Genomic DNA, 115,343 nt, shown 5'->3' with positions numbered 1-115,343 from the left:
TCGCTTGGCGCGTGGCGAGAAAATTCACGAGATTACTGATGTTCGCGGTACAGCGTTTATTGTGAATAAACACAACCGTGCCTCTAAAGCCAAGTTTGTGGAAATTGCATCGAATGATGTCGATGCCATTGGCCGTGTTGATCCAATTATTAACCCGTATGTCATGACTGAAGATATCGAGGGTTGTGAGATTGAACAAGGCAAGGATTCTAGCCAGTACCAAGGTTTTCAAAAAGAACATGTCGCTAACCCGATTGTGCGAGCAGGGGATGACTTAGATCCTGATACGCAAATTGTGCAACTGCAACCGGCTTCTAAAGCGATTAAACATAAGTTACCGCCGCGCGAATTGGCCGTAATCCGTTTGCCTGCTTTTGAAGAAGTTGCTGCAGATCCAGTGCTCTATGCACATGCCAACCGTATTCTGCATCTGGAAACCAATCCGGGGAATGCGCGTGCCATGGTGCAAAAGCATGGTGAACGTGATGTCTGGTTGAATGCACCGCCAATTCCGTTGACTACGGAAGAGATGGACTATGTGTTTGACCTGCCTTATGCACGTCTGCCGCATCCTGCTTATGGCAATGCCCGTTTCCCTGCGTTTGACATGATCAAATTCTCTGTGAACATCATGCGTGGCTGTTTCGGTGGCTGTACTTTCTGTTCGATTACGGAACATGAAGGTCGTATTATTCAGAACCGTTCTGAAGAATCGATTCTGCGTGAAGTGGAAAAAATCCGTGATACGGCTCCAGGCTTTACTGGCATTATCTCGGACCTGGGTGGCCCAACAGCCAATATGTACCGTCTGGCATGTAAAGATCCTGAGATTGAAAAGAACTGTCGTAAACCGTCATGTGTATTCCCGGGCGTGTGCCAAAACCTGCATACCGACCATGCGCCATTGACGCAGTTATATCGTAAAGCACGTTCTTTACCAGGCATTAAAAAAATTCTGATTGGTTCAGGCCTACGTTATGACCTTGCGGTTTTAAACCCTGAATATGTCAAAGAACTTGTCACCCATCATGTCGGTGGTTACTTAAAAATTGCGCCTGAACATACCGAGAAAGGTCCACTCAATAAAATGATGAAGCCGGGTATTGGTACCTATGACCGCTTCAAGCAAATGTTTGATCGTTACAGTAAAGAAGCCGGTAAGGAACAATACTTGATTCCTTACTTCATCGCGGCGCATCCGGGCACCACCGATTACGACATGATGAATCTGGCGATTTGGTTGAAGAAGAATGGTTTCCGTGCCGATCAGGTACAGACCTTCTATCCATCACCGATGGCGACTGCAACTACTATGTATTACACGGGTAAAAACCCGCTGGCGAAAGTGGCGCGTTATACTGAAAATGTTGACATTGTGAAAGGTGAGAAGCGTCGTCGTTTGCACAAAGCTTTCTTGCGTTATCATGATTCAAACAACTGGCCTTTACTGCGTGAAGCCCTGAAAGAAATGGGTCGTCAGGATTTGATTGGTAATTCGAAACAGCATTTAATTCCGACTTATCAGCCTGTAGGCAGTGCAGACGGTCAGTATCAATCGGCGCGTAAGAAGAATTCGACGGTTGCCGGTGATTCGCAAAAACGTACCGGTGAGCAAGGGAATCGTAGCAAGGCTGCACAAGCTCAGTCACGTCCTTCAAATACCAAGAAACGTCCTGAGCGTGGTCAAATTCTGACCCAGCACACTGGTTTACCACCACGTGAAACGGGTGATGCCAAAAAACCGTTTGGTGGGCCAAAGCCTAAAGCGAAGCCCAAATCACGTGCATAATTAAGTTAATAAAAAGACACTTCGGTGTCTTTTTTTAGCTCTTGGGTAAAGTAACGTAGCCTGAGCTTGTGCGTTGAAAGTGTAAAAGAATATATTATTTGGACTAAGTTCTTTAAAAAAGTGATATAAAAATAACACTTTGTCGGAATTGTCCTACAGTTGGGCAGATATGTATTGCGATCAATTCCATGGATGTTTTAGAGTGCATTATCAGTACTTTAAATCCACTTTCATTGGCATCCAGAGAGATGTCACTTTAGGTAACACAGAATCGAGTTTTGATACCAGTTGTATGGGTATTTAAACAGATTGGTTGTTATATCTATTTAAAATAAAGCGTGGGTTTATACTGCACAACAATAAAACAAAAATGATTATAAGAATGCAAGGATTTAGGCATGACCACCTATATTATGATTGGGAGTTTCCTGCTCTTCTGTGTCGTGCTCATGGCATGGAAAAAGCTCGGAAATAATTCCAAACCACAAGACAGTGCGTTAAAGCAGCGTGCTATTTTTAACCTGAATGAGCAATTGACCTTCACTCGCCTGAGAGAAGTCTTACCTGAATACATTATTTTGGCACATGTTTCCTATGATGCCTTAATGACGACTAAATTTAACCGGACTCGACATAAGTACCGTAACCTGACTGCAGATTTTGTAATTCTGGATCAGCAGCACCAGATTCTAGCCGTGGTGGGAGTGGATGATCCCTTAATCTTAAAGCGTCCCCAGCAGACGGGTTTTCAGGATGCATTACTAACCATGGCCGGTTATCGGGTGATTCGTTACGATGATGTGCCGGAATATTATCAGTTGCGCCAGGACTTCTTGCAGGAGCAAGCGCAAATGCAGAAAATGCCCAAATATACAGTTAGCAATGATCTGAAAAAATATTATTTATATTCGGATTTAGAGCGCAGTAAAATCAAAGCTGTGGGCTAAAACAAAAAAGCATGCCAGAAGCATGCTTTTTTTATGAGTATCGATCTTGAAACATTATTCTGGTTTAACCGCCACGACAGTCAGTTCGACCAATACCCGTGGATCATAGAGTTTTGCTTCTACACAGGTACGAGGCAGCGCTTCGATATCAGCGACCCAGGCATCCCAGACTTCATTGAAGGCTGCATAATCTTTTTCAATGTCTTTCAAATAGATGGTTACCGACATGATGTGACTTTTGTCTGTGCCGGCATCTGCCAGAAACTGGTCAATAATATCTAAAGTCTGTTGGGTTTGCCCTTTAATATCCAGTTCAACATCTGTGGCCAGCTGGCCGGCAAGATGCACCAGATTACCGGCAATAGCAATTTCCGAAAAGCGTTTCGATACGTGTAAACGTTCAACTGTCATGTTGTTCATCCTGAGTTTTGGGCATCAGGGCTGCGACCAGTGCAGTCAGCAGACAACCCACCGCCAGATAGATGGCTACATAATGCCATGAACCATCCGCCCAAATCACCAGTGCCGCTGCAATAAATGGGGTAAAACCACCCCCAATGATGCTCGCCACCTGATAGCCAACTCCGGCACCGCTGTAGCGGTATTCTGTGCCAAACAGGGAGGTGAAAATCGGTTGATGGACACTGACCACCATATCGTGTGCGACGTTCGCCAGTAAAATTGCCCCGACAATGATCATCCAGGTGTTTTGTGCATCGAGCGCCATAAAAAATGGAAAGGCTGAAAGCGCACCAATCAAACCGCCCCAGACACACATTTTCTGATGATTGAATTTATCCGCCAGCCAAGCAAAAAATGGAATACTGAAACAGCTAATTACCCCGACCATCAGCGTGATATTCAGGAAGAACTGTTTGTCCATGCCTAGGTTGCTGGTGGAATAGTTCAGGGCAAAGTTGGTGACCAGATACATGGTCAGCAATTCAGTCAGACGTAAGGCAATGATATAGAAGAAAGCTTTTGGATGTTTGCTGATGGCTTGCAAGATTGGCAGCTTTTCTGGATGATGGTCTGCTTTGACCACGTTTTCTACAAATTCCTGAGATTCATCCTGATCACGGCGAATCCACATCGCCACAGCTAACAGTACGATGCTGGCCAGAAAGGGAATACGCCATGCCCACTCGGCAAAGGCTTCTTCACCCAGTGTCGCAATAATAATCGACACTGCACCGGTGGCCAATACCAAGCCAACACCATAGCCGACCTGAACGCCACTGCTATAAAAGGCTTTTTTACCCTTGGGTGCATTTTCAACTGCCATCAGAGCTGCGCCGCCCCATTCACCACCGACAGCAAAGCCTTGCAAGGCTCGACAAAACACCAACAGCACCGGAGCCCACCAGCCAATTGCCTCGAAATTTGGCAGTAGACCAATCCCGACCGTGGAAATTCCCATCAGGATTACCGTGAGTACCAGCATTTTTTTGCGGCCGAGCTTGTCACCAAAGTGACCAAATACCACACCGCCTAAAGGACGAAACAGGAAGCCGACCCCAAAGGTGGCTAGTGCCGCCAGGGTGCCCATGTTCTCGCCAATACTAGGGAAAAACTGATCTTTAAAAATTAAGGCTGCAACAATGCCGTAAAGGAGAAAATCATACCAATCGACAACAGCACCAACAAAACTAGATAGCGCAGCTTTACGTGCGCGTTGTTCTTGAACAATAGAAGAATTTACAGAAGACATGCAGGAGGGGATTCCATGAGTTACATCAGAGTTGCCCTGTAATATTCGGATTTGATCGTCACGCTAATCACAGGACATCATGCTGAAAGTAAAGGTGATTTTCAGCATCTCGGCACATACATGGATAATGCATTGCGCAGATAGAGTACTCTAAAAAATCAAAATGTAAAAACAAAGTTGCCGTATTTTTAAACTGATGCCTAAAACATGATCAAAAAAGGTTTAGAGTAGCAATAACTGGGTTTCAGTCTCAAGGACGCTGAGCTGATACACGCCGACGCCGATCAGCCGAAATTGCATCTGCGGAGCAATATGCAGGTCGTCGAGCAGTAAGTCCAAGGCTTGGGCTAATTCCTGTGGGCTACGCAGCACCTGTTTAAAACTTTTACTGTGTTGCATCACCTGAAAATTCTTGAGTTTTAATTTGACCGTAACGCCGCGAGCAGAAAGCTGTTTCTTTTGCAGGCTTTGCCATACTTGCCCAAGTAAAGGCTCCCAATAGGGGCGACATTGGTTCAGATGCAGGTCATCATCAAAAGTGGTTTCTTTGGAAATTTGCTGGCGTTCCCGTTCCACTTCGACCGGTCGTTCATCAATGCCTTGAGCATACAAAAATAGCCGCCGTCCATATTTGCCAAAATGTTGAATCAGTAAGGCTTCATCAATTTGCTGTAAATCGCCTAAAGTTTCTAGATTCAGGCTTTTCAGTTTTTCCTGGGTGACTTTACCGACACCAGGAATTTTTTTCAGTGGCAGATCCTGGATGAATCCCTGAACTTGTGATGGCTTAATCACACAGATCCCATTCGGTTTGTGCCAGTCCGAAGCAATTTTAGCGAGAAACTTGTTGGGCGCTACACCAGCAGAAGCAGTTAATCCGGTGGCTTGAAAAATATCCTCGCGAATTCGCATGGCGACTTCGGTAGCACTTGGGATTTGTTTTAAATTTTCTGTGACATCCAGAAAGGCTTCATCCAGAGACAGTGGTTCAATCAGGGAAGTATATTGTTGGAAGATCTGATGAATCTGTGCCGATACCTGCCGGTATTTGGCAAAATCTGGCTCAATCACGATAACTTGAGGACACAGTTTGCGCGCCTGCCCCATGGACATGGCAGAACGCAGGCCATAAAACCGTGCCGGATAGGAGGCAGCCGCGACCACCGCCCGAGGATGATGCGAGGCTATCACCACAGGTAAGTCTTTCAGTTCTGGACGTTCACGCAGCTCTACCGAGGCATAAAACGCATCCATATCAATATGAATAATTTTGCGCATATCCGCTATCTTAAGGGGCTTTAATCGGATTGGGAAGCGAAGGCTGAGTTGAGTAAATAGGGTTGCGGTCCACTGAGCAGAACGACTTTGGTCCCTTGTGTCTCGGCAGCCTGAATCAGAAGTTGCAAACTTTTTGGGGTGTCATCGGCAAGACGAGGTAAAAATTGCAGCGGCTGGTTTAAAGGCTGAAAAAAATCATCCCAATGCATTGGAATCACCACTTTGGGCTTGAGCATGTTCAGGGTTTCAGCTAGATATTGTTGCTGATAGGCAGAAGATTGTCTGGAAAGCTGGGCAATGCCTAAAAATAAAGTATCGACCTGTAGGTTTTTAAATTGATCCGGGATAAATCCGGTACTGGCCTTGACCAGAATTTTATATCTCGCATGCTCAATCAGGTAATCGAAACTGCCGCCTTCTTTAAATTCGGAAAATTTGGCCGGAAGGGTTAAAGGCTGTAGCAGCTCTTTGCCTAAATCATCATTTACCACTGTGGGCGGGGTATGTTGTGAGGGAATTGCAGTGATCTGGAAATGCCCCCATTGCTGTACTTGCCAAGGCTTAATCGGCTGTAATTGCTGTGGAGTAACTTTGGGATTTGCCCGGGCGATATTCAGGGTGCTTTGCGAACCGACCACAGCAGTTTCGGGAAGCATCTCTAGTAAAGCCGGGACATCCAGAACATGATCATAATGAGAATGACTGACCAGAATGGCTTGGGTTCGGCTCAATTCATGGCATTGTACCAGTTGTTCTAAGAGCAGCTTATCACTTTGAATAGGTCGAGTAATTACTTGCCGCAAAGATGGCCGGCTAAAGAAACCATCGATCAGGATCTGATCGTGGCCATCATCGAGTAACAGGGTGGACACACCAAAAAAATTGACTGTAAGCCCGTGAACGGATATACCGGTTTGCGGCTGCCACGCTTTAAAGTCACTAACCTTGCCCGAAGCTTGCAACAGATAAGCCAGCATACCCGCGATGAGTAGGAGTAGAATCACCAGACCGAGTAAAATGCCTTTTATCCATTTCAATCTTTTTATTTCCTTGTTGTTTTTATAAAGAACTTGTTTTCAGGCGATCAGCTTTATTTCGCTTGATTCTCAGATGAAGGTACTACAATCGCATTCTTCTTGAGAAAATCCAGCCATTGCTGTGCTGAGCCATAAAATACATTCAGGTCCACCGGTGTGGTAATGCCGGGAATTTCCCCCTGACTAGTATGTTGCCAAAACGTCCATTTAGGCTGATCTTTTAAATCAGGCAGACCTTTGTATTCACGTACCCAGAGCGGTACGTCGGGAAAATGCCCTGCTAGTACAATATTATAAAAAGCTTTAGAAATATAGAAAATCGGCTGCTTGCCGTAATGCTTTTTCAGGGCATCGTGCATCACCTGAATTTCGTTTAAAAGCTGCTCTTTAGAATAGGTATTGATGCATTTGCTGTCATATTCCAGATCAATCACTGGCGGTAAGGCATCCGGTTTATTGGGGACAGCATCGATAAAGTTCTGTGCCTGAATGCTGCCATCGCGGCAGAGCCGGTAGAAATGATAGGCACCGACCAGAAAGCCGCGTTCCCGGGCCTTGAGCCAGTTTTCCTGAAAACGGGTGTCTTTAAAGTCGCCGCCTTCAGTGGCTTTCAAATAAACAAAACGGTATTTTTCAGGCGGAATCTGCTGCCACTGAATCTCTTTTTGATGATGCGATACATCAAAGCCCTGGATCGGATAATCAGCTGCATGGGCAGATGGTGCTTTCATCAGGCATAGATAAACTATGGCGATCGTGATCACGGTGATCAGCACGCCAAGCCCAATCAAGAGCGATTTATTAGCTCTGTTCGGAGCCTGATTTTTTTGCATTTCCAGTCCTTGCCTATATGTGATTTAGCCTAAAACTTACAATCAGCCCGAAGTGAATATATCGCATCAAACCGGGGTATTTTTAGGAATATGCCAGAAAATATAGGCCGCAATAATATTGATACAGCCTAAACAGATTAGTGACACATGAAAAGCAGCCACCAGATTGTCGGCGCCGTAATAGGCACTCAGCATGTTCACCAGTGTTCCTGCCAGCGCCACCCCGATACTCATTGATAGCATCATGATCATCGACAGGAAACTGTTGCCGCTACTGGCATCCTGCTGGCTTAAGTCCTTTAAGGTGAGAGTATTCATCGACACGAATTGCAGTGAATTTAAAATGCCGAAGATAAAGAAATGAATCGCACGCAGCCAGATTGGGGTTTCTGCCGTGGTCAGGGCAAAACTGGCAATACACAGACCCACCAGCAAAGTATTGACCAGTAAGACCCGGCGATAGCCAAAACGCTGAATGATTTTGCGGATAATCGGTTTGGAGGCCAGCGAACCGAGCACAGTCGGAATCATCAATAAACCGGTAATAAAAGGCTCGAAACCGAATGCGACTTGCAACATGAGGGGGAGTAAAAATGGAATCGAGTTGCCGCCGAGACGGGCAAAGAAATTACCCAAAATGCCAATCGCATAAATTTTATTTTTAAACAGCCGGCTGCGAAACAGGGCATTGCTATGGGTATGTGAATGATAGGCATAAATCAGGGTGGCCAACAAACCAACCAGAATCAGGCTCAGGCTCCACCACAGCGAGTTTTGTGGACTGGCAAAATTTTCAATTCCGAGACAGAGGCCCACCATGGCCACGACCAGCAAGATAAAGCCCCAATAATCAAAACGGGCCACTGTAGGTTCAAGTACATTCGGCATGGCCTTAAAGGTAATCAGTGCGCCCAGCAAGCCAATCGGCAGATTGATCAGGAAAATCCAGTGCCAGGACAGATATTCGACCATCCAGCCACCTAAGGTCGGTCCAATCAACGGACCAATCAGGCCGGCCAGACTCATCAGGCTCATGGCGGCCAGAAACTGGGTACGGGGAATGATCTTTAGCATCGCCAACCGGCCGACCGGCAGCAATAATGCACCACCGATCCCTTGAAAGATCCGGTACACCAATAATTCATTCAGGCTACTTGACCAGGCACAGCCCAAAGAGGCGAAAGAAAAAATAATAATCGCAGCAAAATAGGTATTTCTGACCCCGAACCGGTCTGCCAGCCAGCCACTTAAGGGAATGCAGGCCGCCACAGACAGCACATAAGCCACGACCACACTGTGCATGCGTAGCGGATCTTCCTGCAAATTTTGAGCAATTGCAGGTAAGGCGGTATTAATAATGGTGGTATCCAGCCCCTGCATGAAAAAGCCAATCGAGACCAACAAGACCAACAATCTAAACTCGGGATCTAAGGCTTGATGCGTAGGCGTGGCATTCATAATTCTGGAAAACTGAAAATTTTGAATAGTTTAAAGGAATCAGCCGAGTCTGTCGTATATAAAGCGTTTCAACTTTTATGCGGTGTTGTGTCAAGGAACTGCAACCGATCTGTCATGGCTTTGCAATGCTCTGGTTATAAATTGGTCACGAATTCTTCATGATAGATCAACAAAAAAATGAAATTAAAATCATTGATAGTGGCCATGCTGGCTGTGGGGATGGTGGCATGTGGGAGTGAGAATGAAAATGAAACACCGGTTCCAATCGTCGAGGCTACACCGAACTCGATCGAGTTAAGCAAATTAGCCGCTTATGAATCGGGTGTGTTTGCGCAAAGTGCAGCAGAAATTCCGGCCTTTGATACCGAGAGTCAACGCCTATTCGTGGTCAATGCCAAAGAAGGCGTATTGGATGTGCTGGATTTAAGTCAGCCTGATCAGCCGAAAAAAATAAGTTCCATCAAGGTCGATGACATTGCGCCAGAGGCTGAGGTCAACAGTGTCGCAGTACATAATGGCATCGTCGCCATTGCGATTCAGGCTGCTGTGAAAACTGACCCGGGCTATATTGCTTTATATCAGGCCAAAGACCTGAGCAAGTTGGCCCACGTACAGGTGGGTGCCTTGCCGGACATGCTGACTTTCACACCGGATGGTCAAACTTTGCTGGTGGCCAATGAAGGCGAGCCTTCTGATGATTATCAGGTTGACCCTGAAGGGTCGGTGTCTGTCATTAATCTGGCCAATTTAAAAGCCCCGATCGTTCGTACAGCAGACTTTAAGGCCTTTAATGGACGGGAAGCAGCATTGCGTGAACAGGGCATCCGCATTTTCGGACCAAAGGCCAGCGCAGCGCAGGATTTTGAACCTGAGTACATCACTGTTTCAAAAGATGGAAAAACCGCCTGGGTTGCCTTACAGGAAAACAATGCCTTGGCCAAAATTGATGTGGCTTCTGCCAAAGTACTCGCTGTTTATCCATTTGGCTTTAAAGATCATGGCATAAATGGTCATGGCATGGATGTCAGCGATGCGGATGGTGTCGACGGTAAAGGCAAAATCAATATTCAAACTTGGGCCAATGTCCGTGGCTTATATATGCCAGATGCGATTGCAAGTTTCGAGGTCGCGGGCAAAACCTATATTGTGTCTGCCAATGAAGGCGATGCCCGTGCCTGGGGTGAAAACAATCCCGCATATTTCAATAACGATATCAGCCAGGGCTTTGTAGAAGAATGGCGGGTGAAACACTTAGTCCATGCCAAAGGTTTTGACCGCCGTCTGGGTGATGATTTGCCAGCTCATCTTCGTGTATTGGCCAAAGGAGCAGAACTCAATCCGAATAATTTTGCGTATTGTGGCGCGGTGGCAGGGGATGCCAAAGACTGCCGTGAAGATCATCTGCTGGGCCGTTTAAATATTACGTGGACTGAAGGCTATCAAAAAAATGCCGATGGTACAGCCAAACTGAATGAACGTGGCAATCTGGTCTATGATCATTTATATAGCTTTGGTACACGCTCGGTCAGTATCTGGGTGGAAAATGATCAACAGACCGGTTTAGAACTGGTATGGGATTCGGGTGATCAGTTTGAGCAGTATATTGCCAAACATCATCCTGAGATTTTCAACTTTAATCATGAAGAAGCCGGACTGGATAATCGCAGTGACAATAAAGGGCCGGAACCTGAAGGGGTGACCTTGGGGCAGATTGGCCAAAAAACCTTTGCCTTTATTGGTCTGGAGCGTGTCGGTGGCATCATGGTCTATGATGTGTCTATACCTGCATCACCAGTCTTCGTGCAATATATTAATTCACGTGATTTTAAAGCGACCACAGCGCAGATTGAAATGGGACAAGCTGGTGATTTAGGACCGGAAGGTTTGGTATTTATCCCCGCCAAAGACTCCCCGAATAAGAAACCACTCTTGATGGTCGGCCATGAAGTCAGTGGCAGCACCACGATTTATCAAGTAAATCTCAAGTAACCAAAAGCTTTTAGATTCAGGGCACTTCGGTGCTCTTTTTTGTAAGGTGACCGTATATATGACAGTCTTGTCATTAAAATGAAATAAAACCGTCATAATCTTGGGCCAACTTTTCAGCAGTGCTGAAATCTCCTCGCGTATAGGTTTGTTTTTATGACAATCGAGATTTTGATGGTGATCGGCTTCTGTTTGGCCGCTTACTCTATTGTCGGAAATGATGTACCTCAAACCCTAGGGACATTTATTTCTTCGAATTCACATCGCCCATGGTGGGTGTTGTGGATTTATATCAGCTCAATTTTAATTGTCGTATTGGTCTATGGTTGGTATGCATCTGGGGTGGGTGATGCCTCATACGGTCGTTTAGAAACGATTCCTTTCCCTGAAGGTGGTATTACCTGGCTGTATATTGTGCCGCCAATTCTCCTGTTAATACTGACCAAATACGGGATTCCAGTCAGTACCACCTTCCTGGTGCTTACGATTTTCTCTCCTGCCAGCTTAGGCTCGATGATGGTCAAATCGATGATGGGCTATGCCGTCGCCTTTATTGTAGCGATTGTCATCTATCGTTTTGTGGTCAAGCAGCTGGCACGGCATTTTGCCAAGACACGTCATCAGGAACACTCCAAGGTCTGGATGGGCTTGCAGTGGGTCTCTACCGGTTTCCTGTGGAGTCAATGGTTGATTCAGGATCTGGCTAACATCTTCGTGTATGTGCCACGTCAGGTGCCGTTTGAATTCCTGATGTTTGCGATTACGGTATTCGTGGTCTTGCTGGGTGTGATTCTGTATCAACGTGGCGGGGCTATCCAGAACATTGTTGACACCAAAACCGGTGTGACCGATATTCGTGCTGCAACGATTATCGACTTCATGTATGCCATTATCCTGTTAGTTTTTAAAGAGTGGAGCAACATTCCAATGAGTACCACCTGGGTATTCCTGGGATTACTCGCAGGTCGTGAATTTGCCATGTCGATGATTCTGGATGAAGTCAACAAACATCGTACTTCACGTAATGTCAGTGCAGATGCCATGAAACTAATGTTCGGTCTGGCCATGTCGGTCATTCTGGCAACAACTTTGCCGATGTTTTATGACTTTGTGACGAATTATGGTCAATAAGTCCTGATATTAAAAATCCAATAAAAAAGCGAGCCAGGTGCTCGCTTTTTTCTTAATTAGAACGGTTTAAACCACAAATCTTTGCGGATGGCCTAAATTGGTTAAAGTTGTATAAATTTCTTCTTCGTGTTCGCAAATGATCAGTTTGGCGCGATGCTGTGGCGGTAAAAAACCATCTTCGACGGCACGGTCCAGTTGTGCAATCAAGGCATCATAGAAACCATTCACGTTATACAGCATCATCGGTTTCTGGTGCTGGTTCAGCTGACCCCAGGTGGCAATTTCCAGAATTTCCTCAAACGTACCCAGTCCACCTGGCAAGGCCACAAAGGCACAGGCCCGCTCAGCCATCATAGCCTTGCGTTGATGCATGCTGGTCACCACATGTAATTCAGTGAGCTGGTTATGGGCAATTTCATAATCCAGCATAAATTCAGGAATCACCCCTACGGCTTCACCGCCATGCTGGATCATGGCATCCGCGACCTGTCCCATCAAGCCAATACTGGCGCCACCATAAACCAGCCCGAAACCATGTTCTGCCAATCCTTGCGAGAGATGAATGGCTTTTTCTAAATAAACTGGTTTATTGCCTGCACGTGAACCACAATAGAGAGCCACTAGAGGGCGTGTTGTTTTTGGGGAGTTTTCTTTAAAATAATCTGTCATTTGAATTACGCTTTGCATTTATTTTCTTCACCTTATCATTTTTCTTTCTTGTGACTATAGCTTAATTAACAAATATGACAATTCTGTGTGCGGCTACATTTTCACTGCATTATAGCTAGGCAAAATTCATCGATAAACAGCCATGAAAAAAGGTGAATTTCGATTTGATCTTGCTATACTAAAAATTGGTTTCACAACAATAGAACGAAAATGGGTAGTGGTAGTTGGCCGTGTAACTCTATAAATCGCCGTCAAATAATTGATATTATTCAATATCAAAAATATTATGCTGTTTCATTACAGTCTCGGTTCATTCAATGCAGCAGTCCTGAGTGTCAGGAGCCAAGCGTATGATCTTTGAATGGATGTCGGATCCTTCAGCTTGGGTCGGTTTACTCACATTAATTGTTCTTGAGATTGTACTCGGGATCGACAATCTGGTTTTTATTGCCATTTTGGCGGAGAAACTGCCACCAGAACAGCGTAATGCCGCGCGGATTGTGGGCTTAATGCTGGCCTTGGTGATGCGTTTGATCTTGCTGGCTTCGATTGCCTGGGTGGTGACCCTCACTGATCCACTGTTCCACATTTTTGATCATGCTTTCTCGGGCCGAGATCTGATTCTATTGTTTGGTGGGGTGTTCCTGCTGTTTAAAGGCACCATGGAATTGCATGAGCGTCTGGAAGCCAAACCCGTCATCAAAGAAGAAAATCCGGTCCATGCGGTATTCTGGATGGTTATTGTCCAGATCGTGGTGCTGGACGCCGTATTCTCATTAGACAGCGTGATTACTGCGGTTGGTATGGTCAAAGACCTGTCAGTGATGATGATTGCCGTGATTATTGCCATCGGGATTATGCTCTGGGCATCCAAAGCTCTGATGGATTTCGTCAACAGACATCCGACCGTGGTGATTCTGTGTCTGGGCTTCCTGATGATGATCGGCTTCTCGCTGGTGGTCGAAGGCTTCGGTTTCCATATTCCGAAAGGTTACCTGTATGCTGCAATTGGCTTCTCGGTGATTGTCGAATTTATTAACCAGACCATGAAACGCAATCAGGAAAAAATGGTGACCACCACCGACATGCGCTACCGGACTGCTTCAGCAGTGATGCGGATGCTCGGTGGCAAACCTGCTCAGGACAATGATTCGTCTGAACCGGAAGATGTTCTGGCGACGCGTGCCTTTGCTGATGAAGTCTTTAATGATGAAAACGGCATTTATCACAGTGTCATGGTGCAGGGGGTACTGGGTCTGTCAGAACGTCCGGTCAAGTCGGTGATGACACCACGTCCTGAACTGGAATGGATTGATCTAGATAATGAGCCCGACAGTATCAAAGAACATTTATTGCAAATGAGCCATTCACGTCTGATCGTGGCGCGTAGTGAACTCGATAATATTGCCGGGGTGGTACTGACCCATAAAGTCCTGAACGAATACATTGAAACCGGGGTGCTGGATTTTGAAAAGCACTTACGTGAACCGGTGATCGTGCATGAAAATGCCCAGGTCCTGATGGTGATGGAGCAATTGCGTCAGGCTCCATTGCAAATGGCGATTGTCCTGAATGAATATGGTTCGATTGAAGGGATTGTCACGCCAATTGATATCCTTGAAGCAATTGCCGGTGAATTTCCGGATGAAGATGAGCTGCAAGCTGCTGCAGAAAGTCTGGAAGATGGCAGCCTGATTCTGGATGGTTCCACCGACATCCGTCATGTTTCCTTATTGCTTGATCGTGATCTGGTCAATGAAACTGAAGAATATTCTACCCTGTCCGGCTATGTGCTATTCCATATGGCACGTTTACCGCATAGTGGTGAAAAATTTGAAGCAGATGGACATATCTTTGAAGTGGTTACCATGGACGGCCATAAGATCGATAAAGTGCATATCATTCCGCAGCTTCCTGCACAGGACTAGACTCTAGCCAATATTTGGCCTGTAAAGTTTGCTAAAATAGCCCGCATTGTCGGGCTATTTTTATGGAACTGAAATGTCAGAAGCATGTCCATGTGGACAAGGCGAATATCACAGCTGTTGTCAGCCCTTACATGCAGGACAACGGGTCGCAGAGACTGCGCAGCAACTCATGCGTTCCCGTTATAGTGCCTTCGCGAAGCATGAAATCGATTACATCAAAACCACGACTGCGCTGGGTCAGCAACAGGCGCTGGACCTGCAAGCGATTAGTGATTGGAGTAAAGCCAATCAGTGGTTAAAGCTTGAGATAGTTCAAGCCGATGAAAAATTAGATAAAAATCATGCATTGGTTGAGTTCAAGGCTCATTATCATGATGGTAAGCAGGCACAGATACATCATGAAGTTTCACATTTTGTGAAGCTGGAAGGTCGCTGGTATTTCCTGGATCCGACCACGGATCAGACCCTCGGCATGAAACAGCCCTGTATTTGTGGTTCAGGTAAAAAATTTAAGCAATGTTGTGCCGGATTCTTATAACTTTCACACAGATTTAGCTTAGAATAGCCGCCATCTCAAAGCCTCAGGTGGAAGCAGGGCGATGTTACTGACCGTCATCTATATTATTGCAATTACCGCTGAAGCCATGACCGGGGCACTGTCCGCTGGCCGGCGCAGCATGGACTGGTTTGGCGTGATGATTATTGCCTGTGTTACTGCACTGGGTGGTGGTTCGGTCCGCGATGTTCTGCTCGGACATTATCCCCTGACCTGGGTCAAACATCCCGAATATCTGGTGCTGACCTGTTGCGCAGCCTTCGTCACTATCCTGATTGCCAAATGGATGCGACAGTTACGTAATGTCTTCCTAGTGCTGGATGCCTTGGGCCTCATTGGCTTTACCATTATTGGCTGCCAGATTGCCCTGGAAATGGGACATGGTTTTGTGGTCAGCGCCGTCGCGGGTGTTTTGACCGGAGTGTCTGGCGGGATTTTGCGTGACATTTTATGTAATGACGTGCCGCTGGTGTTCCGCCGTGAACTGTATGCCAGTATTGCCTTTGTTTCAGTGATCTTTTACTGGCTCTGTAGCCACTACGGCTTGTCGCAGGATCTGACCATTTTGTCTACCCTGATTTTTGGTTTTAGCTTACGTCTGATCGCCATCTATTTTGGTCTGGAAATGCCAAAATTCATTTATAAAGATGATGATGAGCACTCGGCATCTTCCAAAGACGAATCTTAATTTTTAAATGTATAAAGTGCGGCAATAAAAATAGCCGCATTCAGCTCAATTCGTAGTATAAAAAATATAAAGCAGCCCACCTGTTGAGAAAGCAGCATCTCCCGTTCCACCTGATCAGAGATTTTTGTTATGGATTTAGTTTCTCGCATACAACGCTTACCGATTGGTAGGTTTCACTACACCTTGCTGGTGGTGATTGGACTGGGCTGGATGTTTGATGCGATGGATACCGGATTGATTTCCTTTATCCTGGCAAAAATGGCTGAAGACTGGCAGATGACTGCCGATCAAAAAAGCTGGGTGGTGTCGATCGGTTTTGTCGGCATGGCGATCGGGGCGATTTGTTCAGGTGGCCTGGCAGACCGTTTTGGCCGTAAAACAGTCTTTGCTGCGACTCTGGTCATTTATAGCTTGGCCACGGCAGCCTGCGCTTTTGCACCGAATCTGACTTGGCTACTAGTATTCCGTTTTATTGTCGGTTTAGGCTTGGGTGGTCAGTTACCCGTGGCCGTAACGCTGGTCAGTGAATATATTCCTGCACATGTGCGTGGCCGTTTTATTGTCTTGCTGGAAAGTTTTTGGGGGCTAGGCTGGCTGGTTGCGGCGCTGGTATCGCGCTTTGTTATTCCTGATTTTGGTTGGCAAACTGCTTTCATGATTGGTGGCCTGCCTGCGCTGTATGCCATTGTAATCTGGAAAATGGTACCGGAATCTATTCCATTCCTGATTAACCGTGGTCGTATAGAGGAAGCTTCGGCACTGGTCAAAAAGATTGAGCGTCAATGTGGCGTTCAAGTCTATGAAATTTTTGAAGTGAAACCCGTTGCAGAGAAGCAGAATATTTCATTTTCACAGTTATGGTCGGGTATTTTTGCACGCCGTACGCTTATGCTCTGGCTGATCTGGTTCGGTATTATTTTCTCTTATTATGGCATTTTTACCTGGTTACCAAGTTTACTGGTCAAAGAAGGTTATAGCATTGTCCAGTCATTTGAATATGTGCTGATTATGATTCTGGCGCAGTTGCCCGGTTATCTGGTGGCGGCATGGCTGGTCGAAAAGCTGGGTCGTAAGCCGACTCTGGCCGGCTTTATCGGTATGTGCGCGATCTCGGCCTATTTCTTTGGCCAGTCGGGTAGTGTTACTGAAATCGTGATTTGGGGCTGTCTGATGTCCTTCTTTAATCTGGGTGCCTGGGGCGTGCTCTACACTTATACCCCGGAACAATATCCGACCAATATCCGTGCCTTTGGTTCAGGCTGGGCTGGTGCAGTAGGCCGGATTGGCGGTATCGCGGCACCTTTTGCAGTAACCCATCTGATGGGCATGCCAAACGGTTTCAGCTATGTCTTTACCATGTTTACGGCAGTTTTGGTCGCTGTCGCGATTGTGATTCTGGTCCTGGGTGAAGAAACCAAAGGCAAGACCCTGGAATCGATGGGCTTATAAAGGAATGAATTTTTAGTTGCTTAGGGCCTATAAAGTGGATATTTTAGGCCATAAGACACAAATTGTCGCGCTGAACGATTTGATGCCCTTGTGTCATCTACAGCCACGACTTAGCATAAGAAACATTGATACAAAAACGAATTATTTAGGACTATAGGTTGTTATGACAAGCCTTGCGCATCATGCGACAGAAAACCGCTCCGTAGCAGAATTTACCGAACAAGCTTATCTGAATTACGCCATGTACGTGATTATGGATCGGGCACTCCCTCATATTAGCGATGGCCTGAAACCGGTACAGCGCCGGATTGTTTATGCCATGAGTGAGCTGGGTCTGAAATGGACCAGCAAACCAAAGAAATCGGCACGTACTGTCGGTGACGTACTCGGTAAATACCATCCGCATGGTGACTCGGCTTGCTATGAAGCCATGGTATTAATGGCGCAGCCATTTAGTTACCGCTATCCGTTTATTGAGGGACAGGGCAACTGGGGTTCACCGGATGATCCGAAGTCTTTCGCAGCGATGCGTTATACCGAAGCCAAGCTTTCCCAGTACAGTGAACTATTACTGTCTGAGCTGGGTCAGGGCACCTGTGAATGGCAGGACAACTTTGATGGTTCGATGAAAGAACCGGTGAACTTGCCGGCACGTGTACCGAATATTTTGCTGAATGGTACCACTGGCATTGCAGTCGGTATGGCCACTGACATTCCACCACATAACCTGCGTGAAGTGGTCAAAGGTACGATTGCGCTGATTCGTAATCCGAACCTGACCGATGAAAAAATCGCAGAATATATTCCTGCGCCAGATTTGCCGACCAAAGCTGAAATTATCACTCCGCCTGCTGAGCTGTTAAAAATTCAGACCACAGGTCGTGGCAGTTATCGCATGCGTGCGGTCTATAGCGTCGATAAAAACGAAATTATTATCACGGAACTACCGTATCAGGTGTCAGGTTCCAAAATCATCACTCAGATTGCCGATCAGATGCAGGCCAAGAAACTGCCTTTGGTCAGCGATGTACGGGATGAATCGGATCATGCCAATCCCACCCGTTTAGTGATTGTATTGCGTTCGAATCGTATTGATGCCGAATCGGTGATGAGTCACTTGTTTGCCACCACCGATCTGGAATCCAGCTACCGCGTCAACATGAACATGATTGGTGCGGATGGCCGTCCACAGGTGAAATCGATTCGTCGTATTTTACTGGAATGGATTGAAATCCGTAAAACCACGGTAACACGCCGTCTGCAATATCATCTGAACAAGATCGAAAAACGCCTGCATATTCTTGGTGGTCTGATCATTGCTTATCTGAATATTGATGAAGTGATTCAGATTATCCGTGAAGAAGATCAACCAAAGCCGGTACTGATGCAGCGTTTTAACATTGACGAGATTCAGGCCGAAGCGATTCTGGAACTGAAATTGCGTCATTTGGCTAAGCTTGAAGAAATGGAAATGCGCCGTGAACAGGAAGAACTGGAAGCAAAAGCGGCAGTAATTCGTGAACAATTGGCCAATCCGGAATCTTTAAAAAGCCTGATCATTTCTGAGCTGAAAGACGATGCCAAGAAATTTGGCGATGATCGCCGTTCGCCAATCGTACAACGTGCCGAAGCTGCTGTGATCAATGAAACTGAAATGTTGCCGGCCGATCCGGTGACAGTAGTGTTATCAGAAGCTGGCTGGATTCGCTGTGCCAAAGGTCATGAAGTCGATGCAGAAAATCTGAATTTCCGTGCGGGTGATCAGTACTTGAGTCATGCACAGGGCAAATCCAATCAACGCGTTTATGTAATAGATGACACTGGGCGTAGCTATGCCTTGGCCATCAATACGCTGCCGTCTGCGCGTGGTCTCGGCGAACCGCTCAGTTCAAAACTGTCTCCAGGCAGCGGGGTCGGTTTTAAACAGGTTCTGGTGGCAGAGGATGAAACTGAAATTCTAGCAGCAAGCAACAAAGGCTATGGCTTTAAAACCCAGGCCAAGCAGCTGGATACCAGTGCCAAAGCCGGAAAAGCTTTCCTGAATTTATCTGAAGGGGCAGAGGTCATGAACCTGCAGCCGCTCGAAGATGCTACACATGTTGCACTGCTCAGTTCAGCAGGACGTCTGTTGATTGTCGATTTAGCAGAATTACCTGTATTGAATAAAGGTAAAGGAAATAAATTGATACAACTTGAAGATGGTGATCAAATTTTGTCCATGACACTATTGAAGCTTGATGAAATAATTCAAGTGCTTGCAGGACAACAGCAGTTAAAATTAAAAGGGGATGATTTGCGCAAATATATCGGCAAGCGCGGTGCAAAAGGACAGCTTTTACCACGCGGATATCAAAAAGCAAATAAACTGTTGATTCAAAGATAAGACTAGCATCCATCCTGCGAAATACGTTATATATGAACAACGATTCAACAAGATGGATGCAATATTACACATATACAAGTCTAAAAATGGCGTGTGATATTGAAAAAAACAGTTGAAATACTAAGGATTATGATTGGAGAGATGGCCATTATGGAAAAAATTTGGTTTGCTGAATACCAAAAAACAGGGATTCCAGAAACAGTAGAATTACCAGCAGAAAATACTTCTCTAGTAGATGTTTTTGAGCGTAATTTCCAAAAATTCGGCTCGCGTGATGCCTTTATCTTTATGGATAAGGCAATGACTTTCAATGAACTGGAAGAGGCGAGCCGTAAGTTTGCAACTTATCTACAAAGCTTGGGGTTGGCAAAAGGTTCACGTGTGGCAGTGATGATGCCAAACGTTCTTCAGTATCCGGTTGTGGCACTTGGGGTGTTCCGCGCAGGTTTGGTACTGGTCAACGTGAATCCACTCTACACATCGCGTGAACTTGAGCATCAATTGAATGACTCAGGTGCTGAAGTACTGGTGATTATTGAAAACTTTGCTTCTGTTTATCAAGCGATTATTGGTAAAACACCGGTGAAACATGTCGTGGTCGCTTCTGTCGGTGACATGCTGGGTGCCTTGAAAGGAACTTTGGTAAATTTTGTCTTGCGTTCTGTGCGCAAGCAAATTCCAGCTTGGGATATTCCAGGCCATGTGAGATTTAATGCGGCGTTATCTAAAGTTAATCCAAGTAACTATAAACGCCCTGAATTGACCCTTAGCGATACAGCAGTTCTTCAATACACAGGTGGTACCACAGGCGTATCTAAAGGCGCTGAACTGACACATCGTAACCTGGTTGCGAACATGCTGCAGTGTGACGGCATCTTCCAGAGTAAATTTGGTGCGCAAGATGGCCAGCCAGATGACCGTATTTTCTGTGCTTTGCCGCTTTATCATATCTTTGCATTCATGGTATGCGCACTTTACGGTATGTACAAAGGTCAGGCGAATGTTCTGATTCCAAACCCGCGTGATTTACCTGCGGTGATGAAAGAGCTACGTAAATACCAGCCGACTTTCTTCCCGGCAGTGAACACATTGTTCAATGCACTGGTAAACAATGAAGAGTTCAAGCAACTTGATCATAGTAAACTGAAAATGGCGATGGGCGGCGGTATGGCGGTACTTCCTTCTACTGCAGCAGCATGGAAGAAAGTTACCGGAACCAATATCGTTGAAGGTTATGGCTTGTCTGAAACTTCTCCGGTGGCAACAGCAAACCCACCTGCGTCTGAAGAATTCAGTGGCACTATTGGTATTCCATTACCATTGACTGAAGTGGCTATTCTGGATGATGAAGGCAATGAAGTTCCACTGGGTGAGCAAGGTGAAATTTCAATCCGTGGTCCTCAGGTCATGAAAGGCTATTGGAACCGTCCAGATGAAACTGAAAAAGTCATGGTGAATGGTTTCTTCCGTACCGGTGATATCGGTGTCATGGATTCACGTGGTTATGTGAAAATCGTAGACCGTAAGAAAGACATGATTCTAGTGTCTGGTTTTAACGTCTACCCATCTGAGATTGAAGAAGTTGTAGCAACTCATCCAAAAGTACTGGAAGTGGCTGCGATTGGTGTGCCTGATGAAAAATCAGGTGAAGTGCCAAAACTGTTTGTCGTGAAAAAGATCCGTCTTTAACCACAGAAGAAGTTTTAGCATTCGCTAAAGAAAACCTGACCGGTTATAAACGTCCACGTTATGTCGAGTTTATGGATGAATTGCCAAAATCAAACGTAGGTAAAATCCTGCGTAAAGATTTACGTAAAACAGCCTAATACCTATAAGAAAAAAAGCGCCGTCAGGCGCTTTTTTTAATTTGGACTTTTTATTTTTTCATTAACCAGCGATCAAAATAAGGACGACCTACACCAACTACTCCCAAGAAGATAAACATGGTGCCAAACTGGCGAGTAAATCCGGTTTGATTAAAGCTGCCATAACTTAGAATGTTATCGACCAAGCAATACACCAGAATCGCGACCAGCCAGTGCCAGAGTGGCGTACGCTTGATACCTACGAAATAAAAGGCAATCCATAAAATGGCAAAGGTGAAGATCGGCGACCAGATATTCATATTGGCACAAATGACAGCCATCAGAAATGCCACAATCGGCAGCACAATTTTTAATACGCGATCCACTTGACGTTGATGCTGGCGTTGTTTCTCGAGGACATCGAACATTTCATTTTGATCAGGTGCGACCATAGTGAATCCTTAACAAGTAATAAAAAGCACTCTATTTAACAAAATTTATTCACGAAATGCCATGCTATGATACAGATAAAATTTTCATGAGAAAAAACAGATGCACAGCATTAGTGGGGTTATTTATCTCATTTTGGCCGCTTGTCTTTTGCCTTATGTATTTACATTGATTGCAAAAAAATCAGCAGGCTTCAGCAGCAAAGACAATCAGAATCCACGGGCATTTTTAGAAAAGTCTTCAGGCTTGGCCAGTCGCGCCAATGCTGCCCAGCAGAATAGCTTTGAAAGTTTGCCACTCTTTATTGCTGCGATCTTGATGGCAGAGTACATGGTGATATCACAAGATTTGGTCATGATTTTTGGTGTGGCTTATCTGGTTTTTCGTGTGTTGTACGGAATCTGCTATCTGGCCAACTGGGCGACTTTACGCTCTATCGTATGGTTGCTCTCGATGTTATGTCCTGTGACCTTATTGCTGCTGATCATCAAGTTGGTTTAAGTCATCAGGTCTGCGGACATATTTACAGTTCGATATTTTAAAATCCAAAAAATCTTTAAAAACCGTTATAATTGTCGCGGTTTTTTAAAAGATATAACTTGTTAAAGAGTGATGCTATGAGCTACAGCAATATCCCAGCGGGTAAAGATGCGCCAAACGATATCTATGTGATCATCGAAATTCCTGCAAATGCAGCACCAATCAAATACGAAATCGATAAAGATTCTGATGCGTTATTTGTAGACCGTTTCATGGGTACAGCAATGTTCTACCCAGCAAACTACGGTTATGTACCAAACACACTATCGCTTGATGGTGATCCATTAGACGTACTGGTTGTAACGCCTCATCCAGTAGAGCCAGGTTCTGTGATTCGTTGCCGTCCTGTCGGTAAATTGAACATGGAAGATGACGGTGGTGTTGATGCGAAACTGGTTGCAGTTCCACATGACAAACTGACTCCAATCTACAAAGATGTTCAGGAATATACTGATCTTCCTCCATTGTTGATTAGCCAGATCGAACATTTCTTCCAGCACTACAAAGATTTAGAGCCAGGAAAATGGGTCAAGCTCAGTGGTTGGGAAGGTGCTGATGTTGCGAAACAAGAAGTTATGAGCTCAATCGAAGCTTATGCAGAAGCAAACAAATAATTGCTTTCTGTGGTCTAGGCTTTAAAATTTTAAAGCCTAGAATAAAAAAAACCTGCACAATGTGCAGGTTTTTTTATGGCTTGAAATTCGTGTGAATTAGAATAATTTCACAGGAATGTCTAACCAGATACGCCATTCGTTAGTGTCACCAATGTAGTTTCCGTATTGGTATTCATCACTCGCACGGTAGTATGAGTGACGTACACGTAAGCTGGTGTCTTTAGCAAAACCAGATTGAACTGTATATTTTACCTGATTAAAGAATTCACGTTCTTGAGCATCACTAGTGATTAATTGAGAGCGATCATTTTGATTAGCAACATCAATATCCCAACCATATACAAATGCAGAAGTCCAAGATAGACCAGGAACATTCATTGCACTGAAATCATAAGTGTATTGAAGCTGTGCTGATTTTTCATCATTACCAATGAAGTCAGACAGGTATGAGTTCGGCATATAAATGGTTTGATGACCATCACCTACACCTTGACCTAAACCATAGTCATAACCTGTATTACCTGTATTTTGTTGGTAAGCTAGCATGACATTGTGTGGACCTTTATTATAGGTCGTAGAAATTGCCCAAATATTGTTGCTTAACTTATTTAGATCATTTGTGGTATGCGAATAAGTGTATGCACCACCATCTGACTTTTTATCCCAATCAGTATGATAGCCACTAAAGTCATGAGTTAAAGTACTACCATTCGCCAATGCATAACTATAGTTTGCATTAACATAATGACGCTCTAGGCGGTCTTTAATGTCTGTACCATAGTAAGAAGCATTCACTGCATCATTAAATTTGTATTTTGCACCCCAAACTATTGCGCGATCCAATTCATTACCATCAGATTTGATCTGGCTTGAACGCTGGTTTTCAGTAAATTTACCAGCAACGAGGCTTAAGTTTTCGATTTCATTACTTTCAACCAATACACCTGTAAAGTATTCAGGTACTAAACGCGCAGTATTGCTTGCAAGTACAGGTAAGTCTAAAACCTGAGTACCATAAGTAGCAGTCGTGTTTGAAACACGTGCTTTTACATATGCGCCGCCACGTGCCCAATGATCATAAGCTGAACCATCCGGATGTTGAGGAATCATGTCATTACCGGCATGTGCATTTTCACCCAATTTGAAAGATGCATCACCGATAATACCGGCACCAAAGCCGACTACACCTTTGGTAAAACCAGAGTCTAATTTAACGATCGCAGTCTGAGCAGCTGAACTTGTATCATTAACAACTTCACGTGCACCGGTTTGATTGTCGTTATAGTTTGTTTTATCGCGGTGCAAATAGCCGGTACGGAAAAGTACAGAACCTTCAGCGTCTTCTACAAAACCTTTCGATTCGCTTTGCTCGCTAGCGAAAGCGGTAGAAACCAAAGCAGCCTGAATCAAAACTGTTAATGTTAATTTTTTTGAATTTTGCATTGGGAAGAGAGCCTTATACAAATTGATCGGAATTTTTTAGGAATTGTATAAGAATTGCTGAAAAAATGTCATTTTTTATTGGATATATTCCACTAAAGTTTAGATTTTTTTAACTCAAATTAAACAATAGCAAGGATTTGAGGTGGTTAATTTCTGACCTATCGGTAAAAAGTGAGTAAAAACATAATCCTATTGGAAGATATAAATGATATTTCTGAAGTAGTGAAATAAACATGATCAGCTTTTTTATTTTAGAATGTGCAAAAATTTGATCAAAAATTACGCACTATTTTTTAGCACAAATTTTAGTCATTCTAAAAATATAGGACTTACGCATTGACGGATTCAAAAAAGTATTAAAATAGTTTATAAAGTATCTGTGATCAGACGAACTAAACATGCTTCTACAGCAACTTGTACATTACCCATTTATATGGGCTTTCTCATGACAGAACCGAACTCTATTAGCTGCACACAACTTGCCGAGACTTATAATATCTCGCATGATAGTGTAAATCGCTTTCTAGAGCGTGAAGACTACACACCTCACGACCTATATCAAGAAGCAATTCAACATATTGATAATAATAAACTTATAGTCAGTATTGATGATACTGTTTTAGATAAACCATATAGTCAACATATGGACTTGGTTAGCTATTTTTGGTCAGGCAAACACCACCGATCCGTCAAGGGGATTAATCTCATTACCTTGTATGCGACAGATCAGAATGGTCAAAATATTCCAATTAATTTCCGAATTTATGACAAATCTGAGGGTAAAACCAAGAATGATTACTTTATGGATATGTTAAGTGAAGTACTTAGTTGGGGTGCAAAGATTCAATTTATTACAGGTGATAGTTGGTATTCATCGACTGCAAATCTAAAAACCATAAGAAAACATGGTATTCGATTTATGTTTGGTATCGACTGTAACCGTAAGGTTTCCCCTGAAAAAGGACAATGGTTTCAACTGCGTTTATTGCCGAATTTCCATCAGGGTCAAGTGGTCTGGCTCAAAGATTTTGGCTTTGTACAATTATTTAAGACTCAGTTAAAAGAACAGCAGAGGTTTTATATTGTGTATCAAGATGAAGATGATTTATTGTCCTTTGAGGGTTTTCATGAATTACATTCAAGTCATTGGAAAATAGAACAATATCACCGAGTGATTAAACAGGTTTGTCATATTGAAAAGTTTCAAGTAAGACGGTCTAAACTGATTTTGAATCATATTTTTTCAGCCTTAATGGCCTACGTTGAGATACAAAAGAACCAGTTTGAGGGGATCTTTGAAAATGTATATCGTTGGCAGAAGAAATTATTTAGACCAATGATCAAAAACTTCATTGATGACTTTATTCTCGATAAAAATCATCTGCTACCACAGAGAGTCTATAAATAACAGTGCGTAAGTCCTAAAATAGAATCAAAATGGGGCAAATTGTAAATGATTATGTATAATTATTAAAAAAGTGAAGAAATACCCTTAAATACATTTATTTAAGAGAAAGCCTAGATAATTCAGTTTTTCATAATTTAAATTTTAATTTAAAAACAATGATTTAAATTTTATTTGTCTTTTTAGATTTATTATTTTGGTTCCTTTTATCCAGATTGGCATAGCTCTTGCAAATTTTGAGCTTGAGTTTAATCAATGATCATAAAAACGTCTCAGACGATCTGGGGGAGCCACACAATGAAATTAACATTAAAAGTATTATCTCTTGCTTTATTGGGCGCTGTATCTTCTTTTACTTTTGCCGAAGAACCTGTTGCTGAACATACGGTATCTGGAAATATAAGCGTACTTTCAAGCTATAACCTGCGTGGTATTACTAACATTCCTGAAAATAGCGGCGCTACCTTACAAGGTGGACTCGATTATAACCATGCGTCTGGCTTCTATGCAGGTTGGTGGGGATCTACGCTAGATTACCCTTTGTCTGAAGAAGGACGTGATGCTTTCGAAAATAACTTCTATGCTGGCTATAGCCACGCAGTCAATGATGACTTAGGTTTAACGATCGGTACGACCTACTATTATTATTATGAATCTGATGTCAATTCTGATGGATTTGAGCTGTTATTGGGTATGAGCTATAAAGATTTGGGCGTTACAGCACAAACCCTTCTTGAAGATACCACTTGGGGCAATGCAGGTGATACCTATTTAAAAGCCACTTATAGCTATGCTTTACCACAAGATTTCAGCTTGGATACAGCTTTAGGCTTATATGCTTATGAAAAATCAGGTGACTTTATTGAAGGAACTACAGAAAGTTTCGGTTTCCGTCATTTTGACATCGGTTTAAGCAAGCCACTTGGTGACACAGGTGTAACTGCAAGCATGAATTATATCTTGGGTGGTTATGACCGTTTTGATGAAAAACAAAAGAATAAAGTCGTATTCGGACTGGGTTATAGCTTCTAATTCTCTTTAGATAAAAAGGCGACCTTAGGTCGCCTTTTTTAATGACCTAAATCTGCTGCTGCCCGCGATAAGACAGGGCTTCCGAAAGATGCTGACTTTGAATATCTGCACTTTGATTTAAATCGGCAATGGTGCGTGCGACACGCAAGACCCGATGATAGCCACGTGCGGATAAATTCAGTTTTTGCTGAGCCATTTCAAGCATATTCTGAGCAGACTGATCTAATGCGGCATATTGCTCTAGCTGTTTTGGACTCAGACTCATATTCAAGGTATTTTGCCGTTGCATCTGAATTTCATAGGCTGCAATGACGCGTTGTCTGACCGTTTCTGAGCTTTCTGTAGGCCGATTGTCCTGTAACTCATGCGCCTGTAATGGTGGTACATCAATATGTAAATCAATCCGATCCAGCAACGGGCCTGAAATCCGGTTCTGATAGCGTTTAATACTTTCCGGTGAACATTGGCAGCGGATATCCTGATTAAAGGCATAACCACACGGGCAGGGATTCATGGCGGCCACCAACTGGAAATTGGCGGGAAAAGTAATCTGGCGTGATGCCCGGGAAATGACAATTTCCTTTGCTTCCAAAGGCTGACGTAGAACTTCCAGCACTTTGCGGTCGAATTCTGGTAGCTCGTCCAGAAATAAAACCCCTAAATGTGCCAGAGTAATTTCTCCTGGCTTGGGGTATGAGCCGCTGTCATTTACAGCAATAGAATAGAGTGGCATTATAGATAATCAATAGGTTGTCACTCTAATTTCACACAATTAAATTAGATTATTTATACAAATAGATAAGAGTGGCTTACAAAATTACACTAATAAGCACGAGTGCCTGAATGGTGAATTTTTTATGAAAAAATTGAGTGAAGAATACTTGCCTGTTAGAAAAGCTCAAACTGTTTATGGGAGTATTTCTGGAAATTATGCTTTTAGAGGTGAAAAAACCATATGGTTTGAATCAACACTTGAGCGTGATTTCATACTTAAACAAGAATTTAATAACAATGTGATTGATGTTATAGGTCAACCTGTAGTTATCCCCTACATCACTGAATTGGGTAATCAATCAACCTACACCCCTGACTTTTTGGTGCAGTTTTCAAGCTCGAATTGTGATGATTTTGAGGATTTTCCAGTACCAATGCTCATCGAAATTAAGCCTAAGAAAAAGCTTGTTGAGGACTGGGATAAGTTAAAACCAAAATTTAGAGCAGCGCACCGTTTTGCTGCTGATAAAGGATGGAAGTTTAAAATTATCAGCGAAACAAGATTATATGATCAGTATTGGGAAAATATAAATTTTTTAAGAAAGTTTAGGCGCTCTCATGTAGATGCCGTTGATCAACAACTATTACTCGATACCCTACAAAAGTTAGGTCAATCAACAATTAATCAATTACCTGCTCATATTTTTAAAGATAAAACCAATGTTTTAAAAGGGATTCACCAAGTTTGGGCACTAGTGGCAAAGCGAATGATTGCTTGTGATTTGTATTGCCCTTTAACGGCTGAAACAGTGATATGGGTGAACCAAAATGATGCGTTTGTGAGGAGTATCTAAATGATTGAATCTAATGCTGTCAGTATTGATCGTAGCCGTATCTCACTTAAACCCAATGTGGTTGTTGGTTATGAGGGAAAACCCTATAAAATTGTGAATGTTTTAAATGCCAATGACATTGTTATATCTAGTCTGGATTCGGTACGTAGTCTACAGGTCAATGCTAAAAGTTTGACCGTTTTTGACGGAGAAAATACGCTAACTGAAAATCTAAATAAAGGTGATCAGGATATCAGTAATGAAGCTTGGCAAATTGCTTTACAACGTTATGAGATTATTAAGCCTTTGATTGAGTATTCAACGACTGAACTGGTCGAAAATAGGGCGAATGAATATGATGTGAATCGTTCAACATTGTGGAAATGGCTTAAAGATTATCGGGAAAATAATTCTCTAATGGCGTTGATTCCCAAAAAACGAGGTTGGACAACTGAAAAATCAAGGTTATCACCTCAAGTGAGCAATATCATTAAACAAGCCATCAATGATGAATATTTGAATGCGAAGAAACCAAGTATTTCCAAAACGATTGAAATTGTAAAAGCAGAGTGTTCTCGGCTTCAACTTGAAGCACCGCATGAAAACTCTATTCGTAGAAGAATTGAGGCTTTAAATGATTACCAAGTAACGAAAGCACGTCTTGGATCAAAAGCTGCAATAGATAAATTTAAGGCTGCTGCGGGTTCATTTCCAAATGCTGATTACCCTTTGGCATATGTGCAGATTGATCATACTCCTCTAGATATTGAAATCGTGGACGATGAGTTTAGAGAAGCGATTGGAAAACCTCACTTAACCTTGGCAATTGATGTTTTCAGTCGGATGATCGTAGGATATTACCTATCACTAGAAGCGCCAAGTACGACTTCAGTGGCGATGTGTATAGCATCTTGTATTTTGTCAAAAAAACGTAAGTTGATCGAACTGGATATTGATGCTGAATGGCAAGTCGAAGGGATCATGGACTCAGTTCATACAGATAATGGGTCAGATTTTAGAACTAATCACATCAGTAAAGCTTGTCTAAAGTATGGGATTCATTGGGAATACCGACCAATTGGCGGTGCAAGGTTTGGCGGTCACATCGAGCGTATGCTTGGTATCGTCAATCTTGAAATGCATGTATTGGATGGTACAACTTTTTCAAATGTGCAACAGCGAGGAACTTATGACTCCGCTAAACAAGCCTGTATGACATTAAAGGAACTTGAATACTATATCGTGTATTGGATCACCAAAGTTTATCATCAGAAGAAACATTCCGCTTTAGGAACATCCCCAATAGTTAAATGGGAAGAAGGTGTTTGGGGAACGAAGATGACAGCAGGAACGGGTTTGAAAGAACGTGTATCTGATGAAGATACCTTATTTATTGATTTTCTACCTGAATTTGAAGCGACCATTCAGCGTACAGGGGTGCAAAAAGATAACTTATTCTATTTTGCTGACTGTTTAAGAAAATGGGTTAATTCCATTGATCTAGAAGACAGTAGTCGAAAGCGCAAAAGAAAATTTTTATTTAAACGTGATCCGAGGGATATTTCACAGATTTGGTTTTATGAACCATTTTCTAATACTTATTTTAAAGTACCTACTGCAAAACGAGAGATACCACCAATTAGCTTATTTGAATATAGGCAGGTTCAGAACTATCTCAAAAGTGAGCGTCAGGATGTTCAGAATCAGGATGAAATTTACAAGGCGATTTTACATCTACGTGAACAGCTTAATCAGGCTCGAAGCTTGACTCGAAAGCAACGTCGCTCAAACCAAAGAAAAAAGGAAAATGAAAAAGCCATCACTCAGCTTTCCGAACAGAATCAGTCTAAAAAGACGGTAGTTTCTGAAAGCCTTCAGACAAGTGATGATTTGTGGAGTACTCCTCTAACTGCATTTGATGATTTAAGGTGATGTGATGGAAAAATATGAACATCTTGCAGAGCATGTACTTGAAATCATGCAATTAAGCGATAGTGAACGGATTGAGACCTTATTTACTGATCGATGGATTGGCTATAAGAAAGCCATTACCATTATGAACACATTGACCGATATTTTGAATCGTCCTAGGAAGCTAAGGCCCGAATGCTTGTTGATTGTTGGTGACTCCAATATGGGTAAAACAACCATCATTTATGAGTTTGCTAGACAGTATTATACAAAAACCGTAAGTGATGCCGACATGGATTTATTGTCAGTGATCAAACCTGTTTTACCAATACTTGCTCCTGCAAAAGCCAATGTTAAAGAACTCTACATCAACATTTTAAATCACTTCTTTGTGCCATTTCGGGCAAGTGATCCTGAAGCTAAATTACGAAATCAAGCCGTACACTTGATGCGTAAGTATGAAACAAAAATGTTAATTATCGATGAAATTCATAATTGTTTAACAGGTTCAGCCAAATTGCTTCCTGAAGTCATGAATACGCTCAAGAACCTCAGCAATGAATTGAGTCTGAATATCGTAGGTGTCGGTACCCGTGAAGCAATCACCATATTGCATACCGATCCGCAATATGCCAGTCGTTTTGATGTGGTGAATTTACCCAAATGGGAACTTAATCAAGATTTTTTAAGATTATTAGTGAGCTATGTTCGACTATTGCCATTAAAAAACAGTCTAATCTTGCATCTAAAGAGATAGCTACGTTGATTTTTGAGGTGTCAGGTGGAAATCTGGGGGATTTAAATCGATTACTGGTGGAGTGTGCCAAAGAAGCCATTTTACAAGGTGAAGAAGAAATTACCTATGACATCGTACATAAGTTTAAATGGCTTAAGCCGACTGAGGGTTTGAGAAATATCAGAAATATAAATCTTAGCATGAGTTAAATCTGCAAAATTATTATAGGGAGGTGAATATGAGTCAACTTGATCAACGTTGGTATATCAGAACGCCCATTCAACAAGGGGAAATATTTTCATCATGGTTGATTCGTTCAGCCTTAGATGTAGGTTGTTCTCCTATGGTTCTTGTTGAGGCTTTGTGGGGGAAATGGAGAGCTTTAACGATTGATTTAGACAAAGGAGTAGATGCAGAAAAGTTTGATACGCTGTTATCTCATAGTGTTGAGTCAAAGCAGAATATACAGCAATCGATGTTGAGTAGCTTTATTTCTCAGATATACCAAAATTACGATCCAAAGCAAAATATTCCTTGGGTTTTATCACTAGGTATACGCAATCGTTCAAATACATCAGGTCGTCAAGTGTGTGTGGAATGCTTAAAAAGTCGTGAAGATCCGCCTTATTTACGTTTAATATGGCGTATGGGGTGGCATTGTAGTTGTGTTCAGCATCAGGTAAGTTTAATCGACCATTGCCCTGAATGTGGTGCGACGATCCAACCATTTAAAACAGATTTAGAACATGGTTGCTTGGCGATCTGTACAGTCTGCGGTTTTGATTTAAGGTATTTTGAGGGAAGCAAAAATATCAATTTAAACGCTTTAAACTTCCAAAATAAAGCAGAGCAAGTCTTAAATCAAAAAGTTAGTTTTTATAATCAATCACGCGTTACTTCTCAAGAATGGTTTGAAATTGCTCGTGCATGGCTCAGTGAGATCAGGTTTTTAGTTAATACACCCAATAAAAATATGATTCAATTGTTTGAAAGTTTTGGTATAAATTTACATCTTCCATATCCAATTACCCCATTAGCATTTGAATATCTGAATACGCAGGAACGAATAGTTTTGCTTTCGATATTGGATCAGATAATGGAAATTCCATGTGATTTATTGGTACAGCGTTCAAAGGAATACGGAATCAGTCATGCAAACTTTTGGGATAAGCGTAAGAAGTTGCCTGTTCAGCTTCAGCAGATGAAAGATTTAATGATTAAGCCTACAAGGCGTTATCCTATCTTTCGTGCAGAGACAACTGTTGCCAAGCCAAAATCCAAAGCCAGTGTACAACGTCAATGGTTAAATTTATTAAGAAGAAGTAATCGTGGAGTTGGGCATATTGACTGAAAACATTATTGAACATTACTGTTATGGTTGTAATCAGCCCGTTTCTTTCATAAAAAAACGATATAAAGGCAAGAAATATTGTTCGACTTGTTATGCTCGTATATTTAAAAGACGCACATGTCCAAGTTGTGGTGACTTTGCTCGACTCCCTAGAGATAATGAACAAGCTATTTGTAATGAATGTATTAAGAAACAACCTTGTATTCGATGTAATCAGACGAATAAGCCAATAGGTAAGCTGACCGAATATGGTGCGGTGTGTAATAGTTGTTCTGTGTATTTTAGACCTATTGAGACTTGTGAACGATGTGGTACACCATCACAAAAATTGACCCGAATTTCACGATTTAATGATGATCTGAGAGTATGTTCAAAATGTGCGACAAGAGATTATGAGACATGTCCATCGTGTCAGAAACATCGGCTATTAGAATCTGATGCATCAGGACAAAAAGCGTGTAAAAAATGTAGAGATAATGCTGAGAAATCCTGTAAAGCATGTCATTGTATGATTGCAGCAGGTTGTGCTGATTTATGTGCTGATTGTTATTGGCATCAAAATTTATGGAATAAATTTGATCAAAATCATAATGCATTTGAGTCTACTTACTTAAAACAGCAGTATGAGAGCTATACAGACTGGTTAGAAAAAAAATTGGATCTCATAAAGCTGCATTATATATAAATAAACATACACATTTTTTTATGAAAACCGAAATAGATTGGAATAAATCTGTGCCTACACCAAAGCAGTTATTAGCAAGGTTACGAAGTAGTGGGCTTAGAAAATTTGAATTGGTGATGCAATGGCTTAAAGAAGTACATGACATTCAAATAGATATGTATAACAAAAAAAGTTGCTCAGAACGAGATCAGATGGAAAAGCTTGTGCAAAGTATTTTACAACCATCTTTGGCTTATGATGTTGTACTGGAATACAAGAATAAATTAGAAGAAAAAATCAAACGAGGTGATACCTCAATACGTTCAGCTCGGTTGGCTGTAAAGCCTGCTGTGGCGTTGATGTTATCAATGGGTCAAGAAAGTACTCGATTACCAAACTTGGAGCATATCAAAGCTTATTTGGCTGATTATTCGGGTCAAGCTGCTGCACTAACTGGATTCATTAACTTTTTAAATGAGAATTACGGTACTTCTATTGATTATTTAAAATTGAAAAAATCTGATTTTTTAAAGACTAAACAAAAGAAAAAACTAGAAATGGAACTTGTTGTACTTACCCAAACTGATTTAAGTGACAGTGAGCTTATCCTAGGTTGGGTCAGAAATGGACTTAGGTATTTTCATCAACTTCCTTACATTGATGCCCTAAAGATTAAAACGGAAATGATTACAGAAATAGAAGATGGTTATGATGTAAGATTTAATGGGCATTCATATTGGTTACCAAAACCCATAGAGCTTCAAAAAAAATAATTAGCCATTTGTTTTATCGGTAGAATCGTTATCAAAACATCTTTCTTAAACTTTGTAGGGGTAGAGTATGAATAGCACTCTAAAAATACTCTAATAGCCCTGTTTAATAGATAAATCAAACAAATAGGTAGCGATTTCATCTACTGTTGCTCCTACTTGGACATATATTCATATTTCATCTGGACATTTTTTTCTACTTTAGTGTTAAATAAGGCTACATAAAGTCGTGAAACATGAAAAATCCAATCGGTAGTGGTTGGGCTGTCTATTGTGTAATAAGTTATTGATTTATATTAGATATAATGGGTAATTTTGTATAGCATGTATTATGTTAATTTTAGGAAAACTATATAGTTATCACGAAGTATATTTCAAAAAAATAATCAGATTGAAAAACAATAATTAAGAAGTAAAATCATGTTAATTCTTAAACAGTCATGATAGTAATAATGAGCATTATAAAAAGTTTTTCTGTTGGTAATGGCGACATGTTTTATATAAAGCATAACAGTGATAATTTTACCATTATTGACTGTTATCTAAAGATGGATAATAAAGATCAAATTATTGAAGAAATAAAAGAACAATCCAAAGCAAAAACATTATCAAGATTTATTTCAACACATCCAGATGAAGATCATTTTGGAGGGATACATTGGCTAGATGATGTGAAACCAATTCAAAACTTTTATGTTGTAAAAAATAATGCTATCAAAAGCGTGGAAACAGATTCATTCAAAAGATACTGCAAATTAAGAGATGATAAAGAAAAAGCTTACTATATAGAAAAAGGTTGCACTCGTAAGTGAATGAATTTAAAAGATGAAAATAGAGGCAGTTCTGGTATTTCTATACTCTGGCCAAATTTACAAAATGCTGAATTCCAAAAAGCACTAGAAGAATGTAATCAGGGAAACGCTTTCAATAATTTATCAGCTGTTATTCGTTATGACGCAGATTCAAATCCCAAGTGCAACACATTTGTAGTTAGTTGAAAAAGTTAGGTGTATTCATAGAATCATTAGACTTTTTCAACTCGCAATTGGAAAGCACACAATGAAGAAATACACCCAACTTTCTCAAGATGAAAGATACGAAATTTATGCTACTTTGAAAAGTAAAAGTTCAATCGCTACCCTTGCTCGGGAATTAGGACGTTCACGATCAACCATCTACCGTGAATTAAAAAGAAATACTGGGCAACGTGGATATAGAGCTCAACAGGCAGCTAAATTTGCAAGTCAAAGACGCTACCGTCCTTCATCATCAATGACAGCATTTGCCTTCGCTTATATTGATTATTTGATTGGTTTGGACTGGTCACCCGAACAAATTTCAGGTGCTTTAACACAACGCGGTTGGCTGGATGTACCTTCACATGAGTGGATTTACCAGTACATTTATGAAGATAAATCAAAAGGCGGTAAACTTCATCTACATTTAAGGCATCAGAAGAAATATCGAAAACGCGGTTACAAAAACACGGATCGTAGGGGTCAAATCATTGATAAAACAAGTATTCACTGCCGAGACCAGGTCATTGATCAACGACAACGTTTAGGAGATTTCGAAGGTGACACGGTGATTGGTAAACATCATAAAGGTGCTTTATTGACTCTCGTTGATCGAAAGAGCCTGTATGTACATATTGTTCATTTAGGGCCAACAAGAGCGTCCTCTCAAACGATTACTTGTGCATTAGATCGTTTACAAATGAGCCATGCTTATAGTGTGACATTTGATAATGGCAAAGAATTTTCCGAACACAAAAGAATTACTGATGCTGGCATAGAGACGTATTTTGCTGATCCTTACAAGTCTATTCAGCGAGCTAGAAATGAAAATACGAATGGTTTAATCCGTCAATATCTGCCAAAATCATCATCGTTTGATGGCGTGTCAAACGAACAAATAGAGCAGATAGAATTTGCACTCAACCATCGTCCTAGAAAAACACTAGGTTGGTATACACCGAGTGAAGTTATGGCTGGTTTTTATACTGTTGCACTTGCCGCTTGAATCCGCCTGAACAAACTGATGGAGCAAGTGTACTTTGGTTAGGTGACTTAGAAACTGAGTTTATGGAATCAATCATAGATGATATTAACTTAACAAAAACTACAATTGTATTTGCAGCACATCATGGAAGGGAATCAGGAAAAGTACCTGACTGTTGGTTAGAAAAGTTAGATCCACAAATTATTGTGATTGGTGAAGCTAAATCACGCCATCTTCACTACTATACTGGATATCAAAAATTAACCCAAAATAGAGCAGGTGATATCACGATGGAATTGGTTGGTAATAAAGTTCACTTTTATTCATCTAAGCCTGAATATACACCAACAGCAGAACTAGACTTTGATTATCAAGATAGATTTGAAAATTATTTTGGAACTATAACTGTCGAAACTGAATACACTTTATAAGATTAGGGGAAATATAAGTATCCATTAAAAAGTAAACATGTATTCTTTTCCGAATTGGTTTGATACTTTCTCCACCCATTGCTCTATTTTGTCAGCTGTCATGACTTGAAAATCTCGCCAATAATATTTCATCTGCTTCCATACCATCTCGATTCGATTTAACTCAGGGCTATAAGCTGGAATAAAATACAGATTCGTCGAAAAGTTAGTTTTAAGTAGCTCTCTGTAATCAGCCATCTTTTTACTTCTATGAATCGAGGCATTATCAACAATAAGAACCAATGGAAGGTTATATGTCTGTTTTACTTGTTGAGCTATTCCAGTTAAATAGGCATAAAACCAAGTACTTGTCACTGACTCTTGTAAACAGCTTGTCACCAGTTTCCCCGTTGAAAGCAAACACCCCATGACATTAACTCGTTTTAATCTTATTGCATCAACCGCATGAACATCACCTATCTTTGTCCACGCATAGCGGTTATCAGGTGTAGATGAAAATCCTGTTTCATCAACATAACCTAATATAATTTCACCACGTGCCGCTTGCTCTCGTAATTCTTCAATCTGCTGTGTTGCTTGTTCAAATGCAATCGGATCTCTTTTTTTTCAAGCTATGACGGGTACGCTTGAAGACCATACCTGAATCACGTAAAAACTTACGAATGGTTTCAACAGACACGGACACTTCGTATTCTTCATGTAGTTTGACTCGGATTTGTTCTGCATTGAGTGGACTTGTATTGACCCAATCTAGGATTTTCGCCTGATAGTCTGAGATCAATGTATTGGGTCGACCTGAGCGATGACCTTCTTTAATCGATTCAAGCTCATACAATTCCCAACGTCGGCGTTGTAGCCTTATGGTTTCTGGGATACGTTCTTGTAGAGTGGCAACTTCCGCAACACTTTTACCTTCGGAAAGCCAGAGAATAGTTTGGGCACGTTGCCTTTCACGCCAATGTTTTGCATGCTTGACCAGAAAAATGAGTCGTTCTCGCTGTTCTAAACTAAGTGGTACAGAAACAATTCTAGGCATGTGTGAACATCTGTTAACTAAAAAAACCTTTTCGCATCATTAGTTATTTTTGTCAACTTAGTGAATCTACCGGACTATTTTGATCAATACTCACTTTCTGCACGAGTAAGACCAGCATTATTTATTGTGTTACCGATAATATTAACTGCATACATTCTATTTGAACCACTGAGAACATTACTAGGTTCATTATTAGGAATATTATTGACTTGCGGAGTAGTTAATTTCTTTGCCAATCAAATGTCATCACAAGGCAATGTACTTCAAGATAAGTTATTTAAAAAATGGGGGGTGCTCCTACAACACTTATCTTACGTCATTCTGACAATGAGCTTGATAAATACACAAAACAAAGATATAGAGAAAAATTAGTATTATTAGTATCAAACTTTAAGAATGTCAGTGAAAGAGCAGAAAGAGCTAATCCCACTGATGCAGATCAATACTATATTTCAGCAATTAACTATCTAAGAGAAAAAACAAGAGATAGCGAAAAATATCCATTAATTCTTAAAGAAAATATGAATTATGGGTTTAGCAGAAATCTATTAGCTTTTAAAAGTACAGCAATAACAATTATCTTAATTTCACTAGCAATAAGTCTTTTAATAATAGTTGTTACATTTAAAGATAAATATGTAGATATAAACTCACTAAGCTTATTGTCTCCTCAATACTACGTTTTAGTCATCCTACACATTATATTTTTATTATTTTGGTGTTTAATGATAAATGAAACATGGGTAAAAGTTAGAGCATATGCATATGCAAAACGTCTCTTATCATCTTGTGAAGATATAACTTAAAAATTATGAACTCACCCTAAGAGTAGTCAAAAGCTACTCTTAAAGTATTGCCGATCGTCCTAATATTTTGTCTTTTTTACCCAGCTAATACTTTTAATCAGGTTGAAATAATAAATTTTTCTAAAAGTCAAAAAATGGCAATATACTGGACTTTAGGGTTAACAATTATAATGTTAATATTATGGGTGTCAGTTGTAACAGAAGATAATTTAACCAAAGCTGCTCATAAATATGTATATTCCTGTATAAACATATCACCTATTCCTGTTCGTGCTACACCACTTTAATTAAAATGGATAAAGGATGGAACTTGTTTAAAACTAAACACAAATATTGACTATTAAGTATTTTCTACACTGATTCGGATATCAATTACAAAAATTTGGACATTTGATCACTCACAACACGTCCATTGTTTAAAGCAATAATACGATCTACAGAAGAGATCGTCTCTGGACGATGAGCAATAATGATTCGAGTGATATTGAGTAACTTAATCATATCGTTGATCTCTTTTTCTTTTATAATATCTAAATGACTAGTTGCCTCATCTAGAAATAGAATCTTGGGCTTTCTATACATTGCTCTTGCCAATAATATTCTTTGTTTCTGTCCTCCAGATAAAATATTGCCCATATCTCCTACTAATGTTTGATAACCCATTGGCATCGCCATAATTTCATCGTGTACAGATGCCATTTTTGCACATTGTTCTACCCAATCTTGCTGAACGCCATCATCAAAAAAACTAATATTTTCTAAGATGGAACCCGCAAACAACACATCATCTTGGGCAACATAGGTGATAAAATTTCTGAGTTTATTGGAACCAATATTCTTTATACTTTGCCCACCAATTTTGATTTCACCATGCTCAGGAACTAAATTACCTAATAGTAAATTCATAAGTGTGGTTTTACCACAACCCGTAGGACCTACAATTGCTACAGATTGTCCTTCTGGAATATTAAAATTAATGCCATGAAGGATCCATGGTTCATCATCTGAATATCTAAATCTGAGAGATTTCACATCGATTTCTGTTTTCTGTAATTCTGATGCTTCTGGAACAAATGAATAGCTATCTTTATCTTGATCAGTCAAGACGATGTCTGCTAGACGCTCCCCATGTAGACTGAGCATCTTTACTTCTACATATTTATCAATTAAAGAGCTGACTCGACCACCAAACTGATTTTTATAGGCGATGAAAGCCATTAATATACCAACCGTAAATTCCCCTTCAATTACAAAAGTTGCACCTAACCATATAATTATAATATTTTGCAATCCAAACAATAACTTATTTATAAAACCAAACATTAGATTGAGTTTTTGAGTAGTTAAACCTGCATTAATTTGGTTTACAAATAAGCTGAGCCATGTTGCTTGTCGATAGTCCTGTTTTTCAAATTGTTTAATGGTTTTTATACCACGCATTGTTTCCATGAAATGAGTGTTTTGTTTTGCAGCATGGACGATTTGATCTTCGGTCGCTCTCCTTAATGGGTAATACCAGATCCACCGCATGACCGCATATAAGAAGATCGTAATCACAGCAATCCATGCCAGTTTGAAGCTATATATAAACATTAAAACTAATGTAAATATTGTCATTAGGCCATCAAGAATAGCTGTAATAAATGATGTTGTTAATGTTCTTTGAATCGCATCAATGGAGCCAAATCTAGAAATAATATCCCCTAGATGCCGTTTCTGAAAAAAGTTGGTTGGTAAGTTAACCAGATGGTGAAAAATGTTAGCTTTCCACTGTATATTCAATGTAGTTGCCATATGCATGACTACCCATGCTTGCAACAAGCTAATTAAACTACTCAATATGATTAATAGGCCAAAACTAATTGCCAAAGTAGTTAGCAAGTTTAGATCAGCGGAAACAATCGCATGGTCAATCACCCATTGCATAAAAAATGGACTAACTAGAGAAAATACTTCGAGGACTAAAGCTAGAATAAGAATTTGCCCTAAAGATTTCCATAAACCCCTAATTTCACCAAATAACTTAAAAATACGAATACTTGTTTTATCTTTTTTTCTTCAAAATTAGAATCAGGCCATAATTCTAAAGCGATGCCTGTAAAATGTGATGAAGCCTGATCGTAGGTGAATACTTTTTCCCCAAAAGCTGGATCAACAATAGTTACTTTTGTTGCTGATACACTCTTAAGAACTACAAAGTGGTTTAAATCCCAATGCAGAATACACGGTAGTCTTAATTGATTTAACTCCTCAAGCTCAAGCTTTAGAGGTCGGGTGGTCAGGTGCAGTTTATTGGCTATTTTAACTAAAGTTGTAAGTGTTGCCCCTTTTTGGGATATCGGGTACCTCTGTCTCAAAGTTAAAAGATCTGACTCATAACCATAATAGCCTGCAATCATTGCGAGGCAAGCTAGTCCACATTCTGATGATTCTGTTTGTAATGCTACAGGAACTTTTCGACCAAGACCTAAAGATAAACGATCAAGATAATGCATGGACTATAGTTTTCCTGTAATACTAAATAATGGTTCTAAAACCCATTCATACAATTTACGCTTTTCATGCATGATATCTCCTTCAAGGGTCATTCCCACCTGTAAAGGCATATCCTTCCCATAAGCTTTCACCATCTGTTTATCGAGTTTTGCTCTTACCAAATACACAGGTTCATTATTAAGCTGTTCTTGTGGTGAAATAATTCCAATTGTTTGTAAATCCTGACTTGCTAATGCTGTTCTCGCTACAGATAAAACCTGTGCTTTTGCATGACCAAATTTTTGATAGGGATATGCTTGATAACGTAGTAAAACCTGATCCCCCTGCTTGACAAACCCAATTGCTCGACTCGGCACATAAAGCTGTGCAATCAATGGTGTATTTTCGGGAAGAACCGTCAATAATGGCTTAGACAAGTCAACAAACTGGCCGACTTCGGCATTAATGGTACCTATAACGCCTGATGAGTTCGCCTGTATAGCAATATGTTGTCTAGATTGCATTTCGATTAATTCTTGTGTATTACTCGATAACAATCTTTGTAATTGCTCAATTTGGTTATTTTGTCTATTTTCTAATCCTGATAGGCTAATTTGCTGTTCTGTTAGCTGTTTTTCTAATGATACTTTTTCACGTTGTAATGACTCATATTGAGCCAATTGATCCAGATAATCTATTTTTCTTGCTTCAAATTCTTCATGAGAAATTGCATTTTCATGAAGTATATTGCCATACCGTTGTTGATTTTTTTTAGCTAGATTGACACGTTCCCGCTGATTAGCAATTAAATTTTCAACCTTAATCAAAGTCCCTTTAAGCAAACTAATCTGGTTATTGATTGTTCGTTTCTCATCTTGGTGAATAAAGTGGATTCGAGTGATTTCATTTCGTATGGATTGCTCTTTTAATTGCGTTTGTTTCGCTAAAGCATCAGAAATACTGCCTTGTTCACCATAACTTTCCGTTGAAATTGTAAAAAGAATATCGCCTTTTTTAACCATTTGTCCTTCGTATATATTCTTTTTAAGAATCGTACCTGACTGTGTTGTATAAACCTGTATCAGCCCTGACTGCGGAATTAATTGGCCCTGTACCGTACTACGTTTGGTATAGCTGCCCCATATTGCAAAAGCAATAATCACTAAAGCAATACATAAGGCACAGATTGTTAGAAAGGTAAAACTAAATGGACGGGATAAAATGATATTCCCCGTCCATTTAGCTTGTTTAGCATCAAGTGCTTCTTTACGAAATAAATTAGAGCTCATTTATAATATTACATTACCAGCTCAATTACATTTTCTACCGATAATTGAAAAAGTAGTTTGTTTATTTTTTCTAGTGAATACTCTTTAAAATGATCTAAGATATCTTTTACACTTGAATAGGGATTCTCAAATAAGTATTGAATTAAACTTAAACTAATACTATCGACATTAATTTTATTGCCATTAATGATCACAAAGCCTTCATCAAAGTAATACAATAAGTTTGCGTTCAAATGTAATTTTTGATTGCCATCCAATTGACTCACTTTGCCATTACCTAATACATCTAATGACAACATAGAGGGTACTGATTGCTCTGATAGGTGGTGCATCATAAAACTTTCGTAAAACTTTTTATCTTTCATAATTTCAACAACTTGATGGCCAAGACTGTCGATCATCTCTGCATCATTTTCAAAACCAGAAAAATTTTTACGGCCATCCAATATATTTGGTATTGCATTTTGTAACCACTGCATATATTCAAATCCTGTTGGGGCAAATGTTGCAACTGCCAAATGAAAGGTTTCTTCATCTAACGGTAATGGATCATGCCACCAACCACGTGGAATATAAAGAATATCACCAGCTTCTAAAATCACATCCATGTAGATTTCTTCTGGCTCTTTTATATCTGGAAAATCCTTTGTTTGTTGCATATATAAAGGAAATTCAAAGTTAGGCTTTCTTAATATCCAGCGTTTTCGACCTAACAACTGCACTGCATATACATCACGTGTATCCCAATGGCTTTTATAAGATGATTTAGAACTAAATGCAGCATAACTACCAACCAAAGTACGAGCCTCTGCAAAATTTGCAATTTGCTTACTAATTTGATCAACAAATGGTTCATTTTTAATTCGATTACGAACCAATGTTGCACCATTTCTAAGATATTCATAAAGTACAGAAGTAATACAACGGTACTCTGTTACACCCAAAAAATCATAAGATTCTACGTATTCTTTTTTGGGTACTTCATATCCATTCATTAATTTGAAGTCACGGTGTGAAATATCCCCCCGACTATAAAGTTCGTTAACATCTTTCCAAGAAAGATTCAAACCTATTGCGTTCTTAAATAAATAAGGTTTTTTATATAAATAGTTAGAAAAAAAATCTTTTTTAGCGATGTTAAAGTTGATATTCATGTGGATTCATTACATTTAATTTGAGTTAAGACTTTCTACGTTTTAGGGTATACATTATTCCACCCCATATGCACCCTCCTAACAAAGATGCTAAAATAATAAATAGTAAGGTATCTTTTGTGACATTCTCATTATTCATATAACGGATAAACCACAGTGATACAGCTAATAAGCTGCCATACACAAGTCCACCAATGATAAAGATATATTTAAATTTTTCAGACATTTTATTTCCCAATAATTGTAAAATTAATTTTTAATAAATAGAAAGCAAGATTTTAAAATCTTGCTTAAAATCAATTAATAATTCCCACCATCAGCACAATAATCATTTCCATCCTGTGAATTTCCTGTAAGCTCTACAGAAACTTCTCCTTTTGGCTCAGGCTGTGTATACAGTTCGTAGAGAGAGGCAGCCCCTCCAGCTACAGCTCCTACAGCACCTCCAGCAATTGCTCCAGAAGCTGCACCAGCTGGCCCACCAGTAATTAAACCAATACCTGCACCAATTGCTGCTCCAGCTGTGGCTCCATTCGCCATATCTGAAATTACGTCAGTAGGCCCTTGAGGAGCATCTGCTCCAGCAACCAATTCCATTTCATGTATTGAAAGTTCTCTCATAATATATTCTCAATTTTTCAATTAATTAATAATTCATATAATTGCCAGTCTAAAAGGCTAAATTTAATCACAGATTATAGTAGGGTTATTTAATCTCCTTTTTAAGCAAAATCTTATATTGTTTTAGCTTGAATCTTTAAAAATTTTTTATTAAAAGATCAAATTACCTTAAAGATTTTAACTGTTGAATTTTTCAGGAAAATACTATAACTGTGAATCATTATCAAATAAAAATTCAATTTTATTAAAAGATTATGGATTTAGATATGTTTTTTGGTTAAATAATAATCAAATAGTTGGTTTTAGAATTCTTTGTTAAATAAACTTATTTCATAAATCACTTTTTACTCAGCTCTAAATTATAAATTCCTGCAATCAAATTGAACCTTTAACCAAGTCTGAGATCTCTTATTGGAGCAGCTTAAACTCAAAGGTTTTTTACGTACAGCAGAGGTCTTACTCAAAGTAAAAGTTTTGGGGGGCTTTTAGATTTTTGCCTTGACGCAGAATTAAATGATCGGACAAATAGACGGATCAAAAGACTTTTTTCGATTGTAAAATTTCGTTATCCCACTGCACGATTAGAGCATATTCACTATGCCCCTGAACAGAAGATAAAAAAGGCTGATATTTCTCGTTATGCAAATTGTGAGTGGATTAGTGATTGCAGAGGACTAATTATCTCTGGGGGTGGCAGGCGTAGGAAAGTCATGGTTAGCCTGTGCCTTGGGTGAAGAAACTTATCATTTTAGCTACAATGCCATGTATTTTAATGCAATAAGCCTATTCGATGAGATCAGCAGCGCAATAACATTAGGTGAAATCAAAGATTTTAAGAAAAAGGTATGTTCTGCGAAATTACTTATTATTGAGGATTTTAGATTAGATGGCTTTAATCAGTCTTTAGCTCCATCCTTTTTGGAAATCATTGATAAGCAATCACAAAATGACAGCTTGCTCATCACCAGTCAAGTACCCAAAAGATTGTAGTTTGAGCAATTCCAAGATCCAACAATTGCAGATGCAATATGGATCGCATTTTACATCGTTCATACGAGTTAGAAATTTCTGATCGATCTTATCGAGAAAAAATCTATGCTCAGTAAGGGTAACATTTGTTAAGTTAAGGGAGTACTGGTCTATACCATTCTCCCTTTTATTTTAACTCAAGTGGTATAGCACGAGCAGGAATGACTGGTATGGTAGGAACAAGAATGGGTGGTCGTTTTATTCAGTATTTTGCAAATAAATATGCTAAAACATTATTAAATACCATATATAAGCTTTAAATAACTTCTAACTTATAAGCATGGGTTGCTGTATGAAAAGAAACGTGTAGCCCATTAGGAAATGGTTTTCTTCCTACAATTACCATAATAAATCCTTCAAGATCATGAATACTTTCAGTTACTAATTTTTTCATAGAGTATTCATCGGCGGCAGAAGGATAGGGTATATCTTGTGGATGAGTATGCCAATCGCCTACAAAGTGAAGACCTATTTTATATTTCTCTGCTATTTCAATTTTTTCTGACACTAAATCTGGTTCGTAACCAAATCTGCTTCTCCAATCTTTATGCCGCGGACCTGTGACTTGCGTTACGTTTGCAGTATTCTTACCCTCATAAGAGGCGAATAGCTGTCCTCCTGCTTCCTTAGAAAAACAAGAACGTTGTTTATTATTTTCAAAGTGTTCTAAGGCTTCTGATGAAAATTCAAGAAACCCTAAGTCATTAGGTAATTTATAAATAAGTTTGGAATATTTCATTTTTTGCCACATTGACTACAGATGCCGCATTTTAAAAGTTCAGATTTTTCATATTCAAAAGCTCCCTTAAATCCATTAGGCCTATACTTTAGGTGTTCTGTACTCCACTTTCCATTAGCCTCTTCAATTTTTGAAGTAGGTCCCGCGTAAACTTTGTGAGTTGACTTGTAAATTTTATGGGTTAAGAATTCTATTACTAATTGAGTAACTAATGCTTCAGCATGACAGACATCTACAGGACCATAAGGTTGAAAAGTTGTGCCACATGCCGGTTCTGTTTGGATTGATCTGTTGCTTGACCATTCAGTTTCAGGTGCTCTGAGAGTGCCGTTATCATTGATAATACATTTTAAGGAAATACTTTTATCAACAATAGCTACAGCATGTGAAGCAGTACCATTTTCATCTAACCAACCGTAAATGATTGGTTGAGCTTTGGGTAAACTATCTTGCCAATCAGATAATTGTCCTTCCGCAGCCCATTCACCCATACAAGATATAATTAAGTTATTGTCACTGAATACTTCAGGATTCTCATTAAATACTTGCTGCCATGTCCTTGGATAATGTTTTACCTTTAGAATATGAGGATACTTTCTCTGTATTTCTAATTTTAATTTATAAGCCTTATAACTATTTATTGAATCGATACCTAGAGCATGTCTTCCAACATTAGCTGGCACTAAAAGGTCATGATCTATAAGAGTTAGTTCTCCTACCCCTGATTGAGCTAATCGCATAGCAACCTGAGAACCTAATGAGCCACATCCTAAAATTAATACTTTAGATTCTTTTAGATATTTTAGACCAGTATTTTGATCTCTACCATGCACCCATTGAGAATCTAACCGTTGAATATCTTTTCTAGTAATGCACCCTCTTCTTTTTCTCAAGAATAAATTGATTTTATCTCTATAAACTTTATTTCTTCTAAAACCATTGATGCTTTGCGCATTTAGTTCGACTGCGACTAGACCAATACCAGAGTTTTCAGTTTTTGCTCCTAATACAATTAATGTGCTTTGGTGGAAAGGTATTTTTGCAAGAAGTGATGTAATACCGTTTGAATTTTTATTCAAAGTTTTTATTAAGCTTCTAGGATTATTAGGAAAAGGTGGAATAGGTGGAATACTTAATAAACCAAATACTCCTGTTGTAATCATAGAAGGGTTAAAAGTACAATCAAGATTTTTTAACCATGTTTCTAATTGTTCAATATTTTCACCAACTAATTTTATTTTTTCATTATTCCAAATATAAATTAAGCGTGATGCAATATTATTTGTATCTAATAATGATCTAACTGGAATAGATTTATTGGATTGACTCCAATAGGATATAAATTCATTTTGAAATTCATCTTCCCTATATTTATTATCTTTTTGACAACTCTCAATTAATTCAATTGCATGTAATAGTAGTTCATTAACTTGAGCTTCAATATCTTCAGTATCTACAATAGGTAAACATAAGTTGACAAAAATAACTAATGATGCGAAAAGGTTTTTTTAGTTAACAGATGTTCACACATGCCTAGAATTGTTTCTGTACCACTTAGTTTAGAACAGCGAGAACGACTCATTTTTCTGGTCAAGCATGCAAAACATTGGCGTGAAAGGCAACGTGCCCAAACTATTCTCTGGCTTTCCGAAGGTAAAAGTGTTGCGGAAGTTGCCACTCTACAAGAACGTATCCCAGAAACCATAAGGCTACAACGCCGACGTTGGGAATTGTATGAGTTTGAATCGATTAAAGAAGGTCATCGCTCAGGTCGACCCAATACATTGATCTCAGACTATCAGGCGAAAATCCTAGATTGGGTCAATACAAGTCCACTCAATGCAGAACAAATCCGAGTCAAACTACATGAAGAATACGAAGTGTCCGTGTCTGTTGAAACCATTCGTAAGTTTTTACGTGATTCAGGTATGGTCTTCAAGCGTACCCGTCATAGCTTGAAAAAAAAGAGATCCGATTGCATTTGAACAAGCAACACAGCAGATTGAAGAATTACGAGAGCAAGCGGCACGTGGTGAAATTATATTAGGTTATGTTGATGAAACAGGATTTTCATCTACACCTGATAACCGCTATGCGTGGACAAAGATAGGTGATGTTCATGCGGTTGATGCAATAAGATTAAAACGAGTTAATGTCATGGGGTGTTTGCTTTCAACGGGGAAACTGGTGACTAGTTGTTTACAAGAGTCAGTGACAAGCACTTGGTTTTATGCCTATTTAACTGGAATAGCTCAACAAGTAAAACAGACGTATAACCTTCCATTGGTTCTTATTGTTGATAATGCCTCGATTCATAGAAGTAAAAAGATGGCTGATTACAGAGAGCTACTTAAAACTAACTTTTCGACGAATCTGTATTTTATTCCAGCTTATAGCCCTGAGTTAAATCGAATCGAGATGGTATGGAAGCAGATGAAATATTATTGGCGAGATTTTCAAGTCATGACAGCTGACAAAATAGAGCAATGGGTGGAGAAAGTATCAAACCAATTCGGAAAAGAATACATGTTTACTTTTTAATGACAACTTAATAGCCCATGAGGTTCAAAATGAGGCCATTGTAAGAATTTATCACCAGTTTTGTAGGCAATTCTAATAGGTGAATATGGAAAATGTGAATCTACTAATATATGAAATTTAAAATTTTCATTATTATAATTTAATTCAATATGCCAACCACATATAAAATTTTTATTGGTATACGCTGTCAGATTTTTTAATGCCAATGTCTTAACGACATCAGCATTATTATTTAACCATTGCCATAATACAGTTTTAGACGTATCAAATTTACTTCCTGAGCTGAATAGAAGATCAGGCATATCTTCTTCCACCAACTTTTTCAGTTTGTCTTAGCGTTTTATCCTCTCCTAACAAGCTTCTCTTTTTCTTTTTAGGGCTTAACTGAGGACCTTCAGACGTAATTTCTAATGTAAGCACATCATCTGTGCATTCTTTGGCTGTACATAAGAACGTACCATCAACATCTTTTAAGATACTTTCGTACTCTTCTTTAGCTCGAATACATGGTGGATCATTATCATCATCTAAAATTTCTTTACTACTAGCAATAATAAAAGCGTTCTTGGTCGCTTGTGCTAAAGCTAAACGTGCATCAGGATCTACCACAGCTTCACGCTTTTTCTTACTCCAGCTATCATAAGATAGAGAATGCCATGAGCAATGATGAGGTGAGAGCATAATATTGTACTGTAATCGCTCTCTTTTCAAAGAATTACGTTGCCAAACACGTTCCCAGTTTTCAACTTCAGCATCTCCACCAACTAACAACAGACCAGCTTTTTCATTAGATTCAGATTTGATACTAAAGCGAATAATAGTACTTGAATTATTTTTTCCAGTCAGACACTTTGCTTCCTCTTCATCAACTACTAGAGGTGCAATTAACCATGCTCTAAATGTGCCATCTACAGCCCCACAAATTTTTGTAATTTCGTCATCAGTTTTGACCAGAATTTCAGTAAGCTCATCAGTTTTACCATTTCTATCTTCACCTAAAACTTGGATGCGATCACCATCTTTTATAGAAGACTTATCAGTGGTTGCTTTGAACAAATTAACTCTGCGACGTGCTTCTTTCCACCATGCATTTGCATCATCACATAATCCATTTTCGCTTACGTCTTTTTTTCGGCGAAATATAACAGGAGAGGACCACATTTCACGGATAATAATTTTTTCACTATTATCATTTTTCCAGTCTTCAGGTTTTCCTAAATGGAAATGCTCTTCTAATCCGCGACAATGGTCTTGATCTGGATGTGTAAGTAAAAAAGCATCAACATAGAGACGGCCTTCAGAATCACGCTGAAGTTTATCTTTCAATAAAGATGCAACATCAATGACTTCCTCTTGCTTTTCATCATCGGCAGACTTACGGATATTTACATCTATAAGAATATTTCGCCCACTATCAAGAGTTAGTAAAGCCATGTCCCCATTATCAACAGGAAAAAAATCTATTTTAGCTGTCATAAATTCCATCTTTTAATAAGTAAAAATTAGTATGCTTCACAAGTTATGTAATTTATTCTTGCTTGAGAAAAATTATGGAGGCTTATTTATATTTTTCAATTATTTTATTAGATAAATTGACTTAAATTTAAACTAAATAGACTCTACTACTCAATTACGCAGTAATGTAGCAGAGGGATGATTTTTGTACGTTCAAATGACCATACTAGACTATCTTATATTGTGAATGATTAACATCGATGAAAATTATCTTACGATGTTGCGCATCCACGCTAGATATTATGATTTTATTAAAAATGAAAAGTAAGCATCCGGCTAACACAGCCTTACCAAGCGATCCTATAAGCCTTAATTTAGTTCCCACCTAAAAACAAGTGGGGACTTAATCCATGAACATGGATATATATTCAGCAACACCTCCTGTTGCTAAAAAACGCCGAAAATACAGCAAAGAATTCAAACTCAGTATTGTCAATGCCTGCAAAAATCCTGATACCTCGATCGCTTCGGTCGCACTGCAACATAGTATTAATGCCAACCTTGTCAGTCGTTGGATCAGGATCTTCAGCCATCATGATGGTGCCGTGCAGGATCCTACTCATGTGAATCCAGCATTTATTGCTTTGCCTTACACTGCTGCAATCAGCCAACCTATTGATGAGAGGATCACGTTGTGTATCACCGTGCCTCATACGAATAATGATATTCAGCTAAAATGGCAGACATCAGAAATACCTGCCTTGGCAGAATTACTCAAGACACTGGCAACATGATCCGTATCAATGAAATTTGGCTCTCTACCCAGCCCATGGATATGCGAGCAGGAATGGATACTGTCATGGCTCAGGTGGTGAGAGCCTTTGGCTACATCAAACCGCATTGTGCTTACCTGTTCTGTAATAAACGTGGCCATCGCATGAAAGTGTTGGTACATGATGGACTGGGCATCTGGCTGTGTGCCCGGCGGCTGGAACAGGGCAAATTTCACTGGGCTCAAGTTCACCAAGGTGAAACCGTGGCCCTCAGCCCGGAACAGTTACAGGCACTGATCCAAGGTTTGCCCTGGCAGCGCATTGGACGACAGCAGGTGGTGACGATGCTTTAAACCAGGCTGTTCCATTCTGCTATTCTCCAAACGTTCTATTTCATTCTCTTCATGACCTCAGGCATACTGCGGTCATGAATACGCTGCCTGACTTAAGCCAACTGACCCATGAACAACTGCTGGAATTCACCAGACAGTTGGCGATGCAGCATCAGTCTCTAGCACAATCAAACCAGCAATTAGATGCCAGAGTTCAACATCTTGAAGTCACCAATCAGCAATTAGATTCTAAAGTTCAACATCTTTCTATTCTCAATCAAAAATACGAGCATGAACTCGCACTATTTAAACAGCACAAATTCGGCAGTAAAAACGAACATCTCACTGCAAAACAAATCCACCTGTGGGATGAAGCGGTTGAAGAAGATATTGCCGCGGTTGATCTGGAACTGGAACGGCTAAATGCAGATAAAACCAATGCAGCGACACAGAAAGCCAAAACCAATAAACCTAAACGTCGACCACTGCCAGATCATCTACACACCATCCGTATTGAGCATGAACCTGCATCAACCCAATGTGCTTGTGGCTGCCAACTCCGTCGTATCGGCGAAGATATCAGTGAAAAACTGCATTTCAGACCGGCACAGTTCTATAAGGAACAGCATGTGCGTGGTAAATGGGTCTGTGATCAGTGTGACACTCTGACTCAGCAAGCGATGCCCGCCTATGTGATTGATAAAGGCATTGCTTCACCTGAATTGCTCAGCCATGTGCTGGTATCGAAGTATGCCGATCATTTGCCGCTGTACCGTCAACGTCTGATCTATCAGCGGGCGGGAATCGAACTTTCTAGATCAACTTTATCTGACTGGATAGGTCGCTGCGGTGTAGAACTGGAACCTCTGGCCAATGCCTTAAAAGAGGTGGTGCTGCAACAGCGGGTGCTGCATGCAGATGAAACACCGGTCACCATCATGCGGATGGGTGAGAATAATAAAAAACCGAAGAAAGGTTATGTCTGGGCCTATGCCACCACACAGTACAATCCAGTTCAGGCGGTGATCTATGACTTTCAGGATAGTCGTTCAGGCCAGCATGCTGCAGAGTTCTTGAAAGGCTGGCAGGGTTATCTAGTCTGTGATGATTACAGTGGTTATAAAGCACGCTTTAAATCAGGCCAGGTCATTGAGGTGGGCTGCATGGCCCATGCACGTCGTAAATTCCATGAACTGCATGTAACTGGGAAAAGTCAGGTCGCTGAACAGGCATTAGTGCTGATTCAGAAACTGTATGCGATAGAAGCAGAACTCAGGAAAAAGACCGATGGTACAGCGGAAGACCGCCGCGAATACCGACAACAGCATAGTCAACCAGTGATGCAACAACTATATGAATGGCTCAACCAACATCATCTGACAGTGCCATCGAGTTCTCCCACCGCCAAGGCCATCAATTACACTCTGAAGCGTTGGCCAGCTTTAAGCCGCTATCTGGATGATGGCAATCTACCGATATGCAACAATTGGGTCGAGAATCAGATGCGTCCCTGGGCGTTGGGGCGCAAGAACTGGCTGTTTGCAGGTTCGCTGCGCAGTGGACAGCGAGCGGCAAATATCATGACTTTAATCCAGTCAGCAAAGCTGAATGGGTTGGATCCGTATGCCTATTTAAGTGATGTGCTGAAAAGGTTACCGACACACAAAGTGACCCAAATTGAAGAATTGCTGCCGCACTGCTGGAAACCTAAATCGAATTAAAAAATAGGTATGGGATTCAGCGGACGCTTACAATGAAAACACATATCTTGTGTTACAGATGCATCCAAGAAAGAACATCATTTATCTTTTAGCATAATCAATACTTCAATTTATATAACTTGAATGACCAGAAAAAATTTAATTTTTCATAAAATCTAGTAAGTTGTTGCTCTGTTTAAAGCCTTGTAATTCTCTATGAGGCAGTAAGTTACGATACGAAACCTCGACTATTTGAGCTTTTTGTGCTTGGTATTTCTCATTAAGTTCAGATAATTTACTTCTGTAGACTTATGAATAAGTTTTTAAAGCGATTTTTCCATTCATCGGGTGTTGCGTATAAATGTTTTATCGCAATCATTTTATGAATGAAACTATCACAGTAGAGTACCCATTTTTTTATTCCTTTTGCACTTTCTAGCTCAATGCAGATTTTTTTGATTTGTTCACTTGTTAACTTGTGTTGAGTAAAAATAAGAAAAGCACAAAATGCTTCATGATTCTTATTTTTATGAATATCAATAAGATAGGTGAAGATATTCTGATCTTTTAAATCAAGTTGTAAGAACAATAATCTTCTGCCTTTTTCATAATCAATCCATGAGGGATGTTTGGGTTCAGGTACAAGTTTTTTGATTTGAAGCAAGTTAATACTCGTTATCATTTCACCATGTTCATTAATTGCAGAAAGGTGTTCTAGAGGGGAATCCATTTCTGAAGCAATTTCTTGAAGAGATTGGATAATATATTGAATGTCAAAACGTTCATCTCTTTTAGGCGGTGTATTTGTTGTTTCAGATTTTTTAATATTAGTATTTTGACTTCCATATGGTTCATCAGATGATGTTTCGACATCTTTTGATTTATCAGAATATGGGTGATTGGGTGTGCCAACTTCAATTGGATCATTGATTGGTTCATTAAAAGAATACTTCAAAATATCTTGTGTACTTCCAGTTTCCACATCAGAACGCTTACGGTATTCACCGCTTGTTCTTGATGGTGGTTTTTGTGTATTGACATGCTCATTTTTATTTTGACTTTTTTCACGAGGACGAGAATTTTTATCATCAGGCTTTGAAACAGTATGGGTCAGGTCTTTGTTGACATCAATCATGTGATCGTTAATAGGATCAAACTTTTTTACTCTAGTGATAAAAAAACGTGTCTTATTATCATCTAGCCAAATTCCTTCAGCTTCAAGAAAAAGCTTTGTAGGGTGTGGCGGAAATACAATTGGATATCGTGTGCCTGAGCCATGTTGAAGATGATTAAACTCAGTAATCTCCATACTTTTTTGAATTTTATCGACTATCGTCTGAACATGTGGATTTAAGGCTAGATTGGCAAGAAAAATAATTGCAGTCTCGCCAATATCTTCATATGGCTTTCTGATTTTTATTTTATATTCAACATTATCATTCTCAATTTCTGTTGTATAAGATTCTAAAAAGCGATTAATAATGGATTGGCTTGAAGTTCCTAGTAAGAGTCCCCTAATATCCTTCCGATTGACGAATAAGCTATGCAAAACCTGAATTGATGAAGTGATGACTTGAGTTCCATCATTAGAATGTATTAAGCAGTGATTCACTTTCCGATATGAATCATTGGTGTATTTAGTGAATGGATAGCCTTTTAGAACATAATCAACTTTATTGGGGAGAAAATAGTGTTTTAATGGAATATAGTATTCTGAACTATTGGGGATTCTGTCTGTAAGTTTTATATTCTTAGGCTTATTATTGGTGAAGTCGAAAGAAAATCGTTTTGTGACAAGCTTTCCTGAAAATCTATAAGTTTGATTGGTCAGAACATTTCCATCCCAAATGCTACCATGTTGAACAGCATCAAGATCAAGTACTGGAACAAGGAATGTTGAGCACTTATCTAAAAATAACCATTGATCACTTTTTCTAATCTCAATTAATAACACTTCAACAAAAGGATTGGTTGAGTCGTTATCTTCGTTTCGAACAAGTCCACCATATCGATAAACCACTCGACTAATATTATCGTTTGGGAAGCAATCAATAGTCGTTATTTTGTCATTATTAACAAGCATATATTTTTAAAAAAAGGAAAAAATAAAGCATATAGATAATATACTTTTCACTCTTGCTCTAGTTTATTTGTGTAAACTCTGATTTATTTGTGGAACTGACAGCCGCCACCAACCAATGCTACCGCAGAAGCAGTATGGTGTGGTGCTCGAAACGGGCGTTGCCCAAAAGGGTGATTGGCATTCGCCACCGAATAAATACTGGCTACTTCCAGATTTTCCTGCGTCTTTAAGGGCGGCAAAATACTGGCCAATCGAGAAGCCAGCAAGGTCTTGCCTGTTCCAGGTGGGCCTCGAAACAGCAGGGAATGACCACCTGCCGCGGCAATTTCTAAAGCACGCCGTGGTCGCAATTGTCCTTTTACATCCGCCAGATCAAACTTATAAAAATGGTCTTTAGCGAGTGGGCGGGCTTCTACTTGAGGCAAACGCTGCGCCTGGGAAAGATGTTCACACACTTCTTTTAAATGATGGGCTGCAAAGACTTTAAAGTCTGGGAGCTGACAGGCTTCCTGTGCATTTGGGCCAGGCAAAATCAGTTGATGCTGGTCACTTTGACAGGCAATGGCAATACTCAAGGTGCCGCTGACAGGACGTAATTGACCATCGAGAGCCAATTCTCCAATAAATTCAAGATGCTCGGTGCAATCTTCAGGCAGCTGGCCTGAAGCCACTAAAATGCCTAATGCAATCGGTAAATCCAGACGTGAGCCATCTTTTGGCAGATCTGCTGGTGCCAGATTAATGGTCAGACGTTTGGTCGGAAATTGAAAGCCGCTATTCAAAATGGCAGAGCGTACCCGATCTTTACTTTCGCGTACCGCCGCTTCGGGAAGCCCTACTATAGTGAGCGAAGGCATGCCCGAACTCACATGAACTTCGACTTCAATTAAAGGCGCATGTAGGCCCAGCAAGCCTCGCGTATAAATTTTGGCAAAAGACATTATTATTGTTCCAATTTGGTGCGTTATTTTTATAGTTCTGGTGTCTTTTGTGCACTGTAGTTGTGCTTATTTTTTGTTCGAAATTTTCTCTTCTAATGCTTCTACCTGTTTCAGCAAATCATTCAAGCGATGATTGGCATTATTTAGGGCAGTACGCTGACGTTCTATTTCCTCTTTAGACACCAAATCCATTTTTGCCACTGCTTCATTTAACAGGGCACGGATATTATGTTCCACATCTTTCTTAGGTTGTTCGACTTGCTGCAAAATTGCTTGTAATAAAGTTTCAATCATCGTCTGATCCATCGCCGTAGAAAGGAGCGCACAGTTTAGCATTGCTAAAATGCAGACTATAGTATTTCAGACAAAATATAGACTTATTCGATTAAAGATATTGTAAAAATCCACATAAAAAATGTCTATTTTTTGAAGATTCGAAGCCTTTATCCGTATAAAATAAGGTATAAATAAACCACATGCCGGGCTTTCTAACTTCCCCCGACCTTAGGAATCTTGGCATGAAATTTGAACGTAAAACCTTACTGGTGAAATAAGCCGAAGGAAAACAAACATGAAGCTCGTAACTGCAATTGTAAAACCTTTTAAATTAGATGATGTTCGCGAAGCATTGTCTGAAATTGGTGTTCAAGGCATCACTGTAACTGAAGTGAAAGGCTTTGGTCGTCAAAAAGGCCATACTGAACTCTATCGTGGTGCTGAATACGTTGTAGATTTCTTGCCGAAAGTCAAAATTGAAATCGCGATTAGCGATGAAATGGTAGACGCGGTGATTGAATCTATTACTCGTGTGGCGAGCACTGGAAAAATCGGTGACGGAAAAATTTTCGTGACTAACTTAGAACAAGTCATCCGTATTCGTACAGGTGAAACAGGTGCAGACGCTGTCTAACTTGGCACGAAGTTTGCTGAGTACCTAATAACTCACAAAAACTTGGTTGGGGGATACGAATGAAAAAAATGCTACTCGCGTTCGGCATGGCCGGCGCTCTTTTTGGTGGTTCTGTTGCATGGGCTGAAGAAGCTGCAACAACACCGACAGAAGAAATTGTGCTTGTTGAAGAAGCAGGCGATACAACAAATACAACAACAGACACTACAGCAGCAATTGCTGAAGCAGCGCCAGTTGAAGCTGCAGCACCTGCAGAAGAAGAACCAACTCTAGATACCGGCGATACCGCTTGGGTTTTAACCTCTACCGCTCTAGTTTTACTCATGACCATTCCTGGCTTGGCGCTATTTTATGGCGGTATGGTCCGTAAGAAAAACGTTCTGGCGACGATGGCACATAGCTTTATTGCTGCGGCGGTGGTCAGTATTGCTTGGGTGATTATTGGTTATACCCTAGCTTTCGGTGAAGGCAATGCCTTTGTAGGTGGCCTGGATAAGTTCATGCTGGCTGGTATCACCACAGAGGCGCTTTCAGGTACGATTCCTGAAATCCTGTTTGTGATTTTCCAAATGACCTTTGCCATTATTACGGTTGCCATCATCAGTGGTTCGATTGCAGAACGTATGAAATTTGGTGCTTTCGTTGCTTTCATCGCACTTTGGGTGGTGATTGTCTATGCACCAATTACCCACTGGGTATGGGGTGGTGGCTGGTTAGGTAACGACGGCGCGCTTGATTTTGCCGGTGGTACGGTTGTACATATCAACTCGGGTGTTGCCGGTCTGGTAGCGGCATATATGCTAGGCAAACGTATGGGCTTGGGTCGTGAATCCATGGCACCGCATAACCTGACGCTTACTGTAGTTGGTGCATCTTTACTCTGGGTAGGCTGGTTCGGTTTCAACGGTGGTTCTGCATTAGGTGCAAACGGTTCTGCAGGCTATGCTTTGATCGTGACTCAAGTCGCAGCGGCAGCAGCAGCCATCTCATGGTTAATCACTGAAAAACTGGCACGTGGTAAAGCTTCTGTACTGGGCGGTGTATCGGGTGCAGTTGCTGGTCTGGTGGTCATTACTCCAGCTGCAGGTTTTGTGACTGTAGGGGGTGCATTGGCAATGGGTCTGATCGGTGGTGTGGTGTGTTTCTGGGGGATTACCGCACTGAAACGCGCATTGAAAGCCGATGACTCTTTAGATGCCTTTGGCTTGCATGGTGTAGGTGGTATTGTCGGCGCGATTTTAACCGCGTTCTTTGCCAGCGAATTCATCATGGGTGATAATGCCCCTGTCAATGTCATGCATCAGCTTTGGGTGCAAGTGGAAGGTGTACTGGCGACAATTGCTTACTCTGCGATCATGACCTTCATTATCCTGAAAGTCATCGACTTGATCATTGGAATCCGTGTGGCATCTGATGATGAGCGTATGGGTCTGGATTTAAGTCAACATGGCGAACGTGTCGAATAATAATAAATACACTATAATCAATATATAGTGTAAAACAGCCCGAATGGGCTGTTTTTTTCTATATGTTGCGTAAAACTCTACAAAGTTTGTAATTTTTGCTACACTCGGAATCCATCTGGATTTGTTCAATTAAACCGCTATGCATTGCCCATTTTGCAATACTGCAGACAGTAAAGTGATTGATTCACGCCTGGCAGCTGAAGGCTGTCAGATTCGTCGTCGCCGTGAATGTGTCAGTTGTAATGAACGCTTCACTACCTTTGAAAGCTATGAAGTGGTGATGCCGCGCGTCATCAAGTCGGATGGCAAGAATGAACCTTTCGATGAAGCCAAATTACGTCGTTCCCTGATGCATGCCTTGCAAAAACGCCCGGTGACCCAGGAGCAGATTGAAACGGTGCTGAGCGATATTCAGCTACAGATTCGCCGTTTAGGTGAGCGTGACGTGAAATCTCGTACTATTGGTGAAATTGTCATGCAGTCTTTATTCGCACTTGATCATGTTGCTTATGTGCGTTTCGCTTCGGTCTATCAGGATTTCCAGGATGTCGAAGCTTTTCGTCATCAGATTGAACAGATGCAACAACGAGAATTACAAGAATAAGCATGGCTGAACTGAATCAAGATCAAATCTGGATGCAGCGGGCCATTGAACTGGCACGTCAGGGGCAATATTCCACCAAACCGAATCCGAATGTCGGCTGTGTCATTGTCAAAGATGGTGTGATTGTCGGAGAAGGTTTCCATCCTAAAGCAGGCCAGCCGCATGCTGAAGTCTTTGCGCTGCGTCAGGCCGGTGAACAGGCACGTGGTGCAACCGCTTATGTGACTTTAGAACCTTGTGCGCATTATGGCCGGACACCGCCTTGTGCCGAAGGTCTGGTGGAAGCAGGCGTGGCAAAAGTTATTGTTGCCTGTCCGGATCCCAATCCGCTGGTGGCCGGAAAGGGCGTACAGATTCTGAAAGAGGCTGGAATCGAAGTCGAGGTTGGTATCTGTGAAGATGAAGCGCATGAGCTGAATCAAGGTTTCCTGAAAGCGATGGCGACTGGTCAGCCTTATGTGCGTTTAAAAATTGCTTCAAGCCTGGATGGCCGTACCGCGATGGCATCGGGTGAATCAAAATGGATTACCGGTGTAGCAGCACGTCAGGATGTACAGCACTGGCGTGCAATTTCAGGCGCGGTAATTACCGGGATTGATACGGTTCTTGCGGATGACTGTCAGCTGAATGTGCGTCAATTAGATGGGATTGAAGAGATCAAGACCGTGGTGCAACCGAAACGGATTATTCTGGACCGTCAGGGGCGTTTACCACTCAACGCAAAAATTTTAGCGCAAGCCGACACCGTGATGGTGATGGGGCCATTTCGTCAGGAGCTTGCAGACCTGAGTGTGCTACACTTGCCGTTACAACCTTTATCAGAATTATTAAAGCAACTGGTTCAACAGCATCAGATTTATGATGTCTTGGTGGAAGCAGGGGCGACCTTATCTACGGCATTTTTACAACAAAAATTGGTTGATGAACTGATCAGTTACGTTGCACCCACCCTATTGGGTCAGTCTGCGCGTACCATGTTTAATGCAGAATTTAGCCATATGGCCGAACAACTCCGATTTAAGCTGCGCGATGTAACTCGCTTGGGTGATGACGTGCGCTTCAGGCTAATTCCTTTTCAAGAGACACTATGAGTTCAGAGTCTACGGTTTATCATAAACGTCGCCATGCGGCACGTACCACCGATGAATATCTTTTCCATCAGCTGGTTCCTTATCTGGGCAACAAACGCCGTTTACTGCATTTAATTCTGGAAGCTCTGGAGAGTACAGGAACCCTGAAACGTAGCGATGGCCGTGCTCCGATCTTTGCTGATTTTTTTGCCGGTTCAGGTGTGGTTTCACGTTTGGCCCGTCAGAATGGTTATCGCGTCATTGCCAATGACTGGGAACCGTATAGCCATGCGTTGAATCATGCGGTACTGGCCTGTACTGAAGCACCGGCATTTAAAGAACTCGGTGGCTATCAGAAAGCGATTGATTATCTGAACCGTTTGCCGGAAGTCAAAGGCTGGGTGACGCATAACCTCTGTCCGCGTAATGATGAAATTTATGATCCAGCCCGTGACCGGTTGTTCTTTAAACGTCGTAACGGCATGCGTATTGATGCTATCCGTCAGCAGATTGCCGCCTGGCAGGCCCAAGGTGCAATTGATGATGTGGAAATGTCTGCCTTGCTGGCACCCTTGCTGTATTCCGCCAGTTTTGTCAGCAATACTTCTGGTGTTTTCAAAAGCTTCCACCATGGTTGGGGCGGGAAAACCCAAACTGCGCTGGAACGTATTGAATCTTTACTGTGGCTAACGCCAAGCCGTTTTTGCGAGTCGGATCAGAAAAAGGGGATGGCCGCAGAAATGTGGTGTGTCGATGCCCAGCATCTGGCCAACCAGATGAACGGTTTTGAAGTAGACGTAGCTTATCTGGATCCGCCGTATAATCAGCATGCTTATAGTAGTAATTATCATGTGCTGAATGCGCTGACCTTATGGGATCAGGCCGATTTACCGACTCCGGATACTAAGGGCTTTAAGAGTGGGATTGACCGGGCATGGCGCAAAGAGCGTCCGAGCCAGTACAACTCCTCTAAATATGCCAAAGAAGCCTATGAGAGTTTGTTGGCGACTATTAATGCGCGTTTCATCCTGACCAGTTATTCAACCGACGGGAATATCAGCGCGACTGATTTGTTACAGGCCAATCTGAAACGTGGCCGGGTGACCTTGCTGACCCAGGATGTGCCGCGTTATCGTGTTAGCAAACAGCGCCAGTCCGAACGTGCACGCGTGCTGGAATTTATTGTGATTACCGATACCCACGCCAAGTCAGGCCCACCGATCCGTCAATTACTCAGCCAGCTGCATCATTATGCAGAGTTGGGCGGTGTCGATACGACCGGTGTCAGCACCCAGTTGGCACTCTGGTAAAAGAATTGAAAAGGAAATAAAAATGTTTACAGGTATTATCGAAAGCCTCGGTAAAGTCGAAAGTCTGCAAAGCGTTGGCGGTGATGTACGTTTGCGCATCCAGACTGATCTGGACATGTCCGATGTACATCTGGGTGATTCTATTGCGACCAACGGCATCTGCCTGACCGTGATCGACTGGGGCGAGAACTGGTATGCGGCTGATGTTTCCCGTGAAAGCCTGAACCGGACCACACTCGGCACCTGGAAAGCCGGTCAACCTGTCAATGTTGAAAAAGCCATGTTGCCAACTACGCGTTTTGGCGGTCATATTGTGTCAGGTCATGTCGATGCAGTCGGCGAGATCACCCTGGTACGTGAAGATGCACGTTCAATTTATTATGAAGTGACTGCACCTGCTGAAATTGCCAAATATCTCGCAGAAAAAGGCTCGGTCACAGTCGACGGCATCAGTCTAACGATTAATCATTTGCGTGGTAGCGTGATTAGTCTGAACCTGATTCCACATACTGCTGAACGTACCAATATCGGTACCTGGAAAGTCGGTAGCAAGGTCAATCTGGAAGTGGATGTATTGGCACGTTATATCGAGCGTTTATTGCTCGGTGATAAAGCCGCCCAAACCACTGAACAATCAAAAATCAGTATGGATTTCCTGGCTGAAAATGGTTTCTTAAAATAAGAGAAATGTTGATTTACTGAACAGTCTGATTGAAAAATTAGACTGTTTTTTTATTTTTCGGGATAATCAGCAGTTCAACTTGCAAATATTGCCTTGGTGGACGGGTAGAATGCTCGATTTTTTACTTAACTTGGAACAGTCATTGCCGCTATTGCTCGATCAATATGGGGTATGGATTTATGCAATCCTGTTTCTGGTGATTTTTGCAGAAACCGGTTCGGTGTTTTTCTTTTTCCTGCCCGGCGACAGTCTATTGCTGGCTGTGGGAGCTTTGTGCGCCAGCAGCGATCTGGTGACCCTGCATTCGATGGGGCTGTTGTTATTCACTGCCTCGGTGCTGGGCTATAGCGTGAATTATTACACCGGAAAAGTTCTTGGTTTAAAATATTTCAACCAGCATTCACGCTATTTCAAGCCGGAATATATGGTGAAAACCAATCACTATTTTATGAAACATGGCGGTAAAACTATTTTAATCGCACGTTTTATTCCTTTTGTCCGCTCATTTGGCCCTTTTGCCGCCGGTTCAGCGCATATGAGCTTTGCCACATTCAGCTTTTATAATATTGCGGGTGGCATCCTCTGGATTGGCACGTTATTAAGCATTGGCTACTTGCTCGGAAATGCTGCCTTTATGCTGGCAGATTTTTTCTAAGACGCGACATAGAAGAAAAAAAAGCCCGAATTTTCGGGCTTTTTAAATCTGAAAGAATCATTTAAATATTGCTTGGCTGATCAGAAAATTCTGAATTTTTCAGCATATACTCGATTTCTTCTTTGGCCGCCGCACGCATTTTTTCACGCAGTGCATTGACGGTCTGTTCAATCACGGTTTCTGCCTCAAGTTCCAGACGTAAACGCACACTTTCTAATTCGGATAAAATGCTCTGGTCCTCAATCTGGATGCGACCTCTGGCAAAATCAAAAGTCGTCTCAGGATTTTTTGCATAACGTGCGACATAGTGCTGCACTTCAGCTTCTAGATGCGTATTTATTTCAGCAAGCATTTGGATCTGTTCGCTCAATTTTCGCTGTTCTTCAAGACGTAGCTGTTCTTGATAGGCCTGTTCCTCGGCACGCTTTTCGGCCAAAGCTTTTTCGAGCGCGAGCTGTTTGCGAATACGGGCTTCTTCAATCAATTCGGCCTTGCGCTGCGCATAGGCTGCTTCAATCTTGCGTTCAGATTCCTGCTGCAAGTGCTGGTCACGACTCTGCCATTCTTCCAAAGACGTTTCTGGCTTTAAAATATCGCAGATCCGAGAGAGGTCATCGATAAAGGTCTGACGCACAGCTTCCGGCACATTTAACCAGCGCTGTTTAAAATCGGGACCTACATTTAATGCCACGTGCCTCTCCTTGTGGATGATATCGGTTAAAGCTTATGGATGTCCGGTTCAATACCTAATCGACGATATTGCTTGAATTTTTCACGACCCAGCTGTTTAGCCGTTTCATGATTTTCAATGATCTCAATAATGTGACTAAATTTTGCGTAAGGTTCAAGTGCTTCCGGATTAAAATTGAAAATAATCCAGTCGGACTGTTCCGGTAGTGTGGCCGAAATACAGACCATCGCCTGAGGCTGGTCAATACCATGTGGAATAAAGCTGCTGGGGTCAAAGCTCCACAGACGTTCATCCAGCTGTTGTTGCAATTCGGCATCGGCACACAGTAACCAGATCCGCGCCGGCTGACGCAGAATCTTACGACATAAACGACAAGTGCTGTCCACTTGTCGTTCAGGGCTTTTTTCAAATAAATAAAAGCTGACTTTAGCCATTGCTTTGAACGCGATTCGCCAGGAACTGCATCAATAATGGGACTGGACGGCCGGTCGCCCCTTTATTTGTGCCTGAATTCCACGCCGTACCTGCAACATCGAGATGTGCCCAGCGATATTCACGGGTAAAACGTTGTAAGAAGCAGGCAGCGGTCACAGAACCGGCTTTTGGCCCACCGATATTGCCAATGTCGGCAAATGGTGAATCCAGCTGTTCCTGATAGTCATCCAGTACCGGCATACGCCATACCCGGTCAAAGGAGTGCTGACCGGCAGCTTCCAGTTCTGCTGCCAGTTTATCATCTGGCGTGAACAGACCCGTCAGCACTGAACCTAAAGCGACCACACAGGCACCAGTTAAGGTTGCGATATCAATCACCAAAGCAGGGTTAAAACGTTTTACATAAGTCAAGGTGTCACACAGCACCAGACGACCTTCGGCATCGGTATTCAGGATTTCAACCGTCTGACCGCTCATGGTCGTTACGATATCGCCAGGACGGGTGGCTTTGCCTGAAGGCATGTTTTCTGCTGCAGCGATGGTCCCCACCACATGCAGAGGTAAGCGGGATTCACATAATGCACGCATCGTACCGAGTACAGAGGCTGCGCCGCACATGTCATATTTCATTTCGTCCATGCCAGCGCCTGGTTTAAGTGAAATACCGCCAGTATCAAAAGTAATACCTTTACCCACCAAGACTACCGGCGCTTCGCTACGCTCTGACTGATATTCCATGCTGATAATCCGACCTGGACGCTCTGAACCTTTACTTACCGCAAGGAAGGCGCCCATACCTAAATCCGCCATCTGCTGTTCATCCAGCACAGTGACTTTAAGCAGGTCTGGATATTCAGCCGCCAAAGCCACCGCCTGTTCTGCAAGATATTCAGGGAAACAGATATTGCCCGGACGGTTGCCCAGGTCACGTGCCAGATTTTGTCCGCTTTGCACTGCTTGTACCAGTTGCAACTGTTCGGTAGTTAAGACGCTATGAGTAGCAATCAGGTCGATCTGCTCGAGCACAAATTCATTCTTCTTGGATTTATATTCATCATAACCATAGCTGGCCTGAGTCAGGAAGAGCGCAAACAGATAATGGAATTCTTGTGGAAGTTGTGTCAGATCTACAGAAATCTGTTTGAATTTTTTTTGAGTGACTTGAATAATAGTTTGCGCGATTTTTGCAAGTTTTGCCGGTTGTAGTTCAGCGACCTTGCCTAAACCAATCAGCGCGGCATGGCTGGACTGGTTTACCTGACCAATCAGGCTCAGGCTTTCAGCCAAAGTTGCCTTGAATTGAGAGGCTTCAATTAATGTGTCTAAATTATTGATTTGATAGGTTGCGGTTGTATTCTGAAGTTGTTCCGAGTCAACTAAAATCAACAAAGATTGACTTGATCCATTCTCTGGGAATGACGTATTAATTGTAAGTTTCATATTCTGTTTTCACGCCTGTCTAGATGGGTAAATCATTCAGTCATTGAAACATTTATCTGAATAGATTTTCAATGGGCAGGGCGGCCTAGGTTTTATATTTTTGCTATTCGGGTAAACTAGCACTCGTTTTATGGACCTTATTTTGGAAGAATTAATTTGATTATTCGGCGTTATCTGGTCAAGCAAGTTGTCTCGACATCCTTGGTGGTGATTGCCTTATTGACCTTGATCATGATGGGCGGTCGACTGATCAAGTATTTTGGTGTCGCGGCGCAAGGCCGTCTGGATGCAGGCATTTTATTTAGCATTATTGGCTATCGTTTGCCTGAGTTCTTAACCCTGATTCTTCCGCTCGGTTTCTTTATTGGACTGATGCTGGTGTTTGGCCGTTTATATGTCGATCATGAAATGGCTGTAATGAATGGCAGTGGCGTCAGTCGGCATCAATTGGCGCGTCTACTGGTGCCGATGACCCTGGTGTTTTTGATTGCTCAGGCCGGATTGATGCTGTGGGCTGCGCCGTGGGGCATTCGCCAGTTTGAAGCCCTGACCACCAGTCAGGCGGTACGTACCGGCTTTGACCTGGTGAGACCGAAAGAATTTATCTCCTCTGGGCCCTATACCATTTATGCCGGTGACCTGTCAGAAGACCGTAAAAATTTAAAAGATATTTTCTTTTATCAGCGTGCGGAAAAAGAAGGCAAACCGGATGTGATGATTCTGGCGCAGGAAGCCACCCGAATTGAAGTACCGAATGATGCTGCCAATGTGGTCGATCTGGTTAATGGACGCCGTTATGAGATCTATCCGGGCACACCGCAATATACCCAAGCTGAATTTGAAAGCTATCGTCTGCGTTTAGAAAGCGATGAAGAAGCACAATTTGCCAGTACTGAAGTTGAAGCCTTACCGACCTCGCAATTGTGGCAGAACCGTCAGGATCCTGTGGTGGCCAGTGAGCTGGGCTGGCGGGTGTTTGTTCCTTTTGCGATTCTGATTGCCCTGATTCTGGCTGTGGCATTGTCTGAAGTGAGTCCACGACAGGGTCGATATCTCAAGTTATTTCCTGCCCTCATGATTTTTGCCAGTCTGATTGTGGCCCTGATGGCAGTGAAGACGCGGATCAGTAAAGAAGAAATGGGCATTTGGGCCTATCCATTGATTCTGATTGCCTATGCAATTGCGGGTGCCTTGTTCTCGCGTAAACAGAAATTAGGCCCGAAAATCAAGAAACAGATTCAGCGAGTGAGGTCTTAACAATGTTGGCACGTCGTATAGTTGCAAAACATGTGACCCAAACCACTGCGCTGGCGATGCTGGGTGCAACCGCGGTATTGGCGGGTTTACAGGTATTATTTACTTATCTGGGTGAGCTTGGTTCGCTCAAAGATGGTTATGGTGCCTGGGATGCCTTGAAATATGTGCTTTGGGGCGCACCAAATTATTTATATGAAATCCTGCCGATTTCTGCACTGATTGGTGCAGTTTTAGGTCTTGGTACATTAGCCTCGAATAGTGAGCTGATTGTGATGCGTTCGGTCGGCGTGAGCTTATGGCGTATTGTCGGGTGGGTGATCCGTTCAGCACTGTTGTTGGTGGTATTGTCTTTTGCCCTGAGCGAATGGGTGATTCCGTATACCAATGAACAGGCCAAAAGCGTCAAGAGTGCTAGTAAAGCCGCTCAACTCGGTGAAGTGCGTGGTTACTGGACTCGGGAAGGGCAGCGCTTTATTTATATCGATTATGCTAACTCGCAAGGTCAGTTGAAAAATGTGCAGATGCTGGACTTTGACCAGAACTATCGTTTGCGCGGTACCTTGCAGGCAGATCAGGGCCAGTTCGTCAAAGATGGTTCCTGGACGCTGGACAACACAGAGCAGTTCGATATTTTACAAAATGGCAATGCCACGCTGGTCAAGCAGCAACAGCAACCTTTAGCGCTGGCATTACAGCCCAAATATGTGCATATGGTGACCATTGATCCTGAAGATTTATCGCCGAGTCAACTGGTTAGTTTCATGAGCTATATGCATGAATACAGCCAAGTGCCGAAAACCTATCAGTTAGCCTTCTGGCAAAAACTCGGTTCGCCTTTTGCCCTGATCGCACTGGTGGTGATTGCCTGTTCATTTATCTTCGGGCCATTACGTCAGCAATCCATGGGGTTCCGTCTGGTGATTGCCTTATTTGCCGGCCTAGGTTTTTTCTATCTGCAGGACTTCCTCGGCTATGCCAGCTTGATTTACGCACCATCTCCGGCCTGGTTCGTGTTTATTCCGATTCTGATCATGTTCGGTATCGGCGTATACTTGCTGCATCGGGCACGCTAAACCATAGGAAAATAGAACAAATCAATCATCATGAGAGGCTTAAACCATATACGGGTCATGGCCTCTTTTTATAAACTTCGCTAAAATAGAGCGATTAATTCGTAGACGAACAGAGTATTTCATTATGACGGATGCAACTGCTGGCAAAATCCCTCACGTTTTGGTGATTATGGATGGTGTGGGTCATCGCGAAGCGGTCGAAGACAATGCGTTTTTAGCAGCTAAACGACCAAATTTAACTGCGATACAGGACAAGCATCCGCATGGTTTGATCTCGGGTTCAGGTGAAGATGTTGGCCTGCCAGATGGCCAGATGGGTAACTCGGAAGTCGGACATATGAACCTCGGCGCAGGTCGTGTGCTGTATCAGGACTTTACCCGGATTACCAAAGACATTCGTACGGGCGACTTCTTTGAACATGAAGTGTTGGTCGATGCGGTGGAGAAAGCCAAAGCTTCAGGTGGGGCAGTACATTTGCTTGGTCTTTTGTCTGAAGGCGGTGTGCACTCACATGAAGATCATATCGTGGCGATGGCTGAACTGGCCCTGAAACGCGGTGTGAAAGTCTATTTACATGCATTTTTAGATGGTCGTGATACACCGCCTAAAAGCGCACAGCCTTCTTTAGAAAAGCTTGATGCCTTATTCGCACAATATCCAGGTCAAGGTCGTATTGCGACTGTGATTGGCCGTTATTTTGCCATGGACCGTGATAACCGTTGGGATCGTGTTGAACAGGCCTATCGGTTGTTGACTGAAGGTGAAGCGGTTCGTACAGCTGCCAGCGCAGTTGAAGGTTTGGAACAGGCTTACGCAGCCGATGAGTCGGATGAGTTTGTTAAAGCGACCCGTATTGGCGATCTGGCGAAAATTCAGGATGGCGACAGTGTCGTATTCATGAACTTCCGCGCTGACCGTGCCCGTGAATTGACCCGTGCATTTGTAGAAAAAGACTTTGCAGGTTTTGAACGTAAAGTCGTGCCGAATTTGGCGAAATTTGTCATGCTGACGCGTTATCAAGCCACGATTGATGCACCTGTGGCGTATATGCCTGAAGCATTGGTCAACTCGATTGGTGAATACCTGTCCAACTTGGGCAAAACCCAGCTGCGTATCGCGGAAACGGAAAAATATGCACATGTGACCTTCTTCTTCAGTGGCGGTCGTGAAGATGAATACCCAGGTGAAAAACGTATCCTGATTCCATCGCCAAACGTAGCCACTTATGACCTTAAACCGGAAATGAGTGCTTATGAAGTGACTGATGAGCTGGTGGCTGCGATCAATTCAGGTGAATTTGACCTGCTGGTGGTGAACTTTGCCAATGGTGATATGGTCGGTCATACGGGTGTATTCGATGCTGCGGTGAAAGCTGTTGAAGCGGTTGATACCTGTTTGGGCCGGGTTTATGAAGCGGTAATGGCGCAAAAAGGTCATATGATTGTGACTGCCGATCATGGTAACGTAGAGCAGATGCAGGACTATCACAGTGGTCAGGTACATACTCAGCATACCACTGAATTGGTTCCGTTTATTTATGTCGGCCCAACTCAGGCCACGATCGCAGAAGGCGGTGTATTGGCAGATGTAGCACCGACTTTATTAAGTCTGATGCAAGTTCCGGTACCGGCTGAAATGCAGGGTCGTAACCTGATTCAGCTTGATGCATAATTTTCGATAAAATTCTAAAAAGGTCAAAGAATGGCAAGAACACGCTGGAAGTCTGTTGTAATACCATGCTTACTGATGTGTTTGAGTCATTCAGCTTGGGGTGCGGGTTCAAATGAGCCGGCATTCGATGATATGGAAATGGATGGGCAGGTCTATTCCGAAATTCCTGTGGCATCCATTCAAGAATTCGTACAAATTTATGGCATCGTAAAAGATAATTATATTCAAGATAAAAATGACGATGCCTTGTTTCAACAGGCCATTCAGGGTCTGGTCAGTGGCTTAGATCGCTATTCCCGTTATTTGTCGCCTGAAGATTATAAGCAACTGCGTGAATATACCGAAGGTGATCTGGCCAGCATTGATTTTGATCTGCAATTTGACCCGCGGTTGAAGCAATGGGTAGTTCAGGGACTGAGTTCCGATGCTGATTCAGCCAAGCAGGGACTTCGAAATGGCGTCACGGTTTATAAAATTGACGATCAGGTATTAAATAGCCTGAATCAGGAACAAGTCCGGCAGTTATTGAGCGGAGCCGTTGGCTCTACGCTCATGATTCAGCTCTCCCCGCAAAGTCCGGCCGTTCGTCTGGTCCGCAATACCAAACTGGATACTGAAATTAAATCGAGCCTGCACAATAATCAGGTTCTGGTTTTACAGGTCAAGGTTTTTCAGCAAGATACTGCCAATGAAATCAAACGTCTAATCGAAAGCTATGCCGACAAGCGCTTAAAAGCCGTGCTATTTGATTTACGCAATAATCCCGGTGGCTTACTCTCGGCTGCAGTTGAATCTGCCGATTTATTTTTGAATCAGGGCGTGATTGTGTCGACCAAAAGCCGCGCTGAAGGTAATCAGCAATTTCAGGCCTTGCCGAGTTTTGAGTTTCAGAATCTGAAAGTTGGGGTATTGATTAATAACCGCTCGGCTTCTGCAGCAGAAGTGTTTACAGCAGCCCTGAAAGAACATAACCGTGCCTGGGTCGTAGGCGAAAAAAGCTATGGCAAAGGCGTAGTACAGAAACTCTTTCCTTTAAGCAACGGTTCGGCTCTACAGATGACAGTATCGCAATACTTTAGCCCGAGTGGCCAGATGATTGAAGGGCGGGGCGTACAGCCGCATTTCAACTATCCGTTTAAGCAGGAAATGCGTGAGGAGAGTTATCTGGAACATGTCACAGACTTGCTGCTCCTGCAAAAATAATTATTCGTCTTCTTCGGTATCCAGTCCGAACTTTTTCAAACGATAGCGCAGGGAACGGAATGACATGCCGAGTTTTTTGGCGGCCAGTGTCCGGTTCCAATGGGTCAGATTCAGCGCATTCAGTAAAATTTCTTTCTCGACCTTTTCCAAATATAGTTCTAGACCCTCTTCAGGCAGCTTTTTAGGTGCAATCAGGGTTTCGGTCGCAATGATCTCGCTGGTGAGCGTATTCATCTCCTGAGGGCTGTTTAGCGCCTGACGCAGCGGTGCACTCTGCAAATGCTGAAGATCAATCCGCTCTTCATCACTTAAAGTAATCGCGCGTTCCATAATATTACGCAATTCACGCACATTACCTGGATAATATTGTCCCAATAAGAACTCTTTGCTACGTTCGGTCAGTTTTTTATTGGGAATGCCCCATTCCTGGCAAATCTTCTGAATGAAATGTTCGGCCAATAGCAGAATATCCTGACCGCGTTCACGTAATGGCGGTAAAGTCAGATCCATTACATGAATACGGAAATATAAATCCTGACGGAATTTGCCTTGTTGCACCAAGGCTTCCAGATCCTGATGCGTGGCACTGATCACACGGAAATCCACATCAATTTCGGTATCCGAACCGAGTGGACGAATACGTTTTTCCTGTACGGCACGTAACAATTTGACCTGCATAGAAAGCGGTAATTCTGCAATTTCATCCAGAAACAGACTGCCACCATGGGCAGATTGAATCAGTCCCTGTTTGTCCTGAGCAGCGCCGGTAAAGCTGCCTTTCTTATGCCCAAACAGTTCGCTTTCCATCAACTCAGTCGGAATGGCGCCACAGTTAATCGCAATAAAAGGACCTTCATTGCGGTTACTCAGGCGATGGACCAGATTGGCCACGACTTCTTTACCTGTTCCCGATTCACCAGTGATAAAAACCGGTGCTTGGGATCGGGCAATTTTTTGTAAGGTAATACGTAGTTGCTGGATCGGCAGGGATTGTCCAATCAGCATTTTATGTTCAAGCGCTTCATTTGGATTATTATGCGAATAATCCACCGGTTTATTCAGGGCTTTTTGTAAGAGTTGTTCCAGATGTTTCTGATTGATCGGTTTGCTGACAAAATCAAAGGCCCCGGCTTTGAGCGCAGCAATGGCGATTTCCATGTTGCCATAGGCGGTCAGAACTGCGACCGGAAGTGCCGGATAGAGGCTGCCAATCCAGTCCAGTAACTCCAAACCATTGCCATCGGGCAGGTTTAGGTCAGTCAGACAGGCATCATATTGATGATTGGCAAGGCATTTTTTAGCATCTTCCAAACGGTGGGCAATGTGCGTACGAATTCCCATGCGCAGCAATGACATTTGCATGAGGGTACACAAATCTTCCTCATCATCCACCAAAAGCACCAGTGGTTGTTGTTCCCCATTCATCTTCCTTGACCCCTTTAAAGCGTAATACGTTGACAGCTGATGCGAAAGCATGCGCCCTGTTCTTGTTGTATATAGTTTAATTGTGCCTGATTTGCTTCGCAAAAACTATGTGATAAATACAATCCTAATCCGGTACCACTAATCGATGTGCTAAAAAAGGGTTTAAACAATAGAGCTTGGTCATGTACGGCTACGCCAGAGCCAAAATCCCGTACGTCAATCCAGACCCGATGTTCATAGGGATGCACATTCAGCTGAATATAAGCAGCATCGGCTGAATTGTGACGAATCGCATTACGAATCAGATTAATCAGGATTTGCCGGAACTGTGCTTCATCAAACTGAATCACCAAAGGGATATCAATATTAAATTGAATCTGATCGCGAATATCGGCCAAATCTTCCTGGATAAATAACGGGATAAATTCATTGAGATGAATCGGCACCGGATGGGTTTCTTTATTTTTGACCATATTTAGCGTGTCCTGAATAATTCGGTCAATCCGGATCGCCTGTCGGCCAATCATTTGCTGGAGTAGCTGTTGCTGTTCAGTTTCTGAATCCAGATATAAATCATTGGCCTGCACAATGGCCGCCAAGGGATTGCGAATTTCATGAGCAATACTGGCTGATAGCTGACCCAGAGCAGCAAGTTTGAGTTGCTGCACCTGCTGATTTAATTTTTTGGCATCCTGTAACACCAGTAGCATTAGAGTCTGATGCGGCACAATCAGCTTTTGTACCTGCACATGAATATTATAGCGACTTTGCTGGGATTCAAACTGAAAGCGCTCACCATTTTCCAGGGTTTCAAAATGGATCAGTTCAAATAAATCTGGCTGTGACTGAGATAAGGTGAATTTCTCATGACCGTATTTGGACTCAATTCCCAAAAGATTACAGGCAGCGGGATTACTGAGTACCACATGGTAGTTTTCATCCAGTACCAGATAACCGGTTTCAATCTGTTCCAGAATATAGCGGTTAATATTCTGTAAGCGATGCAGTTCCAGCGATTGAGAAAAATTCAAATTTTCCAGAATCTGAAAACGGCGCACGGCAATTTGTCCAGTGCCATAAACCACAAAAAACAAAAAGGCCAGCAGGGCGCTATTACTGATATTGCTGAGTGAAGAAAACGCAAAAGTACTGCCGATAAAATGCTGATAAATAACACTAATGACTGCAATGAGGGTGACGACCAAGGCCTTTTTTGTATCTAATAATAAAGATGCAGAAAAGATAGTAATCACAAACAGCAGCCCAATTTGCAGATTAGGACCGTCGCTCGCCAAAGTCAGCAAACTTAAAACGCAGACATCGCTAAAGAAAATCATAATCAGCTGCGGCTAGATCAGTCGTCTGATCCATTTCAGCGCAAACAGCTGTACGGTATTGATCGCAACCCCGATTCCCAGTGCATAATAATACAGCTGCGGGTATTGATAATCGGTGGTGAGTTCGGGGTAGGTCAGCAGAAAAATCAGCAGTAGGCCGGTGCTGATCAGCAAGCGATAAGCGCTATACCAGATACCGAGATGATATTGATTGAGCGCAGAATAACTGGATTTTTGTGCCATATGCACCGGAACTCGTTAAAAGCTAAGGTTTAATGAGTCCATAGCGCATGGCCAGATGAGTCAGTTTAACATCGCTATCGATATTCAGTTTTTCAAAAATACGGTAACGATAAGTATTCACGGTTTTAACACTCACAAAGAGCTTGTCGGCAATTTCCTGGGCGCTGATACAATTCACGACCATCATCGCGACTTGCATTTCACGTTCTGACAATGCATCAAAAGGCGATTGTTGTGTATCAGAAAGGTAAGAGCTTGCTAACTGTTCCGCAATGTCTGCACTGAAATATTTGCCGCCTTGCATGACTTTGTTAATCGCACGGACCATTTCCGAAATCGGGGCCCCTTTGGTGATATAACCTTTGGCACCGGCTTTCAATAACAGGGATGGATAAGGCTCTTCTGCTAAACCGCTAACCGCCAAAACTTTGGTTTCCGGCGCACTCTGAAGTAGACGGCGCGTGGTTTCTACGCCACCAATGCCCGGCATATTCACATCTAACAAAACTACATCAGGATGATGTTGACGAACTAGAGAGATCGCTTCTTCACCAGATTCAGCTTGTCCAATTACCTGAACCTCCGCATGGTCTTCTAGCATTCTGCAAATTCCAGTACGAACTAATTCATGGTCGTCCACAACTAAAACTGTGATCACCTACGCTCTCCCTCTGTTAAAAAAATCATTTTTTTGTTACATAAAGCAAAATAAGCTTGCAATGAAAGTACAAAATTAGCAATCCTATTCGCAAGATTAAATCTGAAACTTATCACACAGTGTCAAGAACAAAAAATGTTCGGCATTGTGTTTAAATGTAAGGCATATTAGAGGTAATACGCAAATCAATCTTACCTCTGTTAGTTGAGTGAAGGAATAGTGAAGAAAATAAACAAGTCTTTAAGGCATCTACTCGGCCTGTCCGTGTTAATCAGCATGAGCACGACAAGTTTTGCTGAAATCATTATGAATTCTGGCACGGCAGAGGGCGGTTCCAGCATTAGTTGGTCTTCTGAAGAAGTTAACCAGTTAATGAGCGATGATTTTAATGCCTCTGCCAATGAGCCGTCGCCACCCGGTTCAGCCACAGTGACTACCACTTTGCGTCAGGCCGGCACAGCAGCGCCAACAACAGCCAAACCTGCTTATACTGCGCCACAGATTATTGATACGAATCATTTTAGTAATCAACCTTCTGTCAATGCACGGGCTGCACTGGTCATGGATGCACAAACCGGTGAAGTGCTGTTTAGCAAAAATACCAATACTGCCTATCCGATTGCATCGATTACTAAGCTGATGACAGCGGTGGTGATTTCTGATGCACGTCTGAATATGTCGGAAAAAATCACCCTGCAACAGGCTGATTTTTCCTGTTCAGGTTGTAAAAGCTCAAGCTCGACGCTAAGAGCAGGAGACAGCATGAACCGTGCTGAAGCTTTATTATTTGCTCTGATGAAGTCCGAGAACCCGGCTGCTGCCGCTTTGGCACGAACCTATCCGGGTGGTCGATCAGCATTTATTGCCAAAATGAATGCCAAAGCCAAAGAGCTGGGTATGAATTCTACCCACTTCATGGAGTCGACAGGTTTGCATCCGGGCAACGTGGCATCAGCTCGTGACTTAGGGATTTTGGTGAATACTGCCTCTCAATACGGCCTGATTCGTCAGTTCTCGACCACGCCAAGCTATGACTTTAACTTGGGTTATCGTGTATTGAAATCTAATAATACCAATGCCTTGGTACGTAATGGCGGCTGGAATATCAATATTTCTAAAACCGGTTTTATTAATGAAGCAGGGCGCTGTGTGGTGATGCACACGACTCTGAATAACCGTCCGGTGGCGGTGGTACTTTTAGGCGCAAACAGCTCACAGGCGCGTACCAATGATGCGACCCGTTTAATGAGTTGGGTCAGCCAGCAACCTAAACGAATCTAATTGATTGGTTCATAAAAAAACCCTGCAAGTGCAGGGTTTTTTTAATTCTGGCCGAAATTACATATTCGACAGAATAGAGTCTTTAACTTGACTCATAGTTGCATCAATCGACAACATCACGGCATCAGCACATTGCTTGATAGCAGTGTCTGGATCTTTCAGACCGTTACCCGTTACGGTACATACGATCACTGAACCTTCAGCAATTTTACCCGCTTTAATATCACGGATCGCACCGCCGACAGACGCAGCAGACGCAGGCTCTACGAATACACCTTCATACATAGAAAGCAGACGTTGAGCTTCAAGAATTTCCGCATCAGTCAGTTCATCAAACCAGCCGTTTGAATCACGAACAACCGCTTTAGCATGATTGAAGCTTTGCGGATTGCCGATACGAATCGCAGTTGCAACAGTTTCCGGGTTTTCTACTGGACCGCCACGAAGGAACGGTGCAGCACCAGAGGCTTGGTAACCTGCCATGATTGGCAAACCTGCCGGTTTAGGACCAGTGAAAGCATCAGTTTCAGCATCGTAAACGACTTGCTCAAATTCTTCTTTCGACTGGTTAGCCACCGCTTCGGTATAACCCATCCAGTGCGCAGTGATGTTACCCGCGTTACCGACTGGCAGGCAGTGATAATCCGGTGCACGACCTAAAGCTTCAACGATTTCATAAGCAATGGTTTTTTGACCTTGCAGGCGGTATGGGTTGATTGAGTTTACAATCGTTACCGGTGCTTGATCGGCAACTTCTTTAACCAGACGCATACCGTCATCGAAGTTACCGCGAATTTGCATGGTGATCGCACCATACATCATCGCTTGAGCCATTTTACCCATGGCAATTTTGCCTTCAGGGATGAGCACGAATGCTTTGATGCCAGCACGCGCAGCATATGCCGCCGCCGCCGCAGAGGTGTTACCAGTAGATGCGCAGATGATGGCTTTAGAGCCTTCTTCAACGGCTTTGGTCACCGCCATAGTCATACCGCGGTCTTTAAATGAACCAGTCGGGTTTAAGCCCTCGTACTTCACATAAATTTCAACATCTTTACCAATAATGCGTGGAATATTCTCAAGCTTGATCAGTGGAGTATTACCTTCACCCAAAGAGATCGCACGAGTAGTTGCAGACACTGGTAAACGGTCGCGATAGCGGTCAACTAAACCAGTATAACGATTGGCATTCGACATGATGATGTTCCAATTGTGTGTAGAGCTTGGCAAGGGGAATCCTCCCCTCAACCCGATTAATTATCAAGCGATTCTAAACGAATTCGTACAATTTCGCCATGAATGACGGGTAATGCTTGAATTTGTGAAAGCGCTGCATCCATTTTTGATTCCTTGACTGGATCAGTCAGAATCACGATAGGAATAAGGTCTTTGGATAAACGCGGTTGCTGCATGATCGCATCAATACTAATGCCGGCACGGCTTAAAATCGTGGTGACATCGGCAAGCACGCCCATCTGATCTTCGGCATTAATACGGATGTAATAGCCGGTAGTCATTTGTTCACGACTCAAGATCGGTAAATCACTGAGCGCTTCGAAAGCCAGTTGTGGAATGGTGCCTGCACCGTCTTCTGTGTAAATGATGTCGCGGACAATATCGACGACATCGGCAACCACCGCAGAAGCTGTTGGTCCAGCACCCGCGCCAGCACCATAGTACAGTGTTGGGCCAACCGCATTGGCTTGTACCAGAACCGCATTTTTCACACCATTGACATTGGCAATTAGCTGGTCATCTGGAATCAGGGTCGGGTGTACACGGAGTTCAATCCCGGCATCAGTACGGCGTGCAATGCCCAGATGTTTAATCCGGAAACCGAGGTCTTCGGCATATTTCACATCTTGTGCCGTGACTTTGCCAATGCCTTCAGTAAAGACTTTGTCAAACTGAAGTGGAATACCAAAGGCACATGAGGCCAGAATCGTCAGCTTGTGTGCTGCGTCAATGCCTTCCACGTCAAAGGTCGGATCGGCTTCGGCATAACCCAGTTCTTGCGCTTCTTTCAGCACATCTTCAAAAGCGCGGCCTTTTTCACGCATTTCACTAAGAATGAAGTTACCTGTGCCGTTAATAATACCGGCCAGCCATTCAATCTTGTTGGCTGCCAAACCTTCACGGATCACTTTAATAATTGGAATGCCACCAGCCACTGCGGCTTCATAGGCAATTTGCACGGCATTGTCTTCAGCCGCTTTAAACAGTTCATTACCGTGTTCAGCCAAGAGTGCTTTGTTGGCGGTTACAATATGTTTGCCATGTTTCATGGCTTCCATGATGACTTCATAGGCAGGATGAATTCCGCCCATGACTTCAACCACCACGTCTACATCAGGTTGACGCACGATGTCCATCAAATCAGCACTTTGTTTGACCGATTCTGGCAGATCCAGATCAGGACGTGGACGACGGGTGCCTACATGGGTAATTTCAATTTCACGACCGGTGCGACGTTTGATCTCAGCAGCATTTTCTTTTAATAGTTTCAAGGCACCACCACCTACAGTACCAAGACCGAGGATTGCCAGACGAACTGGTTTCACGTCACACTCCAAATTAAACAGTTTTTTACAAGAACCTAGATCATAGCTAAAAAAACCGCCTGACTCTAGGGTCATTTTCAGAATATCTTTATCTATAAATTAAAGTTAAATAACGTATTAAAATGAGTTATTTAAGCCGATTCAATAATTCCGATGTAGACAGGTAACCACCCAGATAAGTACCTGCTGAATTATAAATGGCAGGGGTACCATTCACGCCCATCTTCAGACCCATTTGATATTGATCTTGAACAGGATTTTCACACTTCTCTGCACTAATCTGTGCGCCTGAAATCGCCTGGTCAAAGGCACTACGGCGGTCAGCACTGCACCAGATCGCTTCCATGGCCGGCATATGCTGTTCACCACGCGGCCAGGCGATATAACGCACTTCAATGCCTTTGGCATTCATCTCATCCATTTGCTCATGGAATTTATGGCAATACGGACAGCTGACATCGGTAAACACATAGACCACATGCTTGGCTTTGCCTTTGGCTGGATAGACCAGCAAGTCTGCTGGCTTGAGTTCAGCAAAGAGTTTATTGTTGATGCCTGCCTGCAGGTTTTCGCTGACATTGTGTAGCTGTTTGTCACCGAGACGGATCACATCGCCCTGAATCAGGTATTTACCGTCACTGGTGACATAGACCGCAGACATGCCTTCCAGACTCACCCAGTACAGGTTTGGCACTTCAGTGGCTTTAATGTCGGTAATTTTGGCACTGATGCCAGCAGTTTTGAAATGCTTTTCCAGCGTAGAAGCCAGACGCTGTTCTGCATTGCGTTCTGTCAGGGTAGAGGCTTCGCCCGTCGCCGGTGCGCTCGCAGTCAACTCTTGCTTTTTATCGTTGTTAGTGGAATTGGAACACGCAGTCAGACCCAAACCAGCAGCAAGTATGCAAGCCATAAAAATTTTTGAGCGGGCAAATGTCATAAAAAACCCTTTTCTTCTTGGATTAAAAACAGAGCATTAGCATAACAAAAAAAAATACCCACACGTCAAACTTCTCAGTTTATTCCATCCGGATATGTTTTAAGCTCGTGGATGATGGGTCGCGTGTAGCTGTTGCATCCGTACTTGTGCTACATGGGTATAAATTTGGGTGGTAGACAGATCACTATGCCCGAGCAGCATCTGTACCACGCGTAAGTCTGCGCCATGATTGAGTAAATGCGTCGCAAAGGCATGGCGCAAGGTATGCGGTGACAGTTCGGACTGGATTCCGGCCTGCAGCGCATAACGCTTAATGGCATACCAGAAATTCTGCCGGCTCATGATACCGCCATGCTGGGTCAAAAACAGATAATCGGTCGAAGTCCTATACAGTTGCGGACGGGCTTCATTCAGATATTTTCCCACCCATTCACAGGCCATTTTTCCCATCGGAACCAGGCGTTCTTTATTACCTTTACCCACAATACGTAAATAGCCCTGTTTTAAGTTGATCAGTTCCAGCCGCAAGTTAATCAGTTCGGTCACCCGGAGTCCGCAGGCATACAGCACTTCAAACATGGCGCGATCGCGCAGCCCTAATGCCGTGTTGATATCCGGAGCATGAATCAGGGCTTCGACATCAGCTTCGGAGAGATCTTTGGGTAAGGCCCGGCCCAGTTTCGGGGTTTTATGTGCAGCCACCGGATTGTCACTACGAAGTTTCTGCTCACGCAGAAATTTATAAAATGAGCGCAAGGCAGATAGGCAGCGGGCAATCGAACGTGGACTTTTTTGCTGTTTGGTCAGCGCAATCAGTACATCAGAAATATCATCATGACTCAATTCCGGCAGAGGCTTGCTCAGGCATTCTGCACATTGCACCAGATCGGACAAATAGGCATTTCGAGTATGCGGGCTGACCGTTTGTGCAATCAGATAATCACGAAAACCCTGCAAATAACTGAACGCATCAGGAATTTGGACAGGGGCAGGAATACGGGGTTTTTTATTCAGCATAGGGTGAAAGGATCTGATCTGAAAAAGCGATAATCGGGATTGGTATTCTCCACTGTAGTTTAATTTTATGACAGTGTCGATGTGGTATAAGGCTAAATCGAAATGTAATTAATCTTATTTGTTAATTATTCTCATTTGTTTGTATACTGTACAAAATAGTTTAGGAATTTCACGGTGCGTTTGTCTGATTTAAAAGCAAAACAAATTGCCATCATTCGAAAAGTGAGTCGAACAGCTGATGGTGAAAGTGCTCTACACGATGTCGTTGCGAGTCGTTTGGAAACTTTAGGCTTTGTACCAGGTACAAAGGTACAAGTCATTACTAAAGGTATTTTTGGTGGAGATCCCATTTTGATTCAAGTTGGATTCACACGTTTTGCTTTGCGTAAATCAGAAGCAGCCAAAATTGAAATCGAACAGGCGGTGTCGGCATGAGTGATACATTACGTATTGCCCTTGTCGGTAACCCTAACTGCGGTAAAACTTCATTATTCAACCACTTAACTGGAACACGCCAAAAAGTCGGTAACTATGCGGGTGTCACGGTTGAACGTAAAGTCGGTACGTTTCAGCTTGCCTCAGGCAAAGCGGTACGGGTACTGGATTTGCCGGGAACTTATAGTCTGGATGCGACCAGTCCGGATGAAGAGATTACCCGCAACGTCGTACAAGGTAAAATTGCGGAAGAGCAGGAGCAGGATGCATTTTTGTGTGTGGTAGATGCCACCAATCTGAAACTGCATTTGGGTCTGGTGCTGGAAATGATTCAGCTGGGTCGTCCGGTGCTGGTTGTGCTGAACATGATGGATGAAGCACGCCGTCGTGGCATGCAGATCAATACTCAGAAGCTGTCTGAGCGACTGGGCGTACCTGTGGTAGAAACGGTGGCTGTGCGCAATTCAGGGATTGAAAACCTGAAAAATGCGTTGGATCAAGGCAAGTATTCTGTACCACAGACTGAGCTCAGCGGCTTGAAAGGTGACAGTCACCAGCGCGTGGAAAACATTCTGAATGACGTGGTCAATTTCGTCGATCAGGAAGATAAACGTACCGATTTCCTCGACAAGATTTTTCTGCATCCGGTACTGGGCTTAATTAGTCTGGCCGTGATGATGTTCGTGATTTTCCAGGCGGTATTTGCCTGGGCTGCGCCGTTTATGGATGGGATTGAATCCTTCTTCGGCTGGTTGGGTGAGTTCCTCGGCGAATATATTTCTCATCCCTTGCTGAATAGTCTGGTGGTAGATGGGATTATTGCCGGTGCAGGCGGAGTAGTCGTATTCCTGCCACAAATTCTGATTTTGTTCTTCTTTATTCTGGTACTGGAAGAATCGGGTTATTTACCGCGTGCAGCATTCTTGCTCGATAAACTGATGTTTAAAGCCGGTTTGTCAGGACGTGCCTTTATTCCGTTATTGTCCAGCTTTGCCTGTGCCATTCCCGGCATTATGGCATCGCGGACCATTAGTGATCCACGAGATCGTTTAACCACGATTTTTGTTGCACCTTTAATGACCTGTTCGGCGCGTTTGCCGGTTTATGCCTTGCTGATTGCGGCATTTGTACCCGCACAAACTGTCTGGGGCTTCCTGAATCTGCAAGGTCTGGTACTTTTCGGTCTGTATATGGCAGGCATCGTAAGTGCTTTGGTAGTGTCTTTTGTGTTGAAATTCTTCCACAAAGATAAATCACAGCACATGCTGCTGATGGAACTGCCAAGCTACCGTTTTCCGGACTTGAAGAACGTTTGGATCGGCTTATTGGATCGCGGCAAAATCTTCTTGAAACGTGTCGGCGGCATCATCTTCGCCTTATCGATTGTACTGTGGTTCCTGTGTACGTTCCCGCAGCCACCAGAAGGCGCAACCTTGCCGGCCATTGATTATTCATTGGCGGGGATGCTCGGTCATCTGATGCAACCGATCTTTGCACCACTCGGTTTTAACTGGCAGATCTGTATTGCCCTGATTCCAGCGATGGCAGCGCGTGAAGTGGTCGTTGCAGCACTGGGTACAGTCTATGCGATGTCGGCAGTTGATGAAGATGCGATGTCTGAAGGTCTAGCTGCGCTGATCAGCGGTGGAGGTGATCTGGGCTGGTCAGTGGCGACAGGTTTGTCTTTGCTGGTGTGGTTTATTTATGCACCACATTGTCTGGCGACTCTGGCAACGGTTAAACGTGAAACAGGTTCCTGGAAAACTGTCAGTATCATGACTATTTACCTGTTTGGTCTGGCATATTTCATGTCATTCCTGACTTATCAAATTGCTTCATATTATTTGGGCTAAATCTCAACTTGGCCTTGGCCAATTGAATTTGCTGCATTGTATATGTATGGGAGATTGAGATGATTGAAATTCTAATTGTGACAGCACTGGTGCTTTGGAGCATGCTGGTTGTCTTTAAAAAGGTGTTTCCGAACACCTCTAACTCAGTCTTCCAGAAGCTGTCTGATGCCTGTGCAGCCAAGGGCTGGCAGCGTCTGGCCAAATGGCTGCAACCGGGTATGGCGGCAGGCTGCGGTGGCAACTGTGCCTGTCCGGTTTCAGAAAAAGGTTCAGACGTAAAGCCGGCTCAACAAGCGGTGAAATGGAAATAATTTCCTTTTCTGGCTAAATTTCAAAAACCGTCATGATCATGACGGTTTTTTTACGCATGGACACAAAAAAAATGTGCAGAAAAGCCAATCAGAAAAGGCATTCAAAACAGCAAAGTGCTACCATTTCGTCAGTTTCAAAATAGACCAAAATATGGGGCGAAAATGTTAATACAACGTGGTGGGTTAAAAGTCGTTGCAGGACTCGGAATATCAGGTGTTGCAGCAGTCAATTTCTTGCATAGTCAGGGCTACCGCGTTGCAGTAACAGATTCTAGAGCTAACCCGCCAGGGCATGACCAGATTCCGGCTGAGGTTCAGACCAGTTTTGGTCAGTTTGATGCAGAGTTATTGCTGTCTGCAGAAGAAATCGTCATCAGCCCGGGGCTTGATCCTAAACTTCCTGAAATTCAGGCAGCGATTAACAAGGGTATTCCGGTGGTCAGTGAAATCCAGATTTTACGCCGTGCTACAGACAAGCCAATCGTAGCAATTACCGGTTCTAATGCCAAAAGTACCGTGACGACCTTGATTGGCTTGATGGCAGCGGATGCGGGTAAAAAAGTCGCTGTCGGTGGCAATCTGGGGCGTCCTGCGCTAGACCTCACCAAAGATGATCCTGAGCTGTATATACTCGAGCTGTCCAGTTTTCAGCTGGAAACCACCTCAAATCTGGCGGCTGAAGTCGCGGTGGTGTTGAACATGAGTGAAGATCATCTGGATCGTCATGGCGATATGATGGGTTATCACACGGCGAAACACCGGATTTTCCAGGGTGTAAAAAAAGTCGTCTATAACCGTGATGACTCTTTGACCCGTCCTCTGGTGCCAGACGTAACACCGATACAAAGCTTTGGTCTAAATGCACCGGATATGAACCAGTACGGTATTCTCAAGGATACGGATGGCAGCATCTGGCTGGCGCGTGGTCGTGAGCGTCTGCTGAAAAGTACCGAGATGTATATGCAGGGCACGCATAATGTTGCCAATGCCCTGGCTTGTCTGGCACTCGGTGAAGCGATTGGTTTGCCATTGGACAGCATGCTAAACACTTTAAAAACTTTCAAAGGTCTGGAACATCGCTGCGAATTTGTCAAAGCAGTGCAGGGCGTACGTTATTATAACGACTCCAAAGGCACCAACATCGGTGCAACCTTGGCGGCTCTCGATGGTCTAGGTATGGCGATTGAAGCCCAAGGTGGCAAAGTTGCGATTATTCTCGGTGGACAGGGCAAAGGACAGGACTTTAAGGCTTTGCGTGAATCATTGATTAAATATGCCAAGATTGCAGTGCTGATTGGTGAAGACCGTCCGATCATCGAAGCGGCGATTAGTGGCACGACTGAGCTGGTTCATGCAGAGAGTTTGCAGCAGGCCGTAGAAATCTGCCAAAAGCACACCCAGGCCCATGATGTCGTGTTATTGTCTCCTGCATGCGCAAGTTTTGATATGTTCTCGGGTTATCCTGAGCGTGGTCGCAAGTTTGTTGCGTATGTGAATGAACTCAATTAAGAATAACAAGGATTCGTGATATGGCTGGGTTTGCTCAGACTACGATCAATAAATTAAATCAATTTTATACGCAGTGGGTACCCAGAATACCTGCTGAAGTGAATCCACGGAATGTATTGATTTTCTGTGTGTTGGCTTTGCTCTGCATTGGTTCGATCATGGTGGCATCGGCCTCGATGCCCTATGCAGAACGTATGCATGAAAATCCGTTTCACTATATTAGCCGACATGGGATTTCGATTTTTGTCGCTGCCGTAGCAGCTTTTCTGGCTTATAAAATCCCCTTAAAAGTCTGGTTTAATAACACTTTCTTTTTGTGGATTATTACCATCGTACTTTTGGTGGCCGTGCTATTTGTCGGGACGGAAGTCAATGGTTCCAAACGCTGGATTCGGATCGCAGGCTTTACCTTACAGGCTTCGGAAGTCGCCAAAGTGATGATGGCAATTTTTACTGCAGACTACGTGGTGCGCCGTGCGGAAGAAGTACGGAATAATATCAAGGGTCTGGTCCGTTTAAGTGCCATCATGGGTGCTACCGTCGGTTTGATTATTCTCGAGCCTGACTTGGGTGCAACCGTGGTAATTACCTTAACCATGCTTGGCGTGTTCTTTCTGGCGGGTGCGCCGTGGATTCAGTTCGGTGTGGCTTTTATGACCTTGGTCGGCGCATTTGCTGCCGCGATTCTGTTGGAACCGTATCGTCTGCAACGTCTGCTGTCTTTTTCGAATCCTTGGGAAGATCCCTTAGGCACCGGTTATCAGCTCTCTAATGCCCTTATGGCCTTTGGCCGTGGGGAATGGGCAGGGGTAGGCTTGGGGCATAGTATCCAGAAAATGTCTTATTTGCCTGAGGCGCATACCGATTTCATGCTGGCAATTTTGGGTGAAGAATTTGGCTTTTTAGGTATTTCGACCATCCTGATCTTGTCCTTCACCATGCTGGTCTGCTGTATCCGTATTGGGCATCGTGCCTTGCAGCATCAATATCTACGTGCCGGCTATCTGGCTTATGGGATCAGTATCATTTTCCTGTTACAGATTCTGGTGAATGCCGGCATGAATATGGGTATGTTGCCGACCAAGGGTTTGACTCTGCCATTTATTAGTTATGGCGGTTCATCCCTGATTATCTGTGCAGTCATGATTAGTCTGATTCTGAAAATTGATTCAACCACACGCCAAGTCAATCCAAGCCGCGAAGAATCAAGCTTCTAGATTCGAGTTTCGTCCTGGCTCTGGCTGAGCATGGTCAAGTACCGTGCTCGGCATTGTGGTTCCACAATTAGAACAGGTCACAAAAGCAGTTTTAGGCTTGGAAAGTGGAATCAAAGGTATAAAAAACAAAGAAAAATAATTACGCTGTTGTTTCAGCTCATAGCCCGAACGGGTACGGCAGACCGGACACAGAAACTGGCTTTTCTCAATGGTTTTAGTTTTAGGGCCGACGCCAAAAATAAAAAACATACTCTTCTTCCTATCTATTTTTCATTGTAGAAGTCTAGCTTAAGTGAAAAGCTGTTTTTATAAATAGTGACCTTGTAGCTCAGTTGTATGTGGAATCCGGTCGATATCCCATTGCGCCACTGCCTGTTGCAGCATCCGTTGCGGAGCATCTAAAGCAACTTCAGCCTGATGCAAAGCCTGAAGTGCCTGTTTTAATAATTGTGGCGCCTGAATTAAATCCAGTGCTTGGGCCAGATTTTGTTTCGACAGTTTTTGTCCCTGATCATTCATTGCCAGCGGCAGATGCATATAGCTCAGCTGCGGATAACCGAGTAACTGTCCCAAATAGATTTGTCGTTCGGTATTATCTAAAAGATCAGCCCCACGTACCACATGCGTCATACCTTGCAGATAATCATCGACCACTACAGCCAGCTGGTAATTAATAATGCCATCACGACGTTTTAAGACAAAGTCTCCCAGATCTTTCTTCAATTCTGAACAGTGCCGACCTTGCAGCCGGTCTTCAAAACAGATTTCAACATCTTCAACTTTTAGGCGAATGGCTTGATGCTCAAAAGCCAGACCCAAGTCGCGGCAGTTATCCTGATAGATATGATTGGAACCGAGCATTTTACGGGTGCATTGGCAGGCATAGACCAGACCTTGCTGACGCAATTGCTGGATGACGTCTTCGTAAATATCTAAACGGTCTTTCTGAAAAATGATTTCGGCATCAGGTTCAAGCTGAAAGGCATCTAGGGCACGCAAAATATGCTCTTCGCTGCCGGGATAAATACGAGGAATATCGGTGTCTTCAACCCGAACCAGCCATGTGCCTTGATTGGCTTTGGCGTCGCAGTAACTGGCAACTGCGGTAATGAGGGAGCCAAAATGCAAAGGGCCGGTTGGCGATGGCGCGAACCGGCCCACGTAATTCACTTCAGCTTTCCCTCCCTTTATTAAAGGGAGGGGCAGGGAGGGATTACTTAACGACATACTTAACCGTTATTTTGCTTCTCTTTGATCTCTGCAAGGGTTTTGCAGTCAATACATAAAGTAGCCGTTGGACGTGCTTCTAAACGACGCAAGCCAATCTCGATACCACAAGTTTCACAGAAACCATAGTCATCATTCTGGATTGCTTCGATCGACTGTTCGATTTTACGAATCAGTTTACGTTCACGGTCACGGGTACGTAACTCAATCGCAAACTCTTCTTCCTGAGTCGCACGGTCATTCACATCTGGAAGAGCAGTATTTTCGTCTTGCATCGTATTCAGGGTACGATCCACTTCTGACATCAACTCAGCTTTCCAAGCCAGCAAGATTTGGCGGAAATGCTGAAGCTGACCTTCAGACATGTATTCTTCATTTTTTTTAGGTTGATAAGGTTCAATACCAAATAAGCTAGCAGTAGAACCACCGTCAGTCGTTTTAGGCTTAGATTTGCGTACGCGCTTTGCAGCTTTCTCTTCTACAACATCAGTTTGATTGTCTAAGACTTGATTTTGGTTGTCATTCGCCATTTAGGGCATTCCTCATCTATGCGTATGATTGCTACGCAAAAAATATGGTGATATGCAGTTTTTTATCCACCCTTTAGAAAGATTATCCTCCTATGGGGGCCGTCATCATATAGACTTTTTATGCTTATTGATAGTCTTTGATGTCTGGACTATGCATATCACATTTCCTTTGGTTGCAATAAAGTAATGCAAAAAAACAAATTGAAAAGTTAATAACCTGAAATTTCGGTATTAATATTTTGCTGGCTCAATGCCACCCGTTCAATATAGGTATCAAACTCACCATTTTGTTGCAAATGTAATACACGATAACCTGGTGCCGCCTGATCTAGCGCGAAATCTTCACTTTTAGGTTTAAACTGCACACTGGTCGATGGCGTGGATAAAAAGTAGATGCCATGCCATTCGTTGCAGGAATCCTGATGCACATGACCAAACAGAACCAGCTTGATATTATGATGCCGAGCCAGTACATCTTTTAAATCTTCAGCATTTTTCAGCCGGTGCTGATCAATCCAGTACGATTTCATCGCAAAAGGATGATGATGGCAAGTGACAATGACATGCTGATGTTTAAATTCAAGCAATAATTGGTCCAATTGATCGAGTTGAGCTTGTTCCACCCAGCCATCGATCTTGCCTTGAACGGCACTATTTAACAGGATCATGGTCCAGGTGCCAAAATGAATGGCATGTACCTGATTCGCATGCTGGTGAAAAGGGAACACCCGAGAATCGTCATGGTTACCTGGAATCTGATAATACGGCACGTTTAAAGACTGGACAAATGCTAAATAGCGTTGATAAGTCTGCTCGACCGGCACCTGTGCCAGATCACCGGTATGAATCAGTGCGTCTATTTGGGGAAAGCGCTGTTGGATCTGCTGCATCACCTCGTGAAAACTCTGCTCGGGATTCATCCGGGCAAATTCCAGCTCTTCCCGATCCATCAAATGGGTATCAGAAATCTGGATAATGGTCCAATCTGGCTGTGTGTTTATGCTTGACTGCTGAAAACTCATGTCTTTCCCCTTAGACATATTCCTGCAGTATGAATATGTTGTTGCAACCATTGCAAGGCCATAATGACAGGTGCATTTCTTAAGCGACCATTCGTGAGCAAGGACGGAATATCAGCATAATCCAGAATATGCAGCTGGATATTTTCACCTTCATCCGGCATGCCAAAAATACCGCCCTGTTCAGGCAATTCGGTCTGCGCCACATATAAATGAAATAATTCGGAACATGCCCCGGCGGACGGATAGAAGCTGAAAATGTGCTGCAGCTCATCCAGGGTACAGCCTGATTCTTCGAGTGCTTCGCGACGGATGCATGTTTCAGGCGCTTCATCGCCATCCAGAACGCCAGCAATTACTTCGAGTTGCCAAGGAGAGTCGATATCATCCAGTCCGCCAATCCGGAACTGTTCGATCAGGCCGAATTTCTGCTGTTGATGATTGTACATCAGCACACCCGCTGCTTCTGGCCGATGAATCAGCTCACGTTGCAAAATAGGGGTTGAGCTTTCCTGATTAAATAAACGGTGTTTCAGGCTGACTTTTTCTACCTGAATAAATCCCTGGTACAAGAACTCACGTGCCTCTACGCTAAAGTCTTTTTTATTATAAGAGGCCTGTTTAATAATATTCATATGCTCAGATAGAATGAATTGATTTATTTTCATCCTATCTGAGTTTTTTTTGAAGACAACTGTTTTTTTTACAGTTTTATAGTTTGTGGTATAAATTTTGACCAGAGTTGTGGAAGCTGGCTTTCATCTGATTCATGCCGGCTTCAATTTCGGCCTGAGAGCTTGCCGGCTGATCAGGATTGGCCTGTTGACTGGCATAATCACGAACATTCTGGCTAATCTTCATTGAACAGAACTTTGGTCCGCACATGGAACAAAAGTGCGCGGATTTATGCGCGGCTTTCGGCATGGTTTCATCATGCATGCTGCGCGCCGTGTCCGGATCCAGACTCAAGTTAAACTGGTCTTCCCAGCGGAACTCAAAACGCGCCTTGGACAGGGCATTATCCCGGGCTTGCGCACCCGGATGACCTTTGGCCAGATCGGCTGCATGTGCGGCAATCTTGTAGGTAATAATGCCGTCTTTGACATCCTTTTTATTGGGTAAACCGAGATGCTCTTTCGGCGTCACATAACACAGCATTGCGGTGCCGTACCAGCCAATCATCGCGGCTCCTATTGCCGAAGTAATATGGTCATAACCCGGTGCGATATCGGTGGTGAGTGGCCCCAAGGTATAAAAGGGTGCTTCTTTACAGACTTCCAGTTGCAGATCCATATTTTCCTTGATCATATGCATCGGGACATGGCCCGGGCCTTCAATCATCACCTGAACATCATGCTCCCAGGCACGGTGGGTCAGTTCGCCCAAAGTTCGAAGTTCGGCAAATTGCGCTTCGTCATTGGCATCCTGCACACAGCCCGGACGTAGGCCATCGCCGAGACTAAACGATACGTCATAAGCTTTCATGATTTCGCAGATTTCATCGAAATGGGTATACAGGAAGTTTTCCTGATGATGTGCCAGACACCACTGCGCCATGATCGAACCGCCACGCGATACGATACCGGTCAAACGGTTGGCAGTCAGCGGTACATATCTTAAAAGCACGCCGGCATGAATGGTGAAATAGTCCACACCTTGTTCAGCCTGTTCAATCAGGGTGTCTTTAAAGATCTCCCAGGTCAGGTCTTCGGCCACACCATTGACTTTTTCCAGTGCCTGATAGATCGGTACGGTTCCAATTGGTACAGGAGAGTTGCGGATAATCCATTCACGGGTTTCATGAATATTCTGGCCGGTCGAGAGGTCCATAATCGTATCTGCGCCCCAACGTGTCGCCCAGGTCATTTTCGAGACTTCTTCTTCGATACTTGAACCGAGTGCAGAATTACCAATATTGGCATTGATTTTGACCAGAAAATTACGCCCGATGATCATCGGTTCCAGTTCCGGATGATTGATATTGGCCGGAATAATCGCGCGGCCGGCGGCGACTTCCTGACGCACAAATTCTGGCGTAATTTCAGTCAGGTTTTTTGCACCAAAATTCTGGCCCGGATGCTGGCGCATATCGACACCATCGAGTTGACGCAGATTTTCACGAATGGCGATGTATTCCATTTCCGGAGTGATGATGCCTTGCTTGGCATAATGCATCTGGGTGATGTTGCGGCCGCATTTGGCTTTGCGAGGTTTCTGGATATGGGCGAAACGGATTGCGGCGGTACGGATATCGCGTAAACGCTGGCGGCCAAATTCAGAACTGAGCTGATCCAGAATTTCGCTATCGTTGCGCTGTTCAATCCAGCTTTCACGAACATTCGGCAGACCTTTGTTCAGGTCAATCGTCACGTTGGGGTCGGTATACACACCCGAAGTGTCATAGACCATCAAAGGTGGATTATGTTCGCCGCCCAGACTGGTCGGGGTTTCACTTAAGGAAATTTCCCGCATGGGTACCTGAATATCAGGACGGGAACCTTGCAGATAGACTTTACGTGAAGCGGGTAGAATTCGCGTTAAATCGCGTGCTTCCTGTTCATGAGCGGAGAGAGAAGTTTCAGAAGAAAGATTCGTTAACTGGTTCATGGCTATGATCCTTATGAATGACATCAACGAATCAAGCACGACCAAAAACGTAGGCAGATTTATCCTGAACAGATAAAGCAAGGGCTGGGTTTTTAGCTGGCTTGATTCCTACGCAGGTATTAACCTGATCAGGTTCAACGGTACTCATGCTCAATTCCTGATAACGATAAAAGGAATCACATGATCTCAGCGAGGCATTACTCGCGCTCCGTCAAGCGAGGCTAAAGCTTAGCTCAGTTTAGGCAGAATAAACAGGTCTAAATCGCTCAACTTTAAACGAGGATTGATTTAGACATGGCGATATTGATTGAAGGTGAAACTGATCCCAACTAGATACAGATGGCATCGGTAAAGCAGTCTTTATCATATTTTTGTGAGGGCGGGCTGATCTGGGCATAGTACAGAATCTGTTCTGCTTCCGAGCGGTTTCTATAATCGGCAGGCAAGACTTGTTGGCGCTGTTCCGGAGTCATGTCCAGAAATTCCAGAAACAGGCGTGCCTGTGTGGACAGCGTTGATTTCTGGCCGTTTGATAGTCCAATAATAGTTTCCAGATGACTGGTATCCACAGCATAACGATCGCGATAATCTTCCGACACCGGGGATTGCTCGGTACCTCTAAACAGGAAATAGGTATATTGCTTCAGCAGATATTCAGCATCGCGTTTATAACTGCTATTCGGATAAGTCTTGAGATAGTCTTCCCAAAGCAGACTGCGGGCTGCAATATCAGCGGCTTCAATCTGCAGGCGTTTTTCCACCAGCACCGGTTCCATATTCTGTTCCGCCAGATTTTCAATAAAGGCTTTTTCAGCGGCCGGTAAATAAGGGGCAAAAATACGCGCCAGATATTCCGGACTGCGGCGATAATGTAAAGTGCCATCCCCCAGATCCAGCAGTTCTACATAAGCCTGCCCCTTGTGTTTTAACAGATACTGGTCACGTGAGGTGAGCTGTTGAAAATGCGCATGCTGAATGGTCGGATGCTGGGCCATTTCCAGTGCATACTGCTCAAAGGCGCGTTGCTGGAACTCGGTGCGATCCACCTTTAAAAAGCGCTGATACATTTCGGTAGAGCGCTGCATCAGGTGCTTCTGCTCCGCCAAGTCCATCAACGGCAGGCATACTTTAAGATCCTGATTAATCTGCTCCAGCGCAAACGTCGTGCGCTGGTCATTAATCTGGGACATATTTTTTTCAATATTCTGGCACATGAGGCTAAAGTCATTGACTGGACTTTGCGTTTGCTTTGCCTCAGTCTGTTCGACCTGGATCTGTGGATCTGAGGGCTGTTGGCAGCCCCCAAGAAGCAGCACGCTACCAGCAATCAAACAGGCTTTGAATATCGACGGGAATGGCATTAACACTATGCTTCAGGACTCTGTATATAGGTGAATTCAGAAAATAACGGCCTTACTGGGAGATATTGTATAGATCAAACTAAAATACTATGTTTAGTATTGTGAATTGCTTTGTTACATTGCCGGTATGGGAGCCAGAAAATTGAATTAATGATGGATAAAAACTGATCTTTATATTAAAAAATTAATAAAAATCATACGTAAAAATTCAAGAGATCTCTTTAGTATGGCTTAGCTTAAAGCGCCAGAATTTTTTGATCTGAATGGCTGTTAGGGATTAACACTATAAAATGAAATTAAAACTCAGTGTCATGGCCGGTTTATTGCTATTAATTAGTCCGGCGATTTTTGCCCTGGATTTACAAGAAGCGTATGCACGCGCCCAGCAAAATGATCCAAATTGGCAGGCGAATGTGTTGCAGTACCAATCTGATCAGCTCAATCTGGGGATTGCCAGCGGAAATTTGCTGCCGACCGTGACTTTATCTGGAAATGTGACCCGTAAAAACCAGTCCGTCAACAACTCAGAGTCTGAAGGTTTGCCTGCTGAATTTGGTGAGTTGCAAAGTTCCAGTACAACCAGCCGTCAGGTGGCCTTAACCGCACGCCAACCTTTATTTCGCTGGGATGCCTGGCAAGGTTATAAGCAGGTCAAGACCTCGGTCGAACTCAGTGAAGTCAATCTGCGTCTGCAAAAACAGCAGCATATTTTACAGGTGGCCGAAGCCTATTTTAATGTCTTGCGGCAGCAGTCTTTGACTACGGCTTATTTGCAGGAAGAGCAGGCACTGTCTGAGCAGTTACGGATGATGAATGCTAAGCTCAAAGAAGGTCTGGTAGCGCGCAGTGAGGTCAGTGAAGCCAATGCCCAGTATCAAAGTGCCCAAGCCAACCGGATTTCGACTCAAGTTCAGCTGGTACTGGCCCAAGAACAGCTGGCACAGTTAATCGGTCCTTATCAGGAAAATCTGGCGGTATTACGCAACGATTTTCAGTTTCAGAAACCGGTTCCAAGTGATATGCAGTCCTGGACTGAATTAGCACAAAGCCAGAATCTGAATATTCTGCAAGCGCGTCTGCAAAAGCGCTATTCTGAAGATGCCAAACGGGTCGAGCAGGCTGCGCTCTATCCGCAGGTCGAAGCGGTCGGAACCTATGGCTATTTAAAACAAAGTCCAGCCACGATCATGTCCAGCAATGGAGATTTCGACCAGATTGGGGTGGAAGTGAACTGGAATGTATTTAGCGGCGGACGCACACAAAAAAGTATCCGTCAGGCCGGTGTCAATGTGCAAAAAAGTGAAGCGCAACTGGATGCAGCCATCCGTAAAGCCAATACCGATGTGAAACAGTCCTTTATGCAGGTAGAAACCGATCAGGCCAAACTGAATGCACGTAAAGCCGCGATGGACTCTTCGGAAATTGTCTCACAAGCGTCCAGAGCCCAATATCAGGAAGGCTTAAAAACCATGGTCGATGTGTTGCTGGCACAGCGTAATGCCTTTTCTGCCAAGACCGATTATTTGAATGCCAAATATGATTATCTGTTGCATGTGCTGCAATTGCAGGCCTCGGTCGGGCAGTTAACCGAAAAGGAACTGGCAGAGCTGAATGCCTGGCTGATTGAATATGATTCGCCTCAGCCTCTATGAGGCTACTATTGTCATCAAACTTTCATCATAGATATGCTTTAATATGATTTATTATTGATCATTGTCCTCTATCGTTCAGGAGTAGCTTTCCTTGTGTCCAAATAATCCTGTATTAAGCCATCACATTTCTTCGCAATTTAATGAAGAACTGCAGGACGTAAATACCAAATTCATGACGATGGGCGGACTGGTAGAACAGCAGGTAGCTAATGCCATTCATGCCCTATTGGACACAGATGTCTCAATGGCAGTAGATGTGCAGTTTCAAGATAATGTCGTCAATCAGATGGAACGAGATATTGATGAAGCGCTGACCCTGATTCTGGCGCGCCGTCATCCTGCCGCGATTGATTTACGTATGGTGCTTGCCATGTCCAAGGCCAATACCGATCTGGAACGGATTGGCGATGAAGCCTCGAAAATAGGCCGAATTGCACAAAGCTTATGTGAAGAGGGCGGCTCACCGCGCGGTTATATGGAAACCCGGCATATTGGCAACCAGGTGCGGGTGATGATTCATGATGCACTGGATGCTTTTGCGCGTCTGGATGTAGATCAAGCTTTGAAGGTCATGTTGGCAGATGCGGATATTGACCGTGAGTATCAATCAGCCACACGTACGCTTATGACTTATATGATTGAAGATCCGCGGCATATCAGTCGTGTCATCAATGTATTATGGGTGCTGCGTTCGCTAGAAAGAATTGGCGATCATGCCCGGAATATTTCGGAACAGGTGATCTATATGGTCAAAGGTTTTGATGTGCGTCATACCAGCGTTGAAGAAATTGAACAGAAAGTTCAGCGTTAAACGTTCCAGACTTAAATAAAAAAACCTCCAGCTCGGAGGTTTTTTATTGGGATAGAAAAGCTAACTATGAGTTTCTTCCTCAGCATCATCTTCAAAAGTTTTGGCAATTTTTTCAATATTCAGGCTTTTGGCCATCGCATCAAAGATTTCCTTATACACGCCTTGCTGATGATAAAGCTGGTCGTGCTCGCCATGTTCGGCAATCGTTCCTTCTTTCATTACATAGGTATAATCTGCATCAATAATCTGCGACAGGCTATGCGAAATGATGATCACGGTACGGCCTTGCTTGATCTGGTCCAGACTTTGTTTGATCTGTTCCGTGGCAATTGCATCCAGACTCGCCGTCGGTTCATCCAGAAAAATGATCGGTGGATTTTTCAGGAACATCCGTGCCAAGGCAATCCGTTGCTGCTGGCCGCCAGACAGCATCAAGGCATCGCTGTCATAGCCATCCGGTAACTGTAAAATCTGCTCATGAATCGAGGCTTTTTCTGCCGCCTCAATTACATCTTCCATTGAGGCAGTAGTTTTGCCGTAGCGGATATTGTCAAAGATGGTGCCCTGAAAAATATGGTTTTTTTGCAAGACCAGACCAATATGATCGCGTAGATATTGGGTGTCATAATCTTTCAGGTCAATGCCATCCAGTTTGATCTGGCCTTGCTGTGGTTCATAAAATTTATCCAGCAGACTGATCAGGGTAGATTTTCCGGCACCCGATAAGCCCACCAAGGCGGTAATTTTATTCGGGCGAATTTCCATATCAATATCTTTCAGGGCATGGTGGCCGTTTGGATAATAAAAATTCACGCCACTCAGTTCAAATTTTCCTTGGACAATCGGTTTCTGCTGACCGCTTTGTTCAATTTCATCATCTGCTTCCAGAATCTTGAAAAAGCTTTCTGAATAGATCATGGCGTCATTTACTTCATCATAAATCCGGTGCAGGGATCGGATTGGGGCAGAGACATTATTAAATAGCAGCACATGAAACATGATCATGCCGATACTCATCTGGCCATCCAGCACAAAGTAGGAGGTTAGAATAATGATCAGTACAATCCCGATCTGTTCCAGAAAAGTTTTCAGGCCATCAAACAGGAAACTGGTCTGACGGGTTTTCATCTGATTGTCGGTCAGCTCACGCTGTAAACCGAGCTGCTTTTCCGATTCAATCGATTCGCGGTTAAAGGATTTGATTACGGTAATCGAGTTGATGATGCTGAGAATACCCTGACTCTTTTTCTCCCGGCCATCGCGAAGACTGCGGCGCCAGCCTCCCAGTTTTTGCGCCTGCTTATAGGTTAACCAGAAATAGATCGGGACAATGGCAGTCGCGACCAGACCGACATAAACATTGGCATAATACATTAACCCCAAAGCCACAATGGCACTGGTAAATAACGGTAAAATATCAATGAAAAAGATCTGTACCAGACGGGTCAGTGAACCAATACCACGGTCAATCCGGGTCTGTAATTTACCGGCCTGATTATTTTCCTGATTAAAAAATTCCAAACGATATTTTAAAAACTTTTCAATAATCCCTTGGGCCAGATCCTGAGAGACAAAAATCCTCAGTTTCTCTCCATAGAACTTCTGCCCGAACTGGACAAAGGCATTAATAATTTCTTTGCCGAGCAAAATTGCCGAAATCGTGATCAGAATATGCCAGCCTTGCTCCAATCCTTGACCGGCTTCGAGTAGCGAATTGATGCTGTCGACCGCATATTGCAAGGTAATGGCATTGACCTGTGCTGTGAATGAGCCAATCAGGGTCAGAATCAGCGTGGCAATCACCAGCAACCGGTAAGGCTGAACAAAGGGACGAAGTTTCTGAAACAGCTGCCATAAGTTCATAAAAGGATTATTTTTATTGTGAAAGTTGAATTCAGTCTAGGTAGGAATCATGCCAGCCACAAGCATAAATGTTGTAGTCATTTGTGAAGAGCAGTTGTAATCCTTTAGGTCGAATGTCAGTATTTTCATGTGGATACTGGATCTGATTGATATGACGCTCGATTTATTTGCACCCCAGCCGCAAGCCAATGTATTACCTTTTGATGGGGTAGTGGAGGATTATGGCTTGATTTTGGATGAGGAACAAAGCCAGCAGTATCTACAGCATTTTCTCAGTCAGCTGGCCTGGCAATATGATGAAGTGCATTTATTTGGCAAGCACCATGTCACCGGTCGCCAGGTGGTCTGGTATGGCGATGAACATTATCAGTATCGTTATTCTGGTACGCTTAAACAAGCTCAGGTATGGACACCCGGATTATTCCGTTTAAAGCAACATATTGAAATTCTGGTCGGTCATCCCTTTAATTCCTGTCTGGCCAATTTGTATGAAGATGGTTCTCAAGGCTTGGGCTGGCATAGTGATGATGAACCGGCGTTATATACAGGTACTTCTCGGGAAAATGTCATTGCTTCTCTGAGTCTGGGAGCCACCCGTAAAATGAGCTTTAAGCATAAAACCCACAATGAGAAAGTCGATGTGCTGTTACATAGTGGACAACTGATTGTGATGCGTGGCGCGACGCAGCAACACTGGAAGCACAGTATCAGCAAAACCAGCAAAGTTTTAACACCACGAATTAACCTGACTTTTCGTTATTTTTATCCTTAAAAGGCATTTTGGGGTATAAAAAAGCACCCTGAAGGATGCTGATTTAAAAAATTTTCAAAACAGATTAAGGCGTGATTCCAGCAGGATGGCGATACCAGCTTTCAATCAACAATGCAGCCGCAATGCTGTCGGCAGAGAGTTTCTTGCCACGACCTTGAGCCTGATAATACCCCAGTTCATCGCGTGCTTCACGCGTGGTCAGACGTTCATCCACCATCCAGGTTTCAATATTGGTCTGATGACGTAAACGGCGGGCAAATTTTCGCGCCCGTGTCGATAGTTCGGATTCACTATCATCCATATTCAGCGGCAAACCGACCAGAAATAAATTCGGTTGATGGCTTTTCACGATTTTGAGCAGTTCATCCCAGTTGGGAATACCATCTTTCATGGGAAATAAGGGCAGGGGATTGGCACTTGCAATCAGGGATTGTCCAACCGACACTCCCATTTTTTGTGTACCAAAATCAAACGCCATAATGGTGTATGGCGCGTTTACATCAAGCATGTCCAATCTCGGAAGATAACCAGTTGCGGTCTACACCCATTTTTTTATAGGCAGCGTCCCAACGGTCGTTATAAGGTAAGTTAAAAATCAGATCCATATCGGAATCACAAATCAGCCAGTCACCCCGGGCAATTTCCTGTTCCAGCTGGTGTTTGCCCCAACTGGCATAACCGAGGGCAATCTGATAGCGACCGACACCTTCATTATGTGCAATGGCATCCAGAATATCTTTGGAGGTAGTAATGCAGACATTTTCACCCACGGCGATGGAGGAATGCCAGGTCGGCTGACCGGTATGCAAGACAAAACCGGCCTCAGGACGTAAAGGGCCGCCTTGTAATACTTCATGCGGATTGACATTGTCTGCTTCAATATCAAGATCATTTAGCAGTTCTTTAATTTGAATGCCGGCAGGTCGATTGATAATGATGCCTTGGGCACCATCTTCATCATGACGCGCGAGATAAATGACCGTCTGGGCAAAAAAATCATCATTCGCATGCGGCGGTGCAATCAGACAACGATGTGTCAGAAACTGTTTGGTCACCTGAGCAGTTCTCCTTAAAATTAATTTCTTCGCAGAGAAATCCTATGATCCTAATAGCTACGTTACTAGAGCTTTTTGGATTCACCAAATTTTATTTGTCCAGATTGTAAATCTTCAAGCCTGCTGAAATTTCAGCTGACGTAACTGGCGGGCATGTTGCAAGGTGGTTTCACTAATCTCTACACCGCCTGTCATTCTTGCAAGCTCCTGAATAATTTCATTTTCCTCAAGGTCAATGATTGTGCTGCTGGCAGGATCAGTCTGCTGTTTTTTTACCAGTAGATGCTGATCAGATTGTGCTGCCACTTGTGCCTGATGGGTAATACACAGAATCTGTACATGCTGGGCCAGATCGGCCAGTAAACGCCCGACAATCTCTGCGGTACCACCACTAATCCCGACATCAATTTCATCAAAGACCAGCACTTCAGCTTCGGTTTTTTCCGCATTCATGACTTGCATCACTAGCGCAATACGCGAGAGTTCACCGCCTGATGCAACCCGGGCCAAAGGCTGTGCCGGAATGCCTTTATTGGCCGTGAAAAGTAGCTGGATAAAGCTCAGGCCTTCACTAGATGGCTGTTCCAAAGGCTCAAACTTAAACTCAAAATGCGCTTCAGGCAGTGCCAGTTGTTTCACCTGCTCAGTGAGCTGCTTGGCTAACGGTGCTGCGGCTTCACGGCGAATCTGATCCAGATGTTGGGCTTTATCCAGAAATTCCTGATAAGACACTGCTACCTGCTCAGCCAGTGTTTCCGGATCTTCCAGTTGATGCAGCTGTTCTAATTCGGTTTGCCAGGCTTCATATTCTTCTTTGAGTAATTCTGGCTGGGTACGATATTTACGTGCCAGACGATGGAAGATTTCTAAAGTCGAATTTAGTACTTCCATGCGTTCCGGATCAAAACTCTGCCGATCCATAAACTGGCGTAAATTCGCTGCTGCATCTTCAAGTTCGCTTTGGGCATTCAGCAGGGAGGTGTAAATTCCGGAAAGCTGTTCGCTACGACCGGCATGTGATTCCATGCGACGTAGAATGGAAGCCAGTTCTTGGGAAATATTCTGTTCGCCTTCATCCAGACTATTCAGGCTATAGACACAGTCCTGCATGATCGCTTCATGATGGGAAAGCCGGTCAAATTCCTGTTCAATCTCCTGATAATCCGTCTGAACAATTTCTTCCAGTTCTTCTAGCTGCAGTTCCAAGGTTTCCATGCGTTGCTTACGGGTCGCTTGTGCATCTAGCGCTGCCTGATGCTGACGAATATTTTTCTGCCAAGTGCTATACGCATCACGTACTGCTTGAGCCGGCGCATAAAAATGATAATAACGATCCAGCCAGTGCTTCGGATAAGGTGGTTCTAATAATTGTTGCTGACTATGCTGGCTATAGAGTTGTACTAGTAAACGCCCAATTTCTTTCAGTTCAGACAGGCTGCTCGGACGTCCATTGATCCAGGCCTTACTACGGCCGGTGGCAAAAATCACCCGGCGTAAATGAATTTCACCTGATTCATCATCCAGCTCATGCTCTTTCAACCAGGCTGCTTCAGGACTGTGTTCCTGATAGCTGAAGCTGGCGGTGACATCCGCCTTTTCCGTACCATAACGCACATAATTGGTATCGGTTCGCTCACCCAAACAAGCAGACAATGCATCCAGTAAGAGGGATTTACCTGCACCGGTTTCACCGGTTAAAACGTTAAAACCTTTATCAATATCAATAGCAAGATGTTCAGCTAAAGCAAAATTGATCAGAGTTAAATGTGTCAGCATAAACGCATCCGGGCTGCGAAAAGTTTGATTGAAATAGCCTGATGTCGGATTGGAAGTCGCAACATGGCTGGGATTATTATAAATCAGGACGAATCAATTTCATTCTATCTTAAATTTTAACGATTCATATATGCTTATTTCACTGTATTTTCGCAAGAAGCTGACTCAGAAGTATGTTAATTCACTGCTGATTTTCATATTTTTGACATCCCCAATCTTTAAATTAATGACTTAATTGAGCCTGTTTCACAAGAGCACGTGCAAATTGAAACTTAAGCTTATATGTCAGCAAAATACAGGCCAAAACATGCTGAAAATAGCAGAGGTTTAGGCGATACAGAATATTTTATCGGCGTCGATAAACTTCGATTGATTAGTTGAGGGTGCACATTTAAACTACAGCAATCAAAATATTACAAAATGCTTTATCTGGAGAAATCGCATGTCAGCTCAGTTTGATCATGTATCGGTACTTAAAAAATCTAATGTATATTTCGGCGGGTTGTGTATTAGTCACATTGTACAATTTGAAGATGGGACCAAGAAAACTTTGGGTGTCATTCTGCCATCAGAAAATGCTTTGACCTTTGAAACACATGTTCCTGAGCGCATGGAAATTGTTTCAGGTGAATGCCGTGTGCAGATTGGCGATAGTGAAGAAAGTGAGTTGTTCCGTGCCGGTCAGTCTTTCTATGTGCCGGGCAATAGCCGTTTTAAAATCGAAACCGATGATGTGCTGGACTATGTCTGCCATTTTGAAGGTTAAGTCCAGATTCAAGATCAGTGCAAACCGGGCAAGAAATTTCAGCGCGAATCGGTTAAACTAATCAGCTATAGAAATCCTGTGAAGTCAGCTTTACGGGATTTTTCTTTTGTACATACAACTAATCTAGAGGTCGTTCATGGCAAAACCTGAATATTTTTATGGCGTACATTCAGTGGAGTCATTGTTAGAGCTTGAGCCTGAACGTGTCTTGACATTATTCACTCTCAAAGGACGCGATGATCAGCGTTTAAAGCGTGTACTGGAACTGGCTGAACCGTTTGGGATCAGTGTGCAGCAAGCCAGCCGTGACAAACTGGAGAAATTGGCCGGGCAACCGTTTCACCAAGGCGTGGTCGCTGCGGTACGTGCTCATCCAACCCTGAATGAAAAAGATCTTGAATCACTGTTGAGCGCAAATCCTCAAGCGTTGTTATTGGCCCTGGATCATATTACCGATCCGCATAATCTCGGTGCCTGTATCCGTACAGCCGCTGCAATGGGTGTGGAAGCGGTGATTGCGCCACGTGATCGTTCAGCTACCCTAACTCCGACAGCACGTAAAGTGGCTGCAGGTGGTGCGGACAAAGTCAAATTCATTCAGGTGACCAATCTGGCGCGTACTTTGGGTCAAATCAAAGAAGATTTTAATGTTCGTGTGGTTGGTACCATGCTGGATGAAAAAGCGCTGCCGATTCAGAATTTTGATTTTACCGGTACCGGGGTTTGTGTGGTGATGGGTGCGGAAGATACCGGCCTACGTCCAATTACCCAAAGCCAATGTGATCAGACCGTGTATATCCCGATGGCAGGTAATCTGCAAAGTCTGAATGTCAGTGTGGCTACAGGTATGGCACTGTATGAAGCCTGCCGTCAGCGTAACTTTAATTGATGATGGCATTGTCAGACCGTACCCAAGGCTATGTTTTTTTAGTTGTTACCATGTGCATCTGGGGCGGTTTTACCTTAACGGCCCGCCTGAATGCACTTTGGCAGATCAGTGCCTGGGATATTGTGGCCTTGCGTTTTTCTCTGGCCTTCCTGATTCTGATGCCGATCTTGCTCTATCGTAAAGAGGCCGCTTTTTTACTGAAAAAAGAGCCTTTTATTTTGGCGATGATTGGTGGGGTGATTTACTGCCTGTTTGCCTATAGCGCTTTTCACTACGCACCTACCGCCCATGCTGCAATTTTCTTGAATGGCTGTATTCCAATCTGTACCGCGATTATGGCTTTTTTTCTGATGGGGCAGGCTTTTGATAAACATACCTGGGCCAGCCTGATCATTATGATCGTCGTACTATGTCTCATGAGTATGCTGATGTATCGAGAAACTGGTGTGGCCTTTGGAGCAGGAGACGGGCTGTTTTTTATTAGTGCTATACTTTGGGCGATTTTTACCGTTTTATTGCGTAAATATCAGCTAACTGCCTGGCAGGCAATGTGTGGTGTCGCGATCTGGTCGGCAGTGATATATGTGCCAATTTACCTATTATTTTTACCGAAAAACCTGAATGTGCCTGGACCCAAGCATTTACTGTTTCAGACCATTTTTCACGGCATATTTGTGGTGATTATTGCCACTTTAAGCTATGTGGAAGCCATCAAGCGTCTCGGTGCATTTAAGGCAGGCAGTATTACCAATCTTGCACCTTTTATTGCGGCAATTCTGGCTGTACCTTTATTAAATGAAACTTTAAGTCTGGCCATGGTGTGTGGCCTGATGGGTATGGCAGTTGGGGCCTTACAGCCGTGGCGCTGGTTACAGCATCAGGACAGTCTAAGCCGAAAATTAGCAGAACAAAAAAAACAGTCTTAATCAGACTGTTTTTTTTATGCTTCAGCTGGCTGCCATGTTTAAATATTTTTGATGTAATAGTCTGAGATGGGCATAGAGATGATCCAGATGACCATCATTTAGGACAATATCATCGGCCATGGTCTGCTTTTGTTCGCGGGACATTTGGGCAGCAATGATATTGCGAATTTGTTCGATATTCTGGCCGTCACGTTGTGAGGCCCGCTCAATTTGCAGTTCGATGGTGGCGTCAATCAGTAAGGTATGCTGGGTGAGTTCGTGCTGATTGGTTTCAAATAAAAGTGGTGAAACCAGAATGGCATAGGGACTTTGCGCAGCATGTAGTTGCTGGATAATGGAAGTGCGAATTGCCGGATGGGTAATACTTTCCAGGGTCTTGCGTGCTTCAGGAGATTGGAAGATATATTCACGCAAGGCACGCCGATTTAGTGAACCATCTTCAAGTAATACCCAATCACCAAAAGCCTGCTGAATCTGGGTCAGTGCAGGCTGACCAATTTCGACCACTTCACGTGCTACCACATCGGCATCGACTACCGTGATCCCTTGTGCTTCAAACCACTGACTGGCAGCAGACTTACCACTGCCAATTCCGCCGGTTAAACCGAGTACAAATTTCAATTTATTGACCTAAATACACTTTCATAATTTGTTCACCCCAAAGAAAAGCAATCCAACCGGCAATTGCAATATAAGGACCAAAAGCAAAAGGCTGATTTTCCTTACGGACTTTTAGCAGAATGATGCCAATTATCGCGCCTACCAGGGAAGACAGCAGCACAATTAAAGGCAGTAATAATGGACCCATCCAGGCACCCAAAGCGGCTAGCAATTTAAAATCGCCATAACCCATGCCTTCTTTACCGGTGATTATTTTAAACAGGTAATACACCACCCATAGACACAGAAAACCAATGATATAGCCCCAGATGGCAGAGCTTGGTGAGGTATAGAGTGCATAACTATTTACCCCTAAACCTAGCGCGGCCAAGGACAGTGTATAACGGTCAGGCAATAACTGAGTATCAAAATCGATAAAGGTTAGCGCAATCAGCACATAAGTGAGAATCAGGCCAAACAGCATTTGTGCAGTCGGACCAAATACTGCTACGACCATCAGTGCACAAACTGTCGTCAGAATTTCAACAAATGGATAGCGGATGCTAATGGAATTCTGGCAGTTGCTACATTTCCCGCGCAGGACCAGCCAGCTGATAACTGGGATATTCTGGTACCAGCGGATTGGCTGATGACATTTAGGGCAAGTCGAAGCGGGTTTGCTTAAACTTAATTTCGCTTCATCAATCACCGGCTGTTCCGGATGCAGGAACATCTGGCAATCGGTACGCCATTCCTGTTCCATCATCTTGGGCGTACGATAAATCACTACATTCAGAAAGCTGCCGATACATAAACTAAAAAGCCCAACTGCGATATACAACGCCGTTGGGTTTTGAATAAAATATTGAATAAGATCTTGCATTAAACCACAGAACCCATTTGGAAGATTGGAAGGTACATAGCAATCACCAGACCACCAACAAGCACACCGAGAACAGCCATAATGAGCGGTTCCATCATTGAAGTTAAGCCATCTACCGCATTATCCACTTCGTTTTCATAATGCGTGGCAACTTTATCTAGCATGGCATCTAACGCACCGGATTCTTCACCAATTGCGACCATTTGTACTGCCATAGATGGGAATTTGTTGGTGACTCGCATAGCAAACTGTAGTTGTTGACCTGTGGCGACATCTTCACGGATTTTCATCACGGCATCTTCATACACGACGTTATTGGTAGCGCCGGCAGTGGATTCCAGCGCATCAATCAAGGGTACACCGGCTGCGAAAGTCGTGGCCAGAGTGCGACTATAACGTGCAATAATGGCTTTATATACCAGATCACCAAAAATTGGTGCCTTGAGTGCGGCTTTATCCAGAAAATCACGGAATTTTTTACTACGTTTCTTGGCTTCAAGAAAAGCGGTAATCAAAGCGCCAATGGCAATAATCAGCAGGAACCAATATTTTTGCATCCATTCCGACATATTGACTACCATTTTGGTGAAAGCAGGCAGGTCGGCGCCAAATGAAGAGAATAAGTCCTGGAAAACCGGTACCACTTTAACCATCAAGATAATGGTAACAATCAGGGCGACCACAACCACCGCAGCCGGATACTTCATGGCTTTTTTGATTTTTTGCTTGAGCAGTTCGCTTTTTTCTTTATAGATTGCGACCCGATCCAGCATGGTTTCTAGCGCACCGGATTGTTCACCAGATTCGACCAGTGAACAGAACAGGTTGTCGAAATATTGTGGGTATTTGCGCAGTGCACCGGCAAAGGTATTACCGCCTTCTACTTCACCTTTAATTCCCAGTACAACTTCACGCATCGCTGGATTTTCCAGACCTTCTGCGACAATTTCAAAGCCTTGCACCAGTGGCACACCGGCTTTCATCATGGTCGCCAACTGTCGGGTAAAAATCGTAATATCTAGTGTACTAACACGTTTTTTCATCAAGCCTTCGAGAATATTTTTTTTCTTTTCCCGAATGGTCTTGATGCTGATGCCTTGTTTTCGCAGGGTGACCTTGGCCAAAGCCATATTTTTTGCTGGCAATTCCCCCTTGATCTTTGCCCCCTTACGATCAATTCCTTCATAGCTGAAGATCGGCATCATCTGGCCTTTCTTTACTGCTGCCATACCTTTATCCTTATTTTAGATCAGCATCCGATCATTCGCTGGTGACACGATTGACTTCCTGTAAAGAAGTCACCCCCTGCATCACCTTGATTAAACCTGACCGGCGTAAATTGTTAAAACCTGCACGTGCGGAAGCATCGGCAATTTCAAGTGCATTACCGTCCTCCATAACAATTCTGGAAATTTCGGGCGTTACTTTCATAACTTCATAAATACCGACACGACCTTTATAGCCTTCGCGACACTCATTGCAGCCCACCGGTTCATAAATTTGGAACTCAGGTTGCTGCAAGTCGGTTTCGGTAAAACCCATCTCCAGTAAGCTTTGTTTCGGAATATCGGCAGGTTTTTTACATTGTGAACACAAACGACGTGCCAACCGTTGTGCAATGACCAGGTTGACTGAAGTGGCAATATTGAAAGAAGGCACCCCCATATTGCGTAAACGGGTCAAAGTCTCAGGCGCACTATTGGTATGCAGCGTCGACATCACCATATGACCGGTCTGCGCAGCTTTAATCGCAATCTCGGCAGTTTCCAGATCCCGGATCTCACCGACCATGACGATATCCGGGTCTTGACGTAAGAAGGACTTCAGTGCGGCAGAGAAGGTCAGGCCAACTTTATTATTAACGTTGACCTGATTAATCCCTTGCAAGTTAATCTCGACCGGATCTTCCGCTGTGGAAATATTGGTATCTTCACGATTCAGGATATTCAAACCGGTATAAAGTGAAACGGTTTTACCGGAACCTGTTGGACCAGTGATCAGGAGCATGCCTTGCGGTTTGTCCAGCGCTTGCATAAAAAGGTCTTTTTGTTCCGGTTCATAACCTAGTGCATCAATTCCCAACATCGCGCTGGAGGGATCCAGAATCCGCAGTACCAGCTTCTCACCAAACAGGGTAGGGAGAGAGTTGACACGGAAATCAATGGCTTTATTTTTAGAAAGTTTTAATTTAATACGACCATCTTGCGGTACCCGTTTTTCAGAAATGTCCATTTGCGACATGACTTTAAGACGCGAAGACAAGCGATTTGCCAGCTGTAGTGGTGGTGTTGCAATCTGGCGTAGCACCCCATCAACCCGGTACCGTACCCGATAGATTTTTTCATAAGGTTCAAAGTGTAGATCGGAAGCACCCATACGAATCGCATCGATGAGTAACTTATTGATATATTTGACAATTGGTGCTTCATCACCTTTATTGCTTTCATCATCTTCTTTATTCGGATCAGCAGATTCGACATCAACATCCAGATCAAATTCTTCATCAAACTCAAACGTGCTTTCTTCAGTAAAATTCTGCTCGATCAGTTTTTCAAGTTTATTGTGTTCAACAATAATGGTTTCAATATTGAGTTTAGTCGAAAAACGGACTGCATCGATCGCTTCGATATTGGTCGGGTTGCTGGTCGCAACATATAAAATACTGGAATTTTTAAAAATCGGCAGGATGCGATACTTGGTAATCAGCTTTTCATCAATCGCATCCCGCAAAATTTGGGCAGGATCATAGGCACTGATATCAAACAGCGGTTCGCCAAATTCAACTGAAATCGTTTCAGCAATGATGGTCGGAGAAAGCTGCTGCTGGTTAATTAACTCAGCCACAATATCGACTTTTTCTTGTTTGGCATGCGCCAACGCACTGCGCATATCTTCAGCCGAGATGACGCCTTCCTCGATCAAACGACGAATAAATCCGGTAAATCTTGGCGACCCCTGTAATGCTGTCATGCTATAAATGCCTACTCATCAAACTCTTTTAATTGCTATACTAAAATTATACGTTTGTTACGTAAAAATACCATAGCCAAGAGTGCTGCTAGCTTCCTCATCTCCAGTAAAAGCATGAACTGGTTAGAAGAAGTCCCCATTTTTTTAAGTGATAACAAAAAATAACCATTTTGGATAGTCTAAACCGAGAATGAGTGATAAGAAAACTATTCTTTTAATTTTCCAATTCCGTGTAGAATGTGCCCAATTCAAAATATGTAAATGAAATAGGTTAATTATGTCGGTTTCGACGATTACCCCTTGGGTGATAGGTAACTGGAAAATGAATCCGGTGCAGGCAGAGGCATTGAGCTTGGTGCGTGATATTAAGAGTTTGCTGAAAACTGCGCCAATTGCCGAAGATCGATGTTATTTAGGTGTGGCACCGATTGCCATTGCCTTAAGTCAGATTCAGGCAGAGCTGTCATCTGCGGTTCGTCCGATTTATACTGTAGCACAAGATGTTTCACGTATTTCAGGAACGGGTGCCTATACCGGTGAAGTCAGTGCTGAATTACTCGCAGACAGCCAAATCCAGTATGTACTGGTAGGTCATTCTGAGCGCCGTGAAATATTTGCGGAAAATACTGATATTTTAAATGCTAAAATCAAAAATGCTTTAAGTGCTGGTTTGACGGTAATTTATTGTGTCGGTGAAAGCCTGGAACAACGTGAAGCAGGGCAGGCAGAAACTGTAGTATTGCAACAAATTTGTGATATCGCTGCTGTGGTTGAAGCCGAACAATGGAAAAATATCGTGATTGCTTATGAGCCGATCTGGGCAATTGGAACCGGTAAAACAGCTTCTCCTGAAGATGCACAGGCCATGCATGCACAAATCCGTCAAGGTTTAAGCCAGATTACGGGCTATGGCGAGAGTATGGCGATTCTATATGGTGGTAGTGTCAAGCCGGAAAATGCAGTAGAGTTAGCAGCCTGCCCAGATATCAATGGGGCATTGGTCGGTGGTGCATCACTCAATGCTGAGTCGTTCCATAAAATTGCTCATGCATTTGCAAATACACAATAATTAGGAGTTCAGCATGCAAACTTTTGTGCTGGTAGTACATATTATCTTAGCTGTTTTGATGATTGTCTTGATTTTGGTTCAGCATGGTAAAGGTGCAGATGCTGGTGCCTCTTTCGGCGGTGGTGGTGCAGCGACAGTATTTGGAGCATCGGGTTCGGGTAATTTCATGACCCGTTTGACTGCAATTTTTACTGCACTGTTTTTCGTAACCAGTCTGACTTTGGCGATTTTAGCCAAGCAACAAACCTCGAATGCCTATAGTTTGGGATCGGTTCAGTCTGCGCCGACCACACCTGTACAATCGAATGAAACTTCACCAACTGCACCAGAAACGACCGAATAGTTTTAATTAATCCTTTCTTTTTTTCAGTGATACGACTAGAATGCGTCACAGCTGCGGTGGTGGTGGAATTGGTAGACACGCTACCTTGAGGTGGTAGTGCTTTCGGGCGTGGGGGTTCAAGTCCCCCCTTCCGCACCAACTTATAATCCAGAAATTTAAGTTGGTGTATGCAGCTGAAAAAACTTCTGTTGATGCGGGATGGAGCAGTCTGGTAGCTCGTCGGGCTCATAACCCGAAGGTCGTTGGTTCAAATCCAGCTCCCGCTACCAATCAATCCTTTTAGAAGACGCAAACTTTCAAGAGGCAGCTTAAACAGGTTTTAAGTTGAGAAATTTAATTTGCATGTTGTTGCGGGATGGAGCAGTCTGGTAGCTCGTCGGGCTCATAACCCGAAGGTCGTTGGTTCAAATCCAGCTCCCGCTACCAATCTTTTAAAGATGCAAACTTTAAAAGCAGTTTAAGTCTTTTAAACTGAAATGTTATTTGTACGCTGATGCGGGATGGAGCAGTCTGGTAGCTCGTCGGGCTCATAACCCGAAGGTCGTTGGTTCAAATCCAGCTCCCGCTACCATTTTAAATGGTTTGGTAAGTGTTATTTATAGATCTAGTTGATGGCCTGTCGGGCTCAACCCTCTATAAACTGGCGAAGGTTGTTGGTTTACATCCGGCTCCCACTACCAATTTTTCAGTGACAGATGACAAATATGCAGAATGATGTGGTTTTGATTGAAAAGTTCTCATCTTTTGTATATAATTTTTGCACGTTGATGCGGGATGGAGCAGTCTGGTAGCTCGTCGGGCTCATAACCCGAAGGTCGTTGGTTCAAATCCAGCTCCCGCTACCAAGTTTCTAAAAAGAGGCTCACAACAAGGTGGGCCTTTTTGCACAGTGGGATTTGAAAAAATCTTAAATTGTGCATTAATTGGGGCGATTTACGCCCTTTTTTATTGGCTATCGTGTAGTGTCGACATTATTTGGTCAAATCTCCATGTTTCACTACTACTATAGTTTGTATTGGTTTGTAGTGGTCAAATAGATCATAAAATCGCACCAGATGACGAGAGTAAATGAAGCTATCAAATAAAACTCAAGCACTTCAGGACTTGATTGCACCAGCAGTTGAAGCCTGTAATGTAAACCTTTGGGGGATTGAATTCCTGCCACAGGGTAAATGTTCGTTATTACGTATCTACATCGACAAGCCAGTCGATGAGAGCGTTGCACCAGCAATCAATGAAGATGGTGAAGAAGAGCAGGGGCGTGGTATTGGCGTTCAGGATTGTGTGCGTGTCACGCAGCAAGTGGGCGCAATGCTGGATGTTCATGATCCGATTTCGGGTGAATATTCACTTGAAGTATCTTCGCCAGGCTGGGACCGTCCATTCTTCCAGCTCGAGCAGATGTCAGGCTATATCGGTCATACCGTAGCACTACGTTTGATCAGTGCGGTAGATAACCGTCGTAAATTCCAGGCCAAACTGGTTGCTGTCGATCTTGAAAATGAAATGATTCAAGTTGAAGTAGAAAAGCAACAGGTATTGGAGATCGACAGTCACAATATCGATAAAGCAAATTTGGTCTTCCAAGATTAATTGAATAAATAAAAATTTAACGAATAGGTGACGTATGGCACGTGAAATTCTGACCGTCGTTGAAACGGTTAGTAACGAAAAAGGTGTACCTCGTGAAGCGATCTTTGAAGCGCTTGAGCAAGCTTTAGTTGCTGCGACAAAGAAAAAATTCTACGAAGGAACACATTCGGAAGAAGCACGTTTACGTGTGGAAATTGATCGCAAAACAGGTGACTATCGTACTTTCCGTCAGTGGGAGGTGGTTGCAGACGAAGACCATGAAATGCCAGCTTGTCAGGATGCCATCTCTGATGTCGATCCGGCAAAATGGTCGATTGGTGACATTCGTGAGCTTGAAGTTGAATCGATTGACTTCGGTCGTATTGCAGCGCAAATTGCCAAGCAAGTGATCGTACAGAAGATCCGTGAAGCAGAGCGTGCACTTGTAGCCGATGCTTACGAATCTAAAGTCGGCGAGCTGATCTACGGTGAAGTGAAAAAACAAACCAAAGACGGCTTCATTATCGACTTAGGTGACAATGCTGAAGCGTATCTTGCTCGTGAAGAAATGATTCCGAAAGAAATCCTTCGTCCGAAGCAACGCGTGAATGCGATTCTGTTCAATGTCAACCGTGAAGGTCGCGGTGCGCAGTTGCAACTGTCGCGTGCTAAACCGGATATGCTGATTGCATTGATGAAGAAAGAAATCCCTGAGATTTCTGAAGAAATCATTGAAATTAAAGCGGCGGCTCGCCAACCAGGCGTTCGTGCTAAAATTGCAGTGAAAACCAATGACCACCGTATTGACCCGGTGGGTGCTTGTATTGGTATGCGTGGTACCCGTATCCAGGCTGTACAGCAAGAGCTCAATGGCGAGCGTATTGATGTAGTCGTTTGGTCGGATGATCCTGCGCAATATATCGCAAGTGCATTGGAACCAGCAGATGTATCGAGTATTGTCATTGATGAAGATGCACGTACTGCAGATATCATTTTCGCAACCAGCGATCAGTTGGCACGTGCGATTGGTTCACAAGGTCAGAACGTTCGTCTGGCATCTGAATTGACTGGCTACAAGCTGGACATGATGCTGGAAGAAGAATACTACGCCCGTCAACAAAACGAAGCGCAACAATATTTAGACATGTTTGTTACCCGTCTGGATATCGCGGAAGATTTGGCGATGGCATTGGTAGAAATGGGCTTCACCTCGCTTGAAGAAATTGCTTATGTCCCTGCAGAAACGTTTGATGAAATCGAACTGGATGCGGAACTGGTTGAACTACTGCAAAGCCGTGCGAAAGAAATTGCACTTGCTGATGCATTACAACAGCAAGAGAACATACAAGCGCCAAGTGAAGAACTTGTTGCAATGGAAGGCATGACAGTAGAGATCGCGCAAGCGCTAGCAGCTCGTGGTGTGGTAACAGTGGATGATTTAGCAGATCAGGCGACTGACGATATCGAAGATATTGAAGGTTTGGGTGCTGAGAAAGCAGGTCAACTCATTATGAAAGCGCGCGAATCATGGTTTAACTAGGAGGTAGTATATGACGGACAAGTCGATTAAAGAGTTAGCCCTCAATGTGGGTCGTCCAGTTGAGAAGCTCCTAGAGCAGGTTCGTGAGGCAGGTTTACCACAGCGTAAAGCTGACGATATTATTACCACCGAACAACAAGACAGCTTGATGAGCCATGTGAAAAAGTCACAGGGTTCAGAAAGCCAAGCAGGGCAAATCACGTTGAAACGTAAAACGACTAGTACGGCTAAAGTAGCCAGTACTTCAGGTAAGGCGAAAACGATTAATGTAGAAGTTCGCAAGAAGCATACATTTGTTAAGCCGGATCCAGAACAGATCAAAGCAGAAGCATTGGCGAAAGCCAAGGCTGAGCAACAGGCCAAAGCTGCGCCTGAACAGAATACAGCGCAAGCTGCTTCTGCTGAAGCTCCAAAAACTGGCGTAAATAACGCGAATAAAGCTTTAGAGGCGATGCGTGCTGCTGCAAAGCAAACCAGCGACAAGCAAGAAGTTTCTAAAGCTGCAGTTGTGGTAAAACGCAAATCAACCAACAAGCCGATTGTGAAGCAAGTTGTTAAACCAACTGAAACCGCTGAACAGAAAAAGGCACGTGAAGCAGAAGCAGCAAAATTAAAAGCTGTTGAAGAAGCGGCACGTCGTAAAGCGGCTGAAGAAGCGCAGCAACGTACGCTTGAACAAATGCGTCAAATGGCGTCCAAGTACACCGCGGAAGATACCACTGCAACGATTCGTGTTGTTGATGATTCTCCTCTGGCTGCCGGTCTGGTTGGCCAGGCATATGAAGACTCTTTTGCCAAAGAAGACCGCGAAATCAAACGTGGTACGAATACGCCGAGCGCGCGTGCACCTAAAAAAGGTGGTCGTCGTGGTCAGGAAGAGCAAAGCTTCAGCAAACAGCCTAAGCGCGGTTTAAAAACTAGCCAGGGCAACAAGCACGGCTTCGAAAAACCTGTGAAAAAACAGGTTTACGATGTTGAAATCGGTGAAACGATTGTCGTTGCTGACTTGGCTGCGAAAATGGCAGTTAAGGTTCGTGAAGTGATTAAATCACTCATGAAAATGGGTGAGCTAGTGACTCAGAACCAGGCGATTGATCAAGAAATTGCTGCACTTGTTGTTGAGGAAATGGGCCATAACCCGGTACTGGTTTCTGATACACAAGCTGAAGATAACTTGCTTGAAGCAGCTGAAGAAGCACGTGGTGCGCAATCTACGCGTGCGCCTGTTGTTACCATTATGGGTCACGTTGACCATGGTAAAACATCGCTGCTTGACCGTATTCGTCGTGCCAAAGTGGCTGCTGGCGAAGCAGGCGGTATTACCCAGCATATCGGTGCTTACCATGTAACTACTGATAAAGGTATGATTACATTCCTTGATACTCCGGGACACGCAGCATTTACTGCAATGCGTTCACGTGGTGCGAAAGCAACAGATATCGTGGTTCTGGTTGTTGCAGCAGATGATGGTGTAATGCCACAAACTGCAGAAGCAATTGACCATGCACGTGCTGCAGGTACACCAATCATTGTTGCAATCAACAAGATGGATAAAGAATCTGCTGATCCAGATCGCGTATTGAATGAATTGACTGTGAAAGAAATCGTGCCAGAACAATGGGGCGGTGACGTTCCAGTGGCAATGGTTTCTGCACATACTGGTCAAGGCATTGATGAACTTCTTGATATTATTTCGATTCAAGCTGAACTTCTAGAGCTTAAAGCATCGGAAGAAGGTGCTGCACAAGGTGTCGTAATTGAAGCACGTGTAGACAACAGCCGTGGTGCGGTAACGTCTATTCTGGTTCAAAACGGTACATTGAAAGTAGGTGATCTGGTTCTTGCCGGTTCATCTTATGGTCGCGTTCGTGCGATGACGGATGAAAATGGTCAGCGTATCAAATCTGCAGGTCCTTCGATTCCAGTGGAAATTCTGGGTCTTCCAGAAGCGCCAATGGCTGGTGACGAAGTTCTTGTGGTGAGCGACGAGAAGAAAGCACGTGAAGTTGCCGATGCACGTATGGATCGTGAACGTCAGAAACGTCTTGAGCGTCAATCTGCAATGCGTCTTGAAAACATCATGGCGTCTATGGGCAAGAAAGATGTGCCGATTGTGAACGTTGTGTTGAAAACTGACGTACGCGGTACCTTAGAAGCATTACACGTAGCACTTGCTGAGCTTGCGACTGATGAAGTTAAAGTACGTATCATCGGTTCTGGTGTAGGTGCGATCACTGAGTCTGACGTGACACTGGCTGAATCTTCAGAAGCAGTTCTACTCGGCTTTAACGTACGTGCGGACAACGCTGCGCGTCAAAAAGCAGATGCAGACAGTATCGACATTCGTTACTACTCAATCATCTATCAATTGATTGATGATGTGAAAGCAGCAATGAGCGGTAAGCTTGCACCAGAACATCGTGAAACGATTCTGGGTGTTGCACAAGTACGTGAAGTATTCCACTCAAGTAAGTTTGGTGCGGCTGCGGGCTGTATGGTACTTGAAGGCGTATTGCATCGTAACAAACCGATTCGCGTATTACGTGATGATGTGGTTGTGTTCCAGGGCGAGCTTGAATCTCTTCGTCGCTACAAAGAAGTGGTTGAAGAAGTTCGTGCCGGTATGGAATGTGGTCTTGCGGTGAAAGGCTATAAAGACATCAAAGCACTGGATAAGATCGAAGTGTACGATGTTCAACTGATTAAACGGAGTCTTTAATGGCGGGTAGTCAACGTCTGAAGCGTATGGCGGATACAGTACAACGCGAGTTGTCAGAACTGATCCGTCAGGAGCTGAAAGATCCACGCTTAGGTGGTCTCGTGACCATCTCTGCGGTGAAGGTGAGCCCAGACTTGGGATATGCGGAAGTTTATGTCACTGTGATGGGACGTGAACTTGGCGATGAACAAAGTCAGGAAGCTAATAAAGAAACTTTGGATGTGTTGAACAAAGCATCTGGTTTCTTGCGCCACGAGCTGAGTCGTCGTATCAAAACCCGTATTACGCCTCGTCTACGTTTCCATTACGATAAGACCAATGCATATGGTAACTATATGTTTGGTCTGATCGCTGAAGCAGTGAAGGACTTACCTGAAGCTGAAGCAAAAAAAGATGATGAATAAGTCTTAGGACTAACAAAGCCACCTTCGGGTGGCTTTTTTTATCTCTCTATTTTGAGATTTAGGAGAGCTTAAATTACTTGCTCAATTAACCTAAATCATCATTGCGATTGATTTTCTTTTCATAAAAAGCACGGCGACGTGAGCGCTGCCAAGGCAGAGGGCGTTCCAGCGTTTCCGGAACCTCGCCACTCAAAGAGCGTAAACGCAAATGCAATGCAGCCTGTGCCATCAGGTTGGCAGATACCGGTGCGGTAATGAAGGCGAACAGGGTGATGAGCACTTCAGCAAAACCGAAACGGCCATATATGGCCGAAAACAGAATTGAGGCCATCAAAAAGCTGCCCAGGCCCAAAGTACTGGATTTGGTCGGGGCGTGCAGACGCATAAACAGATCGGGCAGACGGACCATACCGATCCCGCCGACTAGCATAAAGAAAGCACCAATCAATAAAAAAATCGACACCAGTATTTCTAAAATTAAGGACATTTAAAAACTCCTAGTCGATCACATGGCCAGTGGTGAAATAACGTGCCAAGGCTGCAGTCGAAACAAAGCCAAGCATCGCAACCAGTAAGGCCCCTTCAAACAGGAAGCTGCTACTCCAGTAAATCCCTAAAATGACAATCAGACAGGTGGCATTCAGGAACAGGGTGTCGAGTGCCAAGAGCCGGTCAACGATAGAAGGGCCAGTGATGAGCCGGATCAGGCAGAGTAACATCGAGACAGTGATAGCACCCAGGCAAATCATTAATGCATAAGGCAGAATAGTCATGCTTTTTCTCCTGTCTGTGCGCTGAAAATTTCAATCAGAGGCTGTTCGTAGCGCTGTTTGATCGTTTCGATTTCTGCTGCTTCATCCTCTGTGCTTAAGGCATGAACCAGAATATCACCACGATCCTGATCAATGCCTGCAGATACTGTACCGGGCGTTGTGGTAATGATCATTGCCAGCAAGGCATTGACTTCCTCATGCTCGGTTTCCAAAGGCACGCGAAACCATTTTGGATGCAGGTTCTTGGTTGGACCAAGTACCAGTTTTGCGACTTTAATATTGGCTACTACAATATCCCAAACCACGACAAAGAACAGGCGCACGGCAGGAGCCCACTGGATATTCGGGGTATAGTCAATAAAAGGTGCAACCATTTTCGGAATGACAATCGCCAGAACCAGCGCGAAAAGCAATGTTCCAGCTTCCAGATTATGTGCCAGTAGAATC

At 43.2% G+C, this 115,343-nt stretch carries 103 protein-coding genes, 5 tRNA genes, 8 pseudogenes and 1 riboswitch (2 of these 117 cut by a window edge); of the genes and pseudogenes, 64 read left to right on the top strand and 52 right to left on the bottom strand.

Annotated elements, in window-relative coordinates:
• Both HGD77_RS14495 and HGD77_RS14490 read left to right on the top strand, forming a co-directional pair.
• Nucleotides 1-1,789, top strand: the 3' portion of a protein-coding gene (locus HGD77_RS14495; protein WP_004644879.1) for a YgiQ family radical SAM protein. Its footprint begins 620 nt before the window's first position; 1,789 of the gene's 2,409 nt are visible here — the last part of the coding sequence; the start codon falls outside the window, past its left edge; its stop codon occupies nucleotides 1,787-1,789.
• Nucleotides 1,790-2,187: 398 nt separating this feature from the next.
• Complete coding sequence (locus HGD77_RS14490) at nucleotides 2,188-2,736, top strand: DUF2726 domain-containing protein (protein ID WP_004732580.1); 549 nt, start codon at nucleotides 2,188-2,190, stop codon at nucleotides 2,734-2,736.
• Between the two features lie 54 nt (nucleotides 2,737-2,790).
• Here the strand turns inward: HGD77_RS14490 and HGD77_RS14485 are convergent, their stop codons facing one another.
• The 6 genes from HGD77_RS14485 to mdtD form a co-directional block, all read right to left on the bottom strand.
• A complete protein-coding gene (locus HGD77_RS14485; RefSeq protein WP_005101539.1) occupies nucleotides 2,791-3,147 on the bottom strand; it encodes a RidA family protein in 357 nt (118 codons plus the stop codon).
• Nucleotides 3,137-4,447 (bottom strand): shikimate transporter, encoded by a 1,311-nt coding sequence (shiA, locus tag HGD77_RS14480; protein WP_005101537.1) that lies wholly within the window; start codon nucleotides 4,445-4,447, stop codon nucleotides 3,137-3,139. The genes HGD77_RS14485 and shiA overlap by 11 nt, the downstream gene beginning before the upstream one ends.
• 222 nt (nucleotides 4,448-4,669) lie before the next feature.
• Nucleotides 4,670-5,725 (bottom strand): DNA polymerase IV, encoded by a 1,056-nt coding sequence (gene dinB / locus HGD77_RS14475; protein WP_005101535.1) that lies wholly within the window; start codon nucleotides 5,723-5,725, stop codon nucleotides 4,670-4,672.
• Nucleotides 5,726-5,745: 20 nt separating this feature from the next.
• Nucleotides 5,746-6,762, bottom strand: a complete 1,017-nt coding sequence (locus tag HGD77_RS14470) for an MBL fold metallo-hydrolase (protein WP_005101532.1) — start codon at nucleotides 6,760-6,762, stop codon at nucleotides 5,746-5,748.
• 53 nt (nucleotides 6,763-6,815) lie between these two features.
• Nucleotides 6,816-7,595 carry a GH25 family lysozyme gene (locus HGD77_RS14465; RefSeq protein WP_005101530.1) on the bottom strand — a complete coding sequence of 260 codons (780 nt, stop codon included), beginning with the start codon at nucleotides 7,593-7,595 and terminating at the stop codon, nucleotides 6,816-6,818.
• A 66-nt stretch (nucleotides 7,596-7,661) separates the two neighbouring features.
• Complete coding sequence (mdtD, locus tag HGD77_RS14460; RefSeq protein ID WP_005101528.1) at nucleotides 7,662-9,053, bottom strand: multidrug transporter subunit MdtD; 1,392 nt, start codon at nucleotides 9,051-9,053, stop codon at nucleotides 7,662-7,664.
• A 177-nt stretch (nucleotides 9,054-9,230) separates the two neighbouring features.
• On the opposite strand from mdtD, the gene HGD77_RS14455 reads away from it, so the two are divergent.
• Entirely contained in the window at nucleotides 9,231-11,042 is a 1,812-nt protein-coding gene (locus HGD77_RS14455) for a choice-of-anchor I family protein (RefSeq protein WP_415877831.1), read from the top strand.
• Nucleotides 11,043-11,195: 153 nt separating this feature from the next.
• The gene (locus tag HGD77_RS14450; RefSeq protein ID WP_005101524.1) at nucleotides 11,196-12,170 is read left to right on the top strand and encodes a hypothetical protein; all 975 of its coding nucleotides are present in this window, start codon (nucleotides 11,196-11,198) and stop codon (nucleotides 12,168-12,170) included.
• 66 nt (nucleotides 12,171-12,236) lie between these two features.
• Here the strand turns inward: HGD77_RS14450 and HGD77_RS14445 are convergent, their stop codons facing one another.
• Nucleotides 12,237-12,857 (bottom strand): TIGR00730 family Rossman fold protein, encoded by a 621-nt coding sequence (locus HGD77_RS14445; RefSeq protein WP_004281026.1) that lies wholly within the window; start codon nucleotides 12,855-12,857, stop codon nucleotides 12,237-12,239.
• Nucleotides 12,858-13,189: 332 nt separating this feature from the next.
• Between HGD77_RS14445 and HGD77_RS14440 the strand changes: the two genes are divergently transcribed.
• The 6 genes and pseudogenes from HGD77_RS14440 (at nucleotide 13,190) to HGD77_RS14415 (ending at nucleotide 21,669) form a co-directional block, all read left to right on the top strand.
• A complete protein-coding gene (locus HGD77_RS14440) occupies nucleotides 13,190-14,767 on the top strand; it encodes a TerC family protein (RefSeq protein WP_004644891.1) in 1,578 nt (525 codons plus the stop codon).
• A 73-nt stretch (nucleotides 14,768-14,840) separates the two neighbouring features.
• A complete protein-coding gene (locus HGD77_RS14435; protein WP_004644892.1) occupies nucleotides 14,841-15,305 on the top strand; it encodes a YchJ family protein in 465 nt (154 codons plus the stop codon).
• A gap of 61 nt (nucleotides 15,306-15,366) precedes the next feature.
• On the top strand, nucleotides 15,367-16,011 hold the full coding sequence (locus HGD77_RS14430) for a trimeric intracellular cation channel family protein (protein ID WP_004644893.1): 645 nt from the start codon (nucleotides 15,367-15,369) through the stop codon (nucleotides 16,009-16,011).
• Between the two features lie 129 nt (nucleotides 16,012-16,140).
• The gene (locus HGD77_RS14425) at nucleotides 16,141-17,460 is read left to right on the top strand and encodes an MFS transporter (protein ID WP_004281032.1); all 1,320 of its coding nucleotides are present in this window, start codon (nucleotides 16,141-16,143) and stop codon (nucleotides 17,458-17,460) included.
• A gap of 163 nt (nucleotides 17,461-17,623) precedes the next feature.
• Entirely contained in the window at nucleotides 17,624-19,843 is a 2,220-nt protein-coding gene (gene parC, locus HGD77_RS14420) for a DNA topoisomerase IV subunit A (RefSeq protein ID WP_005101519.1), read from the top strand.
• A 150-nt stretch (nucleotides 19,844-19,993) separates the two neighbouring features.
• Nucleotides 19,994-21,669 (top strand): annotated as a pseudogene (locus tag HGD77_RS14415) (AMP-binding protein).
• A 50-nt stretch (nucleotides 21,670-21,719) separates the two neighbouring features.
• On the opposite strand, the gene HGD77_RS14410 reads toward HGD77_RS14415, so the two are convergent.
• A complete protein-coding gene (locus HGD77_RS14410; protein WP_005101515.1) occupies nucleotides 21,720-22,100 on the bottom strand; it encodes a hypothetical protein in 381 nt (126 codons plus the stop codon).
• A gap of 100 nt (nucleotides 22,101-22,200) precedes the next feature.
• Here HGD77_RS14410 and HGD77_RS14405 point away from each other — a divergent pair, with 100 nt between their 5' ends.
• Together HGD77_RS14405 and ppa are read left to right on the top strand one after the other, a co-directional pair.
• A complete protein-coding gene (locus tag HGD77_RS14405) occupies nucleotides 22,201-22,599 on the top strand; it encodes an MAPEG family protein (protein ID WP_005101513.1) in 399 nt (132 codons plus the stop codon).
• Nucleotides 22,600-22,715: 116 nt separating this feature from the next.
• Entirely contained in the window at nucleotides 22,716-23,252 is a 537-nt protein-coding gene (ppa, locus tag HGD77_RS14400) for an inorganic diphosphatase (RefSeq protein WP_004732536.1), read from the top strand.
• Nucleotides 23,253-23,348: 96 nt separating this feature from the next.
• Here the strand turns inward: ppa and HGD77_RS14395 are convergent, their stop codons facing one another.
• On the bottom strand, nucleotides 23,349-24,695 hold the full coding sequence (locus tag HGD77_RS14395) for an OprD family outer membrane porin (RefSeq protein ID WP_005101512.1): 1,347 nt from the start codon (nucleotides 24,693-24,695) through the stop codon (nucleotides 23,349-23,351).
• Nucleotides 24,696-25,074: 379 nt separating this feature from the next.
• Between HGD77_RS14395 and HGD77_RS14390 the strand changes: the two genes are divergently transcribed.
• Nucleotides 25,075-26,103: a transposase gene (locus tag HGD77_RS14390; RefSeq protein WP_080591915.1), complete on the top strand. Its 1,029-nt coding sequence runs from the start codon at nucleotides 25,075-25,077 to the stop codon at nucleotides 26,101-26,103.
• 294 nt (nucleotides 26,104-26,397) lie between these two features.
• Entirely contained in the window at nucleotides 26,398-27,132 is a 735-nt protein-coding gene (locus tag HGD77_RS14385; RefSeq protein WP_004732532.1) for a TorF family putative porin, read from the top strand.
• Nucleotides 27,133-27,178: 46 nt separating this feature from the next.
• Here HGD77_RS14385 and HGD77_RS14380 read toward each other — a convergent pair.
• Nucleotides 27,179-27,832: pseudogene (locus HGD77_RS14380) on the bottom strand (ATP-binding protein); the annotation flags it as partial.
• A 157-nt stretch (nucleotides 27,833-27,989) separates the two neighbouring features.
• Between HGD77_RS14380 and HGD77_RS14375 the strand changes: the two are divergent.
• The 8 genes and pseudogenes from HGD77_RS14375 (at nucleotide 27,990) to HGD77_RS14340 (ending at nucleotide 36,543) form a co-directional block, all read left to right on the top strand.
• Nucleotides 27,990-28,700 (top strand): TnsA endonuclease N-terminal domain-containing protein, encoded by a 711-nt coding sequence (locus HGD77_RS14375; RefSeq protein WP_168730918.1) that lies wholly within the window; start codon nucleotides 27,990-27,992, stop codon nucleotides 28,698-28,700.
• A complete protein-coding gene (locus tag HGD77_RS14370; RefSeq protein ID WP_168730917.1) occupies nucleotides 28,701-30,611 on the top strand; it encodes a Mu transposase C-terminal domain-containing protein in 1,911 nt (636 codons plus the stop codon).
• 4 nt (nucleotides 30,612-30,615) lie between these two features.
• A pseudogene (locus HGD77_RS14365) lies at nucleotides 30,616-31,535 on the top strand (TniB family NTP-binding protein).
• A 29-nt stretch (nucleotides 31,536-31,564) separates the two neighbouring features.
• Entirely contained in the window at nucleotides 31,565-32,677 is a 1,113-nt protein-coding gene (locus HGD77_RS14360) for a TniQ family protein (RefSeq protein WP_168730916.1), read from the top strand.
• Nucleotides 32,670-34,114, top strand: a pseudogene (locus tag HGD77_RS17065) (transposase). The gene HGD77_RS14360 and the pseudogene HGD77_RS17065 overlap by 8 nt, the downstream one beginning before the upstream one ends.
• A 449-nt stretch (nucleotides 34,115-34,563) precedes the next feature.
• Nucleotides 34,564-34,923, top strand: coding sequence for an MBL fold metallo-hydrolase (locus HGD77_RS14350; protein WP_216077185.1), 360 nt, complete (start codon nucleotides 34,564-34,566; stop codon nucleotides 34,921-34,923).
• A gap of 247 nt (nucleotides 34,924-35,170) precedes the next feature.
• Nucleotides 35,171-36,133 carry an IS30-like element IS18 family transposase gene (locus HGD77_RS14345; RefSeq protein WP_168730915.1) on the top strand — a complete coding sequence of 321 codons (963 nt, stop codon included), beginning with the start codon at nucleotides 35,171-35,173 and terminating at the stop codon, nucleotides 36,131-36,133.
• The gene (locus HGD77_RS14340) at nucleotides 36,130-36,543 is read left to right on the top strand and encodes a hypothetical protein (protein ID WP_216077184.1); all 414 of its coding nucleotides are present in this window, start codon (nucleotides 36,130-36,132) and stop codon (nucleotides 36,541-36,543) included. The genes HGD77_RS14345 and HGD77_RS14340 overlap by 4 nt, the downstream gene beginning before the upstream one ends.
• Before the next feature lie 24 nt (nucleotides 36,544-36,567).
• On the opposite strand, the gene HGD77_RS14335 is transcribed toward HGD77_RS14340, so the two are convergent.
• Nucleotides 36,568-37,107, bottom strand: coding sequence for an IS630 family transposase (locus HGD77_RS14335; protein WP_225554437.1), 540 nt, complete (start codon nucleotides 37,105-37,107; stop codon nucleotides 36,568-36,570).
• A gap of 16 nt (nucleotides 37,108-37,123) precedes the next feature.
• Nucleotides 37,124-37,579, bottom strand: a complete 456-nt coding sequence (locus HGD77_RS14330) for a helix-turn-helix domain-containing protein (RefSeq protein WP_004730277.1) — start codon at nucleotides 37,577-37,579, stop codon at nucleotides 37,124-37,126.
• A 284-nt stretch (nucleotides 37,580-37,863) separates the two neighbouring features.
• On the opposite strand from HGD77_RS14330, the gene HGD77_RS14325 reads away from it, so the two are divergent.
• Entirely contained in the window at nucleotides 37,864-38,385 is a 522-nt protein-coding gene (locus HGD77_RS14325) for a hypothetical protein (protein ID WP_228761442.1), read from the top strand.
• Nucleotides 38,386-38,757: 372 nt separating this feature from the next.
• Here the strand turns inward: HGD77_RS14325 and HGD77_RS14320 are convergent.
• From HGD77_RS14320 to HGD77_RS14300, 5 genes and pseudogenes are all read right to left on the bottom strand, one after another.
• Nucleotides 38,758-40,880: pseudogene (locus HGD77_RS14320) on the bottom strand (peptidase domain-containing ABC transporter).
• 3 nt (nucleotides 40,881-40,883) lie between these two features.
• Nucleotides 40,884-42,149, bottom strand: coding sequence for an HlyD family secretion protein (locus HGD77_RS14315; RefSeq protein WP_168730914.1), 1,266 nt, complete (start codon nucleotides 42,147-42,149; stop codon nucleotides 40,884-40,886).
• Between the two features lie 8 nt (nucleotides 42,150-42,157).
• Nucleotides 42,158-43,303: a JmjC domain-containing protein gene (locus HGD77_RS14310; RefSeq protein ID WP_168730913.1), complete on the bottom strand. Its 1,146-nt coding sequence runs from the start codon at nucleotides 43,301-43,303 to the stop codon at nucleotides 42,158-42,160.
• Between the two features lie 25 nt (nucleotides 43,304-43,328).
• Nucleotides 43,329-43,529 carry an ABC-2 transporter permease gene (locus HGD77_RS14305; RefSeq protein WP_168730912.1) on the bottom strand — a complete coding sequence of 67 codons (201 nt, stop codon included), beginning with the start codon at nucleotides 43,527-43,529 and terminating at the stop codon, nucleotides 43,329-43,331.
• A 74-nt stretch (nucleotides 43,530-43,603) separates the two neighbouring features.
• A complete protein-coding gene (locus HGD77_RS14300) occupies nucleotides 43,604-43,924 on the bottom strand; it encodes a hypothetical protein (RefSeq protein ID WP_168730911.1) in 321 nt (106 codons plus the stop codon).
• 509 nt (nucleotides 43,925-44,433) lie between these two features.
• Here HGD77_RS14300 and HGD77_RS17060 point away from each other — a divergent pair.
• Nucleotides 44,434-44,658, top strand: a pseudogene (locus HGD77_RS17060) (hypothetical protein); the annotation flags it as partial.
• Entirely contained in the window at nucleotides 44,615-44,914 is a 300-nt protein-coding gene (locus HGD77_RS17055; protein ID WP_228761441.1) for an ATP-binding protein, read from the top strand. The pseudogene HGD77_RS17060 and the gene HGD77_RS17055, both read left to right, overlap by 44 nt.
• 295 nt (nucleotides 44,915-45,209) lie before the next feature.
• Here HGD77_RS17055 and HGD77_RS14290 read toward each other — a convergent pair whose 3' ends face one another.
• Nucleotides 45,210-45,692 (bottom strand): Mov34/MPN/PAD-1 family protein, encoded by a 483-nt coding sequence (locus tag HGD77_RS14290; RefSeq protein WP_168730910.1) that lies wholly within the window; start codon nucleotides 45,690-45,692, stop codon nucleotides 45,210-45,212.
• Entirely contained in the window at nucleotides 45,689-46,855 is a 1,167-nt protein-coding gene (locus tag HGD77_RS14285; protein ID WP_228761440.1) for a ThiF family adenylyltransferase, read from the bottom strand. The genes HGD77_RS14290 and HGD77_RS14285 overlap by 4 nt, the downstream gene beginning before the upstream one ends.
• 366 nt (nucleotides 46,856-47,221) lie before the next feature.
• On the opposite strand from HGD77_RS14285, the gene HGD77_RS14280 reads away from it, so the two are divergent.
• Entirely contained in the window at nucleotides 47,222-47,677 is a 456-nt protein-coding gene (locus tag HGD77_RS14280; protein WP_004647755.1) for a helix-turn-helix domain-containing protein, read from the top strand.
• Nucleotides 47,667-48,233 carry an IS630 family transposase gene (locus HGD77_RS14275; protein WP_108675453.1) on the top strand — a complete coding sequence of 189 codons (567 nt, stop codon included), beginning with the start codon at nucleotides 47,667-47,669 and terminating at the stop codon, nucleotides 48,231-48,233. Before HGD77_RS14280 ends, HGD77_RS14275 begins: the two co-directional genes overlap by 11 nt.
• Here HGD77_RS14275 and HGD77_RS14270 read toward each other — a convergent pair.
• Nucleotides 48,230-48,535: an E2/UBC family protein gene (locus HGD77_RS14270; RefSeq protein WP_216077183.1), complete on the bottom strand. Its 306-nt coding sequence runs from the start codon at nucleotides 48,533-48,535 to the stop codon at nucleotides 48,230-48,232. The genes HGD77_RS14275 and HGD77_RS14270 overlap by 4 nt on opposite strands.
• Complete coding sequence (locus HGD77_RS14265; RefSeq protein ID WP_168730909.1) at nucleotides 48,528-49,709, bottom strand: metallohydrolase; 1,182 nt, start codon at nucleotides 49,707-49,709, stop codon at nucleotides 48,528-48,530. The genes HGD77_RS14270 and HGD77_RS14265 overlap by 8 nt, the downstream gene beginning before the upstream one ends.
• Before the next feature lie 389 nt (nucleotides 49,710-50,098).
• On the opposite strand from HGD77_RS14265, the gene HGD77_RS14260 reads away from it, so the two are divergent.
• The 3 genes from HGD77_RS14260 (at nucleotide 50,099) to tnpC (ending at nucleotide 52,514) form a co-directional block, all read left to right on the top strand.
• Nucleotides 50,099-50,482 carry a transposase gene (locus tag HGD77_RS14260; protein WP_168730908.1) on the top strand — a complete coding sequence of 128 codons (384 nt, stop codon included), beginning with the start codon at nucleotides 50,099-50,101 and terminating at the stop codon, nucleotides 50,480-50,482.
• Nucleotides 50,479-50,814 (top strand): IS66 family insertion sequence element accessory protein TnpB, encoded by a 336-nt coding sequence (gene tnpB, locus HGD77_RS14255; protein ID WP_035270816.1) that lies wholly within the window; start codon nucleotides 50,479-50,481, stop codon nucleotides 50,812-50,814. The genes HGD77_RS14260 and tnpB overlap by 4 nt, the downstream gene beginning before the upstream one ends.
• A 74-nt stretch (nucleotides 50,815-50,888) precedes the next feature.
• Nucleotides 50,889-52,514, top strand: coding sequence for an IS66 family transposase (tnpC, locus tag HGD77_RS14250; protein ID WP_168730907.1), 1,626 nt, complete (start codon nucleotides 50,889-50,891; stop codon nucleotides 52,512-52,514).
• A 274-nt stretch (nucleotides 52,515-52,788) separates the two neighbouring features.
• Here tnpC and HGD77_RS14245 read toward each other — a convergent pair whose 3' ends face one another.
• From HGD77_RS14245 to HGD77_RS14235, 3 genes and pseudogenes are all read right to left on the bottom strand, one after another.
• The gene (locus tag HGD77_RS14245; protein ID WP_168730906.1) at nucleotides 52,789-54,576 is read right to left on the bottom strand and encodes a hypothetical protein; all 1,788 of its coding nucleotides are present in this window, start codon (nucleotides 54,574-54,576) and stop codon (nucleotides 52,789-52,791) included.
• Nucleotides 54,577-54,677: 101 nt separating this feature from the next.
• A pseudogene (locus HGD77_RS14240) lies at nucleotides 54,678-55,517 on the bottom strand (YifB family Mg chelatase-like AAA ATPase); the annotation flags it as partial.
• Between the two features lie 66 nt (nucleotides 55,518-55,583).
• The gene (locus HGD77_RS14235) at nucleotides 55,584-55,811 is read right to left on the bottom strand and encodes an accessory factor UbiK family protein (protein ID WP_168730904.1); all 228 of its coding nucleotides are present in this window, start codon (nucleotides 55,809-55,811) and stop codon (nucleotides 55,584-55,586) included.
• A 277-nt stretch (nucleotides 55,812-56,088) separates the two neighbouring features.
• Here HGD77_RS14235 and glnK point away from each other — a divergent pair, with 277 nt between their 5' ends.
• The 7 genes from glnK (at nucleotide 56,089) to HGD77_RS14200 (ending at nucleotide 62,214) form a co-directional block, all read left to right on the top strand.
• On the top strand, nucleotides 56,089-56,427 hold the full coding sequence (glnK, locus tag HGD77_RS14230) for a P-II family nitrogen regulator (protein WP_004281042.1): 339 nt from the start codon (nucleotides 56,089-56,091) through the stop codon (nucleotides 56,425-56,427).
• A gap of 59 nt (nucleotides 56,428-56,486) precedes the next feature.
• Nucleotides 56,487-57,893, top strand: coding sequence for an ammonium transporter (locus HGD77_RS14225; protein ID WP_168730903.1), 1,407 nt, complete (start codon nucleotides 56,487-56,489; stop codon nucleotides 57,891-57,893).
• A gap of 139 nt (nucleotides 57,894-58,032) precedes the next feature.
• Nucleotides 58,033-58,497 carry a transcriptional regulator NrdR gene (gene nrdR / locus HGD77_RS14220; RefSeq protein ID WP_004281044.1) on the top strand — a complete coding sequence of 155 codons (465 nt, stop codon included), beginning with the start codon at nucleotides 58,033-58,035 and terminating at the stop codon, nucleotides 58,495-58,497.
• 2 nt (nucleotides 58,498-58,499) lie between these two features.
• Complete coding sequence (ribD, locus tag HGD77_RS14215) at nucleotides 58,500-59,588, top strand: bifunctional diaminohydroxyphosphoribosylaminopyrimidine deaminase/5-amino-6-(5-phosphoribosylamino)uracil reductase RibD (protein ID WP_168730902.1); 1,089 nt, start codon at nucleotides 58,500-58,502, stop codon at nucleotides 59,586-59,588.
• A complete protein-coding gene (locus tag HGD77_RS14210) occupies nucleotides 59,585-60,877 on the top strand; it encodes a DNA adenine methylase (protein ID WP_004732518.1) in 1,293 nt (430 codons plus the stop codon). Before ribD ends, HGD77_RS14210 begins: the two co-directional genes overlap by 4 nt.
• Before the next feature lie 22 nt (nucleotides 60,878-60,899).
• Complete coding sequence (locus HGD77_RS14205) at nucleotides 60,900-61,559, top strand: riboflavin synthase (protein WP_004644909.1); 660 nt, start codon at nucleotides 60,900-60,902, stop codon at nucleotides 61,557-61,559.
• Nucleotides 61,560-61,668: 109 nt separating this feature from the next.
• Entirely contained in the window at nucleotides 61,669-62,214 is a 546-nt protein-coding gene (locus HGD77_RS14200) for a VTT domain-containing protein (protein ID WP_005248429.1), read from the top strand.
• Nucleotides 62,215-62,275: 61 nt separating this feature from the next.
• Here the strand turns inward: HGD77_RS14200 and HGD77_RS14195 are convergent, their stop codons facing one another.
• Genes HGD77_RS14195 through HGD77_RS14185 form a run of 3 tightly spaced genes read right to left on the bottom strand, consistent with a single transcriptional unit; the run spans nucleotide 62,276 to nucleotide 64,780 of the window.
• Complete coding sequence (locus tag HGD77_RS14195) at nucleotides 62,276-62,905, bottom strand: hypothetical protein (protein ID WP_168730901.1); 630 nt, start codon at nucleotides 62,903-62,905, stop codon at nucleotides 62,276-62,278.
• A gap of 26 nt (nucleotides 62,906-62,931) precedes the next feature.
• Entirely contained in the window at nucleotides 62,932-63,339 is a 408-nt protein-coding gene (locus tag HGD77_RS14190; RefSeq protein ID WP_168730900.1) for a DNA polymerase III subunit chi, read from the bottom strand.
• Nucleotides 63,332-64,780, bottom strand: a complete 1,449-nt coding sequence (locus HGD77_RS14185) for a leucyl aminopeptidase (protein WP_168730899.1) — start codon at nucleotides 64,778-64,780, stop codon at nucleotides 63,332-63,334. The genes HGD77_RS14190 and HGD77_RS14185 overlap by 8 nt, the downstream gene beginning before the upstream one ends.
• Nucleotides 64,781-64,936: 156 nt before the next feature.
• Here HGD77_RS14185 and lptF point away from each other — a divergent pair, with 156 nt between their 5' ends.
• The 4 genes from lptF (at nucleotide 64,937) to HGD77_RS14165 (ending at nucleotide 69,985) form a co-directional block, all read left to right on the top strand.
• A complete protein-coding gene (gene lptF, locus HGD77_RS14180) occupies nucleotides 64,937-66,037 on the top strand; it encodes an LPS export ABC transporter permease LptF (RefSeq protein ID WP_004281053.1) in 1,101 nt (366 codons plus the stop codon).
• 2 nt (nucleotides 66,038-66,039) lie between these two features.
• Nucleotides 66,040-67,110, top strand: a complete 1,071-nt coding sequence (gene lptG / locus HGD77_RS14175; RefSeq protein WP_168730898.1) for an LPS export ABC transporter permease LptG — start codon at nucleotides 66,040-66,042, stop codon at nucleotides 67,108-67,110.
• 124 nt (nucleotides 67,111-67,234) lie between these two features.
• Nucleotides 67,235-68,782 carry a 2,3-bisphosphoglycerate-independent phosphoglycerate mutase gene (gene gpmI, locus HGD77_RS14170; protein WP_168730897.1) on the top strand — a complete coding sequence of 516 codons (1,548 nt, stop codon included), beginning with the start codon at nucleotides 67,235-67,237 and terminating at the stop codon, nucleotides 68,780-68,782.
• Between the two features lie 30 nt (nucleotides 68,783-68,812).
• Complete coding sequence (locus HGD77_RS14165) at nucleotides 68,813-69,985, top strand: S41 family peptidase (protein WP_005263947.1); 1,173 nt, start codon at nucleotides 68,813-68,815, stop codon at nucleotides 69,983-69,985.
• Here HGD77_RS14165 and HGD77_RS14160 read toward each other — a convergent pair whose 3' ends face one another.
• From HGD77_RS14160 to HGD77_RS14150, 3 genes and pseudogenes are all read right to left on the bottom strand, one after another.
• Entirely contained in the window at nucleotides 69,986-71,410 is a 1,425-nt protein-coding gene (locus HGD77_RS14160) for a sigma-54-dependent transcriptional regulator (protein WP_005263946.1), read from the bottom strand.
• Nucleotides 71,411-71,424: 14 nt separating this feature from the next.
• Nucleotides 71,425-72,990: pseudogene (locus HGD77_RS14155) on the bottom strand (sensor histidine kinase).
• A 22-nt stretch (nucleotides 72,991-73,012) separates the two neighbouring features.
• Nucleotides 73,013-73,648, bottom strand: coding sequence for a response regulator (locus tag HGD77_RS14150; protein ID WP_004281059.1), 636 nt, complete (start codon nucleotides 73,646-73,648; stop codon nucleotides 73,013-73,015).
• Between the two features lie 219 nt (nucleotides 73,649-73,867).
• Here HGD77_RS14150 and HGD77_RS14145 point away from each other — a divergent pair, with 219 nt between their 5' ends.
• Nucleotides 73,868-74,929 carry a serine hydrolase gene (locus HGD77_RS14145; RefSeq protein ID WP_138743173.1) on the top strand — a complete coding sequence of 354 codons (1,062 nt, stop codon included), beginning with the start codon at nucleotides 73,868-73,870 and terminating at the stop codon, nucleotides 74,927-74,929.
• Between the two features lie 57 nt (nucleotides 74,930-74,986).
• Here HGD77_RS14145 and thrC read toward each other — a convergent pair whose 3' ends face one another.
• The 4 genes from thrC to xerD all read right to left on the bottom strand — a co-directional run bounded on the left by thrC (nucleotide 74,987) and on the right by xerD (nucleotide 79,444).
• Nucleotides 74,987-76,126 (bottom strand): threonine synthase, encoded by a 1,140-nt coding sequence (thrC, locus tag HGD77_RS14140; protein ID WP_004281061.1) that lies wholly within the window; start codon nucleotides 76,124-76,126, stop codon nucleotides 74,987-74,989.
• A 56-nt stretch (nucleotides 76,127-76,182) separates the two neighbouring features.
• Nucleotides 76,183-77,490: a homoserine dehydrogenase gene (locus HGD77_RS14135; RefSeq protein ID WP_005263945.1), complete on the bottom strand. Its 1,308-nt coding sequence runs from the start codon at nucleotides 77,488-77,490 to the stop codon at nucleotides 76,183-76,185.
• A gap of 127 nt (nucleotides 77,491-77,617) precedes the next feature.
• Nucleotides 77,618-78,427 carry a DsbC family protein gene (locus HGD77_RS14130; RefSeq protein ID WP_168730896.1) on the bottom strand — a complete coding sequence of 270 codons (810 nt, stop codon included), beginning with the start codon at nucleotides 78,425-78,427 and terminating at the stop codon, nucleotides 77,618-77,620.
• Between the two features lie 99 nt (nucleotides 78,428-78,526).
• Entirely contained in the window at nucleotides 78,527-79,444 is a 918-nt protein-coding gene (gene xerD / locus HGD77_RS14125; RefSeq protein WP_155861579.1) for a site-specific tyrosine recombinase XerD, read from the bottom strand.
• Nucleotides 79,445-79,618: 174 nt separating this feature from the next.
• On the opposite strand from xerD, the gene HGD77_RS14120 reads away from it, so the two are divergent.
• The 5 genes from HGD77_RS14120 (at nucleotide 79,619) to ftsW (ending at nucleotide 84,769) form a co-directional block, all read left to right on the top strand.
• A complete protein-coding gene (locus HGD77_RS14120; RefSeq protein WP_005101473.1) occupies nucleotides 79,619-79,879 on the top strand; it encodes a FeoA family protein in 261 nt (86 codons plus the stop codon).
• The gene (feoB, locus tag HGD77_RS14115) at nucleotides 79,876-81,732 is read left to right on the top strand and encodes a ferrous iron transporter B (protein ID WP_168730895.1); all 1,857 of its coding nucleotides are present in this window, start codon (nucleotides 79,876-79,878) and stop codon (nucleotides 81,730-81,732) included. The genes HGD77_RS14120 and feoB overlap by 4 nt, the downstream gene beginning before the upstream one ends.
• 59 nt (nucleotides 81,733-81,791) lie before the next feature.
• A complete protein-coding gene (locus HGD77_RS14110) occupies nucleotides 81,792-82,043 on the top strand; it encodes a DUF6587 family protein (RefSeq protein WP_005101469.1) in 252 nt (83 codons plus the stop codon).
• Nucleotides 82,044-82,205: 162 nt separating this feature from the next.
• A complete protein-coding gene (gene murD, locus HGD77_RS14105; protein WP_168730894.1) occupies nucleotides 82,206-83,552 on the top strand; it encodes a UDP-N-acetylmuramoyl-L-alanine--D-glutamate ligase in 1,347 nt (448 codons plus the stop codon).
• Nucleotides 83,553-83,572: 20 nt separating this feature from the next.
• Complete coding sequence (gene ftsW / locus HGD77_RS14100; protein WP_153566388.1) at nucleotides 83,573-84,769, top strand: putative lipid II flippase FtsW; 1,197 nt, start codon at nucleotides 83,573-83,575, stop codon at nucleotides 84,767-84,769.
• Here the strand turns inward: ftsW and HGD77_RS14095 are convergent.
• The 7 genes from HGD77_RS14095 to HGD77_RS14065 form a co-directional block, all read right to left on the bottom strand.
• Nucleotides 84,758-85,018 carry a zinc ribbon domain-containing protein gene (locus HGD77_RS14095; RefSeq protein WP_168730893.1) on the bottom strand — a complete coding sequence of 87 codons (261 nt, stop codon included), beginning with the start codon at nucleotides 85,016-85,018 and terminating at the stop codon, nucleotides 84,758-84,760. The genes ftsW and HGD77_RS14095 overlap by 12 nt on opposite strands.
• A gap of 57 nt (nucleotides 85,019-85,075) precedes the next feature.
• Nucleotides 85,076-85,996 carry a tRNA glutamyl-Q(34) synthetase GluQRS gene (gene gluQRS, locus HGD77_RS14090; RefSeq protein ID WP_168730892.1) on the bottom strand — a complete coding sequence of 307 codons (921 nt, stop codon included), beginning with the start codon at nucleotides 85,994-85,996 and terminating at the stop codon, nucleotides 85,076-85,078.
• Nucleotides 85,997-85,998: 2 nt separating this feature from the next.
• Nucleotides 85,999-86,526 (bottom strand): RNA polymerase-binding protein DksA, encoded by a 528-nt coding sequence (gene dksA, locus HGD77_RS14085; protein WP_004281072.1) that lies wholly within the window; start codon nucleotides 86,524-86,526, stop codon nucleotides 85,999-86,001.
• 209 nt (nucleotides 86,527-86,735) lie between these two features.
• Complete coding sequence (locus tag HGD77_RS14080) at nucleotides 86,736-87,548, bottom strand: metallophosphoesterase (protein ID WP_168730891.1); 813 nt, start codon at nucleotides 87,546-87,548, stop codon at nucleotides 86,736-86,738.
• Complete coding sequence (locus HGD77_RS14075; RefSeq protein WP_004281075.1) at nucleotides 87,545-88,180, bottom strand: NUDIX domain-containing protein; 636 nt, start codon at nucleotides 88,178-88,180, stop codon at nucleotides 87,545-87,547. Before HGD77_RS14075 ends, HGD77_RS14080 begins: the two co-directional genes overlap by 4 nt.
• Before the next feature lie 76 nt (nucleotides 88,181-88,256).
• Nucleotides 88,257-90,152 (bottom strand): phosphomethylpyrimidine synthase ThiC, encoded by a 1,896-nt coding sequence (gene thiC / locus HGD77_RS14070; RefSeq protein WP_168730890.1) that lies wholly within the window; start codon nucleotides 90,150-90,152, stop codon nucleotides 88,257-88,259.
• 88 nt (nucleotides 90,153-90,240) lie between these two features.
• Nucleotides 90,241-90,373: riboswitch (TPP riboswitch) on the bottom strand.
• 108 nt (nucleotides 90,374-90,481) lie between these two features.
• Complete coding sequence (locus HGD77_RS14065; protein WP_005101457.1) at nucleotides 90,482-91,513, bottom strand: hypothetical protein; 1,032 nt, start codon at nucleotides 91,511-91,513, stop codon at nucleotides 90,482-90,484.
• A 290-nt stretch (nucleotides 91,514-91,803) separates the two neighbouring features.
• On the opposite strand from HGD77_RS14065, the gene HGD77_RS14060 reads away from it, so the two are divergent.
• A complete protein-coding gene (locus HGD77_RS14060; RefSeq protein ID WP_168730889.1) occupies nucleotides 91,804-93,165 on the top strand; it encodes a TolC family outer membrane protein in 1,362 nt (453 codons plus the stop codon).
• Nucleotides 93,166-93,256: 91 nt separating this feature from the next.
• Nucleotides 93,257-93,976 carry a phosphate signaling complex protein PhoU gene (gene phoU / locus HGD77_RS14055; RefSeq protein WP_005108465.1) on the top strand — a complete coding sequence of 240 codons (720 nt, stop codon included), beginning with the start codon at nucleotides 93,257-93,259 and terminating at the stop codon, nucleotides 93,974-93,976.
• A 60-nt stretch (nucleotides 93,977-94,036) separates the two neighbouring features.
• Here the strand turns inward: phoU and HGD77_RS14050 are convergent, their stop codons facing one another.
• Complete coding sequence (locus HGD77_RS14050) at nucleotides 94,037-95,839, bottom strand: ABC transporter ATP-binding protein (protein WP_168730888.1); 1,803 nt, start codon at nucleotides 95,837-95,839, stop codon at nucleotides 94,037-94,039.
• Nucleotides 95,840-95,990: 151 nt separating this feature from the next.
• Between HGD77_RS14050 and HGD77_RS14045 the strand changes: the two genes are divergently transcribed.
• Nucleotides 95,991-96,611, top strand: a complete 621-nt coding sequence (locus HGD77_RS14045) for an alpha-ketoglutarate-dependent dioxygenase AlkB family protein (RefSeq protein ID WP_168731006.1) — start codon at nucleotides 95,991-95,993, stop codon at nucleotides 96,609-96,611.
• Nucleotides 96,612-96,675: 64 nt separating this feature from the next.
• On the opposite strand, the gene ruvX is transcribed toward HGD77_RS14045, so the two are convergent.
• The 3 genes from ruvX to recN form a co-directional block, all read right to left on the bottom strand.
• Nucleotides 96,676-97,119: a Holliday junction resolvase RuvX gene (ruvX, locus tag HGD77_RS14040; protein ID WP_168730887.1), complete on the bottom strand. Its 444-nt coding sequence runs from the start codon at nucleotides 97,117-97,119 to the stop codon at nucleotides 96,676-96,678.
• Nucleotides 97,112-97,666 carry a YqgE/AlgH family protein gene (locus HGD77_RS14035; RefSeq protein WP_004281085.1) on the bottom strand — a complete coding sequence of 185 codons (555 nt, stop codon included), beginning with the start codon at nucleotides 97,664-97,666 and terminating at the stop codon, nucleotides 97,112-97,114. Before HGD77_RS14035 ends, ruvX begins: the two co-directional genes overlap by 8 nt.
• 114 nt (nucleotides 97,667-97,780) lie before the next feature.
• The gene (gene recN / locus HGD77_RS14030) at nucleotides 97,781-99,442 is read right to left on the bottom strand and encodes a DNA repair protein RecN (protein ID WP_168730886.1); all 1,662 of its coding nucleotides are present in this window, start codon (nucleotides 99,440-99,442) and stop codon (nucleotides 97,781-97,783) included.
• A 442-nt stretch (nucleotides 99,443-99,884) separates the two neighbouring features.
• On the opposite strand from recN, the gene HGD77_RS14025 reads away from it, so the two are divergent.
• The 3 genes from HGD77_RS14025 (at nucleotide 99,885) to HGD77_RS14015 (ending at nucleotide 102,023) form a co-directional block, all read left to right on the top strand.
• Complete coding sequence (locus HGD77_RS14025; RefSeq protein ID WP_004281089.1) at nucleotides 99,885-100,208, top strand: pyrimidine/purine nucleoside phosphorylase; 324 nt, start codon at nucleotides 99,885-99,887, stop codon at nucleotides 100,206-100,208.
• A 136-nt stretch (nucleotides 100,209-100,344) separates the two neighbouring features.
• Nucleotides 100,345-101,097, top strand: a complete 753-nt coding sequence (rlmB, locus tag HGD77_RS14020; RefSeq protein ID WP_168730885.1) for a 23S rRNA (guanosine(2251)-2'-O)-methyltransferase RlmB — start codon at nucleotides 100,345-100,347, stop codon at nucleotides 101,095-101,097.
• Nucleotides 101,097-102,023 carry a DMT family transporter gene (locus tag HGD77_RS14015; RefSeq protein WP_168730884.1) on the top strand — a complete coding sequence of 309 codons (927 nt, stop codon included), beginning with the start codon at nucleotides 101,097-101,099 and terminating at the stop codon, nucleotides 102,021-102,023. The genes rlmB and HGD77_RS14015 overlap by 1 nt, the downstream gene beginning before the upstream one ends.
• Nucleotides 102,024-102,044: 21 nt before the next feature.
• Here HGD77_RS14015 and coaE read toward each other — a convergent pair whose 3' ends face one another.
• The 4 genes from coaE to pilB are packed head-to-tail and all read right to left on the bottom strand — an operon-like array spanning nucleotide 102,045 to nucleotide 106,476.
• Complete coding sequence (gene coaE, locus HGD77_RS14010) at nucleotides 102,045-102,644, bottom strand: dephospho-CoA kinase (RefSeq protein WP_168730883.1); 600 nt, start codon at nucleotides 102,642-102,644, stop codon at nucleotides 102,045-102,047.
• A 1-nt stretch (nucleotide 102,645) separates the two neighbouring features.
• Entirely contained in the window at nucleotides 102,646-103,506 is an 861-nt protein-coding gene (locus HGD77_RS17175; protein WP_168730882.1) for a prepilin peptidase, read from the bottom strand.
• Nucleotides 103,506-104,735: a type II secretion system F family protein gene (locus HGD77_RS14000; RefSeq protein ID WP_168730881.1), complete on the bottom strand. Its 1,230-nt coding sequence runs from the start codon at nucleotides 104,733-104,735 to the stop codon at nucleotides 103,506-103,508. The genes HGD77_RS17175 and HGD77_RS14000 overlap by 1 nt, the downstream gene beginning before the upstream one ends.
• 31 nt (nucleotides 104,736-104,766) lie before the next feature.
• Nucleotides 104,767-106,476: a type IV-A pilus assembly ATPase PilB gene (gene pilB, locus HGD77_RS13995; protein WP_168730880.1), complete on the bottom strand. Its 1,710-nt coding sequence runs from the start codon at nucleotides 106,474-106,476 to the stop codon at nucleotides 104,767-104,769.
• A gap of 277 nt (nucleotides 106,477-106,753) precedes the next feature.
• Here pilB and tpiA point away from each other — a divergent pair, with 277 nt between their 5' ends.
• From tpiA to HGD77_RS13940, 11 genes are all read left to right on the top strand, one after another.
• On the top strand, nucleotides 106,754-107,545 hold the full coding sequence (gene tpiA, locus HGD77_RS13990) for a triose-phosphate isomerase (RefSeq protein ID WP_168730879.1): 792 nt from the start codon (nucleotides 106,754-106,756) through the stop codon (nucleotides 107,543-107,545).
• A 13-nt stretch (nucleotides 107,546-107,558) separates the two neighbouring features.
• Nucleotides 107,559-107,888: a preprotein translocase subunit SecG gene (secG, locus tag HGD77_RS13985; RefSeq protein ID WP_004281101.1), complete on the top strand. Its 330-nt coding sequence runs from the start codon at nucleotides 107,559-107,561 to the stop codon at nucleotides 107,886-107,888.
• A 53-nt stretch (nucleotides 107,889-107,941) separates the two neighbouring features.
• A tRNA-Leu gene (locus tag HGD77_RS13980) sits at nucleotides 107,942-108,026 on the top strand.
• A 54-nt stretch (nucleotides 108,027-108,080) separates the two neighbouring features.
• Nucleotides 108,081-108,157: transfer RNA gene (locus HGD77_RS13975), tRNA-Met, on the top strand.
• Nucleotides 108,158-108,237: 80 nt separating this feature from the next.
• Nucleotides 108,238-108,314, top strand: a tRNA-Met gene (locus tag HGD77_RS13970).
• A gap of 68 nt (nucleotides 108,315-108,382) precedes the next feature.
• Nucleotides 108,383-108,459: transfer RNA gene (locus tag HGD77_RS13965), tRNA-Met, on the top strand.
• 197 nt (nucleotides 108,460-108,656) lie between these two features.
• A tRNA-Met gene (locus HGD77_RS13960) sits at nucleotides 108,657-108,733 on the top strand.
• 223 nt (nucleotides 108,734-108,956) lie between these two features.
• Nucleotides 108,957-109,481, top strand: a complete 525-nt coding sequence (gene rimP, locus HGD77_RS13955; protein WP_004281103.1) for a ribosome maturation factor RimP — start codon at nucleotides 108,957-108,959, stop codon at nucleotides 109,479-109,481.
• Nucleotides 109,482-109,515: 34 nt separating this feature from the next.
• On the top strand, nucleotides 109,516-111,000 hold the full coding sequence (nusA, locus tag HGD77_RS13950; RefSeq protein WP_004281105.1) for a transcription termination factor NusA: 1,485 nt from the start codon (nucleotides 109,516-109,518) through the stop codon (nucleotides 110,998-111,000).
• A gap of 10 nt (nucleotides 111,001-111,010) precedes the next feature.
• On the top strand, nucleotides 111,011-113,719 hold the full coding sequence (gene infB, locus HGD77_RS13945) for a translation initiation factor IF-2 (protein ID WP_114541781.1): 2,709 nt from the start codon (nucleotides 111,011-111,013) through the stop codon (nucleotides 113,717-113,719).
• A complete protein-coding gene (locus tag HGD77_RS13940) occupies nucleotides 113,719-114,123 on the top strand; it encodes a ribosome-binding factor A (protein WP_004281108.1) in 405 nt (134 codons plus the stop codon). Before infB ends, HGD77_RS13940 begins: the two co-directional genes overlap by 1 nt.
• Nucleotides 114,124-114,208: 85 nt before the next feature.
• Here HGD77_RS13940 and HGD77_RS13935 read toward each other — a convergent pair whose 3' ends face one another.
• The 3 genes in view from HGD77_RS13935 to HGD77_RS13925 are tightly spaced (at most 10 nt apart) and all read right to left on the bottom strand, a layout consistent with a single transcriptional unit that may run on beyond the window.
• Entirely contained in the window at nucleotides 114,209-114,610 is a 402-nt protein-coding gene (locus HGD77_RS13935) for a Na+/H+ antiporter subunit G (protein WP_086044370.1), read from the bottom strand.
• A 10-nt stretch (nucleotides 114,611-114,620) separates the two neighbouring features.
• Nucleotides 114,621-114,896 (bottom strand): monovalent cation/H+ antiporter subunit F, encoded by a 276-nt coding sequence (locus tag HGD77_RS13930; protein ID WP_064094624.1) that lies wholly within the window; start codon nucleotides 114,894-114,896, stop codon nucleotides 114,621-114,623.
• On the bottom strand, nucleotides 114,893-115,343 hold the 3' portion of the coding sequence (locus HGD77_RS13925; protein ID WP_004281112.1) for a Na+/H+ antiporter subunit E. The gene runs 68 nt beyond the window's last position; only the last 451 of its 519 coding nucleotides appear in the window; its start codon lies beyond the right edge, outside the window — the gene reads right to left on this strand; it ends in the stop codon at nucleotides 114,893-114,895. Before HGD77_RS13925 ends, HGD77_RS13930 begins: the two co-directional genes overlap by 4 nt.

It is taken from the genome of Acinetobacter sp. NEB149 (assembly GCF_012516415.1).
Taxonomy (GTDB): domain Bacteria; phylum Pseudomonadota; class Gammaproteobacteria; order Pseudomonadales; family Moraxellaceae; genus Acinetobacter; species Acinetobacter lwoffii_V.
Note: the sequence above shows the minus strand (reverse complement) of the source record. Positions and strands in the feature narration are given on the sequence as shown.

Coding starts and splice junctions, on each gene's coding strand:
- HGD77_RS14490 (WP_004732580.1), top strand. CDS start 2,188: ATGACCACCTATATTATGATTGGGAGTTTCCTGCTCTTCTGTGTCGTG.
- HGD77_RS14485 (WP_005101539.1), bottom strand. CDS start 3,147: ATGACAGTTGAACGTTTACACGTATCGAAACGCTTTTCGGAAATTGCT.
- shiA (WP_005101537.1), bottom strand. CDS start 4,447: ATGTCTTCTGTAAATTCTTCTATTGTTCAAGAACAACGCGCACGTAAA.
- dinB (WP_005101535.1), bottom strand. CDS start 5,725: ATGCGCAAAATTATTCATATTGATATGGATGCGTTTTATGCCTCGGTA.
- HGD77_RS14465 (WP_005101530.1), bottom strand. CDS start 7,595: ATGCAAAAAAATCAGGCTCCGAACAGAGCTAATAAATCGCTCTTGATT.
- mdtD (WP_005101528.1), bottom strand. CDS start 9,053: ATGAATGCCACGCCTACGCATCAAGCCTTAGATCCCGAGTTTAGATTG.
- HGD77_RS14455 (WP_415877831.1), top strand. CDS start 9,231: ATGAAATTAAAATCATTGATAGTGGCCATGCTGGCTGTGGGGATGGTG.
- HGD77_RS14450 (WP_005101524.1), top strand. CDS start 11,196: ATGACAATCGAGATTTTGATGGTGATCGGCTTCTGTTTGGCCGCTTAC.
- HGD77_RS14445 (WP_004281026.1), bottom strand. CDS start 12,857: ATGCAAAGCGTAATTCAAATGACAGATTATTTTAAAGAAAACTCCCCA.
- HGD77_RS14440 (WP_004644891.1), top strand. CDS start 13,190: ATGATCTTTGAATGGATGTCGGATCCTTCAGCTTGGGTCGGTTTACTC.
- HGD77_RS14435 (WP_004644892.1), top strand. CDS start 14,841: ATGTCAGAAGCATGTCCATGTGGACAAGGCGAATATCACAGCTGTTGT.
- HGD77_RS14430 (WP_004644893.1), top strand. CDS start 15,367: ATGTTACTGACCGTCATCTATATTATTGCAATTACCGCTGAAGCCATG.
- HGD77_RS14425 (WP_004281032.1), top strand. CDS start 16,141: ATGGATTTAGTTTCTCGCATACAACGCTTACCGATTGGTAGGTTTCAC.
- parC (WP_005101519.1), top strand. CDS start 17,624: ATGACAAGCCTTGCGCATCATGCGACAGAAAACCGCTCCGTAGCAGAA.
- HGD77_RS14410 (WP_005101515.1), bottom strand. CDS start 22,100: ATGGTCGCACCTGATCAAAATGAAATGTTCGATGTCCTCGAGAAACAA.
- HGD77_RS14405 (WP_005101513.1), top strand. CDS start 22,201: ATGCACAGCATTAGTGGGGTTATTTATCTCATTTTGGCCGCTTGTCTT.
- ppa (WP_004732536.1), top strand. CDS start 22,716: ATGAGCTACAGCAATATCCCAGCGGGTAAAGATGCGCCAAACGATATC.
- HGD77_RS14395 (WP_005101512.1), bottom strand. CDS start 24,695: ATGCAAAATTCAAAAAAATTAACATTAACAGTTTTGATTCAGGCTGCT.
- HGD77_RS14385 (WP_004732532.1), top strand. CDS start 26,398: ATGAAATTAACATTAAAAGTATTATCTCTTGCTTTATTGGGCGCTGTA.
- HGD77_RS14375 (WP_168730918.1), top strand. CDS start 27,990: ATGAAAAAATTGAGTGAAGAATACTTGCCTGTTAGAAAAGCTCAAACT.
- HGD77_RS14370 (WP_168730917.1), top strand. CDS start 28,701: ATGATTGAATCTAATGCTGTCAGTATTGATCGTAGCCGTATCTCACTT.
- HGD77_RS14360 (WP_168730916.1), top strand. CDS start 31,565: ATGAGTCAACTTGATCAACGTTGGTATATCAGAACGCCCATTCAACAA.
- HGD77_RS14350 (WP_216077185.1), top strand. CDS start 34,564: ATGAGCATTATAAAAAGTTTTTCTGTTGGTAATGGCGACATGTTTTAT.
- HGD77_RS14345 (WP_168730915.1), top strand. CDS start 35,171: ATGAAGAAATACACCCAACTTTCTCAAGATGAAAGATACGAAATTTAT.
- HGD77_RS14330 (WP_004730277.1), bottom strand. CDS start 37,579: ATGCCTAGAATTGTTTCTGTACCACTTAGTTTAGAACAGCGAGAACGA.
- HGD77_RS14325 (WP_228761442.1), top strand. CDS start 37,864: ATGGGGGGTGCTCCTACAACACTTATCTTACGTCATTCTGACAATGAG.
- HGD77_RS14315 (WP_168730914.1), bottom strand. CDS start 42,149: ATGAGCTCTAATTTATTTCGTAAAGAAGCACTTGATGCTAAACAAGCT.
- HGD77_RS14310 (WP_168730913.1), bottom strand. CDS start 43,303: ATGAATATCAACTTTAACATCGCTAAAAAAGATTTTTTTTCTAACTAT.
- HGD77_RS14305 (WP_168730912.1), bottom strand. CDS start 43,529: ATGTCTGAAAAATTTAAATATATCTTTATCATTGGTGGACTTGTGTAT.
- HGD77_RS14300 (WP_168730911.1), bottom strand. CDS start 43,924: ATGAGAGAACTTTCAATACATGAAATGGAATTGGTTGCTGGAGCAGAT.
- HGD77_RS14290 (WP_168730910.1), bottom strand. CDS start 45,692: ATGAAATATTCCAAACTTATTTATAAATTACCTAATGACTTAGGGTTT.
- HGD77_RS14285 (WP_228761440.1), bottom strand. CDS start 46,855: ATGATTACAACAGGAGTATTTGGTTTATTAAGTATTCCACCTATTCCA.
- HGD77_RS14280 (WP_004647755.1), top strand. CDS start 47,222: ATGCCTAGAATTGTTTCTGTACCACTTAGTTTAGAACAGCGAGAACGA.
- HGD77_RS14270 (WP_216077183.1), bottom strand. CDS start 48,535: ATGCCTGATCTTCTATTCAGCTCAGGAAGTAAATTTGATACGTCTAAA.
- HGD77_RS14265 (WP_168730909.1), bottom strand. CDS start 49,709: ATGACAGCTAAAATAGATTTTTTTCCTGTTGATAATGGGGACATGGCT.
- HGD77_RS14260 (WP_168730908.1), top strand. CDS start 50,099: ATGAACATGGATATATATTCAGCAACACCTCCTGTTGCTAAAAAACGC.
- tnpB (WP_035270816.1), top strand. CDS start 50,479: ATGATCCGTATCAATGAAATTTGGCTCTCTACCCAGCCCATGGATATG.
- tnpC (WP_168730907.1), top strand. CDS start 50,889: ATGAATACGCTGCCTGACTTAAGCCAACTGACCCATGAACAACTGCTG.
- HGD77_RS14245 (WP_168730906.1), bottom strand. CDS start 54,576: ATGCTTGTTAATAATGACAAAATAACGACTATTGATTGCTTCCCAAAC.
- HGD77_RS14235 (WP_168730904.1), bottom strand. CDS start 55,811: ATGATTGAAACTTTATTACAAGCAATTTTGCAGCAAGTCGAACAACCT.
- glnK (WP_004281042.1), top strand. CDS start 56,089: ATGAAGCTCGTAACTGCAATTGTAAAACCTTTTAAATTAGATGATGTT.
- HGD77_RS14225 (WP_168730903.1), top strand. CDS start 56,487: ATGAAAAAAATGCTACTCGCGTTCGGCATGGCCGGCGCTCTTTTTGGT.
- nrdR (WP_004281044.1), top strand. CDS start 58,033: ATGCATTGCCCATTTTGCAATACTGCAGACAGTAAAGTGATTGATTCA.
- ribD (WP_168730902.1), top strand. CDS start 58,500: ATGGCTGAACTGAATCAAGATCAAATCTGGATGCAGCGGGCCATTGAA.
- HGD77_RS14210 (WP_004732518.1), top strand. CDS start 59,585: ATGAGTTCAGAGTCTACGGTTTATCATAAACGTCGCCATGCGGCACGT.
- HGD77_RS14205 (WP_004644909.1), top strand. CDS start 60,900: ATGTTTACAGGTATTATCGAAAGCCTCGGTAAAGTCGAAAGTCTGCAA.
- HGD77_RS14200 (WP_005248429.1), top strand. CDS start 61,669: ATGCTCGATTTTTTACTTAACTTGGAACAGTCATTGCCGCTATTGCTC.
- HGD77_RS14190 (WP_168730900.1), bottom strand. CDS start 63,339: ATGGCTAAAGTCAGCTTTTATTTATTTGAAAAAAGCCCTGAACGACAA.
- HGD77_RS14185 (WP_168730899.1), bottom strand. CDS start 64,780: ATGAAACTTACAATTAATACGTCATTCCCAGAGAATGGATCAAGTCAA.
- lptG (WP_168730898.1), top strand. CDS start 66,040: ATGTTGGCACGTCGTATAGTTGCAAAACATGTGACCCAAACCACTGCG.
- gpmI (WP_168730897.1), top strand. CDS start 67,235: ATGACGGATGCAACTGCTGGCAAAATCCCTCACGTTTTGGTGATTATG.
- HGD77_RS14165 (WP_005263947.1), top strand. CDS start 68,813: ATGGCAAGAACACGCTGGAAGTCTGTTGTAATACCATGCTTACTGATG.
- HGD77_RS14160 (WP_005263946.1), bottom strand. CDS start 71,410: ATGAATGGGGAACAACAACCACTGGTGCTTTTGGTGGATGATGAGGAA.
- thrC (WP_004281061.1), bottom strand. CDS start 76,126: ATGTCGAATGCCAATCGTTATACTGGTTTAGTTGACCGCTATCGCGAC.
- HGD77_RS14130 (WP_168730896.1), bottom strand. CDS start 78,427: ATGACATTTGCCCGCTCAAAAATTTTTATGGCTTGCATACTTGCTGCT.
- xerD (WP_155861579.1), bottom strand. CDS start 79,444: ATGCTGAATAAAAAACCCCGTATTCCTGCCCCTGTCCAAATTCCTGAT.
- feoB (WP_168730895.1), top strand. CDS start 79,876: ATGAGTGATACATTACGTATTGCCCTTGTCGGTAACCCTAACTGCGGT.
- HGD77_RS14110 (WP_005101469.1), top strand. CDS start 81,792: ATGATTGAAATTCTAATTGTGACAGCACTGGTGCTTTGGAGCATGCTG.
- murD (WP_168730894.1), top strand. CDS start 82,206: ATGTTAATACAACGTGGTGGGTTAAAAGTCGTTGCAGGACTCGGAATA.
- ftsW (WP_153566388.1), top strand. CDS start 83,573: ATGGCTGGGTTTGCTCAGACTACGATCAATAAATTAAATCAATTTTAT.
- HGD77_RS14095 (WP_168730893.1), bottom strand. CDS start 85,018: ATGTTTTTTATTTTTGGCGTCGGCCCTAAAACTAAAACCATTGAGAAA.
- gluQRS (WP_168730892.1), bottom strand. CDS start 85,996: ATGTCGTTAAGTAATCCCTCCCTGCCCCTCCCTTTAATAAAGGGAGGG.
- dksA (WP_004281072.1), bottom strand. CDS start 86,526: ATGGCGAATGACAACCAAAATCAAGTCTTAGACAATCAAACTGATGTT.
- HGD77_RS14080 (WP_168730891.1), bottom strand. CDS start 87,548: ATGAGTTTTCAGCAGTCAAGCATAAACACACAGCCAGATTGGACCATT.
- HGD77_RS14075 (WP_004281075.1), bottom strand. CDS start 88,180: ATGAATATTATTAAACAGGCCTCTTATAATAAAAAAGACTTTAGCGTA.
- thiC (WP_168730890.1), bottom strand. CDS start 90,152: ATGAACCAGTTAACGAATCTTTCTTCTGAAACTTCTCTCTCCGCTCAT.
- HGD77_RS14065 (WP_005101457.1), bottom strand. CDS start 91,513: ATGCCATTCCCGTCGATATTCAAAGCCTGTTTGATTGCTGGTAGCGTG.
- HGD77_RS14060 (WP_168730889.1), top strand. CDS start 91,804: ATGAAATTAAAACTCAGTGTCATGGCCGGTTTATTGCTATTAATTAGT.
- HGD77_RS14050 (WP_168730888.1), bottom strand. CDS start 95,839: ATGAACTTATGGCAGCTGTTTCAGAAACTTCGTCCCTTTGTTCAGCCT.
- HGD77_RS14045 (WP_168731006.1), top strand. CDS start 95,991: ATGACGCTCGATTTATTTGCACCCCAGCCGCAAGCCAATGTATTACCT.
- ruvX (WP_168730887.1), bottom strand. CDS start 97,119: ATGCTTGATGTAAACGCGCCATACACCATTATGGCGTTTGATTTTGGT.
- recN (WP_168730886.1), bottom strand. CDS start 99,442: ATGCTGACACATTTAACTCTGATCAATTTTGCTTTAGCTGAACATCTT.
- HGD77_RS14025 (WP_004281089.1), top strand. CDS start 99,885: ATGTCAGCTCAGTTTGATCATGTATCGGTACTTAAAAAATCTAATGTA.
- rlmB (WP_168730885.1), top strand. CDS start 100,345: ATGGCAAAACCTGAATATTTTTATGGCGTACATTCAGTGGAGTCATTG.
- HGD77_RS14015 (WP_168730884.1), top strand. CDS start 101,097: ATGATGGCATTGTCAGACCGTACCCAAGGCTATGTTTTTTTAGTTGTT.
- HGD77_RS17175 (WP_168730882.1), bottom strand. CDS start 103,506: ATGCAAGATCTTATTCAATATTTTATTCAAAACCCAACGGCGTTGTAT.
- HGD77_RS14000 (WP_168730881.1), bottom strand. CDS start 104,735: ATGGCAGCAGTAAAGAAAGGCCAGATGATGCCGATCTTCAGCTATGAA.
- pilB (WP_168730880.1), bottom strand. CDS start 106,476: ATGACAGCATTACAGGGGTCGCCAAGATTTACCGGATTTATTCGTCGT.
- tpiA (WP_168730879.1), top strand. CDS start 106,754: ATGTCGGTTTCGACGATTACCCCTTGGGTGATAGGTAACTGGAAAATG.
- secG (WP_004281101.1), top strand. CDS start 107,559: ATGCAAACTTTTGTGCTGGTAGTACATATTATCTTAGCTGTTTTGATG.
- rimP (WP_004281103.1), top strand. CDS start 108,957: ATGAAGCTATCAAATAAAACTCAAGCACTTCAGGACTTGATTGCACCA.
- nusA (WP_004281105.1), top strand. CDS start 109,516: ATGGCACGTGAAATTCTGACCGTCGTTGAAACGGTTAGTAACGAAAAA.
- infB (WP_114541781.1), top strand. CDS start 111,011: ATGACGGACAAGTCGATTAAAGAGTTAGCCCTCAATGTGGGTCGTCCA.
- HGD77_RS13940 (WP_004281108.1), top strand. CDS start 113,719: ATGGCGGGTAGTCAACGTCTGAAGCGTATGGCGGATACAGTACAACGC.
- HGD77_RS13935 (WP_086044370.1), bottom strand. CDS start 114,610: ATGTCCTTAATTTTAGAAATACTGGTGTCGATTTTTTTATTGATTGGT.
- HGD77_RS13930 (WP_064094624.1), bottom strand. CDS start 114,896: ATGACTATTCTGCCTTATGCATTAATGATTTGCCTGGGTGCTATCACT.